Source organism: Nocardia sp. NPDC052001 (genome assembly GCF_040680615.1).
In the GTDB taxonomy this organism is placed as follows: Bacteria; Actinomycetota; Actinomycetes; order Mycobacteriales; family Mycobacteriaceae; genus Nocardia.
The window spans coordinates 1,441,791-1,555,648 of sequence record NZ_JBFAXC010000001.1; the positions used below are offsets into that span (position 1 = coordinate 1,441,791).

Consider the following 113,858-nt stretch of genomic DNA (forward strand, 5'->3'; position numbering starts at 1 on the left):
CGGGAGATCGTCAGCCGGGTGCACGCGGTCAGCGTGCACCGGGTTGTTTTCGTCGGCAAGGGCGAAGTGCCCAAGACGACCAGCGGAAAGGTACAGCGCCAACGTTTGCGTGAGCATTACTCAGGTTCGACGACTTTCCAGGAGAGTGCGTTATGAGTGAATCGGCAACCCCCACGGCCGTGCTCGACTATTTCGTGGGATGGGCAGCGGCGAAGCTCGGCAGGGATTCGGTGGATCCCGACGCGCCGCTGACCGCGCTGGGTCTGGATTCGGTACACGCGGCGGAATTGATGACGATTCTGGAGGATCGCTACCGGACGGAAATCACCGCCGAGGATATTTTCGACGGTCTGACCATGGCGGACGTGGCGCGGCGCGTGGAAGCGCAGCACAGCGGTGCCGCCCGTGGATAGTCCGAAATTCAGTCTGCTGTTCTTCTCCAGTGACGCTCAGCAGAGTGGCGGACGGCGCTATCAATTGTTGCTGGACAGCGCCCGTTTCGCCGATGCGCACGGCTTCGAGGCCGTGTGGATTCCGGAGCGGCATTTCCACTCCTTCGGTGGGCTGTATCCGAATCCGGCGGTGCTCGGCGCGGCGCTCGCCGCCAGCACCGAGCAGGTCCGCATTCGCGCGGGCAGTGTGGTGCTGCCGCTGCACAATCCGGTGCGGGTGGCCGAGGATTGGTCGGTCGTGGACAACCTGTCCGGCGGCCGCGTCGATCTGGCCTTCGCCACCGGCTGGAATGTGGACGATTTCGTTCTCGCCGGGCATAACTACCGGGATCGGGTCGAGGTCACCCGGGCGGGCATGGATACCGTGCGCCGCCTGTGGTGCGGTGAATCGGTCACCCTGCCCAATGGCGTCGGCGAAGACCGCGCGGTGCGGATCTTTCCGACGCCCGTGCAGTCCGAGCTACCGGTCTGGCTCACCTGTAGCGGCGGTATCGAACGCTTCGAAATGGCCGGTGCGCTCGGGGTGAACATCCTGACCGCGCTGCTGTTCCAGGAAGTCGACGAACTGGCGGACAAGCTGGCCGCGTATCGAAAGGCGCGGGCGCGCAACGGGCACGGTATCGAAGCGGGCACCGTCACCGTCATGTTGCACACCTTCGTCGGGCCGGATGAGGCACAGGTGCGCAAGACCGTCGCGGCTCCGTTCAAGCGCTATCTCGAGGATTCCGTCGATCTGTGGCGGCGCGGCTCGGACGCATTGGACAGCCTGGACGAGCGGACGCGGGCCAAGGTATTGGATTTCGCGTTCGAGCGGTACTACCGCAATAACGGCCTGTTCGGCACACCGGAATCCACCCTGCCGATGGTTACGCGCCTGCGTGAGATCGGCGTCGATGAGATCGCCTGCCTGATCGACTTCGGCATTCCGGATACCGATGTGCTATCCGGTTTGGAATCGCTTGCCGCGCTGCTGGACTCGCGGGTTACCCAGTCGCAGGGGTGAGCAGGTTGGTGCACCCTGGTTCAGGGTGCACCAACTCGCCGGGCTCGCCCGGCCGAGCCGGGGCAATCGTGTTGTGTCGCGCATCGGGTCGAAATGCCCGATATGGTCGGACGGGTGGCCAGTAAGTCCGCCTCGCCGGCCGTGGAACTGACGGTCGGCGAGCATACGGTGCGCATCTCGAATCCGGATCGGGTGTACTTCCCCGAGACCGGGGCGACCAAACTCGACCTGGCGCGGTACTACCTGAGCGTCGGCGACGGCATCGTCAACGCCCTGCGCGATCGACCCTGCATGCTGCACCGCTTCCCGAAAGGGTTGCCCGGCGGCAAGGTGCATCAGAAGCGCGTCCCCGCCGGTGCTCCGGACTGGATTCCGACCGTGCAGCTGTACTTCCCGCGCTACGGCCGCACCGCCGATGAACTCTGCGTCGAGAAGCTCGCCGACGTCATCTGGGCGGTGCAGATGTCCACCGTCGAATTCCATCCCTGGAACTCGCGCCGCTTCGATACCGAACTTCCCGACGAATGGCGTATCGACCTCGATCCCATGCCCGACTGCCCGTGGTCGCGCGTACAGCGGGTGGCCGGGGTCGTGCACGAGGTGCTCGACGAACTCGGTGCGGTCGGATGGCCGAAGACCTCCGGCGGCAAGGGTTTACACATCTACGTGCGCACCACCCCGGAGTACGGCTTCCAGGATGTCCGCCGTGCGGCCCTGGCCTTCGCCCATGAGGTGGAACGCCGCGCCCCCGAGGATGTCACCACCGCGTGGTGGCGCAAGGACCGCGATCCGCGCCAGCTCTTCGTCGACTACAACCAGAACGCCCGCGACCACACCATCGCCGCCGCCTATTCGGTACGCGGCATTCCGGAAGCCACGGTTTCCACCCCCGTGCGCTGGGATGAGATTCCGGACCTGCACCCGCGCGATTTCACCATGACCACGGTCCCCGGGCGCTATGCCGAACTGGGTGATCTGCACGCGGGAATCGACGATGCGGTATTCGACCTGGCGCCACTGCTGGAATGGGCCGATCGCGACAAGGTCGAAGTGGTGGACCTCGACGACGACTAGTGCGGATTCGTTGCCTGCGTGGGGAATTCGCGATCGGGGGTGATCGTGTGATCATCCGCGCCCAGGGTGAGCGTGACGGTCACCGGACCGCCCGAGGGACAGCAGCTGGGATCCTGATCGGCCAGCCACCTGTACTGCACCTGAACACTGCGATCCGACGACCCGACCACCGTGGTGTAGGCCGTCCAATGCTTGGTGGCGGTGCCCAGATATCCGGAATGGTTGAAGAACAACACATGCCAGGGTGAACTGGCCGTCCCGCGCGGCGTGCCCGCGAGCACCCACAGCAGACTGGGACACGAGCCCAGCACCGCCGGGGTGCCGCTGTCGGCGTAAAAACCGTCACCGCCCACATTCGGCCCGAGCGTGCGCAGCGCCGCGGTGACCACCGGCGAATTGAGATCCACACACTTCCCGCTCCCGGCGGTCGCCGGTGCGGTACCCCCGGGTTGCGTTGTGCCCGTAGTGGTCTGCGGATTATTCGCCGACTGACCGACCGTCGGCTGCGTCACCGTCGCCGCGGTGGTCCCGGGTGCGCCGGTGACAACCGATGGCGACGTCGGCACCCCGCTCGCAGGCGTCGCCCCGTCACCCTGACAGCCCGCCGCCAAACCCGCCACGCCGACCGCGGCAAGAATCCCGATTACCCGTTTCATGCGACACCTTCTCCTGGGCAGTACCGACTATTTCGCGCCACAGGTGAATAGCGTTGCACTCCGGGCCGTTGTCAGCTCGGCAATCCGAGCCCGTCGGCGAGTACCGGCCAGGATCGGTGGAAGGCATCGCGCCAGTAACCCCAGGAATGCGTACCGGTGGGCTGGAGATCCCAGGTCGCCGGGATGCCCAGTTCATTCAGGCGGACTTGTAGATTGCGGGTGCACCAGTTCACCGCGGCTTCGATGACACCGCCGGTCACGAGTTGATTGGCCAGGCCGAGCGGGGTCGGGTTCAACAGGTACGCGTCATCGGTCCGATCGTGCGGTCCGGGCAGACCGTTGCCGTTGGACAGGTACAGCCGGGTGCCGCGCAGCTGTCCGGCGTTCAGGACCGGATCGTTGGCGGCCCAGGCCGGATCGTCGCTGTCGCCGTACATATTCCGGGTATCGCCCTTACCCCAGGTTTCGACGACGAGCTTGGTGAACTGCTTACCGATCGGATCGGCGATCTGCGCGCAGCCGCTGTAACCGGCGACGGCGCGGTAGAACCCCGGTTCGGCCTCGGCCAGCTGCAGAATCGCGGTCACCGTCATGGAATTGGCCGCGATGGCCTGAATCCCGTTGGTGCCCAGCGCCGGATCGATCAGCGGCGGCAATTCCTCCAGCAGGAAGGTGCGCCATTTGTTGCGGCCGAGCACCGGATCGTCGCGCTGCCAATCGGTGTAGTAGCTGAACGCGCCCCCGATCGGCATCACCACATTGACATCCTGGGCGGCCAGGAAATCGCCGACATCGGTATTGCGCCACCAGGTGGCGATATCCGCGCCGCCACCGGCCCCATTGAGCAGATAGAGCACGGGGCGCGGCGCGGACGCGTCGGCGGGGCGCTGGACCTTGACCGTGATGTCCCTGTCCATCGCCGTCGAATGAACCTGGAGCGTCAGATTCCGTCCGTCGACCGATACCGAGTCGATCCGTGATCCATCGGCGGCAACGGGATCGGCCAGCAGAGCCCGGCCCGCGACGATCGGGTCACCGGGGCCCGCCGCACTCTCGCCCGCCCCGAAGACCGTAATCCCCGCGGCCAGCAGCACACCTATCGTTCCAAAAGACAGTGCGCGCCTTACTACTCGGCGTTTCAATCCGGTCCCCGGTTCTCTATCTCACGCGGACACGACGCAGTCCGCCCCGATACCTAACCACGGCGCATGGCTCGCGGACCGCGAAACTGGGCGGTTGTACATTTCAACCGCCCAGTGCCAGGTGGGTGAAGGTGGCGAGGGCGTGGTCGATGGGGTGGGGGTGGGGTTTGCCGGTGGGGTCTAGGGGGTTCCAGCGTTGCAGGTTGACGGCGGCGGAGAGTTGGCGGGTGCCGTCGGCGCTAGTCAGGGATATCGCGCCGCCGCCCCAGACGGAACCGTCATGGCCCCAATGGATTCCGCGGCCGGGGATGGTGGTTTTGTGCAGGCCGAGGCCGTAGTCGATGGTCTTGCCCTCGAAGGAGATGACCGGGACGGTTCGCTGCATCTGCTCGAGTGCCGATGGGCTGATGATCTCTCCGGCCAGCAGTAGTGCGAAGAAGCGGTTCAGATCCGTGACCGTGGAGATCAGTGAGGCCGCGGGGCCGACCCAGGACATGTTGTAGACGCTGTAGTCGCGCGGCGGGTCGATCATGCCGAACCAGGATTCGTAGTGCAGGGAATGCGGTCCGTTGACGGTCAGGCCCAGCGGGAGTTCGGTATCGCGCAGCCTGGCGCGCTCGATGACATTGCGGGTGATGAGTTTTTCGGCCGAGGTGCCCGTAATCGCTTCCAGCAGTTGGCACAGCAGCAGGTAGTTGGTGTTCGAGTACACGCCCGGCGGGATGCCGGGCCGTCCGGTGGCGGGGGCGGCGACGCCCATCGCGATCAGATCGGTCGCCTGAAACCTGGTGAACCGGTTGTCATCCAGGCTCGCCGGGGTGGTTTTCGCCAGGTTCGGGAAGGCGGCGAGGGAGGGGTACGCGTAGGGCAGGTATTCGGCCAGTCCGCTGGTGTGGTTGATCAGCATGCGAACGGTGATCGCGTTGCCGCGTTCGCCGGGAACCAGTTCCGGCAGGTAGTGGCCGATGGCGGTGTCGAGGTCTATTTCGCCGTCGTCCACCAACTGCAGTACCGCGGCCGCGGTGAATGTCTTGGTGATGCTGCCGACGCGATGTCGCATATCGGCGGTCACACCTCGCCCGGTGGCGAGATCGGCGACTCCGGCTGCCCCGCACCAGATTTGGTCACGGTCGCGGACCTCGGCGAAGACCCCGGGCATTCCGGCGTCGTGAATATCGGTCAGTGCGCCCTGTAGCTTGTCGGGCTCGAATGTTGTGGTCACGGACCGACTATGGGCCGAGCGCCCCCGCCCGGTCTTGGACGAATCTTCCCCATGCCCGATACCGCTGCTCGGCGATCGCGGGCAGATAATCCACCGCCAACGATCCCGGCGTGCGATCGGCGAACATCGACACATCCCGGCACAGATGCGCCTGATCGACATATCCGCACGTCGCCGCGACATCCGCGGCCGCCCGCCCCGCCAGCAACCCGTCCACCGCGGCCCGGAACCGCACCAGCATCGCCGCCCGCTTGGGTGTCAGCCCGATCTGCGATTCGAACCGCCCCCACAGTCGCTTATAGCTCCACCCCACCGATTCCGCGAGCGTGCCCACCCGCACCTGCCCGCCGGAGCCGAGTATTCGAGCCCATCCCGCCAGCACCTCCGGATCGGGTGTGCGCAGCGGTCTATCGCGCTGCGCCAGAAACGTTTCCGTCAGCGCGAAGCGTTCCCGCCAACTGTCCCGCGCCGCAAGCTCTTCCCGTAGCAGCAGCGCTCGCCCGCCCCAAAGATCCTCGAGATCAACGACTTCGCGCCCCAACTCGCGCGGGGAGATGCCGAGCACCGAATAGGCCCGCGCCGGTGACAACCGGACCTCCACGCATTGCACCCCGTCCCCGCCGACCCGCATGGCGTCCATGCCGAGCCCCGCGATGAACCCACCGAGCCTGCGCGGTCCGGCGGCGTCTTCGATACTCAGCCCGCGCCCGCCGAATTCGACCACCAGGGTGACCGCCGCGGTCCCGGCGACGCGGAGATCCATTCCGCCCGTGCCCAGATCCCGGTAGCCGATCATCGCGGCTCCGTCGGCAGGGGCCGCCGCCGCGAAGTCCCACTGCGAATCGGTGCCGGTGCCACCGAAGTTCATGGTTCCCACCCGTCCAGGCTAACCGCCGGTCCGGCGGCGGACGGTTCAGACCGTGCGGTATCCGCTCATTTCGGTACGGCCTACGAAAATGCGTGCGAGGTAACTGTTTCGGCAGAAATCAAGAACGCCAGCAACTTCTGGGTACATAGGGGTCAAGCCGGGCATGACCCGGAGAGCTCGATATGTGAAGAAGTACGATCATGCGTAGAGCAACGGCGCTCTTCGCCGCATTATTGTTGGCAGTCCTCTTTTCCATTACCTATGTTACGACTCCGCGGGCGAATGCCGATGAGTGCCTTGGCGACTGGGCCATCGGCATCGGCGGACTCGGTGACAACTCCTCCTCGGTATTCGCCCCATTCGTGAATCAGCCCGTGGGCTACAACTCCGCCGACCCGATGTCGGGGTTGAACGAACTCGACCGGCTGTTCTGGCAGCATCGCAATCAGTGCCCCGGCGACCACATCCGGATCATCGGGCACAGCGAGGGCGCGGGCCTGGTCCACGCCTGGGTTACCGCGCATCAGGGAGTCGACAATGCCAATGCCATTCTGCTGGCGGATCCCAAGCGTGCTCCGGGACCCGGTTGGGGCGGTCTCGCCTCGACTCCGGGCAGCGGAATCATCGGTTATCCACTGGCCGGCGTAGACGATTGGTTCGGCGGTTTCCCGACCCTGACCGTCTGCAACCGGGATGACCAGATCTGCGATACCTCGGCCGGCTGGTGGGGTTATCTGTTCGGTGGCGCGCATAGTCGCTACGACTTCAACGTCTGGGACTACGGCGACTGGGATTCCGGCGTCTGGTACCGGTAATCGGTGAATCATGGGGATCAGTAGCCATTGGGCACTGGTCCCCATTGACTGAACCCGTGCCCCAGTGAGGTGCAGACGGCGGTGCCGTTGAAGGTGATCTGACAGGTCGCCCCGGCATGGGTGATGGAGTATTGGGGATCGTGGTAGGTGGTCGCGGGCAGGCGCTGCAGCGCCGGATTCCCGCCCGGCAGCGTATGGCTGCCATTCGAATTCCATTGCGGGCGAGCCGGTAATGCGACCGAGTCCAGCACAATGGCCGGAACATTCGGCAGCGATATCTGCGTGCCGAAGTACAGGACGTTCATGGCGGCCGCCGGCGTGGCGAGATCGCAGCCGATGACGCCGCCCGGATCGATCGAACAGTTCCAGCCGCCGAGTGCGAAATACGCGGTACCGTCTACGACCGCGGGACCGGGCGAATCATCGGCCTGTGCGGGGCCCACGCCGACCAGGCATGAGACCAACCCCAGAATTCCACCGCAAACCCCTGCGGCGGCGACTCGCACAGCCCGTGACACGTTATCTCCCTGAATGTTCCAGCGGCCCGGCACGCGCACAGGCCATAGAGAAAAGCTATCACTTTCCGGCGCGTAGGCCACGGATCTGTCGAGGGGCCTTACATGAATTTTCCTCCCGTATCAGCCTTTCCGGATCGATTCGCGGCGATCTGACAGCGTATTTATTTCGCGGTGCGAAAGATACTTCACGGTTTGTGTCGAATTCTCATTCCGCGACATCATAGGTGAGCGGTTCGACGAGCCTGGCCGGATCGGATCGGGAAATCGGAGCGCGGGTTTGCACCTGTCCCGGCAACCGGCGAGTTTGCCGATTGTGCCGGACCTGCTGGGACTGTTCCGGTTCCGTTCGGAGGCTCGGTCAGAGCCGACGGATTCGAGCCTGCCATGCGGCGACGTCGACGAGACCGTCGGGTGAGACGTCCAGCGTGGCGGCGGCTTCCGCTACCGCGGCGGTGACTCGGCCGCGATAGCGGGTGGGCTGGAGATCTTCCAATTCCCAGCCATCACTGAAGGATTCGCGAATGACGCGGTCACTGATGCGCGGGCCGAAACCGGGTTCGGCGTCCGAGAGCGCCAGCAGGTGCAGGACGCCGCCGGGCTTCAGCACGGCACGCAGATTGTCCACGTAGCCGGCCCGGGCTTGCGGCTCGGTGCCGAAGACGTGGAACAGCGCACTGTCGATGACGGTGTCGAAGGCGGGTGCGGAGCCCGGGGGAGTGCCCGCGAAGTCGGGGCGGGCGGTGAACTCGAGAGCGTCCGCCACCTCGAACGCGACCTTCGGCACGCCCTGTGCGACCGCGTTGGCGCGCGCGTAGTCGATGGCGCTGGGGGACAGGTCGACACCGAGCACGTTGTAGCCGAGCCGGGTCAGCGCGATGGTGTGTTCGCCCGCACCGCAGCCGGGTTCCAGGATGCGGCCGCCGAGCGCGCCGGTGCGCTCGAGCGCCACGATGGCCGGTTGCGGTTCGCCGATCACCCAGGGCGCGGTGTCGTTGTCGTATGCGGCATTCCAGATCTCGGTTCGGGTCATGCCTCCAGGGTGCAACCTCGAGCGTGGTCGAGGTCAAGGCCGGCGCGCACACCGGTGAGGGTTTCCACCATCAGATTCGCGACACCGTCGTGCGGATCACCGATCCGGTGGGCGGCGGTGCGGGATACGGGAATTGCCAGCTCATCAGCACCGGCGGTGACGACGCGCTCGGGCTGACCAAGGAAAGCACCTTCATGTAGGAGTTCTTCCCAGAATCGGCGAGATAGCCGCGCGTTTGTCGGTGCGCGTGGGTAGGGTGACCTGGTTCCACGTCCGGGGTGTGCGGTGTTCGGCGGGGGGTATGTCGTTCACCGCGTGGAGTTTCGATGTCCGAACCAGATCCCGCCCGCGCCGCGTCCGTCGACACCGCCGATCCGCGCGTGCCCATGTACACCCCCGAATTCGCCGCTGACCCGCATCGGGCCTATCGCGAGATGCGGGCCCGATTCGGCGCGCTGGCCCCGGTCGAACTCGCACCCGGGATACCCGCCACCCTGGTGCTCGAATACCGCACGGCGGTAAGGATTCTCAACGATCCGGAACGCTTCCCGGCTGATCCCCGTGTCTGGCAGGAGGGCGTGCCCGCGGATTGCCCGGTGCTGCCGATGATGCAGTGGCGACCCAACGCGCTGCGCAGCGCGGGCAGCGAACACACCCGCTACCGCCAGACCAATACCGCCGGACTGGCCGGGGTGGACCGCTACGGCCTGCAAGCCACGGTCGAGCGCACCGCCATCTCGCTGATCAACGGTTTCTGTGCCACCGGATCGGTGGATCTGGTGCGCGAGTACGCCTTTCCGCTCGCGTTCGATGTGCTCAACCATCTGCTCGGCTGCCCCGCCGCCATCGCGGCACAGGCCGCCCAGGGCTTCCGCGCCATCTTCGAGGGCATCGGCGCGGAGAACGGCAACAAACTCCTCGTCGAAGCCCTGCAACGTCTGGCCCTGCACAAGCGCGAGCACCCCGGCGATGACGTCACCACCCGAATGCTGCACCACCCGGCCGAACTCACCGATACCGAAATGGTCCATCAGCTCGCCACCCTCTACGGCGCGGGCATAGAACCCCAGCAGAATCTGATCGTCAACACCCTGCTGGTGATCCTGGCCGACGATCGCTTCGGCGGCAGCGTGCTGGGCGGCAGCCTCTCCACCCGGGACGCCCTCGACGAAGTCCTCTTCAACGATCCGCCGATGGCCAACTTCTGCATCAGCTTTCCCCGCCAGCCCGTCCTGGTCGACCACACCTGGCTCCCCGCCCACCAGCCCGTGGTCATCAGCATGGCCGCCTGCAATACCGATCCGGCCATCACCACGGCTCACCGTTCCGGCAACCGCTCCCACCTGGCCTGGGGTGCGGGCCCCCACTCCTGCCCCGCCAGCCCCCTCGCCTACCTCATCGCCCAGGAAGCGATTGACCAACTCCTGGACGCCCTCCCGGAAATCCGCTTGGCCGTCCCCGCTACCGAATTGACTTGGCGTCCAGGCCCGTTCCATCGAGCCCTCACGGCCCTGCCCGCCAGCTTCGAGCCCGCACCCCCGCTCCCCGTACCGTCCTGACCCTCGAGCTGTCTCGGCTCGCGTGGTGGCGGCATTGTGACCGATGGGTTCGGCTCGCGCACGGCGAGCCGAACCGTCACGTTCACCAGCCGGAGCCGGAACCACCCGATCCGGTGTTAGCGAGGATGGTGCCGATCACCATCTGTGCGAGACCGGCGATAGAGCCAAGAAATTCCACGATGTCCTCCGACTTCATTGTCGCCGACTGTCCGGCGTAGTCGTGAACTTAGCTCACGACTTTTATGGAAGAAGGATGTTTCACAGAAATCATCCCGATCGAGGTCGCTATCGGTTAGCCGCAGGGGTCGAACGATTGACTGTCCCGGACAGGTCTTGCGCCCGCGGTGTGATGGGACTAACCTCGCAGCCGTGTGAGTCGGTGTGGTCTCACATTGGAGCTGGATGGAGTCTGAATGAACCTGCGGACGACGATGTCTCGCCGGTTGGCCGTCGTGGGCGTGGCGATAATCGCCCTGGCGGCAACCGTCACTACCGCGGTGGCCGTCGGTGAACCGGATGGGACGGTTGCGGTGCAGCCCGCCGCCGCGATCCCCCTTCCGCCCGAACTGGATCCGGGTTTCTACCAACCCGCGCCCGAACTCGTGGCGTCCAAGGCCCCGGGCCAGATCATCGCCGCGCGACAGGTCAATGTCGCCAACGCCGGGCTGATTCCGGTCAATGTCGATGCCTGGCAGGTGTCCTACCGATCGAACAACACCCGGGACGAACCGATCGCCGCGGTCGCGACGGTGCTCAAACCGCGCGGCTCCGCACCGGACAAACTGGTGTCGATGCAGATCGCCGAGGACTCCCTCGCCGCCTACTGCTCACCGTCCTATGCGGTACAGCAGTGGTCCGCGGCGACTTTCGTCGGACAGATCGTCGCCCCACTGGAATTCGTCATCGCGCAGGCCGAACTGCAGCAGGGCTGGGCCGTGGTCATTCCGGATCATCAGGGCCCCAACAACGCTTTCGCGGCGGGGCCGCTCGCCGGTCGAATCACCCTGGACGGTATCCGTGCCGCCCGTGATTTCGAGCCGATGCGGCTCGCGCCCGATACCCGCATCGCCATGTACGGCTACTCCGGCGGCGCGATCGCCACCGGGCACGCCGCCGAGCTGAAGCAGAGCTACGCACCGGAACTCAATATCGTCGCCGCCGCCGAGGGCGGTGTGCCCGCGGACTTCGGCCCGCTGCTCGATATCGGCAACGGTCAGATCTGGTCCGGCATGATCATGGCGGCGGTGCTCGGCCTGGGCCGCGAGTACCCGGAATTCGGCCAGCTGCTCAACCGCGACCTCGACCCTCTGGGACAGGTGCTCGCGACGGTCAAGGGCGGCATGTGCGTGCAGTACAACACCGCACTGTTCCCCTTCATGAATATGAAAGGCCTGCTGCGGGTTCCGGAAGGCGATCCGATGCGCAATCCCGTCGTGCGCGACACCCTGGACAAGACCCGCATGGGTAAGGCCACGCCCACCATGCCGATGTTCATCTGGCAGGCCAACCCGGATGAGCTGATCCCGGTCGGCCCGGTCAACACCCTGGTCGACACCTATTGCCAGGATCCGTCCGCACAGGTCCAGTACACCCGCGAACACCTCGGCGAACACGTCACCACCGAGGTCTCCGGTTCGGCGACCGCCCTGCTCTGGCTGCGCGATCGTCTCAACGGTGTCCCCGCCGCCCCGGGGTGCAGTACCTCCGACGCGGGCCTGCTCGCGCTCAACCCCGCCGGATTGTCTTTGCTCGCACAGACATTCGGCGACACCATCGCGTCGTTCTTCGGCGCGCCCATCGGCGTCAAATAGCCTCCCGAACTCCCCGCCGCGCCGGGTGGGGTCCCGCTCCCGGTCGCAACCCGACCGGGAGCGCCGGGGAGGACGTCAGGCGGGTGCGCCGCCCTGCTGCCACTGCGGCCACGCGATGCTCCAGTCGCCGTTCTGCCAGATATCGAGGGGATCGCCGCCGGTATTGCGGACCTCCACCACATCGCCGGGGATGACGAAGTCGAAGAACCAGGCCGCGTCATCGGGGGAGATGTTCAGGCAGCCGTGCGAGACATTCGTATTGCCCTGCGCCCACATGCTTTGCGCGAGCGCGTGCACGAAAATGCCGTCGTGGCTGATGCGGACGGCATGGTCGATCTTGGTGCGATAGCCGAGACCGGAATTGGTCGGCAGGCCGTAGCTGGAGGAATCCATCATCACCGGATGCTGGCGATCGAGCACGGTGTAGGTGCCGGGGCGGGTCCAGAACGACAGCAGGCGACCGCCGACCATCGACGTGCCGCCCATACCCATCGAGGTGGGCATGCTGCGCACCAGGTTTCCGTTCTCGAAGACATCGATCATCTTGGTGTTGTCATCGGCGATGGCCACGTGCGCGGGGCCGATGAGCACCGAAATCCGTTGATCGCGCAGGCCGAATCCGCCGCCGCCCAGATTCGCGCCGAAGAGTTCGGCGGCGATGGTGACCCGGGTGCCGGGCGCGTAGTAGAACTCCGGCCGCCAGTGCGCGTTGCGATCGTCGAGCCAGTACCAGGCTCCGGGTACCGGGGGTTCGGTGGTGACCTTCAGGCGTGCCGCGGCGGCCGCGCGGTCGACCGCTTCGGTGAAATGCGCCAGGATTACGAAACCGACTCCGTAGGTGTCGTTTTCGGTGAGGTCGACCATATTCTGCGAGCCCAGCGAGAAGTCGATCAGGTGATCGGGGGTCACCGTCGAACAGTTCGCGGCGGTGTTCACCTCGCCGGTCGCGCCGTGTGCCACCGCTTTCGCGGTGTAGGTGTGGCCGTAGCCGAGTGGTTCGGCGCTGGTCCAGCTGCGCTTATCGGGTGACAGCGTGCCCGGCAGCGCCCGGCCGGTTTCATCGAGCCATTCCACGCTGCGCAGTTCGCCATCGGTGACGGTGACCGTACCGGGCTTACGGGCGTCGACGTCTCGGGTCTCGGCGGCCGGATCGAAGCGGATCACCGCGGGTTTCGGTGGGGCGGACGGGGTTTGGTCACCCGCGCAGGCGGTCAGCGTCAACCCGCTCGCACCGGCGAAGCCGATCAGCAGCTCGCGACGTCGCAATGCCACCGGTCTTCTCCCTTCGCCCTGTGCACGACCGCCCGTCAGCATGCGGCAGTCCCGCCGATTCGGCGCGGCGACAGGCCACACCTCCACCGTTCCGAGGCATAACCGTCATCCTTCCTCGATCGAGGAGGCGGGCATCAGGCGTCGGAGTGGACGCGGAAACGCGGTGGCACCAGTGCGGCCGGATCGGTGCGCAGCATGGGTCTACCGGTGAGCCACCGGCTGACCGGGCTGCGGCGCAATACCGCCGTACCGGCCAGGGAGCAGGCCACGACGCCGAGATACAGCACGATCGTCAGCCAGAAACGGCCGATCGACGGGGCCAGCGGCAGCAGTACGGGAGTGAGGAGTTCGAGCATGAACGGATGGACGAGGAAGACGCCGAATGATCGGTCCGCGCCGTAGCGAACGACTTTGGCGAGCCGGTCGTGCTGTTGCCGCCGGTCGGCCCAGCGCGTACCGAGCAGATACAGCCCCACCGTGATGGCGATGAACCAGAGGGTGCGTTCGGGCAGGAAGACATCCGAGGCCACCCATGCCACCTGTCCGTCGTGCACCGCGAACTGATACTCGCCCTCCGCCGCGACCGCGATGACCAGCACCGCCGCCACGATCAACCGGGTGTGCTCGCGCAGGAAGGCGTGCACGGCATCGATATGCCAGGCCGCGAGCGCGCCCAGCAGCGTGAAGAACTGGTACGGAAGAACTGTGGCGTACACGTGCATCCAGATCTGCGCCGGTAGACCACCGTCGAACGGCGGATAGGCGAGGGTCCACAGTACGAGCACATGCAGTACGGCACTCGCCGCCAGCAACCAGCGATGCCGTCCCTCGGTGCGGCGCAACAGTTTCGGCAGCAGCGGGAACAGCAGATAGACCTGCATGGTGACCAGCAGGAAGTACAGGTGGTAGTACGCCGTTCCGAACAGCAGATCCAGACCGAGGCGGCTGAGCAGCCAGTTCACCGAGCCGTGCAGCTGGCCCAGATGGATGGAATACGCCCAGTAGAGCACCGACCACAGCACATACGGAATGCCGACCAGCGCGAAGCGCCGCGGCCAGAAGCTCCGCGCGCGCAGCGACTCCTGACCGAACTGGTAGATCAGCACGAACCCGGTCAGTGCGAAGAAGGCGTACCGGGTGAAATGCAGTAGCGCCAGCGCCGCATTGGCGGCCACGCTGCCCGCATCGTTCACGCTGCTGATGGTGTGCACCATGATGACGCAGCAGAAGGTGATTATTCGGAACAGATCCACCTGATGCAGATACGGCCGGTTGCGCCGCCCGCCTCCGATTTCGGCGGCGGGCTGCTGAATCTCCGTGGCAGTACTCATATTCCGGCCGATTTCCCGGCTGGACCTCGGCACTCGATCGCCGCACCCATCCTCACATGTTGGCTCCTGGAACTGTGATGCCCGTTCCTGTGCCCTGTGAACCTGCTGTGTGGCGATCGTCGCGCGAACCGCGTCGACTCAGCGGTGAGCGCCGGTCAGTCGGCGCCCCAATGCTGCTGCATCAGAATGCCTTTCCCGGCGAGCCAGGCCACCGGGTCGATCTTGGTGCCGTCGGTGTCCCAGATCTCCAGGTGCAGATGCGGGCCGGTCGATTGGCCGCGATTGCCGACCGAGGCGATGATGTCGCCGACGTTGACGTGCTGACCGGCCTGTACGTACATGTCGTTGACGTGGCCGTAGACCGCGATGGTGCCGTCGTCCTGCCGGACCCGGACCCATTGGCCGAAGCCCGAGGCGGGGCCCGCCTCCAGAACCGTGCCGCTCATGACCGAGCGAATGGGGGTGCCGATGGGATCGGCGATATCGACGCCGTAGTGGAATTCGCCCCATCGATTGCCGAATCCGGAGCTGATCTGACCGCCGACCACCGGTAGCACGGTGGGGCTGATGGTCAGTGGCGGTGCCGGGGCGGGCGCGGGTGCGAGCGGTATGGACGGCGTGATCGGCAGCGAGGCGATCACCTGCTGTTGCACCTGCACCACCTGTTCCTGCACATCGGTCACCTGCTGCTGGGTGTCGACCACCGCCTGCTGCTGTGCGTCGACCACCTGCTGCTGGATATCCCTGATGAACTGTTCGGCCTGCGCCAGCGGTGCGGCGATCTCGGGTGCGAGCCCGACCAGTCCGAAGGGGGTGGCGATGGTCGCCGGTGGCGTGACTTGTACTGGGGCGGGCGGGGTTTCGGCGACATCGGCCGGTTCCTCATCGGCGGGCGTGACCGGTGCGGCATTGGCCACGGCGGGCGTGAGATGCGCCCCCGCGGTCAATAGCGCCCCCGCCGCGACCGCGATCCCGGCCACCGCGCGAAACCGCCCGGTGGTGAAGGAATCCGCGCGATGGCTACTGGCACACTGGATCTCGGCCACATCAAGCAGATCGGTGACGGAGACGGAACCGGGGGATACACGGTGGTTCGGCATGGCTCGTCCTCAGGTCGATCGTCGAGGCGTCGCGCTCGCCGATCGCCGGCGAGTCGAGAATCCGAATGCGCGACGTGCCGAAAACTGTACAGACCCGTGATCTTTTCCGGACCGGAATTCCCCGCCCCGTAATTCATTGCGCGGCAGGACACTCGGCGTTCACCGCGCAGTTCCCGCCGACTAGTCGGCCCGGGGCGCGAGGATATGTTTCATCTCCCGATGCATATGCGTGAACGTGCGCGAATTGTCCTGATTTCAATCATGATTCCCTCGTGCGGAACCGGCGGACCGCGCATGCGAGTCGGTAGTTGAGATCCCCTCTCGCGGAGCGTGAACGCTGGGAGCGATGGCTCCAGAAGTGTCCTGAACTGGCGATCTCAAGATTCTCGTGCGTCCTGCGACTACAAGGTGTGGCGACAACCCAGATGTTGCAGAGCATGCAGTCCATGATCATGACCGCCCCGGGCACCCTATGGATCGTGCTCATTGCGGTAACCACCGCTGCGCTGTCCGCTCGGGTGCGAGACTGCCAACGGCACCTACTCATCCGAATGATCCTGCGAGAGTCGAGGATCGGTGCGCGAATCCGAATTCTCGACCACGGCCGGTCGAGCGCGGATTGTGCCGAGGCCGTGGAGATCGTCTTTCCGGAACGGAGCCATCATCGATGATGAGCTGGAACCAGCTTCCGGGAGCGCAAGATATCGAAGCGCTCTATCGGGAGCACGCCGGAGCGGTCTTCCGTTGTGCCCTAAGAGGTTTGGACTGTGATGTCGAACAGGCGAAAGACATCGTGCAGAAGGTATTCCTCGCGGTGTGCACACAGTACGACTCGGACTTCAGTCACCAATCGCCGGAGGCCAAAGCGGCACTGATCATGGTCATGGCGAAGCGGCGCATTATCGACTGCTGGCGACAGGCGGCCCGGCTGCGCGAGACGCTGTACGCCGAGGTGGGCGAATCCGACCCGCCGTTCGCCGATACCGCCCATCTGGCATTGGCCACGCGGTCGGACCGCATCATGGAAGACCCTCAGCTGAAACGCTTTTGGGAGGTGCTGACGGTCGATCTGACCCGCACCGAGTATCGGGTCGCTCTCATGACATGGGAGATGGGGCTGTGCTTCCTCGAGTTGGACCGCTATCTCGCCGACTCCGAACCCGCCTTCCACTTCGACGTCGAGGCCGGTCTCGATGAGCTGAAGGCCGCTGCCGTATTCGATGTCGATGCGGGATTCGATCGGCTCAAATCTGCGGTGGAGACCGGAATGCTCGATGTCTCGCGCCATGATTCACCTCTCGACGCGGTGGATTGGGATTCCTTCCCGCGCAACCTCAACCACCTTTTCGAGACGGTGCGTTCTCCCGGCCGCGGGCCGTACACCGCCGCTGAAGTGTGCGGTGCGCTCACCGCGGCCGGGCATCCGATGAGCATGCGGTATCTCGCGCAGCTGAGGTCGGGTCAGCGGACCGATCTTCCCGACCGAACCGTGGCGGCGCTGGCGAAGTTCTTCAAGGTCAAGCCCCGCTACTTCAGCAACGCGTCCTATCGGGCGAGGGTTGACCATGATCTCGAGCTGACGGCGCAACTTCAGGGGTACGACTTGCGGCGTTTGTCGGCGCGAGCGTTCAACCTGAGCGATGAGTCGCAGGCGCTGCTCACGAGCATGACTGAGAAGTTCCGGGCCTTGGAGGGATTCCCGCAGATCGCGTCTGATCAGGAGGGTTTCGACGAATAGTCCGGACATGGGTGTGGGATCCGGCTGATCTCGGGGGTATCGGGATCGGCCGGACCTGGGGGCCGATGTCTCGGCGGGGTTAAATCTGGGCTCAGGTCTTGACTAATTTTTTAGTCAGTTTATCGTTTGTCGGCATGACGCAGACCACAGATGAGGGAACGACGTATCGGATGCCGGCCGAGTGGGCGCCTCATGAGCGGTGCTTGATGGGGTGGCCTACCAGGGAGAGTTTGTGGGGGCCGTACTTCGCGGAGGCGAAGGCGGAGTATGCGGCGGTGGCGGATGCCATCGCTCGGTTCGAGCCGGTGTTGATGATCGCGAATCCGGGGCAGGGGGACGAGGCTCGGGCTGCTTGTGGGGACGGGGTCGAGGTGGTCGAGTTGGGGATCGATGATTCCTGGTTGCGGGATTCGGGGCCGCTGATCGTGCTGGACGAGCAGGGGAATCGGGCCGCGGTGGATTTCGGGTTCAACTCGTGGGGGGAGCGGTTTCTGCCCTATGACCAGGACGCGACTATCAGTGCGCGGGTGCTGGAGACGCTCGGGATCGAGCGGTTCGGCTCGGACATGATTCTCGAGGGCGGCTCGATCACGGTGGATGGGGAGCGGACGCTCATCACCACCGAACAGTGCCTGCTGCATCCGAACCGGAATCCGGGGATGACGAAGGAGCAGATCGAGGCGGAACTGAAAGCGCGGCTGGGGATTACGAAGATCATCTGGCTGCCGTACGGGCATTTCGACGACGCGCACACCGATGGGCACGTCGACGGCGTATGCACCTATGTGCGGCCGGGCGTGGTGATCGCCCAGACCTGTGAGGATCCGGCGCTGCCGGACTTCGAGCGAATGGCCGCGAATCTGAAGGTGTTGCGGGAGAGCACCGATGCGGCTGGCCGGCCGTTCGAGATCCTGGAACTGCCGCAGTTCCCGATCAAGACGCTGCCCGACGGCACCGAGACCATGGTCGCCTACGCCAACTTCTATGTCGCCAACGGCGGTGTGGTGGTGCCGATCGGCGAGCACGAGCTCGACGGTGGCGCACTGGAGGTGCTCGCCAAAGCCTTCCCGGATCGCGAAATCGTCGGCGTACCGGGCAATATCGTCGCCTACGGCGGTGGCGGCGTGCACTGCATCACCCAGCAGATCCCGGCCGCGGGGGTCACCCGATGAGCGACTGCGATCGAATGCCCGTGCAGCACACCGAGGATGACGGACGTTTCGTCACCGTGACCGCGGTCGAGGAAACCCTGCCCTCACCCGCGCGCCGTACCCCGACCACCCGCCCCGCCCTGCGCGTAGGCGCGGTGCAGACCAGCTGGCACCCGGATCCCGACGAGCACAAAGCCGTTCTGGCCGAAGGCATCCGGCGTGCAGCCGATCTCGGTGCGCAGGTCGTCTGCCTCCAGGAACTCACCCTGAGCGCCTACTTCGCCACCGTCCCCGACAGCCCCGACGCACCCGCCCATCGCGAACACATCCCAGACGGACCCACCACCGCCTTCGCCCGCGAACAAGCCGTGAAAAACGGTGTGTACGTGCACGCCTCGCTCTACGAGCACAGCGATACCGGTCGCGGCTACAACACCGCCATCCTGGTCGGCCCCGATGGCGCCCTGCACGCCCGCACCCGCAAGATCCACATCCCGGCCTTCCCGGGCTATCACGAGGACCACTATTTCGAACCCGGCGATACCGGCTACCCCGTAATCTCTGCCGCCGGAGCACAATTCGGCTTCCCGACCTGCTGGGACCAGTGGTTCCCCGAACTCGCCCGCGCCTATTCGCTGGGCGGTGCGGAAATCCTGGTCTACCCCACCGCCATCGGCAGCGAACCCGAACCCGCGGATTTCGACACCGAACCGCTGTGGCACCGCATGATCACCGGAAACGGCTTGGCCAACGCCACTTTCATGGTGGTGATCAACCGCATCGGCGCGGAGGACGGTCTCACCTTCTACGGTTCGTCCTTCATCTCCGACCCGTACGGCCGCACCCTGGTCCGCGCCCCGCGCGATCGCGACACCGTACTGGTCGCCGATCTGGACCTCGATCAACGCCGCGACTGGCTCGGTTTCGGCTTCTTCGATACCCGCCGCCCGGACGCGTATGCCGTTCTCACCGCGCCCATTTCGCCACTACCCGGAACTCTCTGACACACCCGCCCCAGATCGAAAACAGGTTCCGACCATGCTCACGAACAGTCGAATCCGCGCCACCCTGGTCGCCTTATGCGTGGCCGCCGCCGTCACCGGCTGCGGCGGGCGGGTGCCGTCGGCCACCCCGCCCGCCCCCGACGCCGCCGCGCTGCTGAGTCTCCCGTCCACCACCACCCCCGCCACCAAGGGCGTGGACTCCGCCACCTGGGCGCTGTACCGCGACCCCACCACCGTCGATCCGGCCACCGCCTTCGACTATCCGGAGAACACCGTCATCGCCACCATGTGCGATGCCCTGCTGCGCCAAAAGCCGGACGGCAGTATCGGTTTCGGCCTCGCCAGCGACTACCGCTACATCACCCCGACCCAGCTGGCGCTGACCATCCGCCCCGGCGTCACCTTCTGGGATGGCAAACCGCTCACCGCCGAGGATGTCGTCTACAGCCTCGAACGCCATCGCAATCCCGCACTAGGCGGCTTCTACGGCACCGTCTTCGACCGCGTCGACTCCATTACCGCGACCGGTCCGGGCACCGTGACCATCAACCTCACCAAGCCGGATTACTGGCTGCCGGGCGAACTTTCGGCCATGCCCGGCATCGTGATCGAGAAGGCGTTCGCCGAGAGCGCCGGTGCGAAATTCGGCACCCCGGAGGCGGGCACCATGTGCACCGGGGCGTACCGGCTGTCCAAGTGGACCTCCGGCGACACCCTGAAAGTGACCGCCAACCCGAACTATTGGGATTCCAGCCTCAAACCCTTGACGAAAGAGGTCACCTTCCGGGGTGTTTCGGACGCGGCGACTCTCACCACCGGCCTCACCACCGGCGAGATCGACGGCAGCTATGTCACCGACACCTCGAACCTGGCCCAACTCCAGCGCACCGCAGGGGTTTCGGTGCATATGGGCCCGACCCTGGAGGGCGAATTCCTCATTCCCGCCAACCTGACGGGCGTGCTCGGCGATGTCCGGGTGCGGCGCGCACTGTCACTGGCGTTCGATCGGCGCAGCTTCATCAACGCCGTGTACGCCGGTAATGCCCTCGAGCCCCGCTTGTCCGCCAATCCGGGGACCTGGGGTTATGCCAAGGAGGTCTTCAGCGCCGCCTGGAATGCCGCACCTGAGGTGAAACGGGATCTGGACGAGGCCAAACGCCTCATTCGCGAGGCGGGCGCGGAGGGTAAACCGCTGGTGATCGGCACCTCCTCCGGGATGGCCACGGTCGCGACCATGTCCAATGCCTGGCTGGAAGTCGCCAATACCATCGGCCTGAATGCCAAGCTGCTCAATGTCTCCCCGGAGAACTACATCAATTTCTTCACCGATCCGAAGGCGCGGGCGGGCGTCGACGCGTTCAGTACCACCACCTACGGCGATTACCCGGATCCCGCCGCGCTGATCGCGACATACGTGCTGCCGCAAGGCAATCAGAACTACTCCGGCTATGAGAATCCCGCCATCACCGACTGGCTGGACAAGGCCCGTGCCGAGGCGGACGCGACCCGCCGCGCCACCGATATGGTCGAGGTGGACAAACTTCTCATGCAGGAGCTGCCCTGGATTCCGGTCGCGCACCCGGTCACCTGCCTGGTGCTGAGCAATAAGCTCACCGGTGCGCCGACCTCGTTCGCGTATATGCAATCCCCGGTGCTGGCCATGCTGGGTGCGGGGAGCTGATATGGCCAGATTCCTGCTCCGGCGACTCGCCCTGCTGTTCGCGACCATGTTCGCGGCGAGCATCGCCATCTACGGTGCGCTGTATCTCGCACCGGGAGACCCGATTTCGGTGCTGACCGGCGGCCGCCAGATCACCCCGGAGGCGCGCGCGATCCTGGAGGAGCGCTACCGCCTGAACGAGCCACTGCCGCAGCGGTATTGGCATTGGCTCGGCTCGGCGCTGCACGGCGACTTCGGATATTCCACCACCAGCCGCCAGGATGTCGGAACGCTCATCGCGCAGCGTGCGCCCACCAGTATCGAACTGGTGGGGTACGCCTCGCTCATCGTGATCGTGGCGGGCATCGGGATCGGCATCGTGAGCGCGCTCAAACCGGGCATCGTCGACACCATCGCGCTGCTGGTCACCACGGTGCTCGCGGCGCTGCCGTCCTTCGTGGCGGCGCTACTGCTGATCAGCGTGTTCGCCGTGAATCTGGGCTGGTTCCCGGCCCTGGGCGACGGACACGGATTCTCCGATCAGCTGTGGCATCTCACCCTGCCCGCGATAGCGTTGGCCAGTTCCTCACTCGCGCTGGTGGCCCGGGTGACCCGGGCCTCGGTGCGGGCCGAGGCGAAAAGCGAACGGGTGCAGACCGCGATCAGCCGGGGCATTCCGCGCGGTGCGATCCTGCGCAGGCATGTGCTGCACAATGCCTCCATCCCGATCATGACCGTGACGGGTCTGACCATCGCCACCCTGATCGTGCTGGTCTCCATTGTCGAGGAGGCGTTCAGCCTCAACGGTCTGGGGTCGGCCCTGGTGAAAGCCGCCGCGAGCAAGGATTTCGCCGTGGTGCAGGCGATCTCGCTGCTGATGGTGGCCGGCTTCGTGATCATCAACGCCCTGGTCGATCTGCTGTTCGCGCGGCTCGATCCGCGCGTGGCGCTCGGAACGGCGGCGAGCTGATGACCCTCACCCTGACCCGCCCGGGCAGCACGCTGCTGCGCAAGTTCTCGGGCATCGGCTGGCTCGGCTACGCGAGCGCGGTGGTGATCATTCTGGCCGCGGTGGTGGCGGTCTTCGGACCGCTGCTCGCGCCCTATCCGGCCAATCAGAGCAATCTCACCAATGCCTTCATCGGTCCCGGCGGGGGACATCTGCTCGGCTTCGATTCCCAAGGGCGCGATCTGTTCTCGCGCGTGCTGGTCGGTGCGCGCTCGTCCATGCTGGGTGCGCTCATCGTCATCGCGCTGGCCATGCTGGCCGGGACCGTGCTGGCGATCGTGGCCAGCTGGCGGCACGGCTGGGTCGACAATGTCATCTCCTCGGGCTCGGATCTGGTGTTCGCGTTTCCGGGACTGCTGCTCGCGGTCCTGGTCGCGGCCATCGCCGGGCCGAGCCAATGGTCCGCGGCCATCGCGCTGGCGGTGGCGTACACGCCGTACGTGGTGCGGATCGTGCGCGCCGCGGCACTGCGCGAACGATCGCTGCCCTATATCGAAGCCCTCGAAGTACAAGGGTGTTCGGCCTGGACCATCTGCGTACGCCATATCGCCCCGAATATCGCCGCCCTGCTGGTCGCGCAGTCCACCATCCTGTTCGGCTGGGCGGCACTGGATCTGGCCGCCATCTCCTTCCTCGGTCTGGGCGTACAACCGCCGCAGGCGGATTGGGGCGTGATGGCCTCGGAGGGCAAAACCGGTGTGCTTCAGGGCTATCCGGCCGAGTCATTGGTCTCCGGCACCGTCTTGGTGCTGGTGGTGGTGGCCTTCAACATCCTGGACGAGCGCCTCAATGACCGGTATACCAAGGAGCCGCGATGAACTCAGCCGACCCGCTGCTCACCGTGCGTGAGCTCGGCGTGACCCTGTCCGCACAGGGGGAACAGCGCACCGTACTGCGCGATATCTCCTTCACCATCGCACGCGGGGAGGCGCTCGGCCTCGTCGGTGAATCCGGTGCGGGAAAATCCATGACCGCCAAGGCCGTCGCACGCCTGCTCCCCGATCGCGCGGTGGCCACGGGTGCGATCCGGCTCGGCGAACACGATCTGCTCGCACTGCGCGGGGAACCGCTGCGCCGGGCGCGCGCGGATATGGCGGTGATCTTCCAGGATCCGCGCATCGCCATCAATCCGGTGCGCCGGATCGGGGATTTCCTCACCGAACAGCTGCGTTCGGTGGCCCGGGTGGATCGGCGCACCGCGACCCGGCAGGCGCAGGAAGTCCTTACCGCCGTTGGCATTACCGATACCGCACGCCGTATGCGGCAGTATCCCGGCGATCTGTCCGGCGGCATGCTGCAACGCGTCATGATCGCCGCGGCCCTGCTCGGCAAGCCGAAATTGATTCTCGCCGATGAACCCACCACGGCCCTGGATGTCACCACCCAATCCGAGGTCATGGCGATTCTCAATGAGCTGCGCCGGGATTCGGGCGTCGCCCTGCTGTTCATCACACACGACCTCGATCTCGCCGCGGCGGTATGCGATCGGACCGCGGTCATGTACGCGGGGCAGATCGTGGAAACGCAGACATCGCAACGGCTGCACCATGATCCGCTGCATCCCTACACCGCGGCGCTGGCTCGGGCGCGGCCCGATCTGGAGCATCCCAGTGCCCGGCTGGCCGTCATCCCAGGACAGCCCATCGGCGCGTGGCAGGCCGATCTCAATTGCGGTTTCTCACACCGCTGCCCGCATCGGCAAGACGATTGCACCGCATCCGGCCCGATCGCACTGCACACCGAGCCGACCGGATCGGTGCGCTGCCTGCACAGCACGGAATTGCGGCTCGACCTGAAGAGGACCCCGGCATGACGAAATCCGTTCTGAGCGTGCGCAATCTGACCAAACAGTTCGGCACGTTCACCGCCGTCGACGATGTCAGTTTCGAATTGGCCGCCGGATCGTCGCTCGGCATCGTCGGCGAATCCGGATCCGGGAAGACGACGGTCGCGCGCATGGTGATCGGCCTGGAACACCCCAGTTCGGGCAGTATCAACTGCTGCGGGAACGATCGCTCACAGCCGTCCCGCTCCACCCGCGCCCGGCGCAAACGCGCCGGTGAGGCCCAAATCGTATTCCAGGACCCGTATTCCAGCCTCGACCCGCGCCATACCGTCCGGCAGGCGCTCACCGAAGCGGTCGCACTGCACCACACCGGAACGCCCGCGACCGTGTCGGCGCGGGTGGCGGAGCTCGCGGACATGGTCGCACTCGATGAACGACTGCTGGCCTCGCTGCCCGCACAACTGTCCGGCGGACAGCGTCAGCGGGTCGCCATCGCGCGGGCGCTCGGGGCGAACCCGCGCGTACTGGTGCTGGACGAGGCGGTCGCCGCGCTCGATGTGTCGATCCAGGCGCAGGTATTGAATCTGCTCGCGGATGTCCGTGCGGCGACCGGTATCTCGTACGTCTTCATCACCCATGATCTGGCGGTGGTGCGACAGGTGACCGAGTACAGCCTGGTGATGGCGCAGGGGCGGGTGGTGGAACAGGGGCCGACCGAGGAACTGCTCGGCAGTCCCCAGCATCCGTACACCCGCGCCCTTCTCGACAGCGTTCCGCGCCCGGGGTGGATACCGAGTCGCCGGACCCCCGCACTGGTCACCGGATGAGGGTCGTGGTTCAGTCGGCGGGCCGTCCGGGCAGATCGTGTGTGGAGCAATGGATTCCGCCGCCGCCCGCCGCGATGATGTCGATGCGCACCGGCACGATATCGCGCTGCGGGAAATGCTCCTGGAGGATGTCCCGGGCGCGCCGGTCCGCCTTGCGGTCACCGAATTCGGGGAGGAAGACCGCGTCATTGGCGATATAGAAATTGGCGTAGGTGGTGACCATATCGTCGTCCGCACCGGTGATCTTGTAGGGATCGGGTTGCGGCAGATCGATGATCTGCAACGGCCGGCCCATCGCATCGGTGGAATTGCTCAGCACCATGCGCGCCTGATCCGCCGCCCGCGACCAGGAGTCGGCGGGTGTGCCGGGAAACGCGTTGTCCAGCAGCACGACTCCGGGCGCGACAAAGCGCACCAGACTGTCCACGTGCGCATCGGTGATGTCCTCGCCGTACACCCCGGCCAGCCAGATCACCTTGGTGACGCCGAGGGTCTGCTTCAGTTCGAATTCGATCCGGTCCCGGTCCTTCCCGGGATTGCGATTGGCATTGAACACCGAACTCTCGGTGACCAGCAGTGTGCCCTGTCCGTCGGTCTCGAATGAGCCGCCCTCGGCGATCAGCGGGGCCTGCTCACCGCGAATCTGGAATTGGTACAGCAGATTCCGGGCGACGAACGCGTCATTGTCGTGGACCTGCTTATTACCCCAGCCGTTGAAATTGAAGTCGACGCCGATGACGACGCCCTGCTGTTCGACGAAGACCGGTACGGTATCGCGCGCCCACAGATCGTCCACCGGCAGCGGCACCACCTCGACATGCCGTCCGCACGCGCGCTGGGCGGCATCGGCCTGATCCGGGCGCGCCAGCATCACCACGTATTCGTAGTCGGCGATGGCCCGCGCCACCCGCGCGATATCGTCGCGGATATAGCGCAGATCGCGTTTCCAGACCGACTCCAGTGCGGGCCAGGACATGAAGGTGCGGTTATGGCTTTCCCATTCCGCGCCGAGCCGGCGGCCGGTGGGGGACTGGTCGAACATGGGGTCTCCTCTTGCTGGTTGACCAAATATTCAGTCAAGATCGTACGGTAGGCTGTACTGTCGTCCGAGTTCAGAACAGTGGAGAGAGAGCATGTCTCGTCGTCGCACCGAGATAATGGAGGCCGCGGTCCGGGTCGTGGCCCAGCGTGGCATTCGCGGCCTGCGGGTGGAGGAACTCGCCAAGGAGGCCGGGGTCTCGACCGCCCTGATCTACTACCACTTCCAGGACCGCGCCGGATTGGTCTCGAGCACGCTGGACTTCGTCACCGCGCGCGCCGAGCAGTACACCGATGTGGCGGCCGATCCGGAAACCGATCCCCGTGGCCACCTCAGCGAAGCGCTGCTGCGCGAATTGCAGGACTCCTCGGTCGTGGTCGAGAACAGCAGCGCCTGGGGCGAATTGCGGGCCTCGGCGGTCTTCCAGCCCGAACTCCGCGACCAATTGCGCGCCGCCTCGGCCCGCTGGACCGATTTCAACAGCGAACTCATTCGCCGCGCCCAGGCGCAGGGCACCATCGGCCCGGAGGTGGCCGCCGATGACGCCGCCGAACGCCTCACCGCACTGGTCGAAGGGCTCAGCATGCGCTGGCTCAGCGGCACCCTGGAATTGGAGCAGGCCCGCAAACTGCTGCGCGGCGCACTGCTCGCCGAACTCGGCGAATAGGTGCGAAACATCGTGACGGTGACGAAGTAGCCGGAGGTATGCGCGAAGGCGGCCGCGCCGATCAGTCCGGCCAGCGCCGCAAGCACCCATGGCAATCTCGCCTCATTGTCGAATGGTGCCCGTATGCCTCGGGGGTCGGTGGTGGTCACGATCTCTCCTGGTCGGATTGGGTTTCATGGATACCCAATGCTGGAATCTGACTGAAATTTAGATCAGATTCCATGAGGTTTTCGTGAGCTCGGCGGGTGGGATTCCTCATGCCCGCGCGCGGTAGCTGAACGGCAACTAGGCTTGTTACCGTCTGAGCTGACCAAAATGTTAGTCAGGTGATTCGACCTGGATAGGGGCAAAGATGGCTGAGTTCTCGCGCCGGACGATGTTTCGTTCGAGCGCTCTCGCGGTAGTCGGCGGCGCGGCGCTATTGGCCTGCTCGCCCGAGGACGGCGGACTACTGTCCTCCGGTTCGGCCACGCCGTCCGGGCCGGGCGGGGCGTGGCGAATGCCCGCCGAATCAGCCAGGCACGCGCGCACTTTCATGTCCTGGCCACCGCTGGACTCGGTGTGGAAGGGGCAGGACGGTCTGGCGGTACAGGATGACATCGCCGGAATCGCCCGTGCCATCGCCGAATTCGAGCCGGTGACGCTGCTCGCCGAACCCGCCGAGGCCGATGCCGCGCAGCAGGCGTGCGGGTCCGGGGTCGAGGTGATCCCGATCGCCACCGACGATCTGTGGATTCGGGATACCGGGCCGACCTTCGTACTCGGCGCGGGCGGGCTGGCCGGGGTCGATCTGCACTTCAACGGATGGGGCAATAAACAGCAGCATCGGCGCGACGCCGCGGTCGCGGGCACGCTGTTGAACCGGCTCGGGCTGCCGCGCGTGGACGCGCCGATCGTCGGTGAGGGCGGTTCCATCGAGATCGACGGTGAGGGCACGCTGATGGCCACCGAGAGCTCGCTGGTCAATGCCAATCGCAATCCGGGTAAATCGCGGGCCGATATCGAGCGGGCGCTGCAGGATCTGTTCGGCGTGTCGAAGGTCATCTGGGTCAAAGGCGTTGCCGGACAAGACATCACCGACTACCACATCGACTCGCTGGCACGGTTCGCCGATCCCGGGACGGTAATCATCTCGCAGCCGCCCGAGGGCGATGACGTCTGGGTGCGGGCCTACGATCAGGCCTTCGAGGTGCTGCGCAACGAGACCGACGCCAAGGGCCGCAAACTCGAGATCGTCCAACTGCCCGAACCGGATCCCGCCAATCTCGGTCAGCGCGGGGATTCGTTCCTCAGTTCGTACGTGAATTTCTACGTGGCCAATAACGCGGTCATCATGCCGCGCTTCGGCGATCGCGCGGCCGATGATCACGCCAAGGGCATCGTGGCCGATCTACACCCCGGCCGCACCGTCGTTCAGGTCGAGATCAATACGGTCGCCGAGGGCGGCGGCGGCATTCACTGCGCCACCCAGCAGCAACCCGCGGTGTAGCTCAGAACAATCGGAAGCCCGCACCTGCACCGCCGTGCGCATTGATATCGGCCAGCACATGGCCGATACCGGTGGCCAGGTCGGGCTCGTGCACCGGATTCGCGGGATTGGCGCAGGAGGGCAGGCGCAGATTCACGCTGCCCAGATTGATGGGCTGACCGGAGACGATCATGCCGACCAATTGGTCACCGACCAGCACCGGTGAACCGGAATCGCCGTAGTCCGCGCAGACGTGGCTGCTGAATCCCTCGGCCATGGTCTCCCAGACCGGGCCGCAGGTGAATCCGGTGGTGCGGCCGTTCTTGCAGACCATTTGCAGCGGTCCGGGCGGTGCGCCGATTGTGGCGACCGTACTCGCGGTGATTTGGCGGACCGGTATTACTTTGGCCGGATCGAATTCGATGACCGCCCAATCCCACCAGTAATCGAGTTCGGCCAGTCGGCCGATATAACCGGTGCCGATCGAATTCTCGGCGAGCACCTGGGCGCCGACCTCACCGCAATGTCCGGCGGTAATTCCCACCAGGCGATTGGCGGCGTCGAAGCCGATCGCGGTCAGTGTGCACAGCGAGAACTCATCGGGTTCGCTGGTGCCGATCGCGATACCCGAACCCGGACCGAGCACCGCCGATCCGGCCGCGGTCGCCGTGCCCGAGGGCGTCAGCGCGAGGCCGAAAATCACTGTGGCAGTGACCGATCCGATATACGTGCAGATCTTGCCCAGGGATGCCATGCCGAACCTCTCGCGGGGAGGGACACCAGCAGAAACGCCCGCTCGCGCGGACTTGAACCGGGTGGATCTGGAGAGCGTTTGGTGCGAATCGGCCCGGAGTCGATCGGGGCCGAATAAAACATACCATTCAGGATTTTTTATCTGGAATGTCCCCTTTGTTGAGACTGTGACAGGCGGCCCCGGCCCGGGGTGAGCGGTACCGTGACCGGGTGACTGCGCAGGGGAAACGGTTTCTGGAAGAAGTCGCGGCGCTCTCGCTGCCGCGACGCGCGTCGGCCATTGCCCGGGAGGCACGCCGATTGGCCGGAACCCCGGAACTGGATCGGATGCTCACCGAGCTGTCCGGCGGGGACCGGTATGAACAATTGACCGCCATCCAGCTGGCCCTGATCGCGGGACATCGGAATCATCTACTCGGGCAATTGGATTCTCCGGACCCCGAATGCGCCGTGCGCGCGCTCACCGCGGTCGTCCGGCTCGGCGTCCCGCTCGAGGTGGTGGTGCGGGTACTGCCCGGACTGTCACAGCGAGCGCGCCGCGCCCTGGTCCGGGTATTGAGCCGGGGCGAGTGCTCGGCACTCGCCGATGCGCTGCTGCCGCCGACGCGATCCGCCTTCGGCGATATCGAGGCCGCGCGACTGCTGCCGTACTGCTCACCCGCGCTGGTGGCCGAGATGCTGCCGGAGCTCGCGTACGCGGTGCCGAGTTGGGCGGCGCTGTGCCGCACGCGCATCGGGGTCGTCCTGGACTATGTGGCCGAGCGCGCGCCCGCGGCCGGTCGGGATGAATGGCGGGAACTGTGGCCCCAGCTCACCGCGAGCGTGACCACGGCGGCGCTGTACGACCCGGATCGGCTGCTCGCGCTGGCCGCGCTCGCCGTCGAACATGTCTCCATCGCGGCGCTGCATCCGCTGTCGGGCAGGCTGGCCCGGCACGATGCGGCGGCCATGCGCCGACTGCTGTTGCACCCCAGCGGAAATGGGCGCGGACTGGCCGGACCGGCGCTGTGGCAGGCCATGCGGGGAAGCTCCGATGCCGAGCTGGGGGAGTTGTACCTGGCCTGCGCACCCGGTCAGCGGTATCGGTTCCTGCGCACGCTGCCGCCGTCCCGGCGCGCGGCCGTCGCGACCCCGGCTCTCATGCGCGCCGGTTTGAATCCGGGGGATGTCGATCTGCACACCCTCGACGCCCTGCCCGGTGCGGTGCGCGTCGCGCTCGCTCGGGAGCTGCTGGCCCGGCCGGGCGGCTCCGATGTGCCGGAGGTCGCCGAGCGACTGTCCGCTCGGCTGCCCTGGGCCGAGGCGAAACCCATACTGGCCGAATGTATTCGGCGACCCACCGCGCAGGAGCGCGCCACCGCCTACCCGCTGCTGGTGACCGCTGCCGTCGGTAGCCGCGACAGTGCCGTGATCGGTGAGCTCTTCGAGCTGCTGCGGCGACTGCGCAATGAACAGGAACCGGTGCGCCGCAGTGCTTTACAGGCCGTCCGCGCCATTCCCATGTCATTGCTCGCGCCGGCGCAGCTCCCGGCGCTCGAACAGGTGGCCACCGATGCCATGCAGGCGCGGGATCGGTCCTACTTCACCTCGGGCGCGATCGGGGAGCTGGCGCGGACGCTGTTGAAACGTGGTGCGCAGACCGGTGACAATTCCTATTCGGATGCGGCACTGCGTATTTCGGCCACTCTCGCCGAGACATCGACACTGCTGAACCTGTACGGGTTGCGCGAGAACCTGCCGCGCGGAGCGGAGCGGCGACTGTTCGAGGCGCTGCGGCCGCGACTGGAAGCCGATGCCGCGCGCGACCGGTGGCAGTTGACCCTCGCGCTGGCGACCGGCCTGGAGCGTCGCGCGTTCGCGGTGCCGGGGCTGCAGGATCTGGTGCTGCGCGCGTGCGGGGCGTCCGATGATTCGACCGTGCGCGCCGCGGCCCGATTGGCGCTGACCGATCCCGTTCGGCGCGATACGAATCTCGACGATATGCTGCGCCGCGATCGCTCGCTCATCACCGTGCCGGAGGTGGCCGAATTCATTGCCCGGCGTCGCACCGATCTGCTCGACGGACTGCTGCGCAAGGCTCCCACCGGGCGATTTCTGTCCTCGAAGATTCACTACGTGCCCATGTTCCACGCGGGATTCGACAACTGGACGACGGCGCACATCGACCGCTACGCCGGGCTGCTGGACGCCTATGCGCACTCACCGAAAGCCTCGGCCGGTGAGCGGGCGAACGCGATCCGCCAATTGGGCCGGCTGCCGGGGACTTTCGCGCGTGTGCAGCCGTATACCGCGTCCGAGGACGTCATCGTGTCCGAGGCAGGACTCACCGCGCTGGGCCGTTGCACCGAACCCGAGCGGGCCATCGCGGTGCTGGCCCGGCATGTGGGTGACGACCGTGCGCGGGTCGCGGTGAGCTCCATCGCCACCCTGGCCCGCCTGGTGCCGCGTCCACGACTCGGTGAAACCCTTGCGCCCCTGCTCGATTCGCCCAAGATCACCTCGGCGAAGGAGGGTGTGCGACTGCTCGCCACCCTGCGCGCACCCGACGCCGCCGCGATCATTCGTGAAGTGAGCGCTCGGCCGGGCGTACACCGGGATATCCGGCGCGCCACCGTCTTCGCCGCCGCCAGGCTGCTGGACAGCGACGCGTCGTGGCAGTTGCTGGCCGAGGCCGCGACCGACCCCGATGTCGCGGGCGCGGTCCTCGATATCTCCCCGTCGCTGCTCCCGGTCCCGCAGCGTCTTCGATTCGCCGCCTTCCTCCGCGATCTGGCGGCCGGACCCGACCACCGTGTCGCCGTCCAAGCCCTGGATGCCCTGACCAGGTGGTATCGCTGGTCCCCGCCCAACACCCGGGACGTCCTGATCGCCCGCCTGACGGACCTGTCCGAAATCGGCCTCTGGACCGCCGCCATGCGCGCCCTGCTCGCCGACGCGGCCGGAACGGGTCACCCCTCGGCGGTCGCGACCGCCGTGGAACAACTCCTCGCGCACACCGCCGACACCTTCCCCGACCGCGATCTCCCCGCCCGCCAACGACTCTCGACCCTGCTGCACTGGCTCACCCCGGTCCTGCGCAACAACGACCACGCCCGCCCCCTGGCCGACCGCGTCACCGCCCTGCTCACCCCCGACCCGCTCTGGCACGAACAGGCGATCGACCTGACCGTCGCCGCCCTGCGCTGGACCGAACCCGACCGAACCATCGCGGCCGTGGAAGCCCTGTCCCCCTTGGCAACCGGAGCCCTGACCACCTACCCGGCCCGCAGCCTCTCGGCCCGCCTCGGCTCACTCCCCGACGAAATCCCCACCGCCACCTGGCAACACATCGCCACCACCCTGGCAGCCTCCCCAACCGCACCCACCGCCCTGACAGCAGTCGACCTGATCGCCAAGTGCGGCACCAAGTTCGGCTGGACCCCACCCTGGTCCACCCTCCTGACAACCCTGCGCGCCCACCCCGCCCCCGACGTCCGCCGCGCCGCCCACAACACCTTCACCGCGCACGAGTAGGAAACCCGCGCGGCCGATCGGGCACAACGTCCGCGCTACACATCCGCGCGAGCGAGAGACTCGGCCTCCATCGCGGCAATGAAGTCGGCGATATCCGACCCGTAGATACCCCAGCTGTTCACACCGCCGAGCTCGACAAGCCGCAGCACGCCGTCGACGTCGACGCCGACATCGACGGTGACCATGGTGCTGCCCTGAGCCAGCATCCGCCCCGCCGCGGTCTCCGCGAACACCCGAACATGATCGGGGACCGGCAGATACGGCTCGGCCGGATAGGAGCTGCCGCAGACGAAGAGGCCATTGCGACAGAAACAGCGGTATTCACGCTCGAAGGTCACGACCTCGGACACCACGACGAGCTCATCCCGGTGCCGATCGTAAATGCGGAGCCAGTCACCCAACTCGGCGATCGTGTGCACACCCGCCGGAAACAGCTTGTAATTCGAATCGCTGCGCAGGAACACCCGATCGCCGTCGAACATGCGCCGAAGCGGTAGATCGGGAACCGCCGAGAACGGCACGAGAACTGCGGTGCGGCCGAGAAGGTCGTACACGTGCCGGTAGTAGGCCGAACAGCGCAGCGCCGCATAGTCATCGAACACCGCTTCGCCGAGTCGGGGTGCTCGGCGGAGCCGCGTCATTGTCGCCATCGTCCCGTACCCGACCAGCGTGCGACCTTCTCGAATGTCAGGCCATCGTCCCATCATCGCCTCGTGCGGTTCGACGATCAGCACATCGCCGAGCGCTGCCGCGACGACGGCCGCGCCGGGGAAGTCGTCGTCGAGATCGATGAGCCATTGCGGTCGCATGCACCGATGCTATTCGGGGTGCAGCCCGCGATGGGATCATCAATGGTGCAGGGCCATTTCGGTTCTGCCGAGTGTCATCGGGTGGTCGGTTTGCGCCCGAGTCGGGCATATGTCCAGCAAGTGGCGCAGGTCACAGTTTGGTAGCGGTTCGCCTCAATTGCTGCAAACCCTTTCCAGGTTCTTTAAAGAGTCTTTACGATTACGCCGTTCTGCCTAGCGTCGTGCTGTCACAGCCTCGCCCGTCGCTCGCTCTCGATGCCAGTACATGTTGACCGATGAACCGGGCGGCTTCCGCCGTACCGGCGAAGGAGAAATATGTCCACCGACACCGAACAGCCTCCCCGGACGTCGCTCCCCGGCCTCGCCGAGTTGGTACGCCATGATCTACCAGCCTCTTTGGTGGTGTTCCTGGTCTCGCTACCGCTTTCCATCGGCATCGCCGTCGCCGCCGGAGCACCGGTCGCCGCAGGTCTCATCGCCGCGGTAGTGGGAGGGGTGGTAGCCGGACTCATCGGCGGCTCCACACTGCAGGTCAGCGGCCCGACCGCCAGCCTCACCGTGGTGGTCGCCGAATCGATCAACCAATTCGGCTGGGCCGCCACCTGTTTCATCACCGTGCTGGCCGGACTGCTGCAGATAGTCTTCGGTCTCAGCCGCATCGCACGCGGCGCGCTGGCCATCGCGCCGGTCGTCGTGCACGCCATGCTCGCGGGCATCGGCGTGGTCATCGCGCTACAGCAGGTGCATGTGCTGCTCGGCGGCAATTCGCTCAGTTCCTCCTGGGACAGCCTGGTGGGATTGCCGCAGGAACTGCGCTCGGTGCACGGCGGCGACCTCGCGGTCGGCCTGCTCGTCATCGTGATCCTGGTGGGCTGGAAGCGATTACCCGCGCAACTGCGGGTGGTGCCCGCTCCGCTGGTCGCGGTGGTCGCGGCCACCGGACTGGCCTTCCTGCTGCCCACCCGCGTCGAGCACATCGTGCTCAACAGCTCACTGCTGGACGAACTTCGGCTGCCGCAGGTGCCGCACGGCAGTTGGGGCGCGGTCGCGCTGATGGCCGTCACCATCGCACTCATCGCCAGCGTGGAAACCCTGCTCTCGGCCGTGGCGGTGGACCGCATCCGCCAGAACTCCGCGCGCCGAACCGATTTGGATCGCGAACTGCTCGGGCAGGGCGTGGCCAATATGGTGTCCGGCATGATCGGCGGCCTGCCGGTGGCGGCGGTCATCGTGCGCAGCATCACCAATGTGAAGGCGGGCGCGCGCGGTAAAGCCTCGACCATGCTGTGCGGCTTATGGATTCTGCTGTTCTCGGTCGCGCTGGTCGGGGTGGTGCGCCAGATTCCCAAGGCGGCGCTGGCCGGACTGCTCATCGTGGTCGGCATCCAGCTCATCAAGCTCGCGCATATCCGGCGCGCCCAGCGCACCGGCGATCTGGTGGTCTACGCCGCCACCATCATCGTGGTGGTGTTCTGGAATCTATTGCTGGGCATGGTGGTCGGGCTCGCGCTGGCCTTCGCGCTGCTGCTGTGGCGGGTGGTCCGAATCGCGGTGCATGCCACCCAGGTCGACAGCACCCGCTGGCTGGTCACCGTGGACGGCACCTTCACTTTCCTGGCGCTGCCCAAGCTGACGGCCGAACTGGCCAAGGTGCCCACCGGCGCGGACGTCACCCTGGAGATGTCGGTCGACTTCCTCGATCATGCCGCCTGCGACGCGGTGCAGGAGTGGGCGCAGGAGCACCGATCTGAGGGCGGCACAGTGCAATTCGTGGAGGTGGGCAGCGTCCGCATGGCGGGTGCGACCGATGGCCCGCCCGCGCGCGGACATGCGCGGCACACCCTCAACGAGGTGCTCGGACCGTGGCGGCGTACGGGGGCCGAGGTCGATCCCATCGTCGCCGGGGTCGCGGCCTACAACCGCAGTCACGCGCATGTGATGCGCCCGCACCTGGGCGTGCTCGCCGATGGGCAGGAACCGGATTCGCTCTTCGTCACCTGTGCGGATTCGCGCGTGGTGCCGAATGTGATCACCAATAGCGGTCCGGGCGATCTGTTCACCGTCCGCAATATCGGCAATCTGATTCCGGCCGATCGGCAGGACGCGTCCATGGAGGCCGCGCTCATCTACGCACTCGACAAATTGGATGTGCGTTCGGTGGTGGTGTGCGGACATTCGAGTTGCGGCGCCATGGAGGCGCTGTATTCGGAGGCGGTCACCGGATCGGATCTGGACGGCTGGCTCGCCAATGCCCGTCCGAGTCTGGTGCGATACCGGCTCGGGCATCCGGTCGCGATGGCCGCCGCGGCCGCCGGATTCGGGCCGGTGGATCAGCTCGGCATGGTGAATGTGGCCGTGCAGTTGGAAACCCTCTACGCGCATCCCGTGGTTCGCCGTGGGGTGGTCGAGCGGGGCGTGGTGCTCTCGGGTCTGTTCTTCGATATCGCCTCCGCCCGCGTGGTGGAGGTCACGGTGGACGGAATCGCGGAGATCGGGGATGGCAGAGTGGCCGACATCCATGCGGGCGGTCTCCTGCAAACCGTCGGCGCTGGTCGATCGGCGTAGGCGGACAAGCTCCGGGCGTGAATCCGAAAGGGTTCACGCCCGTTTTACATTATGGCCTCGGTTTTCTCAGCTTTTACTAAGTCTTTACTTCTAATCTTGCTACAGCTCGTCCGGTGAGTCTGTGGCCAACGCTGTCCACAGCATCAATTCGATGCCCACAGAACATGTTCGACGCTTTCGGATCGATTCGATCCGGAGAAGGAGCCGAGATGTCTACCGACACCGATTCACCGCCAGGTAGAGCGGACCGCTGGTCCAGCACGCTCCTGCGCCACGATCTACCCGCGTCCATTGTGGTCTTTCTAGTCGCACTACCGCTATCTCTCGGCATCGCCGTCGCCTCGGGCGCCCCGATCGCCGCCGGTCTCATCGCCGCAGTGGTCGGCGGCGTGGTGGTCGGCCTGGTCGGCGGATCCGTCTTGCAGGTGAGCGGCCCGGCCGCCGGTCTCACCGTCGTGGTCGCCGAGACCATCAACCAATTCGGCTGGAAGGTCGCGTGTTTCATCACCGTCGCGGCCGGACTCCTGCAGATCCTGTTCGGACTCAGCCGCATTGCCCGCGCCGCACTGGCCATCGCACCCGTGGTGGTGCACGCCATGCTCGCCGGCATCGGCGTGACCATCGCGCTGCAACAGCTGCATGTGCTGCTCGGAGGGGCGTCGCACAGCACTGCCTGGAAGAACCTGGTCGAACTTCCCAATGAACTGCTGAACCTGCACGGCGACGACTTCTTCATCGGCGCCGTGGTCATCGCGATCATGCTGACCTGGAAGTACGTGCCCGGGAAACTGCGCGCGCTGCCCGGACCGCTGGTCGCCATCGTCATCGCCACCGGGCTGTCCATGGTGGTGCCCGGCAATGTGGAACGAATCGTGTTGAGCGGCTCGCTGTTCGACGCCATCGGACTGCCGGAGATGCCGTCCGGCGGCTGGGGCGCGGTCGCGCTCGCCGCGTTGACCATCGCCCTCATCGCCAGTGTGGAATCGCTGCTGTCCGCGGTCGCCGTGGACAAGATGCACACCGGTCCGCGCACCAATTTCGACCGCGAGCTGATGGCGCAGGGCGCGGCCAATATGACCTCCGGCCTGCTCGGCGGTCTGCCGGTCACCGGTGTCATCGTGCGCAGTGCCACCAATGTGCAGGCCGGTGCGCGCAGTCGCGCCTCGGCGTTCCTGCACGGCATCTGGATTCTGGTGTTCTCCGTCGCGCTCGTCGGGGTGGTGCAGCAGATTCCGAAGTCGGCGCTGGCCGGTCTGCTCATCGTGATCGGCATCCAGCTGGTGAAGCTGGCCCATATCCGCCTGGCCCGGCGCACCGGAGACCTGCTGGTCTACGTGGTGACCGTGCTCGCGGTGGTCTTCCTGAACCTGCTCGAGGGTGTGCTCATCGGCCTGCTGCTGGCGTTCGCGCTGCTGCTGTGGCGGGTGGTCCGGGTGAACGTCTCGGCCGATCCGGTGATCGGCACCGATCGCTGGATGGTCAGCATCGACGGCACCTGCACCTTCCTGGCGCTGCCGAAGCTGTCGGCGCAATTGGCGAAGGTGCCCGAGGGCTCCACCGTGCTGGTGGAGATGAGCGTCGACTTCCTCGACCACGCCGCCTACGAGGCCATTCACGACTGGGCCTCGCAGCATGAGAACACCGGCGGCCGAGTGGAATTCGTGGAACTCGGCTCCGCGCCGATGGCCGACGCGCTCACCGGTCCGCCGGTGCGCGGACGGTCCAAGGGGCTGCTCGACGAGGTGTTGCGACCCTGGCGCGAGGGTGAGGGTAATCCCATCACCACCGGCGTCCGGGCCTTCCACCGCCGCAACGCGCATGTGGTTCGCCCGCATCTGGACGAACTGCGCGACGGACAGAATCCGCACTCGCTCTTCCTGACCTGTGCCGATTCCCGCGTCGTGCCGAACCTGATCACCAATACCGGTCCGGGTGACCTGTTCACCATCCGCAATGTCGGAAACCTGGTGCCGCCCGACGGCCGGGACGCCTCGGTGGAAGCCGCGCTGTCCTTCGCACTGGAGGAGCTGGAAGTGGATCACGTTGTGGTGTGCGGACATTCGTCCTGCGGTGCGATGAAGGCGTTGCTGAGCGGGATCCCGGAAGGTCCGGGCCTCGGTGACTGGCTCGCCAATGCCGGATCCAGCGTGGATCGCTGGCATCGCGGCCATTCGGTCGGTCAGGCCGCCGCGGCGGCGGGCTTCGGCCCCGCCGATCAGCTGGCCATGGTGAATGTGGCGGTGCAGCTCGAGACGCTGCGCAACCATCCGGTGGTCCGAGATGCCATGCTGCGCCGCGGTGTCGCCGTCTCGGGTCTGTTCTTCGACATCGGCACCGCCCGGGTCATTCAGATCACCGCGAACGGCCTATCGGAGATCAGCGACCCCGACCTATCGGTCCTGGCCGCGTCCTCGATGAGCTGATCTGACACCCGCACTGTCGGCGACCGGCCGTAAGCCGGTCGCCGACAGTCGTTTTCGGCGATTGCGGCACCGCTCGGCCCTAGCACTGCCGTAGTGCTGTCCGTACCCTGCCCTTGCTCGGATTCGGCTGGGACGCAGTGCAATTGCCTCATCTACCCTGGAATCCCCGCCAGGGAGCAGGCAGATGAAGCGGTTTCTTTTCTTCCTCATGACGATCGTCGCGGCCGCGTCGACCTACGACTACGCGAAGGCGGCGAACCCCTATCCCGTCATCATCATCGCGGGCGTGGTCGCGGCGCTCTATCTGGCCGAGAAGGTGATCCGCCAACTCTAGCGGTTCACGAACGCCAAACACACGGTGCCATTGGCGGTTTCGTCGAACGAGCGCACCCCGCCCAATGCCGAATTGCTCATCGGCGGGCATTTCGAGGACTCACCGATGCCCACGATCGCGGTGACCCGATACAGGGCGCGCTCATCCGAACACGGCACCACATCCTTACCCGCCACACAATCGCCGACCCTGGCCGCGGCGATATCGATCCGGGGCTTGTCCGGGGTGAAGCGCAGCGAAACCAGGGTCACCGCGGTAGCGGCCAGAGCGATTCCGGCCAGTATGAGCGTCCATCGCATCCACGGCCGCAGCCCTGCCCGTGTCGTTTCCCCTCGATTCACGCGAGGAAGCGTAGACCGAAAGCTCCCGTAGCGCGCGCTCGGCCGATTGGCATATCTCGCCGTCTTACCGGCGAGATATGCTGCGGCTCAGTACTTTCGGATTCGGTCGGCCTGACTCGGTTTTCAGCAGGCCACTTCGGTGACCCGGGCGCCGTAGCGGGTTTCCGCCGCGCGCACCGCGGCCGAAATCGCCACCAGCGGCGGCACCCAGCGCGCCTCATCGGGTCCGATGCCCCATTCGGCCGCACCACCGGACATCGGCAGCGGCACCGTCGCACCCTCGGTGTGGACGATCGCCCCGGAAGCCCGCAGCGCCTCGATCGCCTTGGCCGCCTTACCCGCACCCACGACGAGATGAATCTCGCGCCGCTGCGCCCCGCGCACCTCGATGACCGGTCCGGACAGATTGTTCGCCCGCAGGAACCTGCGCACCCCGGCCGCCAGCGGCCCGGTGAGTTCAACAGCCGCGATCCGCTCATCGGTCACCAACCGGAGTCCCCCCGATGTCTCATCGACGTTCCAGCCGCGGTCGCGGTACTCCCGCACAACCTCCGACGAAACTCCCGAGGCAGCGATCGAAACCATTGCGGGCACGGTGTTCTCCTCTTCACCAGGTGGATCGAGTTCACGCGGCAAACCTCCGCGACCACCACTTTCACGCCGAACCCTGAGACCCGGATCCGTTGAGCCTGTGAGCTTCCTGCGTGAGCGTGGCCGCCGTCCGCACCAAAAATTCTGCGCGCGAACGTCGTTGTATACATCGCTCGTTGGTCGCCTTTCGTATCAACCTCGAGGAGGATCCGGCATGTTCCCGATCACAGACGATCTCGGGGGAGACCCTGAGGGGGAGTTCAGCGAATCCGCGGCGGCGGGAGTGGCGGCGCGCCTGCGGAGGGGGGTGCGGGGGTACGCATAGGGTTGAGGCCGTCCGCGGGAGCCTCGGTCGCGCCGCAGTGACATCCTGGTTGGTGAGCCCCTTCGGTGGCGGCTGGATCGGAGTCCAATGGAAATGGTTGCGCAGCCTCCTGTTCGGATCACTGTGGTGCCCGGAGCGCGACTGCTGGATCGGCAGTGGCTCGGGGAGCGGATATCCGATATGGGGATTTCCTGGGGAACCGGGGATTCCCGGGTGTCCGGGACGCTGTGGTGGTGCATGGCGGCGTCCTCGCTGGTGGACCCGATCGTGAGCGCGCAGGCCGCCGGACTGCCCGTGATGGATCCGGCGCTGGCGAGCATCGGGCTGCAGATGCGCCCGGACGGGGGAGTCGAGCGGGTGCTGGCCATGTGCGAGCTGGGTCCCGCGGACGGGTCGGGGGTGGGCGCGGACGATCCCGATGAGCTGGCGAAGGGTACCGGTGACCCGATCATGATGGGTGTCGGCGGCGATCCGATTCAGGTGGAACCGGTTGGGCATGCACTGCGGCATACCTTGTCCGCGGTGATTCCCGTGGTGGCCGAGGTGTCCGGTGCCGGGGTGGCGGCGCTGTGGGCGATCGTGGCCGACGCCATCGGCAATCGCGCGCTCGACGCGGGCGCGCAAGAAGTGGGATCGGCGCTGGCCAGGGAGGTTTCCGGACGGCTTCCGGTACCCCGGTTCAGTGATATCGGCGGCCGCACTTTTGTGCGCCGCATCTCGTGCTGCCTGGTGTTCGAGGCCCCCGGCTGCGAGATGTGCACGAGCTGCCCGAAACGTCCTGCGGCACAGCGCGAGGCACTGCTGGAGGAGTTGGCCGCCCGGGGGTGACACCCCGGCACCAGGTCCATCGGCACGCGGTCACAGGCGTGCCGATAGCATGGACCGGCCAGACATCGCGGGGGTTTCCCGCGCTTACGACAATGCCAAGGAGTGCACAGCCGTGACCACCACAGCCCCGAAGAGCCCAGTCGCCCTCGTCCGGGTGTCGGCCGGGACTACGGCGGGTGCCGCGGTGCGCGAGGCCGACCTGCCGAGCAAGGGACCCGACGCGGTCATCGTCGTCAAGGACGGCGAGGGCAATCTCAAGGATCTGTCCTGGATTCCGGAGACCGACGTCGAGGTCGAGGCCGTCACCGCCGATTCCGAGGACGGGCGCAGCGTGATCCGGCATTCGGCCGCGCATGTGCTGGCCCAGGCCGTGCAGCAGGAGTTCCCGGGCGCCAAGCTCGGCATCGGCCCGTTCATCAAGGACGGCTTCTACTACGACTTCCAGGTCGAGCGCCCCTTCACCCCCGAGGATCTCACCAAGCTGGAATCCCGGATGAAGAAGATCATCAAAGGCGCGCAGCGCTTTTCGCGCCGCGTCACCGATATCGAGGCCGCCCGCGTCGAACTCGCGAACGAGCCGTTCAAGCTGGAACTGATCAACGACAAGTCGGGCATCGACGATCCGGAGGTCATGGAGGTCGGCGGTAAAGAGCTGACCATCTACGACAACCTGGACCCGCGCACCGGCGAGAAGCTTTGGGGCGACCTCTGCCGCGGCCCGCACCTGCCCACCACCAAGTACATTCCCGCGTTCAAGCTGACCCGCAGCTCGGCCGCGTACTGGCGCGGTGATCAGAGCCGCGAGGATCTGCAGCGCATCTACGGCACCGCCTGGGAATCGCAGGAGGCCCAGGACCAGTACCTGCACCTGCTCGAAGAGGCCGAGAAGCGCGATCACCGCAAGCTCGGCCTGGAGCTGGACCTGTTCTCCTTCCCGGATGAGCTGGGCTCGGGCCTGCCGGTGTTCCACCCCAAGGGCGGCATCATCCGCAAGGAGCTCGAGGACTACTCGCGCCGCCGTCACACCGCCGCGGGCTACGAATTCGTCAACACCCCGCACGTGACCAAGGGCCACCTCTTCGAGGTCTCCGGCCACCTGGACTGGTACCGCGACGGCATGTTCCCGGCCATGCACCTGGACGCCGAACTGAACGACGATGGCACCGTGCGCAAGCCCGGCCAGGACTACTACGTCAAGCCGATGAACTGCCCGATGCACAACCTGATCTTCCGGGCGCGCGGCCGCTCCTACCGCGAATTGCCGTTGCGGCTCTTCGAATTCGGCTCGGTCTACCGCTACGAGAAGTCCGGCGTCGTACACGGCCTCACTCGCGTCCGCGGCATGACCCAGGACGACGCGCACATCTACTGCACCAAGGAGCAGATGCACGCGGAGCTCACCACCACGCTCCAGTTCGTGCTGTCGCTGCTGCGCGATTACGGCCTCGACGATTTCTACCTCGAGCTCTCCACCAAGGATCCGAAGAAGTTCGTCGGATCGGATGAGCTGTGGGAGGAAGCCACCGAAACCCTGCGCAAGGTGGCCACCGATTCCGGTCTGGACCTGGTGCCGGATCCGGGCGGCGCGGCCTTCTACGGCCCGAAGATCTCCGTGCAGGCCAAGGACGCGCTCGGCCGCACCTGGCAGATGTCCACCATCCAGCTCGACTTCAACCTGCCCGAGCGCTTCGAACTCGAATACACCGGCGCGGACGGCGCCAAGCACCGCCCGGTCATGATCCACCGCGCGCTGTTCGGTTCCATCGAGCGCTTCTTCGGTGTGCTCACCGAGCACTACGCGGGCGCGTTCCCGGCCTGGCTCGCGCCGGTGCAGGTGGTCGGCATTCCGGTCGCCGACGCGTTCGCCGAACACCTCGACGGTGTCATCGAATCGCTGCGGAATCACGGTGTGCGCGCCGAGGTCGACCGCAGCGATGACCGCATGCAGAAGAAGATCTTCAACCACACCGCGCAGAAGGTCCCCTTCATGCTGCTGGCCGGCGCCAAGGATGTGGAGGCGGGCGCGGTCAGCTTCCGTTTCCGCGACGGCACCCAGGTGAACGGTGTCCCGGTCGCCGAAGCGGTGGCGGCGGTGGTCGAGTGGATCGCGCACCGCGAGAACGACTCTCCGACGGCGGCGCGTTTCGAGAAGACGAACGGGTAGGGCATGACTGAACGTACGGCGGGCCTCACCGAAGATACCGCGGGGCTTGGGGATTCGGGTCCGCAGGCGATCGTCGACTGCGGACCGGGGGAACCGGATCGGTTGCAGCGGCTGTGGACGCCGTACCGGATGTCCTACATCACCGGCGCGACCGAGGAACGAAAGCCCGACGCGCCCAAGAAGACCGGGCACCCCTTCACCGACATCCCCGAGATGGCCGATGAGGACGGCCTGGTCATCGCGCGCGGCGAATGGGTGTACGCGGTACTGAACCTGTACCCGTACAACCCCGGCCACATGATGGTCGTGCCCTACCGCCGCGTGGCGAACCTCGAAGACCTCACCGTCGAGGAGAGCACCGAACTGATGGCCTTCACCCAGCAGGCGATTCGCGTGATGAAGCGCGTCTCGCGGCCGGAGGGCTTCAATGTCGGGCTGAATCTCGGTGGCGTTGCCGGAGGTTCACTCGCCGATCACCTGCACCAACATATCGTGCCCCGCTGGAGTGGCGACGCCAACTTCATTACCGTCGTCGGCGGAGTGAAGGTGATGCCACAACTGCTGCGGGAGACCCGGGCATTGCTGGCTGGTGCATGGAAGGAATCCGAATAGCGTGCTGAGCTTCTTCGGTCGCGAAACGTTCGCCAAAGCGACTGCGCCCCTGGGCAAAGCACTGGTGAGCACCGGACTGACGCCGGACGCGATGACGCTCATCGGCACCACCGCCTCGATCGCGGCCGCCGTGACGCTGTTCCCGTCGGGTCACCTGTTCTGGGGCACCATGGTGATCTGGCTGTTCGTCATGTTCGACATGCTGGACGGCGCCATGGCGCGCGCCCGCGGCGGCGGCACCAGATACGGTGCGGTACTGGACGCCACCTGCGACCGGGTGGCGGACGGCGCGATCTTCGGCGGGCTCGCCTGGTGGGCGGTCTACCACGAGAATTCCAAGATCCTGTTCGCCGCGACCCTGGTGGTGCTGGTGACCTCGCAGGTCATCTCGTACGCCAAGGCGCGCGCGGAGGCCAGCGGGCTCTCCGCCGACGGCGGCATCATCGAGCGGCCGGACCGCCTGGTCATCGGACTCGTCGGCGCCGGATTCACCGGTATCGGCGGCTATTTCGAGATCGAATGGCTGAGTTACGCGGTGTACGCGGCCATGTACATCCTCGCGGTGCTGAGCATCATCACCGTATTCCAGCGTGTGCTGGCCGTGCGCAATTCGCCCGGCGCGCGCGAGATCATCCCCACTGTGCCGAAAGCGCCGGAGGAACCCCAGCGGTGAGCAGCGATTTCACGTCCGCGATGACCGATAAGGCGTACGCGGCCGGGTGGGCGCTGGTGCGCGGTCTCCCGGAGGGTTTGGCGCGCAAGGGATTCGACGCCGGAGCCGATGCCGCCGCGCGCAAGGCGAATCGCAAGTCGCGGGCGGGGGAGCCGAATCAGTTGCGGCACAACCTCGCCCGGGTGATCGGCACGACACCCGACGCGGTGCCCGACGATCTGGTGCGCGCGAGCATGCGGTCCTACGCCCGCTACTGGCGCGAGGCGTTCCGCCTGCCCGGTATGGATCACGCCGAAATGGTGCGCTCGGGCAGGCTTTTCGTCAATGAGGTCGAACACCTCGAGGCCGCCCTGGCCGCCGGTCGCGGTGCGGTGCTCGCCCTGCCGCACTCGGGCAACTGGGATATGGCCGGGGTGTGGCTGGTGCAGAACCATGGCACCTTCGCCACCGTCGCCGAACGGCTGCAACCGGAATCGCTGTACGAGCGCTTCGTCGAATACCGCGAGAGCCTGGGCTTCGAGGTCTTCCCGCTCACCGGCGGTGAACAGCCGCCGTTCCCGCAGTTGGCGGATCGGCTGCGGAACAATCGCGTGGTCTGCCTGATGGGTGAACGCGATCTCACCGGTAAGGGCGTACCCGTCGACTTCTTCGGCGAGCGCACCTGGATGCCCGCCGGCGCGGCGAAACTGGCCATCGAGACCGGTGCGGCGCTCATCCCCGTGCACTGCTGGAACACCGTCGACGCGCAGGGCCGCGAAGGCTGGGGTTTCAAGACCGAAGCGCCCCTCGATGTTTCGGGCGGCGCGGCGGCGGCCACCCAGTTACTCGCCGATCGTTTCGCCGCCAATATCGCCGCCCATCCGCAGGACTGGCACATGTTGCAGCCGCTGTGGGAGAGTGATTTGTCGCAGTCGCGACTCGATCGCATCGCCGCGGTACAGCAGCAATTGGGGAATCAGCAGCCCGGCGTGAAGCAGAACGCCGACGGGCACAGGGGAGACGGCGCGCTATGAGAATCGGCATGGTCTGCCCGTATTCGTTCGACGTTCCGGGCGGGGTGCAGGCGCATGTGGTCGAACTCGCGCAGGTGCTCATCGAGCGCGGGCACAAGGTGAGCGTGCTCGCGCCCGCCGCCGATGACACCCCGCTGCCCGACTATGTGGTGTCCGCCGGGCGCGCGGTCGCCATCCCGTACAACGGTTCGGTCGCCCGGCTCTCCTTCGGCCCCACCGCCTACACCCGGATTCGCCGCTGGATCGCCGAGAACGATTTCGACGTCCTGCACATTCACGAGCCGAACGCGCCCAGCCTGTCCATGCTGGCGCTGAAGATCGCCGAGGGGCCGATCGTGGCCACCTTCCACACCTCGACCACGAAATCGCTGGTGCTCAGTACTTTTCAGGGTGTGCTGCGGCCGTACCACGAGAAGATCAGCGGCCGGATCGCCGTCTCGGAACTGGCCCGGCGCTGGCAGGTCGAGGCGCTCGGCGGTGACGCCGTCGAAATCCCCAATGGCGTGGACGTTCCCGCCTTCGCGCACGCCCCGCTGCTGGACGGCTATCCGCGCGCGGGCGGCACGGTACTGTTCCTGGGCCGCTACGACGAACCCCGCAAGGGCATGGACGTACTGCTGGGCGCACTGCCCGAGTTGGTGCGCCGCCATCCGGCCATCGAAGTGCTGATCGTGGGCCGCGGCGATGAGGAGCGATTGCGCCGCGAAGCCGGTGAAAATGCCTCGCACCTGCGCTTTCTCGGACAGGTCTCGGATCAGGAGAAGGCGTCGGCCATGCGCAGCGCCGATGTCTACTGTGCGCCCAACCTCGGTGGCGAGAGCTTCGGCATCGTGCTGGTGGAGGCCATGGCCGCCGGAACCGCCGTGGTCGCCAGCGATCTGGACGCCTTCCGCCGGGTGCTGCGCGATGGCACCGCGGGCATGCTGGTCCCGGTCGGGGATTCGGATCTGCTCGCCGCGGCCCTCGATAACGTGCTCACCGATGCCGGACGCCGCGAGGAACTCATCCGCACCGCGAATCAGGTTGTCGGCGAATACGACTGGCCGGTCGTCGCCGAGCAGATCCTGCGCGTCTACGAGACCGTCACCGTCGGCGATATGCGCGTGCGGACCGCCGGATGATCACTTTCTCCGCCACCACGATTCTGGTTCTCGCCTTAATCGCGGCCATTGTCATCACCATTGGCGTCTGGGCCTACACCACCGCCAATCGCCTGGACCGCCTGCACGTGCGCACTGATCAGGCCCGGCACGCCCTGGACGCGGCGCTGGCCCGGCGCGCGGTGGTGGCGCGTTCGGTGTCCGCACTGCTCGGCCCGGACCAGACCGAACAGGCGCGGCGCCTGGCCGCCCTCGCGGGCCGCGCCGAGCGCGCCGACTGGCAGGACCGCGAACCCATTGAAAACCAGCTGGCCGCAGCGCTTTCCGCGATCGATATCGATCAGCTGCCACCGCAGATCGTGGCGGAGCTGGCCGATGCCGAGGCGCGCGTGCTGATCGCGCGCCGCTTCCACAATGACGCCGTGCGCGACACCCTGGCGCTGCGCACCCGCCGCCTGGTGCGCATCCTGCACCTGGGCGGTACCGCGCCGCTGCCGACGTATTTCGAGATCGCCGAACGGGTAACCGCCGCAGCCTCAACCGGGCTGGACGTCGACACGGTCCGGACATCGGCGCGAGTTGTATTGCTGGACGAAGAGAATCGCGTATTGCTGCTGCGTGGTCGCGATCCGAAAGTCCCGGACGTGGAATTCTGGTTCACCATCGGCGGCGGCGTCGATCCCGGGGAATCATTGCGCGAAGCGGCTATCCGCGAGCTATACGAAGAAACGGGTTATCCCGCAGACTCTTCCGCCTTGCGCGGACCGCTGTGGCGGCGTGTGGCGGTGTTTCCATTCAATGGCGAGCTGATTCGCTCGGAAGAGTTGTTCTTCGCGCTGCGGGCAAAGAACTTCGAACCGAATCCGGCGAAACTCGATTTCATCGAGCGGCGTTCCATCACCGGTAATAAATGGTGCACCCCCGAGGATATCGCGGCCATCGACGCGGCGGGTGAGACCGTATACCCGTATCACCTGGATCAGCTGCTCAGCGAGGCGATCAGCGCCGCGGACGGCGATGTCGATCCGGAAGTCCGCTCCATTCGCTGAATTCTCCCGAAACGCCGAACGCCACCGTGGATAACCGGGGTTATCCGTGGTGGCGATCGGTCCATGAGTTAAGGGCTTCGATTGTCCTCGAGCCCGATATGGGTTGCTGATTCAGATCAGGATACCCAGTCCAGCGAGGAATCCGCCTACGGCAGTGGCGACGCCGATACCGAAGAGGCCGAGAAGTCCGAGCAACATGATTTCTTTCCTTTCGTACTTTCCGCGGAGCGCGGATACACGGTTAATCTCACGCAAACCCGGATGTGTTTCAGGAATTTCTGCGAAAAGTACAAATAGGCGTTTGACCGGCCCGATGTGAACGGCATCACACCCCGGAATGGGATCCGAACCCGCGCGGGTCCGCTGGATGGGACGGGTGTGCCGAAACGGACGGCTGGAACAGGCCCGCCGAGCTACCGTGAGCCGGTCAATGTGAGCGGTGAAGGACTCGGAATGAAGTTGATGTACGCCCTGTGGGGCGCGGATCTGGACGAGCGGCTGCACGCCGCCGAGCTACGGCATCGGCTGGCCGATATCGGCGCCACCGAATTCCAGATCAATGTGCGTGATTCCGATGTGGCCGCGGCACAGGTCAAGCACAGCACCTACGAACACCCCATCGACGCGATCGTGAGCGTGCGCACCCGGGGCGGGCATGAACCCGTCACCGCCGCACTGGGGTCGGTGGCCGATGAGGTGAACGGCTGGACCGTCGATGAGCGCACCCCGATCATTCCGCCCAGGGTCGGCAATGGTGAGCGCACCGACGCCCTGGCCAATTTCGCGCTGCTGCGGATTCCGGACGAGCTGACCCGCGGGGAATGGCTGCACCGCTGGCATGATCTGCACACCCCGGTCGCGATCGACACCCAGGACACCTTCGGGTACGTGCAGAACACCGTGCTCGAGCCGATCACCCCGGGTAAGCGGGTCGACGCCCTCGTCGAGGAACTCTTTCCCATGGCGGCCATGACGAGTGCGCACGCCTTCTACGGCGCGGGCGATGACGATGCCGAACTGCAACGCCGTGTCACCCTCATGATGGAAAGCGTCGTGCGATTCGGCGCGCATCAGAACCTGGATCTGGTCCCGACCAGCCGGTACGTGTACGCCCTGGGCTGAGTGCCCACCCCTGCGCCACCTCATCGCATCCGGACACTCCGGACAGTCGATTCGTCACGCGGCAACCATTGAGACAACCATCACTCATACTGCTTCGTGACGATCTCCGTCCTCGTGTGTCTAACACTGTGAAGCGATGAGGAGGTGCTGGGACCATGCCGGAAGCGGCGCTCACAGGTGTGTCCGACGATGCCACCCTGGCCGCGCGCGTCCGTGACGGCGATATCCGCGCCTTCGAACAGCTAGTTCTCCGCTACGAGGGCGCCATGTTCCGGCTGGCCTCGCGGATGCTGGCGGATCGGGCCGAGGCGCAGGACATCGTGCAGGAGGTCTTCCTGACCGCCTGGCGGCGCATCGGCCAACTCCAGGACGATGCCGCCTTCTCGGGCTGGCTCTACCGCATGACCACCAACCGCTGCCTGAATGTGCTGCGCTCGCGGCAACTTCCGGTCGACGCCGATCCCGATGCCGCCGAATCCCCGCGCGTGGAGACCCGGCCCGAACACGCGGCGCAGGTCAACGGCCAATTGGAGGCCTTGACCGCGGCCCTGGGGCAGCTCACCCCCGAACAACGAGCGTGCTGGCTGTTGCGCGAGGTGCACGGCCGCTCATACGAGGAAATCGGCGAGATCGTCGGCGCGAACGCCACCGCGGTACGCGGTCGCATCGCGCGGGCCCGAGCCCAACTGGCGGAGGTGATGCAGCCATGGCGGTGACAGATATCGATACCGAACCGGACTACCTGCTGCCCTGCGGCCGGGCATTGGACAGCGTGTGGGATCGGCTCGACACCGTGCAGAACGGTGGCGGCGACGCCCACGAGGCGAGTTGCGCGCACTGCCGGACCGCGCGCGAGAGTCTGCTCGGATTGCGCACCGCGACCCGGGAGCTGATCAACGAACCCGATCCGCCGCCCGCGGATCTGGTGGAGCGCATCATGTCCGCGGTCCGCGCGGAGCGGCGGCGCGGACAGGTGCTCGGCCTGGCCACCCCGCATCGGGGCACGGTCGCGGTGAGCGAACAGGCCGTCGCGGTGGTGCTGCGCTTCGCGGCCGACAGCGTGGCCGGGGTGCGGGCGCGACGCGTGCGCCTGCGGCCGGTCGGGGTCGGACCCGACGGTGAGACGGTCGTGCACATCTCCATGACCATCGCGGTCGAGGTGAACGGCGAAGGCGTGCAGGGGCTGGTGCCGCAGGTGCGCGAACGCGTCACCGCCGCCGCATCGGCTCGTACGGGCCTGCTGGTCGGGCGGCTCGATATCGCGATCGTCGACGTCTATCAGGAGGGCGGGCGATGACCGAGAGTGTGTCGATGACGGGGAATGCCGCCGATGAACGCGACGCGCCACAACCCGCCGGACCGGCCGCCGCAGCGGTCGACGCGCTGCGAAAAGCCGGTGAAGGTACGGATGTGGTTGGCTCGCAACGAATTCCAGCGGGAGGGTCGATGAGTTCCCGGCGCGCCGAACTGGTGGTGGCCGATCCGGTGGTGGCCGGCGTCGCGGTGCGAGCCGCGCTGGATGTGCCCGGGGTGGTGCGCGTCGAACATGGCTTGCGTGGCCTGGTCGCCGCGTTCAACCGGGCCGGGAAGCAGCTGTGGAGCGGATATGAGCTCGCCTCGACCAAAGGCGTTCGCGTGCACCGCAATGGCGGAGTGCTGGCCGTCGATTTGGAACTGTCGATCGCGGCCGGACAGCATGCCGGGGCGATCGGGGCCGAGGTACAGCACGCGGTGATGCGGACCGTGCGCGCGCAGACCGGGGTGCGCGTCGACGAGGTGTCGGTGACCATCATCGATATCGAACCGGAGGCCCGATGAAAGCCCCCGCGGAGCTGATCGACAAGATCGCCGAGGCGATCTCGGCGCTCGACGGCCTGGAACCCGAACCCTCGATCACCGGCGGCCTGCCCTGGCCGAGCCGGAACGCGGCGATCGACTTCATTGCCGGAACCATCGAAATCCGGGTGCTGGCAACGGCTTTGCCGCTACCGGCGCTACTCGACCGCCTGGCCGAGGCGGTGCGGCCGCTGCTGGCCGATACGCCCTGGGCCGATGCCACCATCCGCATGGTGGTCACCCACCTCGCCGCGAGTGCCTTCGAGGCCGCGGCCCCCTGAGTTCCCGTTTGATCCGTTTCAGCACAAGCGAATTGGAGGCAGGCATGACTACGACCGCAACCGATAAGAGCAAGAGCGAAACACCGGCCGACACCGGCAGAAAGACCGTGCCGGCGACCAAGAGCGAGCTGCACAGCGATCAGGGCAGCACCACCATCGCCGATATCGTGGTGCAGAAGGTCGCGGGCCTGGCCGCCCGCAATGTGCGCGGCGTGCACGATCTGGGCGGCGGCACCGCGCGTGCGTTCGGCGCGATTCGCGATCGCATTCCCGGCGCGTCCGCCAGTGTGGGACAGGGTGTTTCGGTCGAGGTGGGAGAGACCCAGGCCGCGGTCGATCTGGAGATCGTCGTCGAATACGGCGTCGCCATCGCCGAATTGGCGCGTTCCATCCGCCGCAGCGTGATCACCGCGATCGAGCAGATGACCGGACTCGAAGTGGTCGAGGTCAATATCAATATCAACGATGTCTACATCCCCGAGGACGACGACACGTCCACCGCCGCCACCCGCGTCCAATAGTGCCCGCCTCGTAGAGGAGTCGCAGATGAACGCCACATCGATATGCCTGGCCGTCGGTATCGCGCTCGGATTCGCCGCGGCCTTCGGCGGTCTCGGCGCGTTCGCCATCGTGCTGGTGTTCGCCGGGCTGGGACTGCTGGCCGGACGCTGGCTCGACGGTGAGATAGATCTGTCCGGATTGCTGCGATCGGTCCGGGACCGGGGCCGGCGATGACCGAGGCCGTCGTGCAGGAGCCCGCGGGCCGGACGACGGTGAGTGATCGTGCCGTACAGCGCATTGCCGCGCGCGCCGCACAGGAAGTCGACGGGGTGCGCGGGCAGGTCACGGTCGATGCCCGGGTGACGGGTGATTCGGCGGTGCTGTCGGTGCGTTTGCCGGTCCGGTACCCGCTGCCGGTGGCTCGGATCGCGGAAGAATGCCGCGGACATCTGATTCGGCGCACGGCCGAACTCGCCGGACTGACGGTGACGGGGCTGGATATCTCCATCTCGGAGATGGTGGTCGAATCACGGTCCGCGACACCTGATGCCGTGGTTGCGAGGGTGCGATGAGGCGCCTGCCACGCCGGGTGGTTCCGGCCGTGCTGCTGGCGCTGACCCTGCTGACCCTGTGCGTCGTCGCGGTGATCTCACTGTCCGAACGCCTGCTCGGCCGTACGGAATTGGTGTCCTACGACGCGGTGGCGCGGCGACTGCGCGCCACGCATTGGAATGATGCCCTGGTGCTGGGCGCGGGTATCGCGATCGCCGCGGCGGGACTGGTACTGCTGCTGGTCGCCGTGGTGCCCGGACGCCCGGTGGTGGTGCCGCTCGAAGAACTCGACGGTATTCCCGCCGGGATTTCCCGCCGGGACCTGCGCGCCGCACTGCGCCGTGAAGCCGGTTCGGTACACGGCGTGGAATCGGCCCGGGTCAGCATGGGCGGCAAGCGGATTCACGTCTCGGCCGCGACCGGCCGGGCCGAGACCGCCGGGCTGGACAGTGCCATGCGCGATGCCGTGACCGGGGCCCTGGACCGAATCGCACCGGCGCGGCGCGCACCGGTGCGGACCCGACTGCGATCGCACCGGCCGAAGGAGCGATAGATGACCGAACTCAATCGTCCCGCTCGCCTGAACCGGGCGGTGCTCGCCCTGGCGGGTTTGGCGCTACTGGCCGCGGGCGGATACGCGATCGCCGCGAATCGCGGTGGAATCGGCTGGGTCGACGCGGACGGAGCGCTGGTTCCGGGCACCGGCGCACCGCCGGACTGGGTATTGCTGGCCATCGTGCTGGGCGCGGTGGTGCTGGGCGTGCTGTGCCTGCGCTGGTTGCTCGCCCAGGTCTTCCGGCTGCCGCGCGCGGTGGAATGGGAACTGTCGCACGGGAATTCCGCCGGGGCGACGCTGCTGGCGTCCTCGGTCGCGGCCGATGCGATAGCCGCCGATATCGAGCGCTATTCCGAGGTTCGCGAGGTTTCGGCCGTACTGTCCGGGCCGGGCAGCGCCCCCGATCTGCATCTCATCGTCACCGCCGAACCCGGTGCGGATCTCACCGCTCTGCGTCGCCGTATCTTCGGCGAGGCCGTCCCGCGCCTGCGTGAAGCGCTCGAGGTCGAGATCATTCCGGTCAGCATGGAACTGCGTTTCGCCGAAAAGCCCGCGCGCACAAGCTGATTCATCAGGTGTGCGCCGGGCCTCTAGGCGATGCGATTGTGTGCCGGAGAATCACTGCGACTGTGCCAGCGACTCGCAAATGCGACTTCATCTGCGACACGCAATCCGACTGCGGCTCCGATTGAAGCCACGACTGATGTCACGACGAACGTCACGACTTTCGATACGACGTTAACGCTGCTCGGCGGCGACCACGCGTTAGCCGAAGGACGAACTGCGCACCGGCCCCGGTGAATTGAGCCTGGTGCGGGGGCCGCGCAACCAAGTGTCCCGGGTGGCGGCGATGAACGCGGTGAAATCGCCATCGGAGTCCGGCGGGGTTTCACCGTCGCCGGTGTCGGGCGTTCCCTCCGCCCGCACGATCTCCGCCGCGAGTTCATCCTCGGACCGGGTGTCGGGCTCGGCCGTCGCGCCGTCGATGCGCAATCCGGGCGACCACGGATCGTTGATCCGTTGCACCAGCAGTCCGGTGATATCCGCGCTGACGGCGGGCGGGCGGGTCCAACAGGTGGCGTGCTCGAACAGGATCTGGCCATCGGCGCGCTCATCGAGTGTGCGGACCAGATCGTGGTCCAGTTCGCTCAGGTCGTAGGCCACCACCAGAGTGTCGGTGGCACCGGGCGTGTACGGCAGGGTGGGCAGGCCGAGCAGCTGCGCCGCGGCCAGGCCGAGAACGCGATCGGCGCGACCCGGCAGCAGCGCAACCGATCGCGGCTCCCGCCCGGTGGCCGACAGGGTCAGCGTCACTCGGTTCAGGCTGTATCGGCACAGCTCCGGACCATCGCCGAGATAGGCCCAGCGCCCGGTCATTCCGGCGGTGAAACCGTACGGCGACAGGGTGCCGAGGTATCCGCCCGTCAGGGTGAAATGCCAGCCGCGTAGATCGGTCCGGTCCAACGGCGTGACGGTCCGGGCGCTATCGGAGCGCTCGAGCATGCGCGCCACGCGATCACGGGCGAACAGCCACCGCTCATCCTCCGGCGGCGGCAGCGTCGCGAATTCCGCACGGGCGCGGTCGAGATCACCGGACAGGATGGCGTTGTAGATCAGCAGATAGCGATCCGGCCAGGGCCGCAGCGTCGCCTCGTGCGCGAGCAAAGTCTCGACGGCCTCGTGGTGCCGGTATTCATCCTCGAACGCGGTCACGAGTTCATTGAGCGCGAGCGTGGACGCCGGATCGAGTCGCAATGCCTCGCGCAGTACCGGAATGGCCAGGAACGAGATACCGCGTTCGATGCATTCGTAGCCGAAAGTGGTGAGCGCCTTCGCATTCGAGGGCAGTTCGAGTGTCGCCTCGGCGGCCGCGGCCAAATCCTCGAAGTCGACGGCGCGGGCGAGCGGAGCCGCGATGGCGGCGAGTTCGTGCAGCGGTGTGTGATCCGCGATCGGGCGCAGGGTGCGCACCGTTCCCGGCACATCGCCTTCCGCGAGTAGCTGCCGGGCCTGTTCCAATTCTTCAATCATCGTGATCGATCTTGGGTCGTCCCGCCGTCGCGGGCAAACCGATTTTTCCGGATCGAGGACTCGGATATCCGCTGGGGTCCGGAGGCGACCGGGCGCTATGGTCGGGTCCAGCTATTCGCACGAGGGGGCGAAACCACCGCTATGACAACGCAAGTCGCAGGACCCGCCGAATTGCCCGCCGACGACCGGTACGACGAGTTTCTCGCCGCGGTACAGGCGCGCTTCCAAGCGCTCGTCGCCGAGCCCGCGGAATTGTTCACCGTCGATACCGAGGGGTTGTTCGAGGTCTTCCTCGGCGCTTTTCCGCCGGAGCTGGCGGCGGTGAATACCTGCGGCACCTGCCGGGCTTTTCTGCGCCGCTACGGCGGATTGGTGATCGTGGGCGCGGACGGCAAGGCGACATCCGCGCTGTGGTCGACGGCGGGCATACCCCCGCCCTACGCGAAAGCAGCTGCCGCACTGGCTGATCGAGTCGAATACGCTCCGATCGTCTCGCCCTTCCGTTCCGAGGCGACGAACTGGGGATATGCCGAGCACGGCGGGTGGACGCATCTCGCTCTGACCCCACCCGCGCATATGGTGCACGTCCGCACGCCATTGCGGACGACCTCGCAGTACATCGCAGCCAAGAACGCGGACTCCGAGACCCTGCGGCGCGCCCTCGGCGAATTCCCCGAGTCCGTGGTGAAGCAGGCCGTGGCGCTATTGCGCACCGAACAGCTCTATCGCTCGGACGCCATCCTCGGCGTTGCGACCTGGCTGCTGGAATTGCATCGCACGCTCGACGCGGTGCGCGGTCGCGGTGACGCCGCACAGGCACAGCGCGACAACCTCATCCGACTCGCTGCCGCCACCGCACCGGCCGGATACTGTCATATCAAAAGCGGCATGATCGGCACCCTGCTCACCGATCTCGCCGAGGGGCTGCCCTTCGACAGCGTGCAACGCCGTTTCGCCGAGAAGATGCATCCGCTGCAATACCGCCGCCCCACGGCCGCGCCGACCGAGGCCATGATCGCCCGCGCCGAGAAGGTCATCGGCGAATTGCGCGCGGCCGGGGCCCTGGAGCGTCGCTTCGCGAAACTCGATGACGTGCAACCGCTTTGGCGACCTGCCCGGTCCGAAGATGCGGCGCGGTCGCGGCCCGAGGGCGTCTTCTCCCACCTCGTTCCGGCGGCGAAGCCCGGTGGCGCAACCGATCTCGATTCCGCACCGGTCGTCATGACATGGGAGAAGTTCGCGCGCACCGTACTTCCCGGCGCGGAGCGCATCGACTATCAGGTGCCGGAGGCCGCCACCAGTTACGGCGCGATGGTGACCGCCGCGAATCCCGAAGCGCCGCCGATCATTCAGTGGGATCGCGCGGATCGCCGCAATCCCGTGACCTGGTACGTCTACGTCAACGGTTCGGCTCCGGCGCGCTGGGGGCTGCGGCCTGGCGAATTCCGCGAGGTTTCGGCCGTCGTCCCGCATCCCGCCACTTGGTACGGGCCCGATCGCACCGGTCGCGAAAAGGCGGTGCTGTTCGCGCTGACCGGTGCGACCGACACCGGATACAGCACGGGCGCGGGTTTCTTCCCCGCATACCTGCGCGCCGAACTGCACGAGATCCGCAAGACCCTGGAAGCGCACACCACCGGCGCGGTGGTGGCGGGCCGGGATGAGGCGCAGGTGTGCGGTCTGATCCTGTCCAAGGGCGGGTCCGGCGGACACTGTTTCCGGGTCACCGCGGACGGAATCCGCACCCGCTACACCATCGATCGCTGGGACTGACGGGCTGGCGGCCGCAACTGGCCTGCTGCGGAACGGCTTCCGGAATTTCCCCCGAATCGGTTGCCGGGGGTTTCCGGTCGCGCCCGATGGGCATTCACAGGATCGGGATGTGGCGACCGCGCATCTCGGTTAGGGTCGAGGCGGTTTGCCGGATATGAGATTCGGCGAACCGCGTGTGGAAGGTGATGGATCTCGTGTCTTATCTGCTCTACGACTTTCTGGTGCCGTACGTGGGCGAATCCGCGGCGCAGTATTGGGCCACCATGCTGGTGATCAACCCGCTGGGCACGACCAACCCGTAAAGCGTTTCTCCTCAGGCGCGCGGGGAATGTCCGAGCATCACCTGCCCGGTGAACCGGGTCTGCTTGGCGCGCGGCAGCGGATGGAACAGGCAGCCGTGAATATCGCGGTACCACATCTCCAGCGGACAGCCGCGCGAATACCCCGCGCCGCCAACGGTTTCGATGGCCAGGCGCACCGTCTGCACGAGCGCGTCGGCGGCCACGGTCTTGCGGCTCAGCGTCTTGGCGGCATGATCATCGGTATTGGCGAAACGCAGATCGTCCGATCCGGTGAACATGGCGTCGATGAGATCCGCGGCCGTGGTGTACGAATTCATCATCTCGCCCGCGAGCTGCACGGTGTGCGCGTCCTCGCGGCCCGCGACCATATCGGTCGCCAATTCCACTGCGCGGTCCGCGATTCCGAGGTAGGCGGCCATCACCAGCGGCATGGCCGCACCGATCACCACATTGAGAATCGGCGGCCACACATCGGCCGGGCGGATCAGCGAGACCGCCGCATCGGGCACGAACACATGCTCGAAGACCACCGTATGTGAGCCGCTGGCACGCAAACCCATGGTGTCCCAGGTCTTTTCGATGCGTACGCCGTCGGCGGTGAAGGGCACCGCGAAATGCAGCACCTTCGGACCCTCGGGTGCGTCATCCCAGCGAATACTGCTCACCGCGATGGTGCCCGCCTCACAGCCGCTGGCCGGAGCCTTGCGCGCGCTGACCCGGTAACCGCCCTCGACCCGCTCCGCGCGGCCATTGGAGTCGACCCAGTCCGAGGCTCCCGTGCTGACCAGAATCGCCCCGGCCACCACCTTCTCGAAAACGGGCCGCGCGTCGATGCCGTGCTTATGCCGCCACACCTGCGCGGCGACCAGATGCGAATGCATGGCGAAGGCGATCGCGGTGGACGGATCATGCCGTCCCAGTTCGCGCAGTATCTCGCCCATCTGGCGGTGGGTGGCCCCGCCGCCGCCGAACTCGGCGGGTACCAGCGCCCGGCTGAGCCCGGAGGTACGCAGCAGATCGTAGGCGGCGGTGGCGAGCTCGCCGGTGCGGTCGCGGGTGCCGACTCCGTCGAGCAGATCCTCGCCTACGGCGGTGGCGGCGGCAATCCAGTCGCGGGTGGTGGTTTCCGGAACAGTCGATGTCATGTTTCCGAAGTTATGGACCGGCGCGATAACCGAATAGTCCATAAAGTGGACTCCCCGCCGACGATAACGAGGTGCACCTTGTCGACGATCGCTCCCTCCGGTTACGGCCAGTACTGTCCGATCTCCCGCGCGCTGGATCTGCTCGGCGAGCGCTGGTCGCTGCTGATCCTGCGCGATTTGCTCACCGGCACTTCACGATTCAATGATCTGGCGCGCGGACTGCCCGGACTCTCCCGCAGTCTGCTGACCCGCCGCCTGCGCCGGTTCGAGCGCGCCGGGCTGGTATCGAAGACCGAGGACGGTCGCTATGTCCTCGCCGACGCGGGCTATCAGCTCGAACCGATCCTGTTCGGATTGGGTGCGTGGGGTGCGCGCTGGACCTTCGGCGAACCGGAACCGGCGGAACTGGACGCCCAGTTGCTGGTCTGGTGGATGCATACCCGGCTGGACACCTCATCGTTCCCGGGCAAACGCCATGTGCTGGGTGTGCGATTCACCGATGATCCGCATCGCTATTGGATCGTGGTGGAGTCCGGGGTGCCCTCGGTGTGCGATTCCGATCCGGGCTATCCGGTACATGTGACCATTACTTCCGATGTGAGTTCGCTCTATCAGGTGTGGCTGGGCCGGGTGCCGATTCACCATGCCGTGCGCACCGGCCGCCTGGAGTTCGTCGGCCCATCGGCCCTGACCCGCAGGATGGATTCGGTGCTGCGCCTGTCTCCTGTAGCGGCGCGGTAGCCCGTAAGCTGTGACCCGTCTAACAGGCTTCACCGCAAGCAGTCCAGTCGTGCCCGACTGGCTATGAAGTGGCCTGATCGCGCCGCCTAGAATCGTGGTGTTCCATTCCGATTCGATTGGCCCAGATGACACAGGAGTTCGCCGTGACCTCGTCCGACACCACCCCCTCCATCGGCACCGCCCGCGTGAAGCGCGGCATGGCCGAGATGCTGAAGGGCGGTGTGATCATGGATGTCGTCACCCCCGACCAGGCCAAGATCGCCGAAGATGCCGGCGCGGTCGCCGTTATGGCGCTCGAGCGGGTGCCCGCCGATATCCGCGCCCAGGGTGGCGTATCCCGCATGTCCGATCCGGACATGATCGACGGCATCATCTCCGCGGTCTCCATCCCGGTCATGGCCAAGGCGCGCATCGGCCACTTCGTCGAGGCCCAGGTGCTGCAGTCGCTCGGCGTCGACTACATCGACGAGTCCGAGGTGCTGACCCCGGCCGATTACGCCAACCACATCGACAAGTGGAACTTCACCGTGCCCTTCGTCTGTGGCGCGACCAACCTGGGCGAGGCGCTGCGCCGGATCACCGAAGGCGCGGCCATGATCCGCTCCAAGGGTGAGGCCGGCACCGGTGACGTCTCCAACGCCACCACCCATATGCGCAAGATCCGCGGTGAGCTGCGTCGCCTGAGCAGCCTGCCCGAGGATGAGCTGTTCGTCGCCGCCAAGGAGCTGCAGGCCCCGTACGAGCTGGTCAAGGAAGTCGCTCAGACCGGCAAGCTGCCCGTGGTGCTGTTCACCGCCGGCGGTATCGCCACCCCCGCCGACGCCGCCATGATGATGCAGCTCGGCGCCGAGGGCGTGTTCGTCGGCTCCGGCATCTTCAAGTCCGGCAACCCGGCCCAGCGTGCCGCCGCCATCGTCAAGGCCACCACCTTCTACGACGACCCGGATGTGCTCGCCAAGGTGTCGCGCGGTCTGGGTGAGGCCATGGTCGGCATCAATGTCGATGAGATCCCGCAGCCGCACCGGCTCGCCGAGCGCGGCTGGTAATTCGGCCCCGCCAACTTAATTCTTGCCGCCGGGTGGCTCTTTCGAGGGCCGCCCGGCGGTTTCGTATCACCGGGGCGCGAAAACTCCCGCGACGCGGCCCCGTTCGGTTTGCGAGCATATGGTTCGTGATGACAGCTCCACCGATATTCCAGGGCGAGTTCGAGGCGCATCTGACTGTGCGCGCCGATGACGCCACGAGTCTGGCGGCTCTCGAACGGCATGCCGCCGCACAGGAATTGAAGTTCACCCATATTCGGCTGGCGCGCGGGCGGGTACGGGATCAGCCGATGCTGACCGCGCGGTATTCGGGAGATTTCGCGGCGGTGCGCGATTCGGTGGCGGAGCTGGCGGCGCGCCTGGTCGGAGCGGGATTCCCGTTGTGCCGCACGAAGATCGAGTCGACGCCGTGGACGACGGGTGTGCCCGCCACCGATGCCGAGGCGCGGGCGCTGGGGCCGGGCTATTACTTCGAGCATCATGTGAAGCTGGTGCTCGACCTCGATACCGATCCCGCCGCGCTCACCGCGATCGCGGTCGCGCACGCGGCGCATCTGTCCGCGAACGCGCGGCGCGTGCGAGCCGATGGCCGCGCCGAACGGTTCGTCACGCAGCGCTGCCGTGTGGTCGGCGATCCTGTCGCCGCCGCCCGATTGCGTGACCTGCTGGCGGACCTGTCCGAAGGAAACTACGAAATACAGTCCGTCGAACGTGAATTCGTCGTCTTCGACAGCGATGAATCCATCGACGCCGGGTGGATCGACGAGAACGAGGAACTGTCATGACCGCCACCCCCTGGGATGAATTCCGGCCCGGCCCGTGGCAGTCCACCCAGGTGGTGCCCGCCGAACCGCCGACCGAGGAGGTTCGCGCGGCCAAGGGACTGCCGCGCACGCTGTACCCGGTGTCCGGCGCTGGTGTTGTTCAGCATCCGGTATTCGATCCGGCGATGGCCGAGTATTCCTTCGGAATGCGTTTGAGCGAGCCGCATTTCGATGATCCCGAGCGCGGCGCGGGCTGGTTCGCCGGGCGCCGCGAAGCCATCGATCACATCCTCGCCGCCGTGGCGGATTCACCGTGGGCCGGGGAGCTCATGCTGCGCGGCAGCGTTCTGCTCGCCGCCTGGTTCGGTGCGGCCGCCAGGGAGCCCGGTGATGTGGATTTCATTGTGCTGCCGATGAATTGGCAGGTCGATGAACCCACCACCGACGATATGTTCGCCGATATCGCCCGTCGTGCCGAGATGGTGGCCGATATGCCCGGCAGCACGGTGCGCATCCATCCGGATGGTGCGCTGTCCGATCACATCTGGACCTACGATCGCGTCCCCGGCCGTCGCCTGATCCTGCCGTGGACCTCGATCGACTCCGAAATACCCTCCGGCACGGTGCAACTCGACTTCGTTTTCAATGAAAGCGTGCCGCGGCAACCGCACTGGTCGGACCTGCCCCGGCTGTCCGGCCCCGGTCCGTCGGCTCGCCTGCTCGCCGCGACGCCGGAACTCTCGCTCGCCTGGAAACTGCTGTGGCTGACCACCGATGTCCACCCGGAGGGTAAGGATTTCTACGACGCGGTCCTGCTGGCCGAGAACTCCCGTCTCCCTTACGAACTGCTCGCCACCGTACTGGGACGGGATCCCGAGGGTGATTGGCTGCCCGGACTGGTCGCGGGTCTCGACAGCAGCGCCGACTGGGAGGAATTCGCCAAGGATCACCCTCACCTCGCCGATGCGCAGTGGTCCTTCATCGATCGGCTGCGTGCCGCACTCGAGTACCTGAAAGACCGCACCTGATCGATTGTGCGGCAGCGGTATTCCAGTAGGTTGCTGTGATCGCTGCCGTCAAGGGCGGCATACGGATGCGCGAAATGCGTTGTGCGCTGAGTCACACCATGATTTGCCTGCGAAATCGTGCCCCAGCAAACGCCAGCTACTTTTCCAGTAGTGTGCTGCGGCAAATTTACTACCTGGTGCTTCCTCGCTACTGTTCGCCACAGTCGCCGATGTTTCTGCCGACTCACAGTGATCTGGCAAGGAGCCCGCATGCTGGAAATCGACCAGTTCACCTATGGTTGGTTGACCCCCACGCTCGCGTATCTGATGTCCGTCGTCGGCTCGTTGCTGGCATTGCGCTGCATGGTGCGGGCGCGCAGTCAGGCCGGGCATCGCGGCTGGATCATCACCGGTGCGATCGCCCTGGGCGGCACCGGAATCTGGGTCATGCACTTCATCGCCATGCTCGGTTTCTCGGTGCATGACGCCACCATCCGCTACAACGTCCCCGTCACCGTGCTGAGCGCGGTGATCGCCATGGGCGTTGTGTGGCTCGGCCTTTCGATCGTGGTGCATCGGCGCGGCGGCGAATGGTTCGCGCTGATCACCGGCGGCGCGATCACCGGACTCGGGGTGGCGGCCATGCACTACGCGGGCATGTACGCCATGAAAACCGATGTGACCGTGCAATACGACCCCTGGATAGTGCTGCTGTCCCTGGTCATCGCGATCGTCGCCGCCATCGCCGCCCTCTGGTTCGCACTGCACGTAGAGGGCATCGTGGCCACCGTGGGCGCGGCCCTCATCATGGGAATCGCGGTGTGCGGCATGCATTACACCGGCATGTTCGCCATGCGCGCCCACGTCGCCGAACATATGCACGCCCCCGCGGGCGCCCAGGCGAACCAGCTGCTGACACCGTTGATCATCGCGGTGAGCATGGCCACCATGCTCATGTTCTTCCAGGTCGGCATCACCGATATCGACGAACCGGATCTGAGCCGGATCCGGGGTCAGTACGCCAGTCGTTTCTGGCCCAGTGACCCCGAAGAGTCGATTCCCCAGCCCAAATTCCGTGCCGATGATTTTCCGACCGAGCAGTTCAACCCGCATCCGGTCGATCCCCGCCACCGCCGCTGAGGGCTATTGCGAATCCACCGCGAGCAATCCGAATCGGCTGACGCTGGCGTGGTTGTGGCCGTCCACGCTGGTGATCACCACTTCGGCGGGGTTGGTGAGTGCGATGCAGCAGTAGTTGTCACCGTCGCGCTGTACCGCGATGGACAGCAGGCGGAGGTGGTTTTCCCGCTGCCAGGTGTCGATGTCCTCGTAAAGTCCACGCATGGACGGGTTTTCGAAGTAGACGAGGTTGTGCTTGTTGGCGTCCGACATGAAGGTCTCCGTTCACGACGCGGAGGTTTCCGCCCCATCAACCCTACGTCGGGGTGGGATCCTGGTCGGTTCGTTGCCGGAGGTTCTCGGCGACCTCGGCCTCCCAAGCCTCATTGGCCTTGGCGGTGTCGACCTCGAATTCGAAGCGGCGCACCATTTTCGGGTCGATATCGGCGACGTCGACGTAGAACTGGTCGTACCAGCGGCGAAGTTGGTAGACCGGGCCGTCCTCCTCGGTCAGCAGTGGATTGTCGATCTTGGATTTGTGTTTCCAGATCTCGACGTCCTGGAGGAAGCCGTCGCCGAAGCCGTCGGCGGTCTTGCGCGCCAGGCGATTCGCGGTCGCGTCGTCCACGCCCTGCGGTTTGCGCAGCGTTATGCCCCACTGCAGCATGAAGGAATTCTGGGTGATGGGGTAGTGGCAATTGATCAGCACGCTGTCGACGGTGAATCCGCTGTAGCTGTTGGTGAGCGGATTGATCATGTACGACGGACCGTGGTACGCGGCAACGGATTTCAGCAGTGCGTCGCCCGCGTACTTGGTGCCCATGCCGATATCCGGGCGGGCCTTGGTCTCCAGGAACTGGGTCGCGATATGACCCTCCAGGACGTTCTTGAAGTAGGTGGGATAGGCGTAGTGGATGTAGAAGAAGTGCGCCATATCGACCACGTTGTCGATGATCTCGCGACAGTTCGCGCCTTCGATCAGCAGTGAATTCCAGGTCCAGTCGGTCCAGGCGTCGTCGTGCCGGTCGGTGCCCTTGCCGTCGGCATCGGTGTAGGGGCCCTCGATGTATGGGATCGTCACCTCGTCCGGCGGCGGATTGCCCTCGTGGTCATGCCAGATGAACAGTTGGCCATTGCGTTCCAGTGTGGTCCAGGAGCGAGTCCGGGCCAGCGGTGGTACGCGCCGGGCGTACGGGATGCCGGTGCATTTGCCATTGCCGCCCCAGCGCCAATCGTGGAACGGGCAGGCGATCGAATCGCCTTTGATCTCACCCATGCTCAGATCGCCGCCGAGATGACGGCAGTAGCCGTCGAGCACCTGTAGCCGCCCGGCGCTGTCGGCGAACACCACGAGTTTGGTGTCGAAGATCTGGAGGGCATGCGGCCGTCCATCGCGGAAGGGTTCGGCGAGTCCGAGGCAGTGCCAGCCGCGGGCGAAGCGCGTCGGCGCCGCGCCCACATCGATCTCGCGGATCTTCCCGCCTCGTCCCTGCGCTGTGACCGTCATGGCGACCTCCCTGGTTCGTGTACTGGAACACGTTACAAAAGAAGGGTCGGTTGCGCCACAAAATTGCCCGTTCACCTCGAGAATGGTGAACGGGCATTGGGTAGAACAGGTTCTAGAAGGTTGCTACGTGTGCGGCGGGAACTGACCGTTCGCGGTGACCGTGGTGCCGTTCAGGGTGTAGGTGACCACGCTGGGACCACCCTGCGGGCAGCACATCGGATCGGTGTCGTTGAGCCAGTGATACGTCGCCGCGATGGTGTTGCGGTTCTTCTCTTCGACCATCGTGTACATGTACGGCTCGGAGGTCGCGGTGCCCAGATACGTGCCATTGGTGAAGAACAGAATGTGCGTATACGGGTGATTCGTAGTGGTATTGACCGTCATCCACGACAGCACCCCCGCGCACCCCGCCTCGATGGACGCATTGCTCGCCGTACCGACCGACCACGCCCCGATCGGAGCCGCACCCAATCTGCTCACCGCCGACCGGGCGAGCGCGGAATTGACATCCAGGCACAAACCATGCCCGCTACCCTCCGGAGCCGACCGCTGCTGCTGTGCCACCGGTTCCGGCGACCCGGACTGCGAAGCCGATCCACAACCGGCCACCGACAGCGCGATACCCGCCGCGATCAGTGCCGGTACGGTCCGCGCGATTCCCCGCCAAATGTGCGTCACACTGAAGAGATCGGGCGCACACAACGCGGTGTTATCGAATACCCGCAGGCCACACCCATTGTCACGGGTTACCGCGGATACTCCGGCAGTGGATACTCGCGCTGTTTGCCGATCAGCCGGGTGAGCATTACCCGCAGCGGATGCAGCGGCCGCGAGCTCACCGGCCAGCGATTCCGCCGCCGCACACCAGCACCCGTATCGAACCGGACATGGTTGAACCCCCTGTGATGTCATCCCCGCCGGTTCACTATTTCAATGGGTTCCGCGAGCGGACAAGGCGCTTGTCGTCACAGCGCCTGATCGTCCGCGCGTTTCGCGCGGCAGGTGCGGCATCCCCACCGCTGCTCTCGTCGAATGCAGCCGCCGAGAATGATTTCGCCGCGTGCGGCGCGCTCCCGTGCCGCCCGTGCGGGTTTGCCGTAGGCGATGCGGGTCATCACCCCACCGCATTCCGGGCACGGGGGCGGATCGGCGCTCTCTTCCGTCATGATTACCACCTTTCTGAATGGTGTTGTGCTTCAAGCTCAATGGGGAATCGCGGTGGCGGGACGGGGTGCGGGGCGGGAGGTGAGGTGGGCTTCTATGAGCTGTGCGACCTGGTAGGAGTGTTCGGTGGGTTCGAGGAGCGGGAGGTATTCGATCGTGTGGGCCAGGGCGGGGAGGTCGACGGTCAAATACATTGCCATGAGCGGGTTCACGAATAGTTCGGAGCCCGCGGTGCGGTCGGTGGCGTGCACATCGCCGAATTCGCCGCGTAGGGCGCTCGCGATTTGCGAGTGGACCACGGTCGGGCGCAGCGGGGTTTCGTTCAGGGCGTGCACGACGGCGGCGAAGTAGGCCGCGCCCTCGGGACTGTCGGGCGGGATGGAGAGTGCGCCCAGGAATGCGCGCTGCTGTTGCAGGGCGGCGAGATTCTCCAGGACGTGTGCGTGGCAGACGCCGTGATAGGCGTCGATGCCGAAGCCGATCGAGACCACCAGCCGGGTGAGGCCGTCGAACGGGGCGACCGCGGCGAGACTGGTCATATCCTCCTGCGGGGTGCCGAGTCCGGCCTCATCGCCGCGCAGCAGGATATCGGTGCCGCCGTCCACCAGGACCAGGGCGTCTACGCCCAGATGTGCGATCAGTCCGGCGTAGGCAGCGCGCAGCGGCCGCACACCGGATTTCGGGAAGGCATACACGATCGGCTCGCGGCCGGTGCTCGCCAGCCAACGTGCCAGTGTGCGTTCGGGGAAGTAGTCGTCATTGCCGGTGGTCTCCGGGGTGACCGCGGCGACGCCGGGGAGCAGCCAGTCTTCGAGTGGGGTCCGGCGCAGATCGCTGAACGACAGGTTCGCCAGATGCACTCGCTTACCGAGGCCCTCCAGCGCCACCGCGAGCGGCAGACCGCCATAGATGTCGAATCCGCCACCCGCCCCCGCGATCAGCACGCTGGAGGCGTCCCGCAACCGGGTGAACAGGGGCGGCTCGGCCAAGCTGAACGAAGTCACCCCCGCCATGATGGTCACCGAAACGATTCGGTGCCAGCGGGTTTCGCTCCGGCGGCGGTGGCCGCATCGGAGGGCGCTCCCGCTGGAACCCGGACCGATGCGCTCAGTACCTCGGGGCGAGGGCGCGCAGGTAGCGGCGGCGATATCGGCGCTGGGCCACCAGGAGCAGGGGGAACAGGAATCGCCAAGGCGGTGTCGCGGCGGGTCGGGTCAGTGAGCGCAGGGTCAGGGAGACAGCGCCATTGGGGGAGCGGTGCACGATGAACGCCTCCTCACCCGAGACCGGATGCCCGGGCAGGGTGCCGTAGGCGAAGCCGCAGCGGATGAGGGTTTCCACTACCGCGACCACCCGGGCGGGTTCGTGAATCTCGAGGGGGCCGAAGGCCGCGGTGATTCGATAGTCATTGCCCGCGGTCGCGCGGATATCCGGACCGGAGCGGCATTCCACTCGAAATCCACTGCGCCGCTTGACCTCCCAGTTCAATACCGCATCGCAGGCGGTGCGCCAATCGGCTTCGCCGTGGCCGATGCCGACGGTGTGTTCATAGCGCCGGAATCCGGGCGGGGTGGCGGGCCAGACGGGTTCGGCGGGCCGGGTGCCGCCGGCCGGTGCGTAGCTCAGCGCCACGACCGTGGTCGCGGATTCGTCTTCGGGCATATCGCACTCCCTCCCCTCGATGGATCAACCGCGTTCAGGCTATCGAGGTCAGGAGTAATCGCGGAAGGTCATCAGGAAGCCCGCGATCGCCATGACGAACAAGGCTATCCACAGGACGATGCGCACTCCGAGCCACGGCAGGTCGCGCACCCACAGCCCGGTGATCATGACGGTGAGCAACATCAGCACGCCGTAGAAAGGTGTGCGCTGGGGATGCTGTCCCAGTCTCATAGTGCCTGGATACTCCTGTTCAGCGGAACCCGCCAACACCCCCGGTGGCGACGCCGATCCGGATCAACCGCGTGCGATCGCGGGCCGGTCCGGATGATCCCAGGCCACCCGCAGACCCGGCTCCTCCACTTGCTGCTGCTCGAGCAGCGCGGGAATGGTGAATTGCGATTCGGCGGCGGTGCGCCGGCGCAGCGCCGCCTCGGACATGCGCAGCCCCACGGTGACATCGAAATCGAGGCCGCGCCCGAGCAGCATGGGACCGGCGATCAACAGGATCGTGCCGGGCAGCGCGGTGCGAATCCGCGCGCGAGCCGAGCGATCGGTGCGCTCGTTCCACAGCGCCGGGAGCCACCGCCCGCTGTCCCGAAGCGGTGTGAGCACTTCACGATTCAAGGCCGCGTAGTCGAACCACCCGGTGCGATAGGTGTATTCGTCCTCCCGATCGAATTCCAGCCGCACCGAGGCCGGTCGCACGAAATCGTGCAGCGCCACCACCTCGGCGGGGCGTCCGGCGGCTCGCAGCAGTTCGGCGACCGCGGTCGCGAAGGACACCGGATCGGCCGCGTCCGCACCGTCCACCGCCAGCACCGCGTAGCCGGTCAGCTCGTTCGCGCGGTCCGCGACCAGCCGGGCCAGGGCATCCGGGGTGATGGCGGTGAACTCGGGCATTTGCCCATCATGGTGGATTCGGGGCGGCGCGGACTCGGTCGGGTCAGCGATACTCGGCCAGTCGAGGGCGGACACCCAGCCCGATCAGCACGAGGATGGCGGTCGCGCCGCCGAGCGGCAGCCAATTGTTCCAGCCCGCGAGCGCGGCTTCGGCCCTGTCGATCGCAGCGTCGAAGGCCCGCTGATTGATATCGATGGTGGCGACCAGTGCGGTGTCGTAGGTGGTGAAATCCGCGTTGGACCGACCCGTGCACAGTGCGATGGCCGCGCGCGGATCGGTGTGCGACAGCGCGCGGATATCGTGATCGTCGTGCTGATACGCCAGGTAGGCGACGAGCGCCGCGGTGGCGGCGTCGCGCTCGCCGGGGAAGGTGATGTTGCGCAGTTCTTTTCCGAAGAAGGAACCGGGATTCATCCATACCTCCCCGGTGCGCCGATACGCGGCGACCGCGCTGTCCAGGGTGGCGGCGTAATCGTCGACGCCGTGCGCCGGGATATCGGTCAGCCGCTGGGACGCCTCGAAGTACGCCTGCTGATGCGCGGCGGCGTGATCGGGGTCGAGCAGGTAGCGGCTCTCATCGGCATTGGCGCTGTAGCCGACCGCCCGCGCCTGGCGCAGGGCGAGCAGGGAATCGAAGGCGTCACCTTTGGCGATGGTGAGTTGTTGTGCGGCCGTGGCGTTTCCGGCATAGCCCCCGATGAGCAGAGCGGCGGTAATCGCGGTCGCGGCGGCCAATGCGGGATTGACGCGGCGGCGCATGCTCACCCTGAGCAGAATCTGCAGGCCGATCAGCGTGACGAGCGCGAGTGCGCCGAGCAGCACGATCCGCACGCGTGCGGTGACCGTCGTGTGTTCGGCTGCCCGGTAGGAGTTTTCGAGCACCGCGCCATTGGTGTCGGCCAATCGCTGAGCTCGCGTGAGCAGGTCCGGCACCAAACCGGTGGCAGCGCGATAGGCCACAAGGGTGCGTTCGGAGGGCTTGCCCGCCGGACCCGAATCCAGGTCCGTCAGCTGAACGGCATCGGCGGCCAGGGCAACGTACCGCCCGAAGCGGTCGAGCAGTTCTCGGATCGCGGTGGCCGCATCCGTGCCGGTCACGATGGTCATGGCCTGCTGAAGGTCGGCGTCGGCCTGCAGACGTCGCTGTTCATATCCGGTCAGGGCCGCCGACCGTACCGCCGCCAGACTCGAATCATTACCGGCGAGCAGAATATTCGCGAGTTGCGCGTCCATATCGGCCATCGCGAAGTAGAGGTCCTCGGTGGCCGCGACCGCCGGCGCGGTGCGGTGACCGATCACCTCGATGCCGTCCCGGGTGGAGCCCGTGTTCCCGGCCAGGAACACCGACGTGAGCACGATGAACAGTGCGGCGGGGATCGTGAGATATCGGATCCAGGCCGGAATGTCGGCTCGATCGGGGAGCCGGTCGCGGGTGCGGTCGATCGCGCCGCGGACCGGGTTGCCCCGGGTGGTGGTTGTCATCGAACGTCGCCTCTCACACCCAGCTCACGGGCCGAATCGCATTGGCCTGGTTGACCAGATCGCGACGAGTGACCCGGTCCGGGGCCAGCCGTGCGAGCTTCCGATACCGCGCCTCGAGAGCGCGACGCAGTGCGGCCTCATCGCACGGGCACTCCAGTACCCGGGTGGTCGCGGGCGGTCGCGCCGATCCTGTCGCCAACGTCAGTGCCGCGTTCAGCACGGCGATACCGTTGCGCGCCTGCGCTTCCGGGTCCAAGCCCAGGGCGTCGAGTCGCCGTCCCGCCGCGATCAGATAGGTTGTGTCGTGCCCTTGGAGACCACCCGAGATCTGCGTGCGCAGCGCCACGAGTTGCGCGGCGAGATGATGGCTGGAGCTGGCGGGCACCGATTCGGCGGCGGCTATCGCGCCGTCGATATCGCCGCCGTGCGCACGGGTGCGGACCAGGCCGAACGCCGCGCTCGCATAGGTGTGATCCGTGCGCCACACCTGCTCGTAAAGTCTTGCGGCCGTGCGTGTATCGCCCGCGCATTCGGCGGCGGCCGCGAACGCCAGTTTGCCGGCATGCTCGCCCGGCAGCAGATAGTAGACGGTATCGAAGAGTTCGCGGGCGATGGCAGGTTCCCGGGCGGCCAGCGCCGCCAGCGCACGATGCCAGATGATCCGCCAGTCCGCGTGCTCGGATGCCTCGAGTGCGGCCAGATCCGCTGCCGCGAGGTCGAAATGGCCGATCTCGATGCGGGCGCGGACGCGCGCGAACATCACCTCGGGGGAGCTGGACGGCACGGATTCGAGCGCCTGCAGGAGCTGTCGCGGATCGGCGACCGTGGTGGTCGCGAGCAGTCGCGCCGCCGGATCGCCCGGATCGATCAGTGGGATCGGCAGGCCCGCCGCGATCACGGCCGCATCGGGGACCGCGGGCCAGGTCGCCGGATCGATGCCGAAAGCACTTCGCTCGCCGCTGAATACGGTCGACACCGCGGGATGCGGTAGCGCGTCCTGCGCTGCCACCACCTCGCGCAGTACACCGGTCAATTGCTCGCCCATTTCGGCGGCGGAGGCGAAACGTTCCGATGGTTCGGCGGCGGTGGCGCGATCCAGCAGTCGATGGAAGGACGGAAATTGTTCCAGTAGTGGTACTTCCGATGCCGGGGGCAGTGAGTACCGGTGCAGGCCCCGGTAGTCGAAGTTGAAGCTCAGCACCGCCAGCGTGCGTGCCACGGTGAACAGGTCCGATTCCACCGACGCCCCGTCGGCTTCCAGTTCGGGCGCGCAGTAACCGTCGGTCTTGTAGCCCGTGCTGTCCTGATCGTCCATCCGCCGCACCGCGCCCAGATCGATCAGCTTGAGCTGTTCTTCGGTTTGAATCACATTGTCCGGCTTGAAATCGCAGTACAGCAGACCCATCGAATGCAGGTATCCGAGTGCGGGCAGGATCTCCAGTATGTAGGCCAGCGCCTGCGGCAATGGCAAGGGGCGCAGCGCATTCGACTCGTCCCGTGCTGATCGCAGTTCTTTGAGTGAGGCGCCGCCGATGTACTCCATCACGATGTACCCCACGGGCGCGCCGGTCCGAGGGTCGGGATGCCGCACGAAATTGAAGATCTTCACGATATTCGGATGCTCGACCCCGGCCAGGAACTGTCGCTCGGCCGCGGCGGCCGCCATGGCATCGGCGTCACCGCTGTCCAGCAGGCCCTTGAGCACCACCCAGCGATCGCTCACATTGTGATCGCGCGCCAGATACACCCAGCCCAGCCCGCCGTGCGCGAGACAGCCGAGTACCTCGTACTGACCGGCCACCAGATCACCGGATAGGAGTTTGGGCGTAAACGAGTACCCGGTCCCGCAGTTCCCGCAGAACCCGTCGGCGCGCCCCGGGGCACCCGCTCTGCCGCGGCCTACGGGCTTGGAACAGTTGCTGCAGAAGCGATCTCGCTCCGGCACTCGGGGATCGGCCAGCACGGCGGTGGACGGATCCCGGTACGGCACTTCGGGAATCGACACCAGTCCCGCGCCGAGCCGTCCCCGGCTCGAACCGGCGGTGCGGGTGGATCCGGAGGAGGAACGGCTCGATCCGCGTCGACCCTGCCGCCCGGAGAGTGCCCCGGATCGGGCCGTGCCCGCCGACCGCCCGGACCCGGCACCGATCGGCCCGGACGCGATACCGCCCGGCGCCTCGGGCAGCGGCGCGAGTCCGCATGAATCGCAGTATCCGTCCGCGATCGAACCCGAGCAGCCCGGTTGCCCGCAGGATCGCGTCACCGTGGTCATGATCGCGCCCGCACGACGAGCCGGACCAAGGCCGCATCGGCCCCGGCGAATGCCAGCACTGGCCCCCCTGAAAAGCGCGAAACCCGGTGGGGCGCATCCCCATCGGTGCCCATGCTGCCACCACTGCCCGTAAACGATTCGTAAGTATTTCCCGGAGCGGCATATCCGGCGTTCGGGCAGGTCGCGCGGCTGCCGCCGGTGTCCGGTTGTTAGCCTGAGCCGGACAATCCGGAAGGGAACGGTGCATGGCGACGATCGAAGAGGCCCTCGAAATCGAGCGGCTCGAGCGTGACATCTTCCGCGGCGCGTCGACCGAGACGCAGCTGCCCCGCACGTTCGGCGGTCAGGTCGCCGCGCAGGCGCTGGTCTCGGCGGTGCGCACGGTCGATCCGGGGTTCCAGGTGCATTCGCTGCACGGGTACTTCCTGCGGCCGGGCAACCCGCTCGAACCGACCGTCTACCTGGTGGATCGCATACGGGACGGGCGCTCGTTCGTGACCCGCCGGGTCACCGGGGTGCAGAACGGCGAGGCGATATTCACCATGTCGGCCTCCTTCCACGTGGGTGACGAGGGCCCCGAACATCAGGATGAGATGCCCTCGGTGCCCGCCCCGGAGGATCTGCCCGACGCGGCCGTCAGCATGAGCCCCGAACGCCTGTGGGCCATGCGCGAATGGGAGCACTGGGATATCCGCACCGTCCCGCAGGAGAAGGTGGACCGCCGCGAGGGCCTGGCCGCCCAGCAGCAGGTCTGGTTCCGCTACCGCCACCCGCTCCCGAACGACCCGCTCTTCCACGTCTGCACCCTGGCCTACATGAGCGATATGACCCTGCTCGGCTCGTCGAAGGTCCCGCACCCCGACGAGCCGACACAGAACGCCTCCCTCGACCACGCCATGTGGTTCCTGCGCCCCTTCCAGGCCGATGACTGGCTGCTCTACGACCAGCAGTCCCCATCCGCGGGCTTCGGTCGCGCGCTCACTGCGGGCCGCATCTGGAATCAGCGCGGCGAGCTGGTCGCGGTCGTGGTCCAGGAAGGTCTCATCCGTACGTTCCGGGACAAGAAGGCGGCCTCCTTCCCGCCCGGAACGAACTGAGCGACAACGGATCAGGCGGTCTGCACGCGCAGATGGCAGACGACCGTATCGGGGAGCTTGCGCAGGACGCGTTCGAGTTCATCGCTGCGGTGGCTCGGTAGGACGTGGTTCCAGCCCGCCGGGGGTTCGACCTCGGCGATCACGACTACCTTGCGGCGGTTGGGGAAATGGTCGCGAACATAGTGCGCGACCGGGCCGCCGACCGTGGAATCGCCGTCTTCCAGGAGCACCAGGCGCACATCCGGATGCCAGGTCTCCCATTCCTTGGTGAAGACGGTGATGTTCTCGCCGGGCAGGCAGACGTGCACGGCGTAGACGTCGCGGCCCAATGACATTGCGGCGGAAAGGGCTTCGCGGCTGAGTTCGGAGACCTCGGAGACCGGGACCACGATGGCGGTTTCGCTGGGGCGCGGGGTTTGCGGGACCGCGCCCGCGCCGCGGCAGCCGTCGATGCGGTGATAGGTGCGGCGAATGCGTTCCATGGCGATCACCAGCAGCGGAAGTACCAGCACGATCAGCCACGCGCCCTCGGTGAACTTCATCGAGGTGGTGACGATGGCCGCCACGCAGGTGAGCACCGCGCCGAATCCATTGAGCGCGGTCCGCCACCGCCAGCCCGGTGCACGGGTGATCAGCCAGTGCCGCACCATGCCGACCTGGGCGATGGTGAAGCCCACGAAGACGCCGATGGCGAACAGCGGAACGAGGGCGTTCATATTGCCCTCGGACGCGAGCAGCAGCAGCGCCGAGGTACCGCCCAGCACCAGTACGCCGAAGCGGTAGACCTGGCGCGGCGAACTCACCGCGAACCGATGCGGCAGGCAATTGTCATCGGCCAGGATCTTGGTCAGCGTCGGCAGACCGCCGTAGGAAGTGTTGGCCGCCAACGCAAGCAGGATCACGGTGGCGAATTGCACCACGTAGTAACCGATTCCGTGGCCCAGCGCCGCCTCGGTGAGCTGGGACAGGATGGTGGTGCCCTCGATCGGATGGATCGAGAACTTCTGGATCAGCGTGGCCAGACCCAGCAGCATCAGGCCCAGGAGCGCACCCAGCACCACCTCGGCCCGCTGCGCCCGCTTGACCTTGGGCTGGGCGAAACTCGGCACCGCGTTGGCGATCGCCTCGACACCGGTCAATGCCGCGCAACCGCTGGAGAAAGCCTTGAGCAGCAACAGGATTCCCATGGCGTGCGCATCGGTGGCGACGGCCGCCCCGGTGGCCACGCTCGCGGGCTCGGTGCGCAGCAGACCGCCGAGGATCACCACGAAAATGCCCGCCACGAACACGACGGTCGGAGCCATGAAGGCCCGCGCGCTCTCCCTGATGCCGTACAGGTTCAACACCGTGATGCCGACCAGCACCGCCAGGCAGATCCACACCGTATAGGGCAGCAATTCCGGGAACGCGGAGGTCAGCGCCGCCACGCCCGCCGCGATGGAGACCGCCACATTCAGGATGTAGTCGACGATCAGCGATGCCGCCGCAACCAGACTCGTGCGATGTCCGAGCCGCTCCTTCGCGACCGCGTACGCGCCGCCGCCATTCGGGAACGCCGCGATCACCTGCCGGTAGGAGGCGATCAGCACCGCCAGCAGCACCACGATCGCCGCCGTTACCGGCAGCGTGAACCCCAGTCCGGCTGATCCGGCCGCGGCCAGCACCAGCACGATCGCTTCCGGACCGTAGGACACCGATGCCATGGCATCGAGTGAGAGTCCGGCCAAACCGGTCGAAACAGTCAACTCGCGCCGGGGCGGCGGCGGAGCGCTCATGCCACCGCGCGGCCCGGGCAAAGTCTGAGGTAACACGTCAGTCACATCGCGGAGTGTTCACCGAATTCGACAGCTCGGCACTCGTCCTGACGAAACCCTGACGCCCGCGGTGATCAGTACAACAGATTGCCGCCGTTCGTCAGTAGGAGGTGATGATGTGTCCGGGCGTCCACCAGCCCGAGCGCCGCACCGATTCGACCGAGATCCGGGCGGGCTCGGTGGTGGGGTCGAGTGGAATGAATCGTTCGATCGAACCCCAATCGCGATCCCAGTCGTTGTTCAGATACGACGGCAGCGCGCGCGAGGTGTACAGCAATTGCGTCCAGCCGAGCGGACCGCCGCCGTCATGCCCCTGCCAGAGATTGGTGATGGTCGCGCCATTGCGATCGGGCAGGATGCGATATTCGGGGAGTCCGGCGACGCCCACACGCGTGGGAACCAGTCGCTGGCACGGGAAATGCAGTCCGACCGCCCAATCCAGCAGCACCGGCGTCTGCGATCCGACCAGGGTGTTCAGCGTGGTCGTCCGGGGAACCCGGGGCGGTGTCACCGCGAGCCACTGATCCTTGCCGAGGTCCTTGTCATCGGCCACCAGCCGGACCACATCGGCCTCGCCCGGGAGTGTGTCGAGCGGAACGCGCAGATTCCGCCACAGCGGAGCGGGACCGATATCGATCGGCAGCGTGCGTCCCAAGGACGTGACCGACCCATCGGATTGTGTTCTGCCGTATTCCATGTCGAGCTGCTGCCCGGGATGTTCGATACCGTCGGCGTCGACCGAGCGGATGCGCCCTGCCACGGCGATCGCGATGATCTGCCCGCGATGTCCATGGGCAGCGTCCGGAAGCCGGTACCAGCCGGTGGTCAGCGAGGACGGGGTTTGCGCACCGTCGCGGTAGCTGCCGAGCACAGGTGTGCTCGCCGGATCGAGTCCGAAGGGCAGTGGAACGGTGCTGCCGTTGATCCCGCTGCCGCTCGAGGTATCGGAGCCCGAACCCGCTGATTTGGCGGCGTCGCGGAGTTTGTCCTGATCATCGGAGACCGAATTGGCCTGTCCGGTGGTCGATTCCACCTCATCGGAGGTCAGCACCGGTGCGACCCCGTTCGCGCTGAAGCCCGCCGAGTCGATGCCCGCGAGCGCCGAACCCGCATCACCGGACAGCGGGCGCAGCATCGAGGCGTTCGGATCGGTTTCCACCAGCACGTCATCGGCCATACCGCAGCCGTGCGAAAACGCCGCGCTCACATTGGATTGCGCCACGGAGTACGAGGGGTTCTGCGCCACAGCGGCTTTGAGGAAGGAGCCGACCAGGAAGAGCACCATCAGCGCCGCCGCCACCGCGAGCACCGGGACGCGTGCGATGCGGCCTGGAATCGATTCGGTTCGGAGTCGGGTCTGCGGCCGAATATGGAACCACCCGGCCACCAGCAGCGCGAGCACCGCCAAACCCGCCGCGGCGGTGGACAGTCCCTTCCCCGCGATGGTCGGCGGCTTATCCCACCAGGGAATTCCCCACGAGGAGACATACCAGTAGCCATTCGCGCCGACGAAAGTCAGTGCCAGCGCGAAGAACAGCGCCGCCGCGAACAATGCGCGATTGCGCACCGGCCGCATCACCCGCGCACTCACCGCCACCGCCGTGAGCGCCGCCACGCACGTGGCCAGTCCCGCGAAGACGCCGAATTGATGCGTCCATTTGGTGGGGGAGAACATCATCAACACCATCGCGGCGAAGGTGATGCCGATGACCCGGCGCGACGGCCCGACCGCGATGCCCGGGATATGGCCACCGCGCCGCAGCATCGTCACCACGCAGACGGCCAGCCCCAGCAGCATCATGAACATGCCGAACCGCCGGGTCAGCCAGCCATCGGCATTGAGCTGCAGGAGATATTGGTAGCGCAGGAATTCGAAGAACCAGGACTCGCCGGGTTTGATCTCCCCGTGCACGTACGCCATTTCGCGGACACCGGCGAGCGTGCGATCGGCGAAAATCACCGTCAGCACGACGAGACCTGAAGCCAGCAGCGGCAATAACTGCGCGAGATAGCCGATTACCTTGGCGCGCTGGGAGATCACCGCGGTGACGGTGCGCGCCCCGGCGGCCAGGGCCCCGAGACAGATCAATCCGGAGGGCGCGGCGGTCAGGGTCAGCGCGGCGATGATGATGGCCGCCGCAGCGGGAAGCAGCCGCCGGGTGGCAATGGCTCGCTCGATCGAAACCCAGGTCAGCACAACGCCCATCGCCACGAACGGCTCAGCGCGCAGACCATTGTCATAGGGCAGCCAGAACGCCAGGAATACCAGCGCGCTGGTCCAGGCGACCACCCGATTATTGCGGGCCGCGACGCCCAGCCGGGGAATGATCTCGCGACTGACCACCCACCAGGTGATCACGGCGGTTGCCAAGGTGGGCAGTCGAACCCACGGACTCACCGCGGAGATATGCGTCATCCACGCGATCACATCGGTGTACGGGGTGTAGAAGGGACCTTCGTCCACGCCGAACCACCGGTAGTAGTTCGACATATAGCCCGAGTTCTGCGAATCACGGGCCATGCCGAGGATGTATCCGTCATCGGAGGTGTTCGCGCCGATGAAATGCCACACCCCCAATACCGCGAAAACGACCCAGTCCGTCGGGCGCAGTCGCCACCACCGCTCGGGCAGGAAACGTCGTGTCGACCGGCCGTCCCCGCGATCCAGGCGATGCAGCGCCACCAGCGAGCACAGCGTCGCGAGCAGGCACAGCACGATCGCGGTCAGTTTGAGCGGGGTCGGCGAGGTCGAGAATCGGGAATCGATATCGGCGCGCACCGCCATCCCATTCGGAGGCGCACCGGTCAGATCGGTGAAAATGCCGACCACCTGCGGCCGGAGATCGGCGGACAGCTCCGCGCCGGAACCATCGAGACCGGTCACCGATACGCTCGCCCGCGTCGTCGAAATATCCACGGCCAGAGCGGTATCGCGGTCCCGAATCGCTTCGAGCGCCGCCGACCACAGCAGGGTGCCGCGCGAGACGATATCCACCCTGCCGGGCCGATCCGCCGCGTCCGGCACGACCTTGACCACGAATCCGTACTTCTCCATATCCGCCGACTGCCGCGGAATGGTCGATACGACGGTGCCGCCGTGGTCCGCGAGCGCGGTCAGCGCCGCATTCGGAATCCGCGCGGAAAGCTGCGTGGGCGCATAGGTGACCAGCGGTGCCGCAACACTGTTCAGCGTTCGGGCTTGCGGCCACGCGAGCGTCGCGGCCTCCATGCGCACGGGCAGGAATGGCACGGCTATCGCGAACAACGCACCGAGTAGACCGGAGATCACCGCGATCAGTCGTATCCGATCACGATGCGCGCCTTGCCGTTCACCATTGCGCCCGGACTCGTCGATTGACGGTCCTAGCGCCCGCACCCCAATGTCAGCCACGGTGCCCGATGCTAGCCGGAGCCATGTGCGTCATTCGAATTCCGTTGGCAGGATTAATGGTTCAGCGATCACGACGGAGGGGACGGCATGACAATCCTGGTAACCGGGGCCACCGCGAATATCGGGCGCAAGGTTGTCGATCATCTACTGGCATTGGGCGCCGGGGATATTCGGGCGCTCACCAATAGCCCGCGAAAGGCGGCGCTACCCGAGGGGGTGCAGGTGGCGCAGGGCTACCTGGGCAAACCCGAGACGCTGCCCGCCGCGTTCGAGGGGGTGGAACGGATCTACCTCGCGCCCATGCCGGATACCGTCACCGAGGTGCTGGCGCTGGCGCGCGCCGCCGGGGTGCGCCATATCGTCGATCTGTCCGGTGAACCGGAGAGCTGGTGGGGGAGTGTCAGCAATGCCGTCGAGGACAGCGGGATGGCGTGGACGCATCTGTGGCCCGCCGATTTCATGGAGAACACGTTGATGTGGTCGCGGCAGATCCACGAGGTAGGCATCATTCGGGAACCGCATCCGGAGGCGGCGAGCGCGCCCATCGCCATGGATGACATCGCCGCGGTGGCCGCGGTCGCCCTGCTGTCCGATGATCATCACGGTCGTGCGCACTCGCTCGGCGGGCCGGAGATTCTCACCCGGGCCGAGCTCGTGCGGCAGCTCGCCGCGGCACTCGGCCGCGATATCGCCTTCGAACGCTCATCCCGCGAGGAGGCCATCGCGGCCTTGACGCCGACCATGGGCGAGACCGCGACCTGGTACGTCGACAATGCGCTGAGCTCCTTCGACCCGAACCCGGTCGGCCTGCCCATCACCAGCGTCGCCGATATCACCGGCCGCCCGGCGACCACGTTCGCCCGGTGGGCCACCGATAACGTCGCGCGGTTCGACCTCGACTGATCCGGACGTTCGAGGGCCGCCCGGATTCACCGCGCGGCCCTCATTCGGCGTTGACGCAGCGCTGCCCGAAATGCCGCTTCGGGGTGGTCCGCGGTCGAACACTATGCTCGACGGCGTGACCCCGAGGATTGGTGTGCTGGCATTGCAGGGCGACGTGCGCGAGCACATGCACGCGCTGGCGGCGTGCGGCGCCGAGCCGGTGGCGGTGCGCCGGGAATCGGAATTGGCGTCGGTGGACGGTCTGGTGATTCCCGGTGGCGAATCCACCGCGATCAGCAAGCTGCTGGACATCTTCGAACTGCTCGAACCGCTGCGGCAGCGATTGCGCGACGGTATGCCCGCCTACGGATCATGCGCGGGCATGATCCTGCTGGCGAGCGAGGTGCTCGATACCCGCCCGGATATGCACACCCTGAATGGCATCGATATGACGGTGCGGCGCAATGCTTTCGGACGTCAGGTCGATTCCTTCGAAACCGATCTGGAGTTCACCGGGCTCGATGACGGCCCGGTGCGCGCGGTCTTCATTCGCGCGCCGTGGGTGGAGCGCACGGGCGCCGATGTCGAGGTGCTGGCGCGGGTGCCCTCGGGTCCGGCGGCGGGCACCATCGTCGCGGTGCGGCAGGGCAATGTCATGGCAACGTCCTTCCACCCCGAGGTGACCGGAGATCTGCGCGTTCACCGACTGTTCGTCGAAACCCTGGTGCGCCCGCGCGCCGGTGTCTGACCCGGCCCGAGTTCACGTGCTCGCGGCCGTCACGGGCGCGCGCAGTAGACTGGGGCGCTGTCCGTCCGTGGGCCCGTAGTGTCGCTTTGGTGAAACTACTCAGCCCCCTGAACCGAGGAAGTAGGGAATGAGCGGCCACTCCAAATGGGCCACCACCAAGCACAAGAAGGCCGGGATCGACGCGAAGCGCGGCAAGCTCTTCGCCAAGTTGATCAAGAACATCGAGGTGGCGGCCCGCACCGGTGGTAGTGACCCGGACGGCAACCCGACCCTGTACGACGCCATTCAAAAGGCGAAGAAGTCGTCGGTGCCCAATGACAATATCGAGCGCGCCCGCAAGCGCGGCGGTGGTGAAGAGGCCGGCGGCGCCGACTGGCAGACCATCATGTACGAGGGCTACGGCCCCAATGGTGTTGCGGTGCTGATCGAATGCCTCACCGATAACCGCAACCGCGCGGCCGGTGAGGTGCGCGTGGCCATGACCCGCAACGGCGGCAATATGGCCGATCCGGGTTCGGTGTCGTACCTGTTCCACCGCAAGGGCCTGGTCACCATGGAGAAGAACGGCCTGACCGAGGACGATGTCCTCATGGCAGTGCTCGACGCCGGTGCCGAAGAGGTCAATGACAACGGCGACACCTTCGAGATCATCTCCGAGCCCGGTGACATGATCGCGGTCCGCACCGCCCTGCAGTCGGCCGGTTACGACTACGACTCCGCCGACTCGGGCTTCCAGCCCTCGATGTCGGTCTCGGTGGACGCCGATACCGCGCGCAAGGTGTTCAAGCTGGTCGACGCGCTCGAAGACAGCGATGACGTCCAGAATGTCTACACCAACGTGGACATCTCCGACGAGGTCCTCGCCGAACTCGACGACTGAGTCGTCACAGCACGCACGAGTCGTCGCAGCACGCCAACGAAGGCCGCCTCCCGAATTCGGAAGGCGGCCTTCGCCGTTCCGGTGCGATGCTGTGGCGCGCCTCGATCAACAGCTCGAATGTCGCGCGGTCGCGGTGGAAGAATCACCCGCATGGTCGCGCTGGGTGATTCATACGGTGGGACCGGTGTGGTCCGATACCGAGGATCGCTCGGAACTGCTGGCGTCCTGCTATCGCGAATCACTGCGGGTGGCAGGTGAATTGGGGGCCGAATCGGTGGCGTTTCCGGCCATTTCGACCGGAATCTTCCGGTGGCCCATGGACGATGGGGCGCGCATCGCGATCGAAACGGTGCGGAGTGTGCCCACGACGGTTGCGCAGGTGCGGTTCGTACTCTTCGGAGCTGATGCCTACCAGGCGTTTCAGGGTCGGCTGGGTTAGCGTCGCGCGTTCTTGTCGGTGGCCTCTGCAAAGGCGGGACGGTGACGAATACCGATGAGGCGTTTCGGATCCGAATCGAGGTCAGACTCTCCGACCTCGATCCTCAACTACATGTGACAGGTGCCGCGTATCAGCAGTACGCGGATCACGCGCGCTTCGAATGCGTTCGCGCGGCGGGGATTTCGGCGGAGGAGTTGGTCGGGGGCGGTGTGGGACCGGTGAATCTGGAGACGGTGATCAAATATCACCGCGAGTTGCGGGCGGGGGATTGGGTTGACGTGACCTGCGAATGGGTGTGGGGAGCAGGGAAGACCTATCGGGTGGAGCATCGGTTCACCCGCGCCGATGGGGAACTATCGGCGACTATCACGCACGTCAGCGGGTTGATGGATCTGCGGACGCGGCGATTGGTGGCCGATCCCGCGCGGGAATGGGCTGTGCGAGCCAAGGATCCGACGCTCCTGGGCGTGGAACCGGTGTGCTCCTGAGGGACTCGGCCCGGGTGCTCGTCGGCACCCGTGTCGGTGGGCGGGGAATCCCCTGAGGTCCGTTAGACTCTCGAACAGTTGTTCGTCTGCGGTGAGAGGGGATTTCGTGCGGGTGATGGGCGTCGACCCCGGGCTCACCCGGTGCGGGCTCAGCATGGTCGAAGGCGGGGTGGGGCGCACGGTGACCGCGCTGGCCGTCGACGTGGTGCGCACACCGCCCGATATGGATCTCGCACAGCGACTCATGGGCGTGGCCGATGCCGCCGAGGCCTGGATGGACAAATATCTGCCCGAGGCGGTGGCGGTGGAACGGGTGTTCTCCCAGCACAATGTGCGCACCGCCATGGCGACCGCGCAGGCGGGCGGGGTGATCGCGCTGGCGGCGGCGCGGCGCGGGATACCGGTGCACTTCCACACCCCGAGTCAGGTGAAGGCGGCGGTCACCGGAAACGGTTCGGCGGATAAGGCGCAAGTGACCGCCATGGTGACCCGTATCCTCGGGCTGGCGGTCGCGCCGAAACCCGCGGACGCCGCCGACGCGCTGGCATTGGCCATCTGTCATTGCTGGCGCGCGCCGATGATCGATCGCATGGCCAAGGCCGAGGCCATGGCGGCGGCACAGCGGCGCATGTACGAGGAAAGGCTTGCCCAGCAACGGAAGGCGGTATCCGGGTGATCGCGTCGGTACGCGGTGAAGTGCTCGAGATCGGGCTCGACCATGTGGTCCTGGAGGCCGCCGGCGTCGGGTATCGGCTCAATGCCACTCCCGCCACGCTAGCCACGCTCAGCGCCGGTGCGGACGCGCGGCTCTACACGACCATGATCGTGCGCGAGGATTCGATGACCCTGTTCGGGTTCTCCGATACCGAATCCCGTGAATTGTTCGGCCTGCTGCTGACCGTATCCGGGGTCGGCCCCAAGATCGCCATGGCGGTGCTCGCGGTGCTCGAACCCGAAGCGCTGCGCAAGGCGCTGGCCGAGAGCAATGTGGCCGCGCTGACCCGCGTGCCCGGTATCGGCAAGCGCGGCGCCGAGCGCATGGTGGTGGAACTGCGCGACAAGGTGGATCTGGTTCCGGTGCAATCGGGTCCGCCCGGATCCGGTCCCGCCGCGATCGCCACACCGGTGCGCGAACAGGTGGTGGAGGCGCTCATCGGCCTCGGCTTCCCGGTCAAACAGGCCGAACCCGCCGTCGAGGCCGTGCTGGTGCACGATCCGGACCTGGGCACCTCGCAGGCATTGCGGGCCGCGCTGGGGCTGCTGGGCAAGAACCGATAGGCGCTCATGATCGACGAACCTGACTTCGCCCCGGAACCGGACTTCAGCGGCGAGCCCGATTTCGCTCCCGATCCGGATTTCGCCGGGACCGATGCCGACGAATCCGCGGTCATCCCAACCTATCTCGCCTCCGACGGTGAGATCGAGGCCAGCCTGCGCCCGAAATCGCTGGACGATTTCATCGGGCAGCCGCGCGTGCGCGAACAGCTGGCGCTGGTGCTGCGCGGTGCGAAACAGCGCGGCGGGACACCCGATCACGTGCTGCTGTCCGGTCCGCCCGGACTGGGCAAGACCAGTATGGCCATGATCATCGCCGGGGAGCTGGGCACCGCATTGCGCCTGACCTCCGGTCCGGCGCTCGAGCGTGCCGGGGATCTGGCCGCCATGCTCAGCAATCTCGTCGAGGGCGATGTGCTCTTCATCGATGAGATCCACCGCATGGCACGGCCCGCCGAGGAAATGCTCTACCTCGCCATGGAGGATTTCCGGGTCGACGTGGTGGTGGGCAAGGGTCCGGGTGCGACCTCCATTCCGCTCGATATCGCCCCGTTCACGCTGGTCGGCGCGACCACCCGCTCGGGTGCGCTCACCGGCCCGCTGCGCGATCGTTTCGGTTTCACCGGCCATATGGATTTCTACGAACCCGATGAGCTGCAACGGATTCTGCTGCGCTCGGCACGCATTCTCGGCGTGCAGATCGAGGAGAACGCCGCCACCGAGATCGCCGGGCGCTCCCGGGGCACGCCCCGTATCGCCAACCGGCTGCTGCGCCGCGTCCGCGACTACGCCGAGGTCAAGGCCGACGGCATCGTCACCCGTGAGATCGCGCACGCCGCGCTGGCGGTCTACGACGTCGATGTGCTGGGTCTGGATCGGCTGGACCGTGCGGTCCTGACGGCGTTGATTCGCAGCTTCAACGGCGGACCGGTGGGCGTCTCCACGCTCGCCGTCGCCGTGGGTGAGGAAGCCGCCACCGTCGAAGAGGTCTGCGAACCCTTCCTGGTGCGCGCCGGTTTGGTGGCCCGCACCCCGCGCGGCCGCGTCGCCACCGCCGCGGCGTGGGAACATCTGGGTTTGGTTCCGCCGCCGGATCTGGTCTTCGGCTCCATCGAAGTCCGTGCCCGCGAACAACATCCGGGACTCTTCGACTCGGCCTAGCAGGTCCCCGAACCGGCGAACGCCCCCGTGACAGCAGGTGCTGTGACGGGGGCGCTTCTCCCACAATCTGTTTCCCCGTATCGGGTTCGGGGCGGCGTCGTCCGATTGTGGGAGGGGCACCGGGGCGGTGCCCACGATCGGGTACTACGCACCCGGTCCGCGCACGGTTCACTCGACGGTGAGAACCAACTTTCCGACGGTGCGACCGGTTTCACCCAGGGCGTGCGCCTTGGCGGCATCGGCGAGCGGGAACACACCCGCGATGGTCGGCCGGAGCGTGCCGGATTCGGCGAGCTCGGCCAGCGCGGTCATACCCGCGTGATCGGCCTCGACCAGAATCAGCACGGCGCGCATGCCGCGCTCGGCACCCGCCCGCACCAGGGAATCGGCTCCGAGGGCGCGGAGTGAGACCAGAATTCCCTTGGGGCGCAGTGATTTCATCGACTTGATCGCATGCTCGGCATCGATCGGATCGAGGATGACATCCACATCGCGGACCGTCTCGTGCACATCGACGGCGTGATAGTCGATGACCTCATCCGCGCCCAGACCGCGCACGAAGTCGTGATTGGCCGAGCTCGCGGTGCCGATGACGTACGCGCCCAGCGATTTCGCGATCTGCACGGCGAAATGCCCGACACCGCCCGCGGCGGCGTGGATCAGCACCCGCTGTCCCGGTTGCACATCGGCGGCATCGACCAGGGACTGCCATGCGGTGAGAGCCGCAAGGGGGATGGCGGCGGCCTGAATGTGGTTGAGATTGGCGGGCTTCCGAGCGAACGCGCGGGTCGGGCCGGTCACGTATTCGGCCGCCGCACCGTGCCCGTGCGGGTAGGGGAGCATGCCGAAGACCTCGTCACCGGGCTGGAACAGCGTGACGCCGATGCCTACCGCCACCACCTCGCCCGAGACATCCCAGCCCAGGACGAACGGCGGTTCGGGCAGGAACAGTCCGGGGCGGCGGCGATGTCCCCAGTCGGTGGGGTTGAGGGCGGTGGCGTGCACGCGCACCAGGATCTCGCTCGGTCCCGGTTGCGATACCGGGCGTTCGACCTCGCGCAGCACCTCGGGTCCGCCGAGTACATCCTGGCTGATGGCGCGCATGGTCTTGGGGATGTCCTTCTCGCTCATAGCACCGAGCTTGCCGTCCATCGGCGCGCAAGGAAATGGCACGATCGCCATTATTCGATAGAATCGTGCCATGCAGAGTGAGGTGATCCGGCCGCATCGCGTGGTCGTACTGGCACTGGACGGGGTGTACCCGTTCGAACTCGGCATCCCGAACCGGGTGTTCGGCACCGCCGATGGGCGCTACGAGGTGCTCACCTGTTCGGTCGACGGAAAGCCGGTGCGCAGCGATTCCGATTTCGATATCGCGGTCGGGCGGGACGCGAGTGCGCTGGAAACCGCCGATACCGTGGTCATACCACCCTGCGATGTGCTCGCCATCCTGGAAGACGGTTTACCGCAGCGGATTTCGGACGCCCTGGCGCGCATCAACCCGGCCGCGCGGCTGGTCTCCATCTGCACCGGTGCCATCGTGGTGGCCGCCGCCGGGCTGCTGGATGATCGGCCCGCGACCACACATTGGAATTTCGCCGAGCGCTTCGGTGCGCATTTCCCGCGCATCCGGGTCGACCCCAATGTGCTCTATGTCGATGACGGCGACATTCTGACCTCGGCGGGCGCGAGCGCGGGAGTTGATCTGTGCCTGCACCTGATTCGCCGCGATCACGGTAGCGAAGTCGCCAATATGGTGGCGCGCCGGTGTGTCGTGCCGCCGTGGCGCGAGGGCGGTCAGGCGCAATTCATCGAACAGCCCGTCCCGCCGCCGGCCGCCGCGGGCACCGCCGATGCCCGGCAATGGGCGCTGGAAAACCTGCACAGCCCGCTCACGATGGCCGATCTGGCCGAACGCGCCCGCATGTCCGGCCGCACCTTCGCCCGCCGCTTCCGCGATGAGGTGGGGATAAGCCCCGGCCGCTGGCTCATTCAACAGCGCGTCTTCCGTGCTCGCGAACTGCTCGAGACCACCGAACTCTCGGTCGATCGCATTGCCGCCGAAGTCGGTTTCGCCACCGGCACCTCGCTGCGCCAGCACCTGCACGAGGCGATCGGCATCGCCCCGCTCGCCTACCGTCGCACCTTCCGCGCCGGCGCTGCCGCCGCACCCTGATCTCGCGACCGACCGGATTCGAGGCGAGTCACGCTGTATCCCTCGACATCGGTGTCGGACCGGCGAATCCAGCGCGCCCGCCGTGCCGCCGAATTCCCCATGGTGACAGCGGTTCTCAGCGGCGGCCGGTGTGCAGGCTGAGTTCGCGGACTTCGCGCAGATGCTGTTCCATGGCCACGGCCGCACTCGCGCCGTCGTGCCGGGCGACTGCTTCGTAGATCTGCCGGTGCCCGTCCAGGGAGACGCGGCGGCCGCGTTTGGTGCGGTGCGAGAGGGTGCGGGTGCGGCGGGTCCATTCGGTAGTCATGGTGCACAGCGTCACCAGGAGGGGGTTCTGGGCGGCGTGGGCGAGCAGGGCGTGGAATTCGATATCCAGGCGCAGGGATTCATCGGCCGAATTGCCGTCGTGGCAGCGGCCGAGCACGTTTTCCAGTGAGAGCAGGTTGGATTCGACCGCGCGCAGGGCCGCGAGATGCGCGATGCGCGGTTCCACCAGATCGCGCAGTTCACTGGCATGACCCAGTTCGATTTCGGTCTCGGCCAGGCTGCCCGCCAATTCCGCTGCCGTGTACGGAGTGTCGGCCACGGTGCTGCCCCGGCCCTGTCTGCGTTCGATGAGCTTCTTGGACTCCAGCTCGAACATGGCTTGCCGCAGCGACGATCTGGAGATATTCATATTCGCCGCGAGCTCACGTTCGGGTGGCAGCCGATCCCCCGCGCGCAGTTCGCCGCTGATGATCAGGCCCTCCAGGTGGGCCGCGACCTCCGCGCTCACACTGCGTGCGCGGCGGCTCAGCGGTGGTATCGAAGCCGTCATCGACTCAACTCTAAATCCCTTCGTATGCAGGCTATTTCGCGCGCGTAAAGCGCTCGTTACGATAGCTTGTGAACCCTGTTTCCGCCCGGTCGGCTGTCCTATGGTCGGCAGATCGGATGGTCCGACCAATTGCGGTCGGGTAGGGAAGGTAGTGCGCGTGACGTCGATTGTGCAGGGGTTCGTCCCCGCGTTTCCGGTGCTGCAACCGGGCGAGGGAATCGGCGATACGACGCCCTATATTCCGGCCGAACCGTCGAAGGTGCTGTGGGGGCGGATCCCGTGTGCGGGCGACACTCCGATCGCCACCATCGATCCCGGGCAGGCGGTGATCGTCGATACCGTCAGTCACGAGGGCATTCTGGAGGATCAGGGGTCGGATCCGATCGCCTACTTCGGCAGGCACGGGGTGGAGTTGGACCATATCCTCGGTGACACAGTGGAAGTGGCGGCCTCACGCAAGCGGGATTCGCTGGCCGGGCCGCATATTGTGACCGGGCCGATCGCCGTGAACGGTGCGCGCCCGGGCGATCTGCTGGCGATTCGGATCGACGATCTCACCATGCGCGCGCCGTACGGCGTGGTGTCCACCCGGCACAATCGCGGCGTACTGGCGCATAAGCTCGGCTTCGACGGTGATTACGGCCAATTCTGTAGCGTCGACTCGCGGGACGGAAAGTGGTTCGGCACCATGCCGATTCACCCCGCGCGTCCGCACACCGCCGAATTCCCGCTCGATCCGTTCCTCGGCCTGATCGGCGTCGCCACCGATACCGATTCGCACCTGTCCTCGGTGCCGCCCGGACTGCACGGCGGCAATATCGATATCCGCCGCCTCACCCCCGGCGCGACACTCTTCCTCCCCGTACAGGTTCCGGATGCCCTGCTGTACATCGGCGATCCGCACTTCGCCCAGGGCAATGGCGAAGTCGCGCTCACCGCGCTGGAAGCACCCCTGCGCGCCCGGCTCACCGTCGACCTCATCCCCGCCGCCGAGGTGAAGGCCGGATTGGGACGCCCCATCGGCCCCTTCGCCGCCGCCCACGGTTTCATCATCCCCACCGGTCTGGACCCGGACCTGAACAAAGCGCTCGAGGTCTGCGTCCGCAACGCCATCGAAATGGTGGTGGCCCTGTTCGACGCCGACCCCCAACAGGCCTACCTCTACCTCAGCGCCGCAACCGATTTCAATATCTCCCAGGCCGTGGATCAGGTGCGCGGCGTCCACGGCGAAATCCGCGTCGCCGACTTCGCCCACCACGCCACCACCGCCCTGGCCCGCCGAATCCTGGAGCGCGCGTAGTGGCCGACAGCCCTGCCGACTTGGCGGCGCATGGGGTCGAAACACCCGCCGACTCAACCGCGCCCGGGGTCGGGACACCCGCCGATTCGCCCGCGCGATTCGTCGAAACGCCCGGCAGTGGCGAGGCGGCTGCAGGGCGTGAGGATGCAGTCTGGCGTATGCGGGGCGCACCCCTGATCGCCGCGTCCGGACCGGGCCCGCTGTCGGGCCACACCATCGCGGTCAAAGACCTCTACGCCGTAGCGGGATTCGCCATCGGCGCGGGCGTGCGCGACTACCCCGGTGATCCGGAACCCGAGCACGCCACCGCCGTGGCGGCATTACTGGCAGCCGGTGCCGACATCACCGGTATCGCCCACACCGACGAATTCGCCTACAGCATTACCGGTTCCAACGGCACCTATGGCATGCCGGTGAATCCTGCGGCCCCGCAACGCATCCCCGGCGGATCCTCCAGCGGGTCCGCCGTCGCGATCGCTCGCGGCGAAGCCACCATCGGCCTCGGCACCGATACGGCGGGCTCCATTCGCGTCCCCGCCGCCTACCAGGGCCTGTGGGGCATCCGAACCACCCACGGCCGCATATCCTCCGACGGCCTGCTCCCGCTCGCCCAATCCTTCGACGCCGTCGGCTGGATGACCCGCGACCCCCAAACCCTTGCCGCCGTAGCGAATTGCCTCCTACCGCCCGATGCCTCAGGTGTGGGTTCCGGTGCGGCACCCGAGTCCGCGATCGACGACGTGACCGCCAAGCCTGTTCGGTTGGTGGTCGACACCGGGCTCTGCAAGGTCGCGGACGCAGCGCTGGCTGCCGCAGTCCGCACTGCCGCCGACACCTTGGCCGCGGCTCCGATGACCCTGGACGCGGATCTCGAATCCTGGTTCACGGCCTTCCGCACTATTCAGGCGTATGAGGCTTGGCGCAATCACGGTCCGTGGATCACCACCCACCCCGGTGCGCTGACACCCGAAGTGGCGCAACGCTTTGCCTTCGCCGCGACCATCACCCCGGCGGCCGCCGATCGCTCCCGGCGACTACTCGATGCGGCAGCATCCCACCTGCGTTCCGCACTCACCGGCCGAATCCTGCTGCTACCCAGCACCGCGACGTATCCACCGCTCCGGACCGCGAACCCGGCGGAATTGGAGGCGGGGCGTACTCGAACCCTGCACCTGACCTGCCTGGCCTCGCTCGCGGGCCTGCCCGCCGTCACCTTCCCACTCTCCGAAACCGATGGCCTCCCAATAGGTCTCTGCCTGATCGGTGCTCCTGGCACCGATCATTCACTCATTCGCGCGGCGCACGCCGCCGCCGACCGACTCGGATGAGCAGCCGCCGTCCGGCGTATCGGCAGGTGTTAATAGCACATTCCTTCCACCCCGGGCGCGTGCCGCGTTGTCCGGTCGAGTCCCGTTGTTCCCCAATGCTGTAACGCATCGGGCTCGGCGTGATTGGCGTTCGCGGTATCGCGCGTTCGTGGAGTCCTCGATCGCTGACCTCAGGCGCGCTGCGCCTGGGGGAGTAGTTCGTTGATTCTGGTGGTGCGGGCGACGATTCGGCCCGACTTGATGACGTAGCAGCGGTCGGGGCGGTCCAGGAGGGCGTGGGAGAGGCGGTTGGTGGAGAGGATTACCAGGTCGGCTCGGGCGCCGGGGTGGAGGCCGTAGGTGTCGGAGATGCCGATGATGCGGGCGGCCTGGGTGGTGGCCATGGCCAGGACTCGGGTGAGGTCGGCGGGGCCGGAGAGGTGGGAGGTTTGGGCGAGGAAGAGGCCGATGTCGAGGAGGTCGGCGTTGCCGTAGGGGGTGAAGGCGTTGCGGATGTTGTTGGAGGAGTAGGCGGTTTCGACGCCCGCGGCCCAGAGTTCGCGGATGGGGGCGATGCCGCGGCGGGTGTTGACGGTGTCGGTGCGGCCGCCCAGGTGCATATCGGTGGCGGGGAGGGGGACCACCGCTACGCCCGCTTCGGCCAGGCGGGTGAGGGTGTGGTGTCTGCGGGCGGGGTCCTGGCCTGCCAGGGAGGTCATATGGCCCAGCGTGACTCGGCCGGACATGCCGGTGCGGTCGGTGACCTCGGCGATGTAGTCGGCCATGGCGAAGCGGGGGTCGGTGGCATCGTCGGCGAAGTCGGCGTGGATGTCGAGGGGGACGGCGAATTCGGCGGCCAGGTCGAAGATCAGGTCGATATGGCGGCGGCAGTCCGCGACGGTGGCCTCGTTGTAGGCGCAGCCGCCCAGCACATCCGCGCCGCGGCGCAGGCTGTCGCGCAGCAGGTCCAGGGTGCCGGGGGCTTGCAGGATGCCTTCCTGCGGGAAGGCGACGATTTGCAGGCCGATGCGGTCGCCGTACTCCTCACGCAACGCCAGCAGCGCCTCGACGCCGCGCAGTCCGACGATCGGATCGACATCGGGATGCGCGCGAATCATGGTGGTGCCGTTGGCGATCGCCATATCCAGCACCCGGCGGGCGCGGGCGGAGATGGATGCCACGGTGAACTCGCGCTTGAGTTCGGCGGTGACCGCGATGGCTCCGGCGAGGGTGCCGTCGGGGTTGGGGCGTTCGGCATCGAGGAGGGCTTTGTCCAGGTGGACATGCGATTCGATCAGTCCGGGAATGACCACCCGTGCGGCGCAATCGATCTCATCGGTCGCGGCCACGGGCAATCCGGGTCCGATGGCGCTGATCAGCCCGTCCTCGATGGCGATATCCACGAGCGCGGCGGCATCGTCGATGCGGGCATTGCGCAACACCAGATCAGCCATGGATACCTCCGCGAGCACAGCGATGTGAAGAACTGTCCCCGGTTGTATACGACCGCCATGTTTCGATCTCGGGCGCGCAATGCTGCGCCGATGTTACGGACTACCTTGGCGGCCAGCCGATTCCGTCATCGCTCAGTCGCGGTGGCGCAGCCGATAGGCGTACGTGGCATGCGCGATATGGTCCGCGACCACCCGCGCGGCCCGTTCCGGATCCCCGGCTTCGAGTGCGGCGCAGATCTCTTCGTGCTCCTGCCAGGAATCGCTGGCGCGCCTGGGCAACTCGACCGCGTACACCCAGGCGATCTTCCAGCTCAACTGCGTGATCAGCTGTTCGAGCAGGGTGCTGCCGGAGGCTTCGGCCAGCACCTCGTGAAAACGGCTGTTGAGCCGGGTGAGCTCATCGAGCCGCCCCGCGCGCACGGCGTCCTGGCCCAGCGCGGTCAATTCCTTGAGCCGCCCGAGCTGTTCGGGCGTGCGGCGCACCGCGGCGCGGGAGGCGCACAGCGGTTCCAGGCGGGCGCGGATCTCCAGCAGATCCGCCGCCTCCTCCTCGGTCAACTCGGCCACGAAAACTCCGGCATACGGCCGTGACGAGGCGAAACCCTCGGCCTCCAGGGTGCGCAGCGCCTCGCGCACGGGTACCCGTGAGACGCCGTAGCTTTCGGCGAGCGACTCCTCGGTCAGCCGCTGTCCGGGGCTGAACACCCCGCGAATGATGTCATCGCGAATGGCACGGCACAGTTGCTGCGGCGTCATGCGCCGCACGGTGCTGCTCACCGCGGGCTCGCGAGGGTCACCGTGGCCGCCCGGCGGAAACGCGAGGAACGGGTGTTTGCATACGATCCATCCTGACGGTGCCGGATGAGCGCCGCAAATCCACGGCGTGAACTCCTACGCCCGTTCGGCTCCCGCTGTCGCACCGGCTTTTTCGGTTCGCCGCTGCCGCGAGCTTTGTATACGATGCGCTGCATCCCATTTCGGAAGGGTTTCATGGATCCCGCGCATCTAGTTCTCCTGCTCGTCGCCGGTTTCGGCGCGGGCGTCTGCAATGCCATCGCCGGTGGCGGCAGCCTGTTGTCATTCCCTGCCCTGCTGGCCACCGGATTGCCCCCGGTGGCGGCGACCGTCACCAATTCGGTCTCGGTCTGGCCGGGATATCTGGGCGGCGCGGCCGCCCTGCGCAAGCGGCTCGATGAGCATCGCTCGCTGGGGCCCGGGCTCGTTCTCACCGGTGCGGTGGGCGCGGCGGTCGGCGTCGTTGTACTGCTGGCCGCACCGCCCAAGGTATTCGCCGCGGTGGTGCCGTATCTGATTCTGGCGGCGACCGCGCTGTTCGCGGCGCAGCCGATGCTGTCGCGGAAGCTCGCGGCCCGGCGCGGTGACGGTGATTCCCGGTTGCTGCTGTTCGCCGGGGTCTTCCTCGGCGGTGTGTACGGCGCGTACTTCAACGGCGGTATGGGCATTGTGCTGCTCACCGCGCTCGCACTGGGCATCGACGCCTCGATCACCGCGCTCAACGGCCTCAAAAGCCTGCTCACCCTGACCGTCTCGACGACCGCGATGATCGCGGTCGCGCTATTCGGCCCGGTGCACTGGCTCGCGGTGCTGGTGCTGGCCCCCGCCTGTCTGCTCGGCGGCGTCGCAGGGGCAAAACTCGCCGATCGATTGCGGCCGGGCGCTTTTCGCGCGGTCGTCATCGTCTTCGGCGTCGGTGCGGGCACCGCCATGCTGCTCACCTGATTTCCGCTCACCCCAACGCATCGAAGAGGTGTAAACGATGAACGACCTGCTGCTCCGTGGCGGCCGCCCCTGGACCCCGGGCGCGCCCCTCACCACCGCCGACATTCTGATCAGCGGCGGTCGCATCACCGCGATCGGGCCGAATCTCACCGAAACCGCCACCGAGACCATCGATCTCGCGGGTGCGCTGGTACTGCCGGGCCTGGTGGATTCGCACTGCCATCTCGACAAGACCATGTACGGCGGACCTTGGATTCCCAATAGCGGCGGCCGCACCCTGGCTGGCCGCATCGCGAACGGTGAAGGGCGACGGCAAGATCTGGGCCTGCCCAGCGCCGAGTACTCCGCGAACCTGCTGGCCGCCATGATCTCGCACGGCACCGCGCACGTGCGCAGCCATATCGATATCGATCCCGAGGTCGGGCTGGGCGGTGTGGACGCGGTACGCGCTGCGGCCGAACGATATTCGGATCGCGTCGACGTACAGCTGGTCGCCTTCCCGCAGGGCGGGTTGATGAATCGCCCCGGTACCGCCGAACTGCTGGAGGCCGCGCTTGCCGACGGTGTAGAGGTGATCGGCGGACTGGATCCGGCGGGCTATGACGGCAACCCCACCGGACAGCTCGATCTGCTGTTCGGCCTGGCCGAGAAGTACGGCGCGCGCATCGATATCCACCTGCACGATCGCGGTGCGCTCGGTGCCTGGCAGTACGACCTGATCATCGAACGCACCCGCGCCACCGGACTGTCCGGCCGCGTCACCATCAGCCACGCCTACGCCATGGGCGAACTCGCGCCCGAGGAACAGCGCCGCATCGCGGAAGCTCTTGCCGACGCCGGGGTTTCGATGGTCACCTGCGCGGTCGGCGATGCCCCGGTGGTACCGGTGCGGCTCATGCACGAGACCGGTGCGGGCCTGGCGCTGGGCAATGACGGTATTCGCGATCTGTGGACCCCGTACGGCGACGGTGACATGCTGCGCCGCGTCATGACCGTCGCCTTCCGCGGTCGCCTGGTGGCCGATGCCGAGATCGAATTGGCGCTGGCGGCCGGAACCTACGGCGGGGCAAAGGTTCTCGGGATCGAGAACTACGGCCTGAGCGTGGGTTCGGCCGCCGATCTGTGCACGGTGACCGCCGAAACCCCTGCGCAGGCGGTGGTTTCGGTGCCGACCCGGGAGCTGGTGCTCAAGCGCGGGCGGGTGGTGGCGCGTTCCGGCGCACTCGTCGCCGACTGATCGTATACGAAACAGGGGCGTAATCATGTTGACCGCGAACGGCAATGCGACCCCGATAGAACTGTGAAGCATGAGCACCACCGCTTCACAAGCCACAACGGACCGAGGCCGGACCGGGGATACCACCGCCGACAGCGACGGCAATGTATACACCGGCCCGGCCTCCAGCGTCCCGGCACTGGCTTTCGATAACGTGAGTTTGGTCTTCGAGAACGGCACCCACGCGCTCGATGGCATCGATATCGCCATTCGCACAGGCGAATTCGTCTCCCTCGTCGGACCCTCGGGCTGCGGTAAATCCACGCTGCTGCGCCTGGCCGCCGGTTTCGACAAACCCACCGCCGGTGACGTGCGGGTGGCCACCACCCAACTGGGCTACGTCTTCCAGGAAGCCACCCTGCTGCCGTGGCGGTCGGTGCTGCGCAATGTGGAGCTGCCCGCCGAACTGGCGGGCGTCGACAAGGCCGCCCGCCGCGCCGCCGCCCGCGAGGCCATCGAACGCGTCGGTCTCACCGGCTTCGAAAACCACAAGCCCGCACAGCTTTCCGGCGGTATGCGGATGCGCACCTCGATCGCCCGCGCCCTCACCCGCGCCCCGGAGCTGTTCCTGTTCGACGAGCCCTTCGGCGCACTCGACGAGATCACCCGCCAGCGCCTCAACGAGGAGGTGAGCGGGCTCTACCGGCGCTCCGGATTCACCGGCGTCTTCGTCACCCATTCGGTGGCCGAGGCGGTATTCATGTCCACCCGCATCATCGTGCTCACCGGCCGGCCCGGGCGGGTCGCCGCCGATATCGCGGTGCCCCTGGACTTTCCGCGCACCCCCGAACTCCGCTACACCCCGGAGTTCGCCGAGATCGCCGCCACCGTCTCGGCCGCCCTGCACGCGGCCGAGAGCACCGAAGCCACCGGGAGGGCCGCATGACCGCCGCGACCGCTCGATCGGCCGCCGCCGCGACAATGGTCGCCGCCGCCATGGCGGGGGAGTCGGCCACGGGGGACCGTGGTTCGGCCGCCCGCGTATCGGCTGCTTCGGCCGGGGCCGTACCCGCCTCCGCGATGACCGAACGGGGGACGGCGACCCCGGAATCTCCCTCATCGCCGCGGGGAAAAACGCTGTGGCCCTTCGCCATCGCGCCGATTCGGGTATTCGCGCCGGTCGCGGTGTTCGTCATCGTCATGGCGGCCTGGTCGGTGGTGAGTCACTTCGTGATCGCCGAGGATTCCCGATTCCTGCTGCCGCCGCCGGAATCGGTGCTCGCCAAGGGACTGCTCGACGCGACGGCCCGCACCGAGATCTTCACCGCGCTGGGTTCGACGGTGCAGATCGCGCTCACCGGATTGGCCATCGCCATCGTGCTCGGCGTCGCCTTCGCGGTGATCATGAGCCAGGCGCGCTGGGCCGAATACTCGCTCTATCCGTATGCCGTTGTGCTGCAAACCATTCCGGTGCTCGCGGTGGTGCCGCTGTTCGGCTTCTGGTTCGGGTACGAATTCGGCAGCCGCGTCATCGTCTGCGTCATGGTGTCGCTGTTCCCGGTCATCACCAATACCCTGTTCGGCCTGAAGTCGGTGAACGCCGCCGAGCACGACCTGTTCACCCTGCACGGTGCGTCCCGGTGGCAGCGATTGCTGAAACTGCAACTGCCCGCGGCGTTTCCGGCCATGATCACCGGTTTCAAGATCTCCGCCGGAATGGCCATCATCGGGTCCATCGTGGCGGACTTCTTCTTCCGCCAGGGTGATCCGGGCATCGGCCGCATGATCGATGTCTACCGCCAGCGCCTGGCCACCGAAGAGCTGCTCACCGCGCTGCTGCTGTCGTCGCTGGTCGGCCTGATCCTGTTCTGGATCTTCGACTTCCTCGCCGCCCGCGTCGATCGCGCGCACGGTAAGCGCCGCTGACGATATCGGCCGCGCCACAAAGGTTTCCACCCCCGTAGTACCCAACCAAGGAATGCTCGTGAAGAAACGTCTCCTCGCCGCTGCCGCCCTCGCGGGCAGTCTCAGCCTCGTGCTCACGGCCTGCGGCGGTGGCGCCTCGTCGCCCAAGCCGACCGGTCAGGGCGTGCTCGCCGGAATCTGTCCGGCCACCGTGGTCATCCAAACTGATTGGTACGCAACTCCCGAACGTGCCGCCGCCTATCAGCTCGTCGGCCCGAACGGCACCGTCGACGCCAAGAAGGGCGCGTATGTCGGCCCGCTCGGCGACACCGGGGTGAATGTCGAAGTGCGCCTGGGCGGTCCATTCCTGGGCGGTCAGCCGGTTCCGGCGCAGATGTATCAGGACACCAGCATCACCCTGGGCATGGTGCCCACCGACGAACAGGTGCGCGCCGCCGCCAAGACGCCGCTGACCGGCGTTTTCGCGTCCCTCGATATCAACCCGCAGATCATCATGTGGGATCCGGCCACCTATCCGCAGATCAAATCCTGGCCCGATGTGGCGGCCAGCGGCGCACCGATCCTGTACTCCGAGGGCAAGCCGTACATGGATTTCCTCGTCGCCAACGGCTACGTGAAGAAGGAACAGCTCGACGCCTCCTACGACGGCACCCCCAGCCGTTTCGTGGCGGAGAAGGGCCGAGTCATGCAGCAGGGCTACGTATCCAATGAGCCGTATCGCTGGGAACATGATGTGAAGGGCTGGCAGAAGCCCACCGCCAGCCTGCTGATCGCCAAATCCGGCTACGAGGCCTACCCGCACGCCTGGTCCGTGCGAACCGGCGAACTCGACAAACTCCGCCCCTGCCTGCAAAAGCTCGTCCCCATGCTGCAGCAGGCTCAAATCGACTACGCCACCAACCCCGAACCCACCAACCAGGCCCTGCTGCGCATCTCCCAGACCATCCCCGACGGCCCGCCCATCAGCGCCGCCGGCAATACCGATTCGGTGAAAGTCCAACTCGCCGAGAAGATCATCGGTAACGGCCCGGACAACACCCTCGGCAACTTCGACACCGCCCGCGTGGACCGCGCCATCGCCCAGATCGCCCCCATCCTGAAGGCCCGCAGCCAGCCGGTCCCCGACGGCCTCAAAGCCTCGGATCTGGTCACCAATGAATTCATCGACACCGCAAAGGGCCTGAAAACCCAAGGCTGACTCATCGAACGCGGTTGGCGCACAACCGCGTTCGACGGCAGCGCCGGTAACAGGTCACTGCGAGGATTGACCGGTTCGCAGTGACCACGCGCGGCGTAGATCCCGGTTCGGGAGGATCCTGTCCCACAGGCTCGGTGGGGTGCGCTCGGGATCCATGAGTTCGTTCTCCGCGAGGGGACTGTCCTCATCCTCGACGGTCTCGGGTTCGAATCGTTTCAGGGTGCGCCCGGGGCCGCGCAGCGCCTCCACGGTGCGCAGCAGTGAGGATGTCTCGGCCAGGGTGGCGTCGAATGTCGCCGTATCGGTGTCGAGGTGTTCGCAGAGCAGTCTGCGGCGCATGCCGAGGATGGTGTCGCGCAGCTGTTCGGCATCGGCCGTCTCGGGGGTGACTTCGACGGCGAGATCGCATTCGGTGTCGAAACCCATCGATCGGTTGTTGAGGTTGGAGGAGCCGACGCGGAGCAGGCGATCATCCATCACGAGAACCTTGGCGTGCACGTAGATCGGTGCGTCGCCCTCGGTGACGGGGTAGTAGACGCCCAGGCGGTTGTGGGTATCGGCCCGCCACAGCAGATGCAGCAGGCGGCGGCGCGCGCCGTCCATCGCCTGCTGTTCCAGCCAGCCGTCGGCATTGCGGGGGATGACCAGCACTATCTCCGGGCCGTTCGGCTCGCGCAGGCGGGCGGCGATCGCCTCGGCGAGGGTGCGTGAGGCCAGGTACTGGCTCTCGATGTAGAGCGAGCGGGTCGCGCCCGCGATCGCGGCCAGGTACAGCGCCTCGATCTCACGGACCTCGGTGCGGTCGGCGAGTTCGGGGAGGGTCCGCGCGATACCCACCCGCACCGATCGCATGGTCGGCGGCAAACCTTCCGGCCAGGGGGCGTCCCCGTCCAGCGGGCCGACCGGGTCCAATTCCTGACCCGTCGCGGATTTCCAACGGGCCCTGGCCAATTCGCCGATCGCCCGCGCTGCGTCGCCGTCTACGGCGGTGGTCGCGTCATGCCACGGTCCGTAGCGGTTCCCGTTGGGCTCGGTGCGGTAGTGGTTGTCATCGCGGTGATCGCCGGTATCCCAGCGGTCGACCGTCATATCGATGCCGCCGCAGAACGCGAGCGCGTCATCGATCACCACGATCTTCTGGTGGTGCGCCGAACCGATCGGATGCGCGCCGTCGATCTCGAAGTGCAGTCGCTTATCGGTCAGCCAATTCAGCACGAAGACCGGCGTCATCCCGCGGGTGATCGCCGCGAACGCGCCGATATTCCATTTCAGCAGGTAGATGTCGAGAGCGGGTCGCTCGCGAGGCAGCCAGGACAGGAATTCGCCCAGCCGATTCGGCCCGTCGAGGGTCGTACCCTGCGGTTCGAACTTGATCCGGGTGTCGAAATCCCAGCCGATCAGCACAATCCGCTTGCGCGCCTGCAACATCGCCGACTTGGCGTGGCGAAAGTAGTCCGCCGCATCGACAATGCAGGCCAGCCGCTCGGCCTGCGCTATCTGCCAGCAGGTTTCACCGGGGACGAGGATTCGCGACTCGTCACTCATACGCACTCAGCTCTCTCGTCCAGCCACCCACCCGCCCGCACAGACGGACAATTCACCCTACTGCGCCGATTCTTCTCCGCTAGCGTCCCCACCATGGCTTGCAGAATCACCGAACTGGTCATCGACTGCACCGACCCCCAGCGCCTGGCCGATTTCTGGTGCGAGGTGCTGGGCTACACCGAACTCGGCTGGGATGACGGCACCCTGGAAATCGGCCCGCCCGGCGCGACCTTCGGCGGCCCCCACCCCACCATCCTGTTCAACCCCACCACGGACCCCCGCCGCGGCAAACTCCCCCTGCACCTGGACGTGAGCCCCACCGACCGCGACCAAGCCGAGGAGCTCGAACGCATCCTCGCCGCCGGAGCGAAACTCGCCGACATCGGCCAGGGGCCCGATGTCTCCTGGCACGTCCTCACCGACCCGGAAGGCAACGAATTCTGCCTCCTGCGCGGCCGGGTGGATCCGCTCACGTGAGCAGCACTGCCGAGCGGGGTCTCGATTCGTGAGGAACTACTGAGGGCGGGCGTATGTCGGGCTTCCTCGATACGTTGTCGGGGACAGTGTTATCGGGGAGGGAAAGCTATGGGAGAGTCGGTCGGCTGGGTCGCGGTGCGCGGCAGGACGTCGGATGAGGTGTGCGGGGCGCTGGGGTTGCGGCGGACGGGGGAGCGGAGTGCTGTTGCGGCGCCGCCGTATTCGGGAGCGATGGGGCGGGGCGGATGGTATCTCGTGGTGGCGGAGGGGGGTTATGAGGAGATCGAGGAGATCGCGGATCTGCCTCGGCTCTCGGTGGGGTGCGAGGTGATTTCGCTCGAGGTGGAGGAGCTCGCGGGGTGTGCGTCCATCGAAGGGTGGGTCGATGGGGCGCAGCGGTGGCTGGTGGCCTTCGATCCGTATATCGATGAGGGTGAGCTGCGGGTGAGCGGTGAGCTTCCGCCGCAATACGATTCGGCCCGCCACCGGTGTGCGGCCGCCGCGGCCAGCCCGTTCGATCTGCCCATGTTCCTGGCCGAGGAGCTGGTGGGCTACAGCTACGATTCGCCCCTCGCCACCGCTGAGACTTCGGCCGCGGACTCGGCGACGACAGCGCCCGATGACACCGTGGAGCCCTTCGAAACACTCGAATCGCCCGTGACCGCGGAACTGCTCGGCGGGGTCACCGAGCGGCTGACCGCCGCCCTTACCGCGGCCGGTTTCACCGCCGTCGATCCCCTCGATGATTGGCGCTGCTGGTTCACCAGGGATACGGCGGTTCCCGGAATCACCGCGGCGGTGGCGGCCCATATTCGGCGCAGCCGGTTCGGCGATGTCGAAATCGACGGCTACGCGGTGCTTTTCGATGCCGAGGTGGGCCGGTTGGTGGCCGAGCTACCCGACACCGCGTGGCTGGACCGGGAAGAAGGCGATGATCGCCGATTCGGGGACATCGACGATCTCGGCTTCGCCGGGAGCGATCGGGGCTGGGATCCGGGGCACGGCTTCCTGCTCGGGCGCGGGGCCGACTTCGACAAGGCGGTGGAATGGTTCATGGGCTATGTGCGCGGACCGGTCGCGCCCTGGCTGGCGCAGTGGCCCGACGCGCAGGCGTTCCTGGACTCGGCTCGCCTGCGCGACAAGGGAATGCGATTCAACGCCGCCCGATTGCGCGCCGCGGTGGTCTGGTGTCTGCTGCACGATTCCCCGGTCCAGGCCGCCGATCTGATGGGCTGGTACCTGCGCCCGTTCCGCCGTCTGCGCGATCCGTTCGGCGCGTTCGATTCCCATGCCCGCGCCACCGCGTTCGATCTCGCACTGCGCGAACGCTTTCCGGAATACGCCCGCGCGCGGAACTGAATCAGCTGGTGGCCTTGGCCAATTGCTGCGAGACGAGGTCGAGGAAGGCGTCGACCTCTTCCCGGTGATAGGCGGCGGTACCGGGGGAGGCGGTGTGAAATCTGGTGTGGCGCACATCCTCCGCCGTCAGACCGTTGGGACCGTCATGCGCCAGGGTCGCCGCGAGCCGATCCAGGAACGCTCCCACTTCCTCCGCGGCATAACCCGATAGCCCGAACGGCGGCGCGGAGAACCGCATGCGCAGCACATCGTCGTGGGTGAGCGGATCCTCCTGCTGCCGCACCGTGATGAGCGGATGCCCGCGCCGCAGATACTCGAGTTCCAGGCAGATCTGATCGAGGAATTCGTCGACCTGGTCGATGTCGTACCCGCGATGCCCGAACGGCGGCCCGTCGAATTCCACCAGCCGGATATCGGCGGCGCTCAAATGATCATGACCGGACATGGTGTCGGCGATGCGCGCGCAGAAGGCGTCCACCTGGCCGGGGTGATAGCCGTGGTGCCCGAACGGTGCTGTGCCGAAGTGTCTGCGGCGAACGTCCTCGGGAGTCACGCGGTCATTGTGCCAATGTGCTCATGTCCGAATCGCCGCCGCCCCTTGCGGATCCGCTTTGTCGGAAAGCTCGGGTCCGGACCGCGGCTCAGTCCTTGCGCACGCCGTCGATGATCAACCGTCGAATCGCTTGGGTGAGATCGGCGGTCGCCGCCGCGGAAGGTTGCGGTTGGCGCAATCCGTGCAGGATCGCGGCCAGCAGCATGCCGGTCACCGCCCGCGAGGTGTTGACGGTGTCCAGATCCGCGCGCAGATACCCCTGTTCCACACCGTGTTCCAGATAGGCCGTGGTCAGCGCGTCGGCCGTATCGAGCAGACCGTACAACCGCATGGTCAATTCGGTATCGATGCCGGTGGCCTGGAACAGCAGTAGCTGCGCTACCCGCGCGTCCGCGAGGAAAATATCGTTGAGCGCGCTGCCGATGCGCTCCAACTGCGCCCGGTACTCCTCCAGGCTCTCGGCCGCATCGGGTGCGTTATCGGTGCCCAGTGCCTCGATGATGCGGGCCGCCAGATCGTCGATGACGTGATCGATGATGTCGCGCTTATTCGCGAAGTACCGGTAGAACGTGCCATGCCCGATACCCAGCTCAGCGGCGATATCGGCGATGCCGGTGGCGTGGTAGCCCTTATCGGCGAAGCAGGCGAACGCGGTATCGATGATCTCCTGGCGGAGTTCGGCCTTACGCCGTTCGATTCTCGAGGATGGCTTCGTCACGACCCCGATGATACGGTGTTCACAAACGGAATGAGATGTCATTCCGTGACATCCGGGTCACATGCGGCCTATGGGCCGCAGTTTTACAGGGAGGTTCGTCGTGGCACCTCAGTACGACGCGATCGTGGTCGGTGCGGGTTTCGGCGGGATGGGCGCGGGCATCGAGCTGGATCGGCTCGGCCTGAGCAATTTCGTGATCCTGGAGCGCGAGGACGACCTCGGCGGCACCTGGCACGTCAATCACTATCCGGGCCTGGCGGTCGATATCGCCTCGGTCACCTACTCCTATTCTTTCGAGCCCAACCCGAATTGGTCGCGCCTGTTCGCGCCCGGCGCGGAGCTCAAGAAGTACGCCGAACACGTCGCCGACAAATACGACCTGCGCCGCCGCATGCGCTTCGACACGGTCGTCGGGGGCGCGCGCTGGGATGAGGAACAGCAGCACTGGGTGGTCGCCATCGAGAACGGCGAATCCCTCACCGCGCGTTACCTGATGGCCGCGACCGGCTTCCTGTCCCAGCCGTACACCCCGCCGTTCCCGGGCATCGACACCTTCGCTGGCAAGATCATTCACACCACCCGGTGGGAGAACGATTTCGATCTGACCGATACCAAGGCCGCCATCATCGGCACCGGCGCCACCGCCGTGCAGTTGATTCCGGAGGTCGCCAAGAAGGCGCGGGCGCTCACCGTCTTCCAGCGCACCCCGATCTGGGTGGTGCCCAAGGTCGACACCGCCATCCCCAAGCCGGTGCAATCGCTGTTCGCGCGAGTTCCGTTCACGCAGAAGGCCGCTCGCATGGTGAACACCTCCATGCTGGAAGCGCTCATGGTCGTCGGCGTGCTGCATTTCAAGCAGGCCAAGCCGTTGAACAAGGCCGCCGCCGCACTCGCCAAGGCACATCTGCGGAATTCGGTGAAGGATCCCGAGACCCGCAAGAAGCTCACGCCCGATTACGATTTCGGCTGCAAGCGCCCCACGTTCTCCAATCACTACTTCAAGACGTTCAACGAACCGCATGTGCGCCTCGAGACCAACTCCATCGATCACATCGAGCCCGACGGCATAGTCACCGCCGACGGTCACAAGACCGAGATCGACACCCTGATCCTGGCCACCGGCTTCAACCTGTGGGATGTGAACTTCCCGGCCATCGAGATCATCGGCCGCGACGGGGTCAACCTCGGAAAGTTCTGGCGCGACAACCGTTTCCAGGCGTACGAGGGCGTCACCGTGCCGAAGTTCCCGAACTTCGTCAGCCTGAACAGCCCGTACTCGTACAGCGGTCTGTCCTACTTCACCACCATCGAGGCCCAGATGAAGCATATGGGCCGGCTGTTCGGGGAGATGCAGCGTCGCGGCGAAGAGGTCTTCGAGGTCACCGAGCAGGCCAATACCGGCTTCCTCGATCGCGTCACCGACAAACTGGACTCCTCGGTGTTCTACGGCGGTCAGTGCTCCACCGCGCGCAGCTACTACTTCAACCAGCACGGTGAGGCCGCGCTGCTGCGTCCCACCAGCACGTTGAACGCGCACCGGGAGGCGTCGACCTTCCCGCTGGACGATTACACCTACGGCACCCGTTCGGCCTGAGCCCGGTGAACTCCGTGCCGGGTAGGTCCGGTACGGAGACGCGCGGCCGGAGGGTCGGCTCCGGCCGCGCGGCCAGGTCTCACGACATCGGCGCTATTTCACGACTTCGAAACGGGCGCAGACGAGTTCACCGTTCAACGCCGTTTCGACCGCGCGCAATTCCTGTTTGCGCGGCAGCAGCGGCGCACCCGAGCCGAGGGTCACCGGAGCGTACGAGACGATGATCTCGTCGAGTAGACCGTGTTCGGCGAATTCGGCCGCCAGCCCGCCGCCGCCGACCACCCACAACTTCTTGTCCCCGGCGGTTTCGGCCATCTGCCGATAGATCTCCGGAATCGGCGCACTGGTGAAGCGGATATCGCGTCCGGGCTTCGCCTCGAATTCGCGATGCGTCACCACCCACGCGGGCATGGTGTACGACCACTCGTCGGGTTCATGCTCGATCACCCACTGATAGGTGTTGGCGCCCATGACAATCGCGCCGATCTCGGCGATGAACGGGTTGTATCCCATCGGCCCGTCGCTATCGGCTTTGCGGGACAGCAGCCAATCCAGGGAATGCTCCGCATCGGCGATGAATCCGTCCAGACTGCTGGCGGTGTAATAGGTGGTGAAGGACATCTCAACCTCTCTGTCGCAGCCACATAATGGGATCCCCGTGGCCGATTTCCATTGCGTCATCGGGTGATTCAGCGCGCAGCCAGGCTCGGACGAGCAGTCTGCGATGCGCCGAATAGGTCAGTACATGTGCGATCACGCTGCCCAGCACGAAGCTCTCCGGCGGTTCGCACAGCGCGTCGATGAGGGTGTCGTTCCAGCCGCCGCGCCCATCGATCTCGCGCACGGCGGCGAGCCAGCGCGGGGTGACCTCCTCGAATCGCGCGCGCAGCGCCGCCGGATCGTCTGCCGTCGCGGCCGGGGTGTCCGCACCCTCGATCGCGGCCAGCCAGACCTCCCTGGTCCGGATCAGATTGGCCAGCACCCCGGCGATGGATTCCTCCACCCCGTCCCACTCCAGCACCGAGAACCCCGGTGCGCGCACCAGCCGATACCGTTCATCGGTCAATCCCGCCGCCCGCTCCAGCAGTTCCCGGGTGTCATCCACATCGTGGTGCAGCATGATCGCCGTCGGGTCCATATCGGGTCGTCCCTTCGGTTCGCTCTCCACCCACAGCGACATGGGCGGATGAAAGTGCACACCGTTGGCCGCCGGGAGCCAGCGCGCCGCCCGCTCGGCACTCGTTCCGCTCGGCGGATGCCCGTATGCCCGGCTGTATGCCCGGCTGAACCCCTCGACCGAGTCGTATCCGGCCTCGAACGCCACCTCGGTGACGCGTTCGCCCCGGCTCAATTGCCAGGCGGCGCGTTCGAGCAGCACCCGCCGCCGCAGCGCGACCGGGGATTCCCCGGTGCCGCGGGCGAATTGCCGGGAAAAGTGGAACGGCGAGGAGAACGCTTCGGCCGCCATATCTCCCAGCGTCGAATTGTCCTGCGCCAGCACCGCGTCCAGCAGTTCACGAAGTCGATCTCGTCCGATGCGCACCTGATAAGTCTTGCGTGCGAGCCGCCCGCCCCGCTTGACCGATCTTGCTCTGTGTCGGCCAAGCGCCGGGCGAGGTGTCGTCCGCACGTGCGGCCAACTCATTCGCCCTGGGCGAATCCAATACAGGTCGGCGCGCCCTATCTCAGGTTCTCCTGGCAGACTGTCGGGGAAACGACCCATTCGACCACTCAAATTAAGGGCTGACTTCGACGATGGACCTTCTGCTGCCGCTGCTGCTGGTTGCTCTGCTCATCCCGATGTTCCTGGGGGTCCGCCGCCAGAAGCGGGAGATGGCCAAGGTGACCGAGATGCAGGAAGCCCTGAAGGTCGGCGACCGGGTGGTCACCACCTCGGGCCTATTCGGCACCGTCGTCGAGGCCGATGACGATTCGGTCGATATCGAGATCGCCGAGGACGTCGTCACCACCTGGCTGCGCGCGAGCATCCGCGAAATCCGCAAGGACGACGCCGCGGTCACCGAGGAGTCGACCGACACCGATACCGAGGCCCCGGCCGTGGAATCGGTGTCCGACAGCGTTCCCGCGTCGGAGAACTCCGAAGACGCCCCCAAGCTGTCCAAGGACTGACATTCCCGCGCGCCGTCGGCCCGCCGCGATCCGGCGGCCGACGGCGCTGCGGTGTGCCCGCTCGATCCATCACTGATCCGCCTAGGAGATAAGTACTGTGCCACCTTCCCAGGGAACGGCGCATCCGTTGCGCCTGCTCGGCGTCTACGCCGCACTGGTGGCCGTGATGTTCGGCCTGATCTTCTTCACCGGAGACAAAACGGCGAGCCCCAAGCTCGGCATCGACCTACAGGGCGGTACCCGCGTCACGCTGACGCCGCGCACCCCCGACGGCGGCAAGCCCAGCCAGGACAGTCTGCGCAAGGCGCAGAGCATCATCGAGCAGCGCGTCAACGGCCTGGGTGTCTCCGGTTCCGAGGTCGTCATCGAGGGTGACAACCTGGTCATCACGGTTCCGGGCGAGGACGGCGCGCAAGCCAAGGCGCTGGCCACCACCGCCAAGATGTACGTCCGCCCGGTGATCCAGGCCATCGCGCCGCAGGTGAAGAACGGCCAACCGGTCAACCAGCAGCAGCAACAACCGCAGCAGCAGCCGGCCGCGCCACCCGCCTCGGTCGCGCCGAGCGCCCCGGCCGACGTGCCGCCCGCCGCGGATGTCGCGCCGACCAGTGAGGCCCCGGCACAGCAGAACCGGGTGTTCCCGGCACAGGCTCCCACCACTCCGCCGACCGCGCCCCCGGCGCAGCCGACCCCGCAGCAGACGCAGAAGGAGATCGCGGACGCGAAGGCCCTGCGCCAGAGCACCGATCCGACGATCCAGCAGACCGCCATGCTCACCATGGACTGCACCAAGCCGGATCCGTTGCAGGGCAACGACGATCCGAATCTGCCGCTGGTGACCTGTGGTGTCGAGGGCAATGAGGTCTACCTGCTCGACAAGAGCCGCCTGGACGGCCAGGAGATCAAGGACGCCTCCGGACAGTACGTCCAGAAGGAATCCAAATGGGTTGTGTCCGTTGACTTCAAGTCCGGCGGCGCCGACACCTGGGGCAAGCTGACCACCGAGTACTACAACAAGCAGCTGGCCTTCGTGCTCGACACCAAGGTCGTCAGCGCGCCCGTGGTGCAGCAGGGCGGCCAGTACGGCGGCAGCACCTCGATCTCGGGCCCGGGTATCAACAAGTCCTCCGCGCAGGAGCTGGGCAATACCCTCAAGTACGGTTCGCTGCCGCTCTCGTTCCAGACCTCGGAAGCCGAAACCGTCTCCGCGACACTGGGTTTGAGCTCGCTGCGGGCCGGTCTGATCGCCGGTGCGATCGGTCTGGTCGCGGTGCTGCTGTACTGCCTGCTCTACTACCGGATGCTCGGCTTCCTGGCCGGTTTCTCGCTCGTCGCCGCCGGTGTGGCGGTGTACGCGCTGATCATCCTGCTGGGCCGGTCCATCGGCTTCACCCTCGATCTCGCCGGTATCGCCGGTTTGATCATCGGTATCGGTATGACGGCGGACTCGTTCGTCGTCTTCTTCGAACGCATCAAGGACCAGATGCGCGGCGGGCGCAGTTTCCGCTCCGCGGTCCCGCGCGGCTGGCAGCGCGCACAGCGCACCAACCTCTCGGGTAAGACGGTCTCGCTGATCGCGTCCGCGGTGCTCTACATCCTGGCCGCCGGTCAGGTGAAGGGCTTCGCGTTCACGCTGGGTCTGACCACGGTGCTCGACATCATCGTGCTCTACCTGGTCACCTCGCCGCTGCTGATGCTGGCGTCGCGCTCGACCTTCTGGGCCAAGCCGTCGGTGAACGGTCTCGGCGCTGTTGCTGAAATTGCCCGGGAGCGCAAAGCGGCGTCCGGCGTCCTGGTGAAGGAGGCGTGATGGCGCGCGACAACAGTTCGGTTCTGGATATCGATTCCGAACTCGACTACGAATCCGAGCGGGCGACGCGTAAGCACAGCCTGTTCGAGCGGTTGTACACCGGCACAGGCGGTTTCGAGATCGTCGGACGGCGCAAGCTGTTCTACGGTCTCGCGGCGCTGCTGTTGCTGATCGCGATCGCCTCCATCGCGGTGCGCGGGTTCACCCTGGGCATCGACTTCGCCGGCGGTTCGCGCATCCAGTTGCCCGCGGGCGACGGGGTCACCACCTCGCAGGTGGAGAAGGTCTACGCCGACACCCTCGGCCATGACGCGGTCGCGGTGCAGAAGGTCGGCTCCGGTTCGGCCGCTGCCATTCAGATCCGGTCCGACAGCCTGGACAAGGATCAGACCGACAAACTGCAGAACGCCCTGTTCAACGCCTTCAAGCCGAAGGATTCGAATGGGCAGCCCAATATGAACGCCATCTCCACCGCGGAGATCAGCGAGACCTGGGGTGGCGAGGTCACGCATAAGGCGCTGCTGGCGCTGGTGGTCTTCGTCGTATTGACCATGGTGTACATCGCGATTCGCTTCGAACGCGATATGTCGATCGCGGCCATCGGCTCGCTGTTCTTCAATCTCGTTGTGACAGCGGGCATCTACTCGCTCGTCGGTTTCGAGGTGACGCCCGCGGCGGTCATCGGCCTGCTCACCATTCTGGGTTATGTGCTGTACGACAACGTGGTCGTCTTCGACAAGGTCGAGGAGAACACCGAGGGCGTACTGCATCTGACCAAGCACACCTACGGCGAGAAGGCGAACCTGGCGGCCAACCAGACGCTGATGCGCTCGATCAACACCACCATCATCGGCATTCTGCCGATCATCGGCATGCTGGTGGTCGCGGTATGGCTGCTGGGCGTGGGTACCCTCAAGGACCTCGCGCTGGTGCAGCTGGTCGGCATGATCGTCGGCGCGTACTCCTCGATCTTCTTCGCGGTGCCGCTGCTGGTGACCATCAAGGAGCGCTTCGGCCCGGTGGCCGCGCACACCAAGAAAGTGCTGGCGCGTCGCTCGGGTGCGGTCAGCGGACGGGCCACCGAGGCCGCCGCGCAGCGTGCGGGCGCGGCCAGCCGTCCGGTGGCGGCGGGTGCGGGCCGCGAGGGCTCGGCACCGCGTTCCCGCGGGGGCGATGCCCCGCGACCGGGAACTCGACCCACCGGGAAACGAACCAAGCGAAGGCACTGAGCGCAGGGGGTTGCGGCAAGTGATCGGAAACAAAGCTCGCCGCGGTTCGGTCATCGTGCTCGCCGGTGTGGTCGCCGCGGGCATGGTGGCGGGCTGCGCCGGGAAGAACCAGGTCCCGTCCATCGGGTACGGCGTCGACACGGCCGTCGCCAGCTATAACGGCGGTAGCACGCTCGGCGCGAACAGCGGTGCGGCGGCGGTGTTCTCGCGGGTGATCACCGGGTTCTTCTACACCGGACCCGATGGGCAGCCGGTGGCCGATACCGATACCGGCACCGCCAAGGAGGTGCCGGGCGAGGCGCAGACCATCCAGTACCGCCTGAATCCGGACGGTAAGTACTCCGATGGCGCGCCGACCTCCTGTGACGATCTGGTCATGGCGTGGGCGGCGCGCAGCGGGCGCTTCACCAAGGCCGGTCCGGGTGGGCCGGTGCCCATGTTCGATGCCGCGAGCACGGCCGGATACAGCGATATCGAGCGCGTGGACTGCCAGCCCGGATCCAAGGACGCCACCGTGGTGTTCCGGCCGGGCCGGCACTATACGGCGTGGAAGACGCTGTTCAACGCCTCCGAGCTGATGCCCGCGCATGTGGTCGCCACGGCGGTGAAGGTGCCGAATGTGGTGGCGCCCTTGCAATCCGGTGATCAGGGCACGGCCGAGCGGATCGCCGATTTCTGGAACAACGGCTGGAAGCTGGCCCCCGGCAAGCTGGATCTGACCGCGCTGCCGTCCTCGGGTCCGTACCGGATCGAATCGTTCAGTGATAAGGACGGTCTGGTACTGGTCAAGAACGAGAAGTGGTGGGGCAACGCCGCCAAGACGCCGCGAATCGTGGTGTGGGACAAGAACACCGATCTCAAGGCCAAGGTCGATTCGAAGGCCGTCGGGGTGCTCGATATCGGTGCGGGCGCGCTCGGCGATGCCAAACTGAGCGGGTTCTCCTCGGAGAATCTGCCCGGTCGCGGGGTGGAGCAGCTGGTGCTGAGCACCGGCGGGGTCTTCCAGAATGTGGCCGCGCGTCGGGCGTTCGCGCTCTGCGTGCCGCGCCAGGCGCTGTTCGACAAGCTCGGGCATCCGGGTTACAAGGTCGATGTGGGCCTGGGCGCGGGCATTCTGAATTCCCGTACGGTGCAGCAGGATTCGCTGTACTACCCGGCCATCTCGGGTCCGGGTGACAAGTACAACAAGGGTGACGGCGGCGCGGCCGGTCAGGCCATGACCTCCGCCGGACAGGCCAATGCCACCATTCGCATCGGCTATCTGCGGCCCGATGAGCGGCGCGCGCAGACCGTCGCCATGATCGCCGACGCCTGTAAGGCCGGTGGCGTCACGGTGGTGGACGCGGGCACCCCGGACTTCTCGCCGCAGCAGCTCGTCGACGGCAAGGTGGATGCCATCCTCGGCGGCACCGCCGCCATGCCGGGCCCCTCCGGATCGCTCACAGCTACCGATGCGATCGCCGCGCTTCACACAGGTCAGGGGCTCAATTTCAATAGGTTCGGCAATGGCCGCTACGATGCCATCGCGGATCAGCTTGCGGCGGAGGACAACTCGACCACCGTGCTGAACTTGCTCAACGAGCAGGAAAACCTGCTCTGGAGCGAGATGCCGTCCATCCCGTTGTTCTCCTCCCCGCGCACCATCGCGTTCGGGGACGGACTGAAGGACGGGATCGCCAGCCCCACTCGGGCGGGCGCGGGTTGGAATATGGATCGCTGGGTGCTCGAACGGTGAGTGACCGTGGTGGCGAGGTGACGAGGAGTGGGTCTATGAGCAAGCATGGAATCGCGGATACCGCTGAAACGGTGGAGCAGCGCACCGCCAGGGCCGCGGACTCGGTACAGGGGCTGACCCGCTGGCATGACGACTTCCCGACTCCGGGAGTGCGTTTCGCCGATCTCACGCCGGTGTTCGCCGATGCGGAGGGCTTCCGCACGGTGCTGGACTGCTTCGCCGCGTGCGCGCCCGATGCCGATCTGGTCGCGGGCGTGGACGCGCGCGGATTCCTGCTGGGTGCGGGCGTGGCCGCCATCCTGGGCACCGGTGTGGTGGCCGTGCGCAAGGCGGGCAAGCTGCCGCCGCCGGTCATCAGCCGCGAGTACACCCTCGAATACGGTTCGGCCGCACTGGAGATCCCGGCCGACGGTATCGAACTGAAGGGTCGTCGCGTACTGCTGCTCGACGATGTGCTGGCCACCGGCGGCACCCTCGCCGCCGCCGCCGAGCTGTTCCACGCCGCGGGCGCCGAGGTCGTGGCCGCGGCCGTGGTGCTCGAACTCGGCTTCCTGGGTGGGCGGGATCGCCAGGGCGATTACCCGCTCACCTCGATCGTCAAGCTCTGAGCCGCCGGTCGCCGTTGGGCCCTCGACGCCCGGGTCACGCCACGACCCGGGCGATCAGGCCGGTGACGAACAGCCAGAACACCGCTGCCAGACCGTAATTGATGACGATGTCCAGATTGCCGTTGCCGGTGTGGAACAGTCCCGGGAAGAACAGCGCGAGCGGTTCCGCCCAGCCCTTGATCAGGGTGAAGAAGCGATTGGACTGGTCCGCGCCGAAGACCAGCAACAGGATGTAGACGACTTCGACTATCGCGAACAGAGCGCCGATGCCGCCGATCAGGCGGGCGGCCATGCTCTCCCGGTAGGTTTGATACATATAAGGCATATATGGGCGATTCCCCATGTCAGCCGATTGAAACGCGGGCGGAGCCCTGCGATTTCCGGGTGCTCGGCCGCGCTCGGGAGTCCGTGCGTTTGTGCGGATGACAGGATATGGACCAGTCGGTGTCTTGATTGCCCTGTTGTGTCCCGTTGTGCTGCGCGGGGATTCGTTCGCGCTCACAATGTCGAGATGAGTACTGCACCGGGGGAGCAGACACCCTTCACCGAATTCTTCAGTGCGCACCTACCCGAGGTGGCCCGCGAGGTCGTCCACGCGGTGGTGCGCACCGTGCCCGATTACGAACAGTTGCCGACCGAATTGCTGGAACAGGACCTGATTCGCCGCTCGGAGGAGAATCTGCGGCTGTTCCTGCGGCTGGTGAGCGAACATCGGGAACCGCGCGCCGGGGATCTGGACGAGATGATCGAGGTCGCGGTACGCCGTGCGCGCGAAGGCATTCCGCTGGATTCGGTGCTCTCGGTGTATCACCGGGGCGCGCTGGCGGCCTGGAATTTCCTGGCCGCCGCCGCGCAGACGCCGGAGCAGCGCGAGGAACTCATCGCCGCGGTACCGCAATTGCTGGGTTATCTGGGTGCGGTGATACCGGGCGTCGCGGCCTCGTATCTGCGCGAGCGCCAGGATCTGCACTGGGAGCAGCGGGAAGTGAAACGCGCTCTGGCGCAAGCGCTGCTACAGGGTAAGCCCGCTGAGATACTGGCCGACCGGTTCGGTATCACGCTGGGGTCGTATCACGTGCTGGCGCTGCGCACCTGCGGCGGCGCGGAGACCGCGGACGGTGCGCGGCCCGCCATGCGCGTCATTCACGGGGAGATCGATACGCTGTCGCCGCACGCGCTCACCGTGCTGGATCGCGCGGGCGGCTGGGTGCTGGTGCCCGCCACCGAATCCTCGGCGCGGCTCGATGCCGCGATCGTCCGCATCGCCGCCGCCGCGGGTGTCCGGGTGATCGCCGGAACGGCCACCGCGGCAATGGTTTCGGAGATTCCGCCGCGCGCCGAGGAGGCCGGTGAGATCGCCCGGCTCGCACTGGGTTTGGGCAGACCGACCGGTGTGTATCGAATGGCCGATCTGGCATTGCAGTACCAGTTCGCCCGGCCCGGACCCGCGCGCACCTGGCTGGTGGGCCTACTCGAACCGCTCACCGGACATCCGCATCTGATGGAGGCGCTACGCGCGTTCCTCACCCACGATCACAATCGGGTGGCGGCCGCGGAGTCGCTGGTGGTGCACCGCAATACGCTCAACTATCGATTGAACCGGATCGCCACCCTCACCGGTTACGATCCGGGCCGCTCCGAGCACACACCGCTGTTCGCCGCGGCGCTCACCGCGTTCGATCTGGCCACCGCCGAGTTGTAGCGCACGCTCAGCGCGCCACCATCCGGGCGACGAAACCGCTGACGACGAGCCAGAAGACCGCCGCCAGACCGTAATTGAGGATGATGTCGATGGTTCCGTTGCCGGTGTGGAACAGCCCCGGGAAGAACAGCGCCAGCGGCTCGGCGAACCCCTTGATGAAGGTGAAGAACCGATTCGACTGATCGGCGTGCAAGAGCAGCAGCAGGATGTACAGGCCCTCGGTGAGAGCGAACAGTGCCCCGACGCCGCTGATTATGCGGGCGGCGGTGGCCTCATTGCGGGCGACATAAGGCATTGGCGAAGGATGCCCGTTGTGTGCCCTTCGAAAACCGCGAACCGGCGGGTCGCGGACGACGCGCTGGCTCGCCAAACCGAATGGCTGGTCCGTGATTCGGCGTGTCCGGCATGGCATGATGACCGAGTGATCACGACGGCCACCGGAAGCGTTCTGGCGTGAAGGCCAAGTACCTCATCGGCGGTGCCGTCGGACTCATTCTGAGCCTGGTAACCCTGGTGCTCGTGGTCATCCTGCCCGCCACCGAGTCGACCTGCGGTGCGGGCACTCCCGGCATTCCCGCGGCCACCAGTGCGCGCACCGAACCCAATTGCCCCGCCACCGGATCGGCCGCCGAGGCCGGACTCCAGGAGGGCGCGCTGCGCGCATTGCGCTGTGTGGTCGCGCGTTTCGGCATGATGGATATGCGCGGGGTCATCGCCGATGACGCGTACCCGGATCATCGCGAGGGGCGCGCGGTGGAATTCATCGTCGGCAATGATCAGGCCAAGGGCGATGCCATCGTTGACTTCCTGCGCGACAGCGCCGCGAATTTCCATGTCGACTATGTGCTGTGGCGGCAGCGCAGCTGGACTCCGGAGGCCTCCAGCGGTATTCAGTGGACGCCCATGGAGGATCGCGGGGATGCGGCGCGCAATCATATGGATCGCGTGCAGGTGACCATCAAGGCGGTCACCGCCACCTCGACCGTATCCGGCCCGACCGAGGTTTCCCTGGCCGCCATGCCGGGAACGGTGAACGAGGCGGGCAAGCTGACCGGGATGGGTCGCCGCCAATACCCGATGGCCGCAGGAACTTTCACCGTCTCCGACCCATTCGGCGCGCGTGGCGGCGCGCACCTGGGCGTCGATATGGCGGGCGCGGCGGGTACGCCCATCTACGCCGTCTCGGACGGTCTGGTGGTCGCCTCGGGTCCGGCGTCGGGCTTCGGCGACTGGATCGTCATCGACTCGCTCGACGAGAGCGGCCGACGCTATTCCACCGTCTACGGACATATGTACGAATCCGGCATCTTCGTGCACACCGGTGACGTCGTCACCATGGGCCAGCACATCGCGGATGTCGGCTCCAACGGCGAATCCTCCGGTCCCCATTTGCATTTCGAGCTGGTCCCCGGCGGTCGCCTGACCGGCGGCCATCAGGTCGACCCGATGGCCTGGCTCTCGGGTTCCTCGCTCCCGACCGCGACCATCCCCAATAACTGTGAGAACGGATTCGGTTCCGCCGGAGGCAATCTCGCCTCCGGAAAGGTCCCGGCCGAGCTCGAGGTCTGGTACCGCCGCGCCGGTTCGCTGTGCCCGCAGATCAGTTCCTCGCTGCTGGCCGCGCAGGGGCAAGCCGAATCCGGGTTCCGCCGCGGCCTGACCTCACCCGCCGGCGCGGAGGGGCTGGCGCAATTCCTGCCCAGCACCGCGGCGTCGCTGGCCCCGGACGGCCAGCCCTATGTCATAGACGCCGACGGTAACGGCACCGCCAGCCTCTGGGACGACGGTGACGCCATCATGGGCCAGGGCCGCTATATGTGCGCCATCGCCCAGGCGGTGCAGGGCTGGATCGATCAGGGCAAGGTGACCGGTGATGTCACAGCCCTGAGTCTGGCCGCCTACAACGCCGGTGAGGGTGCGGTGCTGGCCTCGGGCGGTATGCCCAATCAGGTGCCCGGTCACTTCAGCGAAACCCGTCCCTATGTGGCGAGAATCCTTGCCGCCGAGGCGAATTTCCGCAGTATGGGCAGCGC

Annotated in this window: 110 protein-coding genes and 2 pseudogenes (2 of these 112 cut by a window edge); 72 read left to right on the forward strand and 40 right to left on the reverse strand. The window is 66.5% G+C overall.

Annotation, left to right across the window (positions count from 1 at the left end):
- From AB0L82_RS06790 to ligD, 4 genes are all read left to right on the forward strand, one after another.
- Nucleotides 1–156, forward strand: partial view of a fatty acyl-AMP ligase gene (locus AB0L82_RS06790; protein WP_364632086.1) — the end only. The gene continues 1,500 nt to the left of window position 1, outside the view; the window shows 156 of its 1,656 coding nt (coding positions 1,501–1,656); its start codon lies beyond the left edge, outside the window; the stop codon is at nt 154–156.
- On the forward strand, nt 153–413 hold the full coding sequence (locus tag AB0L82_RS06795) for an acyl carrier protein (RefSeq protein WP_364632088.1): 261 nt from the start codon (nt 153–155) through the stop codon (nt 411–413). Before AB0L82_RS06790 ends, AB0L82_RS06795 begins: the two co-directional genes overlap by 4 nt.
- On the forward strand, nt 406–1,455 hold the full coding sequence (locus tag AB0L82_RS06800; protein ID WP_364632091.1) for a MupA/Atu3671 family FMN-dependent luciferase-like monooxygenase: 1,050 nt from the start codon (nt 406–408) through the stop codon (nt 1,453–1,455). The genes AB0L82_RS06795 and AB0L82_RS06800 overlap by 8 nt, the downstream gene beginning before the upstream one ends.
- 114 nt (nt 1,456–1,569) lie before the next feature.
- Nucleotides 1,570–2,529: a non-homologous end-joining DNA ligase gene (ligD, locus tag AB0L82_RS06805; protein WP_364632094.1), complete on the forward strand. Its 960-nt coding sequence runs from the start codon at nt 1,570–1,572 to the stop codon at nt 2,527–2,529.
- Here the strand turns inward: ligD and AB0L82_RS06810 are convergent.
- From AB0L82_RS06810 to AB0L82_RS06825, 4 genes are all read right to left on the reverse strand, one after another.
- On the reverse strand, nt 2,526–3,185 hold the full coding sequence (locus AB0L82_RS06810; RefSeq protein ID WP_364632096.1) for an LppP/LprE family lipoprotein: 660 nt from the start codon (nt 3,183–3,185) through the stop codon (nt 2,526–2,528). The genes ligD and AB0L82_RS06810 overlap by 4 nt on opposite strands.
- A gap of 71 nt (nt 3,186–3,256) precedes the next feature.
- Entirely contained in the window at nt 3,257–4,279 is a 1,023-nt protein-coding gene (locus AB0L82_RS06815; RefSeq protein ID WP_364632099.1) for an alpha/beta hydrolase family protein, read from the reverse strand.
- 151 nt (nt 4,280–4,430) lie between these two features.
- Nucleotides 4,431–5,549, reverse strand: a complete 1,119-nt coding sequence (locus AB0L82_RS06820; RefSeq protein WP_364632101.1) for a serine hydrolase domain-containing protein — start codon at nt 5,547–5,549, stop codon at nt 4,431–4,433.
- A 7-nt stretch (nt 5,550–5,556) separates the two neighbouring features.
- On the reverse strand, nt 5,557–6,417 hold the full coding sequence (locus AB0L82_RS06825) for a helix-turn-helix domain-containing protein (RefSeq protein WP_364632824.1): 861 nt from the start codon (nt 6,415–6,417) through the stop codon (nt 5,557–5,559).
- Nucleotides 6,418–6,617: 200 nt separating this feature from the next.
- Here AB0L82_RS06825 and AB0L82_RS06830 point away from each other — a divergent pair, with 200 nt between their 5' ends.
- The gene (locus tag AB0L82_RS06830) at nt 6,618–7,232 is read left to right on the forward strand and encodes a hypothetical protein (RefSeq protein ID WP_364632104.1); all 615 of its coding nucleotides are present in this window, start codon (nt 6,618–6,620) and stop codon (nt 7,230–7,232) included.
- A gap of 17 nt (nt 7,233–7,249) precedes the next feature.
- On the opposite strand, the gene AB0L82_RS06835 is transcribed toward AB0L82_RS06830, so the two are convergent.
- A complete protein-coding gene (locus tag AB0L82_RS06835; RefSeq protein WP_364632107.1) occupies nt 7,250–7,750 on the reverse strand; it encodes a hypothetical protein in 501 nt (166 codons plus the stop codon).
- 358 nt (nt 7,751–8,108) lie between these two features.
- Nucleotides 8,109–8,780, reverse strand: a complete 672-nt coding sequence (locus tag AB0L82_RS06840; protein ID WP_364632109.1) for a class I SAM-dependent methyltransferase — start codon at nt 8,778–8,780, stop codon at nt 8,109–8,111.
- Between the two features lie 23 nt (nt 8,781–8,803).
- Between AB0L82_RS06840 and AB0L82_RS06845 the strand changes: the two genes are divergently transcribed.
- The 3 genes from AB0L82_RS06845 to AB0L82_RS06855 all read left to right on the forward strand — a co-directional run bounded on the left by AB0L82_RS06845 (nt 8,804) and on the right by AB0L82_RS06855 (nt 12,150).
- Nucleotides 8,804–8,980, forward strand: a complete 177-nt coding sequence (locus tag AB0L82_RS06845; protein ID WP_364632113.1) for a hypothetical protein — start codon at nt 8,804–8,806, stop codon at nt 8,978–8,980.
- A 126-nt stretch (nt 8,981–9,106) separates the two neighbouring features.
- Nucleotides 9,107–10,339: a cytochrome P450 gene (locus AB0L82_RS06850; protein ID WP_364632116.1), complete on the forward strand. Its 1,233-nt coding sequence runs from the start codon at nt 9,107–9,109 to the stop codon at nt 10,337–10,339.
- A 413-nt stretch (nt 10,340–10,752) separates the two neighbouring features.
- The gene (locus AB0L82_RS06855; protein WP_364632118.1) at nt 10,753–12,150 is read left to right on the forward strand and encodes a lipase family protein; all 1,398 of its coding nucleotides are present in this window, start codon (nt 10,753–10,755) and stop codon (nt 12,148–12,150) included.
- 75 nt (nt 12,151–12,225) lie between these two features.
- Here AB0L82_RS06855 and AB0L82_RS06860 read toward each other — a convergent pair whose 3' ends face one another.
- From AB0L82_RS06860 to AB0L82_RS06870, 3 genes are all read right to left on the reverse strand, one after another.
- Complete coding sequence (locus tag AB0L82_RS06860) at nt 12,226–13,422, reverse strand: Ig-like domain-containing protein (protein ID WP_364632121.1); 1,197 nt, start codon at nt 13,420–13,422, stop codon at nt 12,226–12,228.
- A 134-nt stretch (nt 13,423–13,556) separates the two neighbouring features.
- On the reverse strand, nt 13,557–14,753 hold the full coding sequence (locus AB0L82_RS06865; protein ID WP_364632124.1) for an acyltransferase: 1,197 nt from the start codon (nt 14,751–14,753) through the stop codon (nt 13,557–13,559).
- Nucleotides 14,754–14,908: 155 nt separating this feature from the next.
- A complete protein-coding gene (locus AB0L82_RS06870; protein ID WP_364632127.1) occupies nt 14,909–15,853 on the reverse strand; it encodes a M23 family metallopeptidase in 945 nt (314 codons plus the stop codon).
- 1,306 nt (nt 15,854–17,159) lie between these two features.
- On the opposite strand from AB0L82_RS06870, the gene AB0L82_RS06875 reads away from it, so the two are divergent.
- The 8 genes from AB0L82_RS06875 to AB0L82_RS06910 all read left to right on the forward strand — a co-directional run bounded on the left by AB0L82_RS06875 (nt 17,160) and on the right by AB0L82_RS06910 (nt 25,028).
- Nucleotides 17,160–17,591, forward strand: coding sequence for a transcriptional regulator (locus AB0L82_RS06875; RefSeq protein ID WP_364632826.1), 432 nt, complete (start codon nt 17,160–17,162; stop codon nt 17,589–17,591).
- A gap of 170 nt (nt 17,592–17,761) precedes the next feature.
- A complete protein-coding gene (locus AB0L82_RS06880; protein WP_364632828.1) occupies nt 17,762–18,763 on the forward strand; it encodes an agmatine deiminase family protein in 1,002 nt (333 codons plus the stop codon).
- Nucleotides 18,760–19,746 carry a nitrilase-related carbon-nitrogen hydrolase gene (locus AB0L82_RS06885; RefSeq protein ID WP_364632130.1) on the forward strand — a complete coding sequence of 329 codons (987 nt, stop codon included), beginning with the start codon at nt 18,760–18,762 and terminating at the stop codon, nt 19,744–19,746. Before AB0L82_RS06880 ends, AB0L82_RS06885 begins: the two co-directional genes overlap by 4 nt.
- Before the next feature lie 34 nt (nt 19,747–19,780).
- Nucleotides 19,781–21,427, forward strand: coding sequence for an ABC transporter substrate-binding protein (locus AB0L82_RS06890; RefSeq protein WP_364632133.1), 1,647 nt, complete (start codon nt 19,781–19,783; stop codon nt 21,425–21,427).
- A 1-nt stretch (nt 21,428) separates the two neighbouring features.
- A complete protein-coding gene (locus tag AB0L82_RS06895) occupies nt 21,429–22,376 on the forward strand; it encodes an ABC transporter permease (protein WP_364632136.1) in 948 nt (315 codons plus the stop codon).
- Entirely contained in the window at nt 22,376–23,233 is an 858-nt protein-coding gene (locus AB0L82_RS06900) for an ABC transporter permease (RefSeq protein ID WP_364632139.1), read from the forward strand. Before AB0L82_RS06895 ends, AB0L82_RS06900 begins: the two co-directional genes overlap by 1 nt.
- Nucleotides 23,230–24,228, forward strand: a complete 999-nt coding sequence (locus AB0L82_RS06905; RefSeq protein ID WP_364632142.1) for an ABC transporter ATP-binding protein — start codon at nt 23,230–23,232, stop codon at nt 24,226–24,228. The genes AB0L82_RS06900 and AB0L82_RS06905 overlap by 4 nt, the downstream gene beginning before the upstream one ends.
- On the forward strand, nt 24,225–25,028 hold the full coding sequence (locus AB0L82_RS06910; protein WP_364632145.1) for an ATP-binding cassette domain-containing protein: 804 nt from the start codon (nt 24,225–24,227) through the stop codon (nt 25,026–25,028). Before AB0L82_RS06905 ends, AB0L82_RS06910 begins: the two co-directional genes overlap by 4 nt.
- Before the next feature lie 10 nt (nt 25,029–25,038).
- Here the strand turns inward: AB0L82_RS06910 and AB0L82_RS06915 are convergent, their stop codons facing one another.
- Complete coding sequence (locus tag AB0L82_RS06915; protein WP_364632148.1) at nt 25,039–26,070, reverse strand: agmatine deiminase family protein; 1,032 nt, start codon at nt 26,068–26,070, stop codon at nt 25,039–25,041.
- A gap of 91 nt (nt 26,071–26,161) precedes the next feature.
- On the opposite strand from AB0L82_RS06915, the gene AB0L82_RS06920 reads away from it, so the two are divergent.
- A complete protein-coding gene (locus tag AB0L82_RS06920; RefSeq protein WP_364632151.1) occupies nt 26,162–26,734 on the forward strand; it encodes a TetR family transcriptional regulator in 573 nt (190 codons plus the stop codon).
- A 17-nt stretch (nt 26,735–26,751) separates the two neighbouring features.
- Here AB0L82_RS06920 and AB0L82_RS06925 read toward each other — a convergent pair.
- Nucleotides 26,752–26,859 (reverse strand): annotated as a pseudogene (locus AB0L82_RS06925) (DUF1275 domain-containing protein); the annotation flags it as partial.
- 227 nt (nt 26,860–27,086) lie between these two features.
- Between AB0L82_RS06925 and AB0L82_RS06930 the strand changes: the two are divergent.
- Nucleotides 27,087–28,223 carry an agmatine deiminase family protein gene (locus AB0L82_RS06930; protein WP_364632154.1) on the forward strand — a complete coding sequence of 379 codons (1,137 nt, stop codon included), beginning with the start codon at nt 27,087–27,089 and terminating at the stop codon, nt 28,221–28,223.
- 1 nt (nt 28,224) lies between these two features.
- On the opposite strand, the gene AB0L82_RS06935 is transcribed toward AB0L82_RS06930, so the two are convergent.
- Nucleotides 28,225–28,956 carry a S1 family peptidase gene (locus AB0L82_RS06935; RefSeq protein ID WP_364632156.1) on the reverse strand — a complete coding sequence of 244 codons (732 nt, stop codon included), beginning with the start codon at nt 28,954–28,956 and terminating at the stop codon, nt 28,225–28,227.
- Between the two features lie 209 nt (nt 28,957–29,165).
- Between AB0L82_RS06935 and AB0L82_RS06940 the strand changes: the two genes are divergently transcribed.
- Entirely contained in the window at nt 29,166–32,468 is a 3,303-nt protein-coding gene (locus AB0L82_RS06940) for a hypothetical protein (protein WP_364632159.1), read from the forward strand.
- 35 nt (nt 32,469–32,503) lie between these two features.
- Here AB0L82_RS06940 and AB0L82_RS06945 read toward each other — a convergent pair whose 3' ends face one another.
- Complete coding sequence (locus AB0L82_RS06945) at nt 32,504–33,277, reverse strand: ATP-grasp domain-containing protein (RefSeq protein WP_364632162.1); 774 nt, start codon at nt 33,275–33,277, stop codon at nt 32,504–32,506.
- Nucleotides 33,278–33,592: 315 nt separating this feature from the next.
- On the opposite strand from AB0L82_RS06945, the gene AB0L82_RS06950 reads away from it, so the two are divergent.
- From AB0L82_RS06950 to AB0L82_RS06960, 3 genes are all read left to right on the forward strand, one after another.
- On the forward strand, nt 33,593–35,842 hold the full coding sequence (locus tag AB0L82_RS06950; protein WP_364632165.1) for a SulP family inorganic anion transporter: 2,250 nt from the start codon (nt 33,593–33,595) through the stop codon (nt 35,840–35,842).
- A gap of 209 nt (nt 35,843–36,051) precedes the next feature.
- Entirely contained in the window at nt 36,052–38,265 is a 2,214-nt protein-coding gene (locus tag AB0L82_RS06955) for a bifunctional SulP family inorganic anion transporter/carbonic anhydrase (RefSeq protein WP_364632168.1), read from the forward strand.
- Between the two features lie 184 nt (nt 38,266–38,449).
- Nucleotides 38,450–38,599, forward strand: coding sequence for a hypothetical protein (locus tag AB0L82_RS06960; RefSeq protein WP_364632171.1), 150 nt, complete (start codon nt 38,450–38,452; stop codon nt 38,597–38,599).
- Here AB0L82_RS06960 and AB0L82_RS06965 read toward each other — a convergent pair.
- Both AB0L82_RS06965 and AB0L82_RS06970 read right to left on the reverse strand, forming a co-directional pair.
- Nucleotides 38,596–38,940, reverse strand: coding sequence for a hypothetical protein (locus AB0L82_RS06965; RefSeq protein WP_364632173.1), 345 nt, complete (start codon nt 38,938–38,940; stop codon nt 38,596–38,598). The two genes, AB0L82_RS06960 and AB0L82_RS06965, sit on opposite strands and share 4 nt — an antisense overlap.
- Before the next feature lie 123 nt (nt 38,941–39,063).
- Nucleotides 39,064–39,525 (reverse strand): hypothetical protein, encoded by a 462-nt coding sequence (locus AB0L82_RS06970; protein WP_364632176.1) that lies wholly within the window; start codon nt 39,523–39,525, stop codon nt 39,064–39,066.
- 457 nt (nt 39,526–39,982) lie between these two features.
- On the opposite strand from AB0L82_RS06970, the gene AB0L82_RS06975 reads away from it, so the two are divergent.
- The 17 genes from AB0L82_RS06975 (at nt 39,983) to AB0L82_RS07055 (ending at nt 52,710) form a co-directional block, all read left to right on the forward strand.
- The gene (locus AB0L82_RS06975; protein WP_364632178.1) at nt 39,983–40,684 is read left to right on the forward strand and encodes a (2Fe-2S)-binding protein; all 702 of its coding nucleotides are present in this window, start codon (nt 39,983–39,985) and stop codon (nt 40,682–40,684) included.
- 112 nt (nt 40,685–40,796) lie between these two features.
- The gene (gene thrS / locus AB0L82_RS06980) at nt 40,797–42,848 is read left to right on the forward strand and encodes a threonine--tRNA ligase (RefSeq protein WP_364632180.1); all 2,052 of its coding nucleotides are present in this window, start codon (nt 40,797–40,799) and stop codon (nt 42,846–42,848) included.
- Nucleotides 42,849–42,851: 3 nt separating this feature from the next.
- Entirely contained in the window at nt 42,852–43,460 is a 609-nt protein-coding gene (locus tag AB0L82_RS06985) for an HIT domain-containing protein (protein ID WP_364632183.1), read from the forward strand.
- A 1-nt stretch (nt 43,461) separates the two neighbouring features.
- Nucleotides 43,462–44,133, forward strand: a complete 672-nt coding sequence (pgsA, locus tag AB0L82_RS06990) for a phosphatidylinositol phosphate synthase (protein WP_364632185.1) — start codon at nt 43,462–43,464, stop codon at nt 44,131–44,133.
- Nucleotides 44,130–45,146 (forward strand): phosphatidylinositol mannoside acyltransferase, encoded by a 1,017-nt coding sequence (locus AB0L82_RS06995; RefSeq protein ID WP_364632187.1) that lies wholly within the window; start codon nt 44,130–44,132, stop codon nt 45,144–45,146. Before pgsA ends, AB0L82_RS06995 begins: the two co-directional genes overlap by 4 nt.
- On the forward strand, nt 45,143–46,267 hold the full coding sequence (locus tag AB0L82_RS07000) for a glycosyltransferase family 4 protein (protein ID WP_364632188.1): 1,125 nt from the start codon (nt 45,143–45,145) through the stop codon (nt 46,265–46,267). Before AB0L82_RS06995 ends, AB0L82_RS07000 begins: the two co-directional genes overlap by 4 nt.
- Complete coding sequence (locus AB0L82_RS07005) at nt 46,267–47,295, forward strand: NUDIX hydrolase (protein WP_364632830.1); 1,029 nt, start codon at nt 46,267–46,269, stop codon at nt 47,293–47,295. The genes AB0L82_RS07000 and AB0L82_RS07005 overlap by 1 nt, the downstream gene beginning before the upstream one ends.
- Before the next feature lie 453 nt (nt 47,296–47,748).
- Nucleotides 47,749–48,417 (forward strand): hypothetical protein, encoded by a 669-nt coding sequence (locus AB0L82_RS07010; protein WP_364632190.1) that lies wholly within the window; start codon nt 47,749–47,751, stop codon nt 48,415–48,417.
- A gap of 155 nt (nt 48,418–48,572) precedes the next feature.
- The gene (locus tag AB0L82_RS07015; protein ID WP_364632192.1) at nt 48,573–49,133 is read left to right on the forward strand and encodes a sigma-70 family RNA polymerase sigma factor; all 561 of its coding nucleotides are present in this window, start codon (nt 48,573–48,575) and stop codon (nt 49,131–49,133) included.
- Complete coding sequence (locus tag AB0L82_RS07020) at nt 49,124–49,714, forward strand: Asp23/Gls24 family envelope stress response protein (RefSeq protein WP_364632194.1); 591 nt, start codon at nt 49,124–49,126, stop codon at nt 49,712–49,714. The genes AB0L82_RS07015 and AB0L82_RS07020 overlap by 10 nt, the downstream gene beginning before the upstream one ends.
- Nucleotides 49,711–50,235 (forward strand): Asp23/Gls24 family envelope stress response protein, encoded by a 525-nt coding sequence (locus AB0L82_RS07025; RefSeq protein WP_364632195.1) that lies wholly within the window; start codon nt 49,711–49,713, stop codon nt 50,233–50,235. The genes AB0L82_RS07020 and AB0L82_RS07025 overlap by 4 nt, the downstream gene beginning before the upstream one ends.
- Nucleotides 50,232–50,534 (forward strand): hypothetical protein, encoded by a 303-nt coding sequence (locus AB0L82_RS07030; protein WP_364632197.1) that lies wholly within the window; start codon nt 50,232–50,234, stop codon nt 50,532–50,534. The genes AB0L82_RS07025 and AB0L82_RS07030 overlap by 4 nt, the downstream gene beginning before the upstream one ends.
- A gap of 44 nt (nt 50,535–50,578) precedes the next feature.
- Entirely contained in the window at nt 50,579–51,055 is a 477-nt protein-coding gene (locus AB0L82_RS07035) for an Asp23/Gls24 family envelope stress response protein (RefSeq protein WP_364632199.1), read from the forward strand.
- A 25-nt stretch (nt 51,056–51,080) separates the two neighbouring features.
- Nucleotides 51,081–51,269, forward strand: a complete 189-nt coding sequence (locus AB0L82_RS07040) for a hypothetical protein (RefSeq protein WP_364632201.1) — start codon at nt 51,081–51,083, stop codon at nt 51,267–51,269.
- A complete protein-coding gene (locus tag AB0L82_RS07045; protein WP_364632203.1) occupies nt 51,266–51,607 on the forward strand; it encodes an Asp23/Gls24 family envelope stress response protein in 342 nt (113 codons plus the stop codon). Before AB0L82_RS07040 ends, AB0L82_RS07045 begins: the two co-directional genes overlap by 4 nt.
- Nucleotides 51,604–52,140, forward strand: coding sequence for a DUF6286 domain-containing protein (locus tag AB0L82_RS07050; protein WP_364632204.1), 537 nt, complete (start codon nt 51,604–51,606; stop codon nt 52,138–52,140). Before AB0L82_RS07045 ends, AB0L82_RS07050 begins: the two co-directional genes overlap by 4 nt.
- Entirely contained in the window at nt 52,141–52,710 is a 570-nt protein-coding gene (locus tag AB0L82_RS07055) for an alkaline shock response membrane anchor protein AmaP (RefSeq protein WP_364632205.1), read from the forward strand. It abuts the gene before it with no gap.
- 198 nt (nt 52,711–52,908) lie between these two features.
- Here the strand turns inward: AB0L82_RS07055 and AB0L82_RS07060 are convergent, their stop codons facing one another.
- Nucleotides 52,909–54,174, reverse strand: coding sequence for a hypothetical protein (locus AB0L82_RS07060; RefSeq protein WP_364632207.1), 1,266 nt, complete (start codon nt 54,172–54,174; stop codon nt 52,909–52,911).
- Between the two features lie 141 nt (nt 54,175–54,315).
- Here AB0L82_RS07060 and AB0L82_RS07065 point away from each other — a divergent pair, with 141 nt between their 5' ends.
- Nucleotides 54,316–55,947 (forward strand): hypothetical protein, encoded by a 1,632-nt coding sequence (locus tag AB0L82_RS07065; RefSeq protein WP_364632209.1) that lies wholly within the window; start codon nt 54,316–54,318, stop codon nt 55,945–55,947.
- 313 nt (nt 55,948–56,260) lie between these two features.
- Here AB0L82_RS07065 and AB0L82_RS07070 read toward each other — a convergent pair whose 3' ends face one another.
- On the reverse strand, nt 56,261–57,394 hold the full coding sequence (locus AB0L82_RS07070; RefSeq protein ID WP_364632210.1) for an acyl-CoA dehydrogenase family protein: 1,134 nt from the start codon (nt 57,392–57,394) through the stop codon (nt 56,261–56,263).
- A 78-nt stretch (nt 57,395–57,472) separates the two neighbouring features.
- Between AB0L82_RS07070 and AB0L82_RS07075 the strand changes: the two genes are divergently transcribed.
- The 5 genes from AB0L82_RS07075 to AB0L82_RS07095 all read left to right on the forward strand — a co-directional run bounded on the left by AB0L82_RS07075 (nt 57,473) and on the right by AB0L82_RS07095 (nt 62,089).
- Nucleotides 57,473–58,135, forward strand: coding sequence for a helix-turn-helix domain-containing protein (locus tag AB0L82_RS07075; protein ID WP_364632212.1), 663 nt, complete (start codon nt 57,473–57,475; stop codon nt 58,133–58,135).
- Nucleotides 58,136–58,278: 143 nt separating this feature from the next.
- Nucleotides 58,279–59,181 (forward strand): pyridoxal 5'-phosphate synthase lyase subunit PdxS, encoded by a 903-nt coding sequence (pdxS, locus tag AB0L82_RS07080; protein ID WP_364632214.1) that lies wholly within the window; start codon nt 58,279–58,281, stop codon nt 59,179–59,181.
- Nucleotides 59,182–59,306: 125 nt separating this feature from the next.
- Entirely contained in the window at nt 59,307–59,963 is a 657-nt protein-coding gene (locus AB0L82_RS07085; protein WP_364632216.1) for a hypothetical protein, read from the forward strand.
- Nucleotides 59,960–60,970 (forward strand): nucleotidyl transferase AbiEii/AbiGii toxin family protein, encoded by a 1,011-nt coding sequence (locus tag AB0L82_RS07090; protein ID WP_364632218.1) that lies wholly within the window; start codon nt 59,960–59,962, stop codon nt 60,968–60,970. The genes AB0L82_RS07085 and AB0L82_RS07090 overlap by 4 nt, the downstream gene beginning before the upstream one ends.
- Before the next feature lie 249 nt (nt 60,971–61,219).
- On the forward strand, nt 61,220–62,089 hold the full coding sequence (locus AB0L82_RS07095) for an MHYT domain-containing protein (protein ID WP_364632220.1): 870 nt from the start codon (nt 61,220–61,222) through the stop codon (nt 62,087–62,089).
- A 3-nt stretch (nt 62,090–62,092) separates the two neighbouring features.
- Here the strand turns inward: AB0L82_RS07095 and AB0L82_RS07100 are convergent, their stop codons facing one another.
- The 10 genes from AB0L82_RS07100 to AB0L82_RS07145 all read right to left on the reverse strand — a co-directional run bounded on the left by AB0L82_RS07100 (nt 62,093) and on the right by AB0L82_RS07145 (nt 71,056).
- Nucleotides 62,093–62,341 (reverse strand): hypothetical protein, encoded by a 249-nt coding sequence (locus AB0L82_RS07100; protein WP_364632222.1) that lies wholly within the window; start codon nt 62,339–62,341, stop codon nt 62,093–62,095.
- A 43-nt stretch (nt 62,342–62,384) separates the two neighbouring features.
- Nucleotides 62,385–63,575, reverse strand: a complete 1,191-nt coding sequence (locus AB0L82_RS07105) for a Rieske 2Fe-2S domain-containing protein (protein ID WP_364632223.1) — start codon at nt 63,573–63,575, stop codon at nt 62,385–62,387.
- A 123-nt stretch (nt 63,576–63,698) separates the two neighbouring features.
- Nucleotides 63,699–64,253 (reverse strand): LppP/LprE family lipoprotein, encoded by a 555-nt coding sequence (locus tag AB0L82_RS07110; RefSeq protein ID WP_364632225.1) that lies wholly within the window; start codon nt 64,251–64,253, stop codon nt 63,699–63,701.
- A gap of 287 nt (nt 64,254–64,540) precedes the next feature.
- Nucleotides 64,541–64,741: a hypothetical protein gene (locus AB0L82_RS07115; RefSeq protein WP_364632227.1), complete on the reverse strand. Its 201-nt coding sequence runs from the start codon at nt 64,739–64,741 to the stop codon at nt 64,541–64,543.
- A 36-nt stretch (nt 64,742–64,777) separates the two neighbouring features.
- Entirely contained in the window at nt 64,778–65,743 is a 966-nt protein-coding gene (locus AB0L82_RS07120; RefSeq protein ID WP_364632229.1) for a DUF1152 domain-containing protein, read from the reverse strand.
- A gap of 103 nt (nt 65,744–65,846) precedes the next feature.
- Nucleotides 65,847–66,401: a DUF1990 domain-containing protein gene (locus AB0L82_RS07125; protein ID WP_364632231.1), complete on the reverse strand. Its 555-nt coding sequence runs from the start codon at nt 66,399–66,401 to the stop codon at nt 65,847–65,849.
- A gap of 48 nt (nt 66,402–66,449) precedes the next feature.
- Nucleotides 66,450–66,632, reverse strand: a complete 183-nt coding sequence (locus AB0L82_RS07130) for a hypothetical protein (protein ID WP_364632233.1) — start codon at nt 66,630–66,632, stop codon at nt 66,450–66,452.
- Nucleotides 66,633–66,695: 63 nt separating this feature from the next.
- The gene (locus AB0L82_RS07135) at nt 66,696–67,301 is read right to left on the reverse strand and encodes a hypothetical protein (RefSeq protein WP_364632235.1); all 606 of its coding nucleotides are present in this window, start codon (nt 67,299–67,301) and stop codon (nt 66,696–66,698) included.
- A gap of 43 nt (nt 67,302–67,344) precedes the next feature.
- Nucleotides 67,345–68,784: a hypothetical protein gene (locus AB0L82_RS07140; protein ID WP_364632237.1), complete on the reverse strand. Its 1,440-nt coding sequence runs from the start codon at nt 68,782–68,784 to the stop codon at nt 67,345–67,347.
- A 13-nt stretch (nt 68,785–68,797) separates the two neighbouring features.
- On the reverse strand, nt 68,798–71,056 hold the full coding sequence (locus tag AB0L82_RS07145; protein ID WP_364632239.1) for a tetratricopeptide repeat protein: 2,259 nt from the start codon (nt 71,054–71,056) through the stop codon (nt 68,798–68,800).
- A gap of 245 nt (nt 71,057–71,301) precedes the next feature.
- Here AB0L82_RS07145 and AB0L82_RS07150 point away from each other — a divergent pair, with 245 nt between their 5' ends.
- A complete protein-coding gene (locus tag AB0L82_RS07150; RefSeq protein ID WP_364632241.1) occupies nt 71,302–72,153 on the forward strand; it encodes an acyl-CoA thioesterase II in 852 nt (283 codons plus the stop codon).
- Between the two features lie 11 nt (nt 72,154–72,164).
- Here the strand turns inward: AB0L82_RS07150 and AB0L82_RS07155 are convergent, their stop codons facing one another.
- Nucleotides 72,165–73,928, reverse strand: a complete 1,764-nt coding sequence (locus AB0L82_RS07155; RefSeq protein WP_364632243.1) for an APC family permease — start codon at nt 73,926–73,928, stop codon at nt 72,165–72,167.
- Between the two features lie 139 nt (nt 73,929–74,067).
- Entirely contained in the window at nt 74,068–77,358 is a 3,291-nt protein-coding gene (locus AB0L82_RS07160) for an arabinosyltransferase domain-containing protein (RefSeq protein WP_364632245.1), read from the reverse strand.
- 87 nt (nt 77,359–77,445) lie between these two features.
- Between AB0L82_RS07160 and AB0L82_RS07165 the strand changes: the two genes are divergently transcribed.
- The 8 genes and pseudogenes from AB0L82_RS07165 (at nt 77,446) to ruvB (ending at nt 83,231) form a co-directional block, all read left to right on the forward strand.
- Nucleotides 77,446–78,261 carry an NAD(P)H-binding protein gene (locus AB0L82_RS07165; RefSeq protein WP_364632247.1) on the forward strand — a complete coding sequence of 272 codons (816 nt, stop codon included), beginning with the start codon at nt 77,446–77,448 and terminating at the stop codon, nt 78,259–78,261.
- A gap of 103 nt (nt 78,262–78,364) precedes the next feature.
- Nucleotides 78,365–78,988, forward strand: coding sequence for a pyridoxal 5'-phosphate synthase glutaminase subunit PdxT (pdxT, locus tag AB0L82_RS07170; RefSeq protein WP_364632249.1), 624 nt, complete (start codon nt 78,365–78,367; stop codon nt 78,986–78,988).
- A 127-nt stretch (nt 78,989–79,115) separates the two neighbouring features.
- Nucleotides 79,116–79,868, forward strand: coding sequence for a YebC/PmpR family DNA-binding transcriptional regulator (locus AB0L82_RS07175; protein WP_364632251.1), 753 nt, complete (start codon nt 79,116–79,118; stop codon nt 79,866–79,868).
- A 154-nt stretch (nt 79,869–80,022) separates the two neighbouring features.
- Nucleotides 80,023–80,307, forward strand: a pseudogene (locus AB0L82_RS07180) (macro domain-containing protein); the annotation flags it as partial.
- A 41-nt stretch (nt 80,308–80,348) separates the two neighbouring features.
- Nucleotides 80,349–80,795 (forward strand): acyl-CoA thioesterase, encoded by a 447-nt coding sequence (locus AB0L82_RS07185; RefSeq protein ID WP_364632253.1) that lies wholly within the window; start codon nt 80,349–80,351, stop codon nt 80,793–80,795.
- Between the two features lie 106 nt (nt 80,796–80,901).
- Complete coding sequence (gene ruvC / locus AB0L82_RS07190; RefSeq protein WP_364632255.1) at nt 80,902–81,471, forward strand: crossover junction endodeoxyribonuclease RuvC; 570 nt, start codon at nt 80,902–80,904, stop codon at nt 81,469–81,471.
- Nucleotides 81,468–82,073: a Holliday junction branch migration protein RuvA gene (gene ruvA, locus AB0L82_RS07195; protein ID WP_364632257.1), complete on the forward strand. Its 606-nt coding sequence runs from the start codon at nt 81,468–81,470 to the stop codon at nt 82,071–82,073. Before ruvC ends, ruvA begins: the two co-directional genes overlap by 4 nt.
- A 6-nt stretch (nt 82,074–82,079) precedes the next feature.
- Nucleotides 82,080–83,231 (forward strand): Holliday junction branch migration DNA helicase RuvB, encoded by a 1,152-nt coding sequence (gene ruvB / locus AB0L82_RS07200; RefSeq protein ID WP_364632259.1) that lies wholly within the window; start codon nt 82,080–82,082, stop codon nt 83,229–83,231.
- Nucleotides 83,232–83,399: 168 nt separating this feature from the next.
- Here ruvB and AB0L82_RS07205 read toward each other — a convergent pair whose 3' ends face one another.
- Nucleotides 83,400–84,362 (reverse strand): NADP-dependent oxidoreductase, encoded by a 963-nt coding sequence (locus AB0L82_RS07205; protein ID WP_364632261.1) that lies wholly within the window; start codon nt 84,360–84,362, stop codon nt 83,400–83,402.
- A 70-nt stretch (nt 84,363–84,432) separates the two neighbouring features.
- On the opposite strand from AB0L82_RS07205, the gene AB0L82_RS07210 reads away from it, so the two are divergent.
- Entirely contained in the window at nt 84,433–85,407 is a 975-nt protein-coding gene (locus AB0L82_RS07210; RefSeq protein ID WP_364632263.1) for a helix-turn-helix domain-containing protein, read from the forward strand.
- A gap of 115 nt (nt 85,408–85,522) precedes the next feature.
- On the opposite strand, the gene AB0L82_RS07215 is transcribed toward AB0L82_RS07210, so the two are convergent.
- Nucleotides 85,523–86,224 carry an FCD domain-containing protein gene (locus AB0L82_RS07215; protein WP_364632265.1) on the reverse strand — a complete coding sequence of 234 codons (702 nt, stop codon included), beginning with the start codon at nt 86,222–86,224 and terminating at the stop codon, nt 85,523–85,525.
- 157 nt (nt 86,225–86,381) lie between these two features.
- Here AB0L82_RS07215 and AB0L82_RS07220 point away from each other — a divergent pair, with 157 nt between their 5' ends.
- The gene (locus AB0L82_RS07220; protein ID WP_364632267.1) at nt 86,382–87,524 is read left to right on the forward strand and encodes an acetamidase/formamidase family protein; all 1,143 of its coding nucleotides are present in this window, start codon (nt 86,382–86,384) and stop codon (nt 87,522–87,524) included.
- Nucleotides 87,525–87,682: 158 nt separating this feature from the next.
- The gene (locus tag AB0L82_RS07225) at nt 87,683–88,852 is read left to right on the forward strand and encodes an amidase family protein (RefSeq protein WP_364632269.1); all 1,170 of its coding nucleotides are present in this window, start codon (nt 87,683–87,685) and stop codon (nt 88,850–88,852) included.
- A 170-nt stretch (nt 88,853–89,022) separates the two neighbouring features.
- On the opposite strand, the gene AB0L82_RS07230 is transcribed toward AB0L82_RS07225, so the two are convergent.
- Complete coding sequence (locus AB0L82_RS07230) at nt 89,023–90,285, reverse strand: amidohydrolase family protein (RefSeq protein WP_364632271.1); 1,263 nt, start codon at nt 90,283–90,285, stop codon at nt 89,023–89,025.
- 132 nt (nt 90,286–90,417) lie between these two features.
- Nucleotides 90,418–91,041: a GntR family transcriptional regulator gene (locus AB0L82_RS07235; RefSeq protein ID WP_364632273.1), complete on the reverse strand. Its 624-nt coding sequence runs from the start codon at nt 91,039–91,041 to the stop codon at nt 90,418–90,420.
- Nucleotides 91,042–91,275: 234 nt separating this feature from the next.
- Here AB0L82_RS07235 and AB0L82_RS07240 point away from each other — a divergent pair, with 234 nt between their 5' ends.
- The 5 genes from AB0L82_RS07240 (at nt 91,276) to AB0L82_RS07260 (ending at nt 96,365) form a co-directional block, all read left to right on the forward strand.
- A complete protein-coding gene (locus AB0L82_RS07240) occupies nt 91,276–92,025 on the forward strand; it encodes a sulfite exporter TauE/SafE family protein (protein ID WP_364632275.1) in 750 nt (249 codons plus the stop codon).
- 37 nt (nt 92,026–92,062) lie between these two features.
- Nucleotides 92,063–93,262, forward strand: a complete 1,200-nt coding sequence (locus AB0L82_RS07245; RefSeq protein ID WP_364632277.1) for an amidohydrolase family protein — start codon at nt 92,063–92,065, stop codon at nt 93,260–93,262.
- A gap of 70 nt (nt 93,263–93,332) precedes the next feature.
- Nucleotides 93,333–94,187 (forward strand): ABC transporter ATP-binding protein, encoded by an 855-nt coding sequence (locus tag AB0L82_RS07250; RefSeq protein ID WP_364632278.1) that lies wholly within the window; start codon nt 93,333–93,335, stop codon nt 94,185–94,187.
- Entirely contained in the window at nt 94,184–95,167 is a 984-nt protein-coding gene (locus AB0L82_RS07255) for an ABC transporter permease (RefSeq protein ID WP_364632280.1), read from the forward strand. Before AB0L82_RS07250 ends, AB0L82_RS07255 begins: the two co-directional genes overlap by 4 nt.
- 58 nt (nt 95,168–95,225) lie before the next feature.
- Complete coding sequence (locus tag AB0L82_RS07260) at nt 95,226–96,365, forward strand: ABC transporter substrate-binding protein (protein ID WP_364632282.1); 1,140 nt, start codon at nt 95,226–95,228, stop codon at nt 96,363–96,365.
- A 54-nt stretch (nt 96,366–96,419) separates the two neighbouring features.
- Here AB0L82_RS07260 and AB0L82_RS07265 read toward each other — a convergent pair whose 3' ends face one another.
- The gene (locus AB0L82_RS07265) at nt 96,420–97,910 is read right to left on the reverse strand and encodes a phospholipase D-like domain-containing protein (protein ID WP_364632284.1); all 1,491 of its coding nucleotides are present in this window, start codon (nt 97,908–97,910) and stop codon (nt 96,420–96,422) included.
- A 93-nt stretch (nt 97,911–98,003) separates the two neighbouring features.
- On the opposite strand from AB0L82_RS07265, the gene AB0L82_RS07270 reads away from it, so the two are divergent.
- A complete protein-coding gene (locus AB0L82_RS07270) occupies nt 98,004–98,387 on the forward strand; it encodes a VOC family protein (RefSeq protein ID WP_364632286.1) in 384 nt (127 codons plus the stop codon).
- Between the two features lie 108 nt (nt 98,388–98,495).
- Entirely contained in the window at nt 98,496–99,746 is a 1,251-nt protein-coding gene (locus AB0L82_RS07275) for a hypothetical protein (RefSeq protein WP_364632288.1), read from the forward strand.
- 1 nt (nt 99,747) lies between these two features.
- Here AB0L82_RS07275 and AB0L82_RS07280 read toward each other — a convergent pair whose 3' ends face one another.
- Both AB0L82_RS07280 and AB0L82_RS07285 read right to left on the reverse strand, forming a co-directional pair.
- Nucleotides 99,748–100,299 carry a DivIVA domain-containing protein gene (locus AB0L82_RS07280; protein WP_364632290.1) on the reverse strand — a complete coding sequence of 184 codons (552 nt, stop codon included), beginning with the start codon at nt 100,297–100,299 and terminating at the stop codon, nt 99,748–99,750.
- Between the two features lie 88 nt (nt 100,300–100,387).
- On the reverse strand, nt 100,388–101,017 hold the full coding sequence (locus AB0L82_RS07285) for a TetR/AcrR family transcriptional regulator (RefSeq protein WP_364632292.1): 630 nt from the start codon (nt 101,015–101,017) through the stop codon (nt 100,388–100,390).
- A 100-nt stretch (nt 101,018–101,117) separates the two neighbouring features.
- Between AB0L82_RS07285 and AB0L82_RS07290 the strand changes: the two genes are divergently transcribed.
- Nucleotides 101,118–102,611, forward strand: a complete 1,494-nt coding sequence (locus AB0L82_RS07290; protein WP_364632294.1) for an NAD(P)/FAD-dependent oxidoreductase — start codon at nt 101,118–101,120, stop codon at nt 102,609–102,611.
- Nucleotides 102,612–102,704: 93 nt separating this feature from the next.
- On the opposite strand, the gene AB0L82_RS07295 is transcribed toward AB0L82_RS07290, so the two are convergent.
- Entirely contained in the window at nt 102,705–103,232 is a 528-nt protein-coding gene (locus AB0L82_RS07295) for a dihydrofolate reductase family protein (RefSeq protein ID WP_364632296.1), read from the reverse strand.
- A 1-nt stretch (nt 103,233) separates the two neighbouring features.
- Nucleotides 103,234–104,154 (reverse strand): helix-turn-helix domain-containing protein, encoded by a 921-nt coding sequence (locus tag AB0L82_RS07300; RefSeq protein ID WP_364632298.1) that lies wholly within the window; start codon nt 104,152–104,154, stop codon nt 103,234–103,236.
- A gap of 212 nt (nt 104,155–104,366) precedes the next feature.
- On the opposite strand from AB0L82_RS07300, the gene yajC reads away from it, so the two are divergent.
- The 5 genes from yajC to AB0L82_RS07325 all read left to right on the forward strand — a co-directional run bounded on the left by yajC (nt 104,367) and on the right by AB0L82_RS07325 (nt 110,123).
- The gene (yajC, locus tag AB0L82_RS07305; RefSeq protein WP_364632300.1) at nt 104,367–104,741 is read left to right on the forward strand and encodes a preprotein translocase subunit YajC; all 375 of its coding nucleotides are present in this window, start codon (nt 104,367–104,369) and stop codon (nt 104,739–104,741) included.
- Nucleotides 104,742–104,838: 97 nt separating this feature from the next.
- Nucleotides 104,839–106,551, forward strand: coding sequence for a protein translocase subunit SecD (secD, locus tag AB0L82_RS07310; protein WP_364632302.1), 1,713 nt, complete (start codon nt 104,839–104,841; stop codon nt 106,549–106,551).
- A complete protein-coding gene (gene secF, locus AB0L82_RS07315) occupies nt 106,551–107,780 on the forward strand; it encodes a protein translocase subunit SecF (protein WP_364632304.1) in 1,230 nt (409 codons plus the stop codon). Before secD ends, secF begins: the two co-directional genes overlap by 1 nt.
- Before the next feature lie 19 nt (nt 107,781–107,799).
- A complete protein-coding gene (locus AB0L82_RS07320; RefSeq protein WP_364632306.1) occupies nt 107,800–109,515 on the forward strand; it encodes an ABC transporter substrate-binding protein in 1,716 nt (571 codons plus the stop codon).
- A 35-nt stretch (nt 109,516–109,550) separates the two neighbouring features.
- The gene (locus AB0L82_RS07325) at nt 109,551–110,123 is read left to right on the forward strand and encodes an adenine phosphoribosyltransferase (RefSeq protein ID WP_364632308.1); all 573 of its coding nucleotides are present in this window, start codon (nt 109,551–109,553) and stop codon (nt 110,121–110,123) included.
- A 34-nt stretch (nt 110,124–110,157) separates the two neighbouring features.
- On the opposite strand, the gene AB0L82_RS07330 is transcribed toward AB0L82_RS07325, so the two are convergent.
- A complete protein-coding gene (locus tag AB0L82_RS07330; RefSeq protein ID WP_364632310.1) occupies nt 110,158–110,439 on the reverse strand; it encodes a hypothetical protein in 282 nt (93 codons plus the stop codon).
- A 195-nt stretch (nt 110,440–110,634) separates the two neighbouring features.
- Between AB0L82_RS07330 and AB0L82_RS07335 the strand changes: the two genes are divergently transcribed.
- Nucleotides 110,635–111,825 carry a helix-turn-helix domain-containing protein gene (locus tag AB0L82_RS07335; RefSeq protein WP_364632312.1) on the forward strand — a complete coding sequence of 397 codons (1,191 nt, stop codon included), beginning with the start codon at nt 110,635–110,637 and terminating at the stop codon, nt 111,823–111,825.
- A gap of 7 nt (nt 111,826–111,832) precedes the next feature.
- On the opposite strand, the gene AB0L82_RS07340 is transcribed toward AB0L82_RS07335, so the two are convergent.
- A complete protein-coding gene (locus tag AB0L82_RS07340; protein ID WP_364632314.1) occupies nt 111,833–112,120 on the reverse strand; it encodes a hypothetical protein in 288 nt (95 codons plus the stop codon).
- Between the two features lie 158 nt (nt 112,121–112,278).
- On the opposite strand from AB0L82_RS07340, the gene AB0L82_RS07345 reads away from it, so the two are divergent.
- Nucleotides 112,279–113,858 carry the 5' portion of a peptidoglycan DD-metalloendopeptidase family protein gene (locus tag AB0L82_RS07345; protein WP_364632316.1) on the forward strand. 403 nt of this gene lie beyond the right edge of the window, so the window shows 1,580 of its 1,983 coding nt (coding positions 1–1,580); it begins with the start codon at nt 112,279–112,281; its stop codon lies off the right edge, out of view.

Excerpts from the sequence above, each read along its gene's own strand:
- AB0L82_RS06900 (WP_364632139.1), top strand. The coding sequence starts at position 22,376 with ATGACCCTCACCCTGACCCGCCCGGGCAGCACGCTGCTGCGCAAGTTC.
- AB0L82_RS07175 (WP_364632251.1), top strand. The coding sequence starts at position 79,116 with ATGAGCGGCCACTCCAAATGGGCCACCACCAAGCACAAGAAGGCCGGG.
- secF (WP_364632304.1), top strand. The coding sequence starts at position 106,551 with ATGGCGCGCGACAACAGTTCGGTTCTGGATATCGATTCCGAACTCGAC.
- AB0L82_RS06935 (WP_364632156.1), bottom strand. The coding sequence starts at position 28,956 with ATGGCATCCCTGGGCAAGATCTGCACGTATATCGGATCGGTCACTGCC.
- AB0L82_RS07230 (WP_364632271.1), bottom strand. The coding sequence starts at position 90,285 with ATGGCTGATCTGGTGTTGCGCAATGCCCGCATCGACGATGCCGCCGCG.
- AB0L82_RS06850 (WP_364632116.1), top strand. The coding sequence starts at position 9,107 with ATGTCCGAACCAGATCCCGCCCGCGCCGCGTCCGTCGACACCGCCGAT.
- AB0L82_RS06955 (WP_364632168.1), top strand. The coding sequence starts at position 36,052 with ATGTCTACCGACACCGATTCACCGCCAGGTAGAGCGGACCGCTGGTCC.
- AB0L82_RS07060 (WP_364632207.1), bottom strand. The coding sequence starts at position 54,174 with ATGATTGAAGAATTGGAACAGGCCCGGCAGCTACTCGCGGAAGGCGAT.
- pdxT (WP_364632249.1), top strand. The coding sequence starts at position 78,365 with ATGCTCGACGGCGTGACCCCGAGGATTGGTGTGCTGGCATTGCAGGGC.
- AB0L82_RS07215 (WP_364632265.1), bottom strand. The coding sequence starts at position 86,224 with ATGACGGCTTCGATACCACCGCTGAGCCGCCGCGCACGCAGTGTGAGC.
- AB0L82_RS07250 (WP_364632278.1), top strand. The coding sequence starts at position 93,333 with ATGAGCACCACCGCTTCACAAGCCACAACGGACCGAGGCCGGACCGGG.
- AB0L82_RS06920 (WP_364632151.1), top strand. The coding sequence starts at position 26,162 with ATGTCTCGTCGTCGCACCGAGATAATGGAGGCCGCGGTCCGGGTCGTG.
- AB0L82_RS07270 (WP_364632286.1), top strand. The coding sequence starts at position 98,004 with ATGGCTTGCAGAATCACCGAACTGGTCATCGACTGCACCGACCCCCAG.
- AB0L82_RS06910 (WP_364632145.1), top strand. The coding sequence starts at position 24,225 with ATGACGAAATCCGTTCTGAGCGTGCGCAATCTGACCAAACAGTTCGGC.
- AB0L82_RS07240 (WP_364632275.1), top strand. The coding sequence starts at position 91,276 with ATGGATCCCGCGCATCTAGTTCTCCTGCTCGTCGCCGGTTTCGGCGCG.
- AB0L82_RS07010 (WP_364632190.1), top strand. The coding sequence starts at position 47,749 with ATGAAGTTGATGTACGCCCTGTGGGGCGCGGATCTGGACGAGCGGCTG.
- AB0L82_RS07020 (WP_364632194.1), top strand. The coding sequence starts at position 49,124 with ATGGCGGTGACAGATATCGATACCGAACCGGACTACCTGCTGCCCTGC.
- AB0L82_RS07115 (WP_364632227.1), bottom strand. The coding sequence starts at position 64,741 with ATGACGGAAGAGAGCGCCGATCCGCCCCCGTGCCCGGAATGCGGTGGG.
- AB0L82_RS07130 (WP_364632233.1), bottom strand. The coding sequence starts at position 66,632 with ATGAGACTGGGACAGCATCCCCAGCGCACACCTTTCTACGGCGTGCTG.
- AB0L82_RS07255 (WP_364632280.1), top strand. The coding sequence starts at position 94,184 with ATGACCGCCGCGACCGCTCGATCGGCCGCCGCCGCGACAATGGTCGCC.
- AB0L82_RS07050 (WP_364632204.1), top strand. The coding sequence starts at position 51,604 with ATGAGGCGCCTGCCACGCCGGGTGGTTCCGGCCGTGCTGCTGGCGCTG.
- AB0L82_RS07295 (WP_364632296.1), bottom strand. The coding sequence starts at position 103,232 with ATGTCCTTCACCACCTATTACACCGCCAGCAGTCTGGACGGATTCATC.
- AB0L82_RS06895 (WP_364632136.1), top strand. The coding sequence starts at position 21,429 with ATGGCCAGATTCCTGCTCCGGCGACTCGCCCTGCTGTTCGCGACCATG.
- AB0L82_RS07140 (WP_364632237.1), bottom strand. The coding sequence starts at position 68,784 with ATGACAACCACCACCCGGGGCAACCCGGTCCGCGGCGCGATCGACCGC.
- AB0L82_RS06930 (WP_364632154.1), top strand. The coding sequence starts at position 27,087 with ATGGCTGAGTTCTCGCGCCGGACGATGTTTCGTTCGAGCGCTCTCGCG.
- AB0L82_RS07275 (WP_364632288.1), top strand. The coding sequence starts at position 98,496 with ATGGGAGAGTCGGTCGGCTGGGTCGCGGTGCGCGGCAGGACGTCGGAT.
- AB0L82_RS07205 (WP_364632261.1), bottom strand. The coding sequence starts at position 84,362 with ATGAGCGAGAAGGACATCCCCAAGACCATGCGCGCCATCAGCCAGGAT.
- AB0L82_RS06985 (WP_364632183.1), top strand. The coding sequence starts at position 42,852 with ATGACTGAACGTACGGCGGGCCTCACCGAAGATACCGCGGGGCTTGGG.
- AB0L82_RS07210 (WP_364632263.1), top strand. The coding sequence starts at position 84,433 with ATGCAGAGTGAGGTGATCCGGCCGCATCGCGTGGTCGTACTGGCACTG.
- AB0L82_RS06905 (WP_364632142.1), top strand. The coding sequence starts at position 23,230 with ATGAACTCAGCCGACCCGCTGCTCACCGTGCGTGAGCTCGGCGTGACC.
- AB0L82_RS06880 (WP_364632828.1), top strand. The coding sequence starts at position 17,762 with ATGCCGGCCGAGTGGGCGCCTCATGAGCGGTGCTTGATGGGGTGGCCT.
- AB0L82_RS07100 (WP_364632222.1), bottom strand. The coding sequence starts at position 62,341 with ATGTCGGACGCCAACAAGCACAACCTCGTCTACTTCGAAAACCCGTCC.
- AB0L82_RS06950 (WP_364632165.1), top strand. The coding sequence starts at position 33,593 with ATGTCCACCGACACCGAACAGCCTCCCCGGACGTCGCTCCCCGGCCTC.
- AB0L82_RS06915 (WP_364632148.1), bottom strand. The coding sequence starts at position 26,070 with ATGTTCGACCAGTCCCCCACCGGCCGCCGGCTCGGCGCGGAATGGGAA.
- AB0L82_RS07265 (WP_364632284.1), bottom strand. The coding sequence starts at position 97,910 with ATGAGTGACGAGTCGCGAATCCTCGTCCCCGGTGAAACCTGCTGGCAG.
- AB0L82_RS06825 (WP_364632824.1), bottom strand. The coding sequence starts at position 6,417 with ATGAACTTCGGTGGCACCGGCACCGATTCGCAGTGGGACTTCGCGGCG.
- AB0L82_RS06840 (WP_364632109.1), bottom strand. The coding sequence starts at position 8,780 with ATGACCCGAACCGAGATCTGGAATGCCGCATACGACAACGACACCGCG.
- ruvB (WP_364632259.1), top strand. The coding sequence starts at position 82,080 with ATGATCGACGAACCTGACTTCGCCCCGGAACCGGACTTCAGCGGCGAG.
- AB0L82_RS07145 (WP_364632239.1), bottom strand. The coding sequence starts at position 71,056 with ATGACCACGGTGACGCGATCCTGCGGGCAACCGGGCTGCTCGGGTTCG.
- AB0L82_RS07035 (WP_364632199.1), top strand. The coding sequence starts at position 50,579 with ATGACTACGACCGCAACCGATAAGAGCAAGAGCGAAACACCGGCCGAC.
- AB0L82_RS07065 (WP_364632209.1), top strand. The coding sequence starts at position 54,316 with ATGACAACGCAAGTCGCAGGACCCGCCGAATTGCCCGCCGACGACCGG.
- AB0L82_RS06885 (WP_364632130.1), top strand. The coding sequence starts at position 18,760 with ATGAGCGACTGCGATCGAATGCCCGTGCAGCACACCGAGGATGACGGA.
- AB0L82_RS07245 (WP_364632277.1), top strand. The coding sequence starts at position 92,063 with ATGAACGACCTGCTGCTCCGTGGCGGCCGCCCCTGGACCCCGGGCGCG.
- AB0L82_RS06970 (WP_364632176.1), bottom strand. The coding sequence starts at position 39,525 with ATGGTTTCGATCGCTGCCTCGGGAGTTTCGTCGGAGGTTGTGCGGGAG.
- AB0L82_RS07235 (WP_364632273.1), bottom strand. The coding sequence starts at position 91,041 with ATGACGCCGCAGCAACTGTGCCGTGCCATTCGCGATGACATCATTCGC.
- AB0L82_RS07015 (WP_364632192.1), top strand. The coding sequence starts at position 48,573 with ATGCCGGAAGCGGCGCTCACAGGTGTGTCCGACGATGCCACCCTGGCC.
- yajC (WP_364632300.1), top strand. The coding sequence starts at position 104,367 with ATGGACCTTCTGCTGCCGCTGCTGCTGGTTGCTCTGCTCATCCCGATG.
- AB0L82_RS07340 (WP_364632314.1), bottom strand. The coding sequence starts at position 112,120 with ATGCCTTATGTCGCCCGCAATGAGGCCACCGCCGCCCGCATAATCAGC.
- AB0L82_RS07095 (WP_364632220.1), top strand. The coding sequence starts at position 61,220 with ATGCTGGAAATCGACCAGTTCACCTATGGTTGGTTGACCCCCACGCTC.
- AB0L82_RS06870 (WP_364632127.1), bottom strand. The coding sequence starts at position 15,853 with ATGCCGAACCACCGTGTATCCCCCGGTTCCGTCTCCGTCACCGATCTG.
- AB0L82_RS06865 (WP_364632124.1), bottom strand. The coding sequence starts at position 14,753 with ATGAGTACTGCCACGGAGATTCAGCAGCCCGCCGCCGAAATCGGAGGC.
- AB0L82_RS07135 (WP_364632235.1), bottom strand. The coding sequence starts at position 67,301 with ATGCCCGAGTTCACCGCCATCACCCCGGATGCCCTGGCCCGGCTGGTC.
- AB0L82_RS07025 (WP_364632195.1), top strand. The coding sequence starts at position 49,711 with ATGACCGAGAGTGTGTCGATGACGGGGAATGCCGCCGATGAACGCGAC.
- AB0L82_RS07125 (WP_364632231.1), bottom strand. The coding sequence starts at position 66,401 with ATGCCCGAAGACGAATCCGCGACCACGGTCGTGGCGCTGAGCTACGCA.
- AB0L82_RS06890 (WP_364632133.1), top strand. The coding sequence starts at position 19,781 with ATGCTCACGAACAGTCGAATCCGCGCCACCCTGGTCGCCTTATGCGTG.
- AB0L82_RS07000 (WP_364632188.1), top strand. The coding sequence starts at position 45,143 with ATGAGAATCGGCATGGTCTGCCCGTATTCGTTCGACGTTCCGGGCGGG.
- AB0L82_RS06945 (WP_364632162.1), bottom strand. The coding sequence starts at position 33,277 with ATGCGACCGCAATGGCTCATCGATCTCGACGACGACTTCCCCGGCGCG.
- AB0L82_RS07105 (WP_364632223.1), bottom strand. The coding sequence starts at position 63,575 with ATGACGGTCACAGCGCAGGGACGAGGCGGGAAGATCCGCGAGATCGAT.
- AB0L82_RS07055 (WP_364632205.1), top strand. The coding sequence starts at position 52,141 with ATGACCGAACTCAATCGTCCCGCTCGCCTGAACCGGGCGGTGCTCGCC.
- AB0L82_RS07045 (WP_364632203.1), top strand. The coding sequence starts at position 51,266 with ATGACCGAGGCCGTCGTGCAGGAGCCCGCGGGCCGGACGACGGTGAGT.
- AB0L82_RS07040 (WP_364632201.1), top strand. The coding sequence starts at position 51,081 with ATGAACGCCACATCGATATGCCTGGCCGTCGGTATCGCGCTCGGATTC.
- AB0L82_RS06830 (WP_364632104.1), top strand. The coding sequence starts at position 6,618 with ATGCGTAGAGCAACGGCGCTCTTCGCCGCATTATTGTTGGCAGTCCTC.
- AB0L82_RS07225 (WP_364632269.1), top strand. The coding sequence starts at position 87,683 with ATGCGGGGCGCACCCCTGATCGCCGCGTCCGGACCGGGCCCGCTGTCG.
- AB0L82_RS06810 (WP_364632096.1), bottom strand. The coding sequence starts at position 3,185 with ATGAAACGGGTAATCGGGATTCTTGCCGCGGTCGGCGTGGCGGGTTTG.
- AB0L82_RS06960 (WP_364632171.1), top strand. The coding sequence starts at position 38,450 with ATGAAGCGGTTTCTTTTCTTCCTCATGACGATCGTCGCGGCCGCGTCG.
- AB0L82_RS06855 (WP_364632118.1), top strand. The coding sequence starts at position 10,753 with ATGAACCTGCGGACGACGATGTCTCGCCGGTTGGCCGTCGTGGGCGTG.
- AB0L82_RS07070 (WP_364632210.1), bottom strand. The coding sequence starts at position 57,394 with ATGACATCGACTGTTCCGGAAACCACCACCCGCGACTGGATTGCCGCC.
- AB0L82_RS07090 (WP_364632218.1), top strand. The coding sequence starts at position 59,960 with ATGACCGCCACCCCCTGGGATGAATTCCGGCCCGGCCCGTGGCAGTCC.
- AB0L82_RS07150 (WP_364632241.1), top strand. The coding sequence starts at position 71,302 with ATGGCGACGATCGAAGAGGCCCTCGAAATCGAGCGGCTCGAGCGTGAC.
- AB0L82_RS07330 (WP_364632310.1), bottom strand. The coding sequence starts at position 110,439 with ATGTATCAAACCTACCGGGAGAGCATGGCCGCCCGCCTGATCGGCGGC.
- AB0L82_RS07155 (WP_364632243.1), bottom strand. The coding sequence starts at position 73,928 with ATGAGCGCTCCGCCGCCGCCCCGGCGCGAGTTGACTGTTTCGACCGGT.
- AB0L82_RS07030 (WP_364632197.1), top strand. The coding sequence starts at position 50,232 with ATGAAAGCCCCCGCGGAGCTGATCGACAAGATCGCCGAGGCGATCTCG.
- AB0L82_RS07325 (WP_364632308.1), top strand. The coding sequence starts at position 109,551 with ATGAGCAAGCATGGAATCGCGGATACCGCTGAAACGGTGGAGCAGCGC.
- AB0L82_RS07165 (WP_364632247.1), top strand. The coding sequence starts at position 77,446 with ATGACAATCCTGGTAACCGGGGCCACCGCGAATATCGGGCGCAAGGTT.
- AB0L82_RS07335 (WP_364632312.1), top strand. The coding sequence starts at position 110,635 with ATGAGTACTGCACCGGGGGAGCAGACACCCTTCACCGAATTCTTCAGT.
- AB0L82_RS06795 (WP_364632088.1), top strand. The coding sequence starts at position 153 with ATGAGTGAATCGGCAACCCCCACGGCCGTGCTCGACTATTTCGTGGGA.